The following is a 90,372-nucleotide window of genomic DNA, read 5'->3' as shown; positions in this document are numbered from 1 at the left end:
CCCGTGACGTCTCGAAAGCCTGATGAGCAACTGGCGCGCAATTCCAGACTCCGACCAGGACTCGGGGCGACGGGCGTATTCGGCCGACCGGGAGGTTCGGCCGGTCAGACCTTTCCGCCGCTCAAACGGCGACGGCGGCTGATGAACAGCCCGCCGCCGACGGCCGCCGTGGCGACCAGGGCGCCGCCGATGGCCATCTCCGTGGAGCTCGGTGCCATCGAACCGCCGATGCCGCCCCGGGCGCCGTGCCCGCGGACGACCGTGAAGGTCTTGGTGACCACCATCGAGTGGTCGCTGCACTTGACCGCCAGGTTGTACTGCCCCGGCGTGGCGTGGTCGTAGACCCGCGGCGTGGCGGCCGAGTGGCCCGAGGCGTTGACGGTGAGCGCCGTCCTGGGGAAGGCGTTGGACGTGACCGTGCCGCCGTGGCCGCACCCCATGGCGCTGACCGCGAGCTGGCCGCCCTGGTGGACCCGGGTCGGGGAGACCGTGACGTTGGTAGGACCGTTGTTGGCGACGGCCACGGGGGCGCAGAGCCCGATGGCCGCGCCGGCGGTGGCGGCCACCGCGAGAGCGCGTGAAGCACGCATCGTTGAACCTCCAGTGGAAGACGCCCCGAAGCGGCGCTCCGGGAGATTCGACGAGTACGCCTTCCACGACGAACCTTCACAAGTAGGTCTGATTACCGCATTTCGACACTCGTCCACCCCGGTGAGCCGACACGCCGGTCCCGCGCCCGTGTATCTGACGGAGCCGCAGGTCACGGACCGTCAGAGGCGGTTCAGGACGTTCCGTACGACGATGACTCGGATGGGTCATCCCCTCTGGCGGGCGCCACCCGTTCGCCCCTCTCCTGATCGCCGGTGCGGCACCGCGCACTTAGCGTGCGTACTACGCCGCGAAGGGAGAACCATGGGCAGGGGCCTGGACCACAGTGGCTTCGAGTCGAGGAGACGCTCACCGTGGGGCGCGCTGGCTCTCGTCATGCTCACCGGTCTCGCGATGATGCGGAACGGCGTCGACATCCAGCCCGGCCCGCCCCAGCCGGCTCCCGCCGCCGTCGCTGAGGGGCGCCGCGTGGGCGCGGCACCCGTTCCGCCCGCCGGGCTGCGGCCCCTCGCGTACGCGCCGGCGTCCCGGATCCGCATCGAGTCGATCGACGTCGACGCCCCCATCATGGACGTCGGGCTGGACCAGGAGGGCTGGATCGACGCACCACCGGCCCAGGACCCCAATATGGCCGGCTGGTACCAGAACGGCATCGCCCCCGGACAGCGCGGTACGTCGGTGATCGTCGGCCACGTCGACAACGAGTCCGGCCCGGCGGTCTTCTACGGCCTGGGCTCGCTCAAGAAGGGCAGCCGCGTCGAAGTGACGCGCTACGACGGGCGGGTGGCCGTCTTCGAGGTGTACGGCATCGAGGTCTTCTCCAAGGAGGACTTCCCGGGCCCACGCGTGTACGGCGACACCGGGCACCCGGAGCTCCGGGTGATCACCTGCGGCGGCGGCTATTCCAAGGCCAACGGCTACGACGGCAACGTGGTCGTTTTCGCCCGGCTGGTGGCGACCCGCTGAGCGGGCCGCCCAGCGGGTCTTCCGGCAGGTCTTCCGGTGGGCCCTTCGGCGGGTCTTCCGGTGGGCCCGTCGGCGGGCACCAGGCCGTGGCTCATCGGCGCGGCACGGTGAGGTGGTAGCCGGCGGCCAGGAGCTCCGGCAGGTAGGTGCGCAGCGCCGCCACGCTCTGGGAGCGGTCACCGCCCGCGTCGTGGGAGAGGACCACGACGCCCGGCCCGGCGCCGTCCAGCACACGGCGTACGATCAGGCCCGTGCCCGGCTCCTTCCAGTCCAGGGTGTCCACCGTCCAGGCGAGCGGCTCCATGCCGAGTTCGGCGCCGATTTCGAACGAGTGCCGGTTCCAGGCGCCGTAGGGGGCGCGGTACCACAGGGGCGGGGTGCCGAGGGTCCGCTCGATGAGGTCGCTGGTGCTGCCGAGTTCGTCGCGGATGCGGGAGGGCCGGAGCCTGGGGATCAGCGGGTGGGACCAGGAGTGGTTGCCCACGACGTGCCCGTCGTCGGCCATCTCGCGCAGCAGGTCCGGGTTCACGGCCGCCATCTCGCCGCAGACGAAGAACATGGCGCGTACGCCGTACTGGCGGAGCGTGCGGAGAATGGCGGGCGTGTAGCGGGGGTCGGGTCCGTCGTCGAAGGAGAGGACCATCGACCGGCCGACCCCGGAGACCCGCAGGAAGGGCCGCTGCCGCACGGGCGGCAGGGCGCGCCGGTAGCGGGGAGGTGCGTGCGCGGTCATCGGCTGGAGCCGGTACGAGGACGGCGCCAGGCGCGGGGCCGCCTGGGCGCGCGCCTGGGGTCCGGCGGCGCCGGGCGGTGCGGGTGCGGTGGGCCGGGACGGTGTGCCCGTCCGTTCCAGGGTGAGGAGCCCGAAGGTCGTGGTGGCCCCGAGGGCGGCGGCGATGCGCAGCACCATCCGCCGCCCCGTGGGCATTTGATCATTTTTCATGACTAATAACTCGCATGGCGGATGCCGCGCGGCCCTCACCCACACCGGCCAGGCAGCCGATTGCACCCGATGGGACCAGCGGACAACGGGCGGCGACGGGCGGTGTGTGTCGTCTTCCCCGGGGGCTCCGGGTGGACCATCATGATCCGCCGTCAGCCGACGCCGTCTGCGAAGAGGTGACGCTCATGGCCCGAATCCGCGCGGGGCAGGGAATTCTGCGCCGCAAACCCATCGCACTGATCGACGAGGGCGTCGAGGAGGAACGGCTCACCCGGACGCTGGGGCTGTGGCAGCTCACCGCCATCGGCGTCGGCGGGATCATCGGTGCGGGGATCTTCACCCTCGCCGGTACGGTCGCCAACGGCACCGCGGGGCCCGCCGTGCTCGTCTCGTTCCTGATCGCGGGCATCGCCAGCGCGGCCGCCGCGTTCAGCTACGCCGAGTTCGCGGGGCTGATCCCGAAGGCCGGGTCGGCATACACGTACGGCTACGTGGTGCTGGGCGAGCTCGCGGGCTGGTTCATCGGGTGGGACCTGCTGCTGGAGTACACCGCGATCGTCGCGGTCGTCGCCATCGGCATCTCCGGCTACTTCAACTTCCTGCTCGGCGAGGTGGGCGCGGAGCTGCCCGCCTGGATGCTGGGCGCGCCGGGAACAGGAGAGGGCCACAAGGTCGACCTGTTCGCGGCGCTGCTGTGCCTGCTGATCGCCTACCTGCTCACGCTCGGCATCAAGAACGCGGCGCGCTTCGAGACGGTTGTCGTGGTGCTGAAGGTGCTGGTGGTGCTGCTGGTGATCGTGGTCGGCTTCTTCCACGTCGCGTCCGACAACTACAGCCCGTTCTTCCCGTTCGGGGTGGGCGGCGCGTTCACCGGTGCGGCGACGGTGTTCTTCGCGGTGTTCGGGTACGACGCGATGTCGACGGCGGCCGAGGAGTCCAAGGACGCGCAGCGCCACATGCCGAAGGCCATCCTCTACTCGCTCGCCATCTCAATGGTGCTGTACGTGCTGGCCTGCCTGGTCCTGACCGGTATGCAGAACTACACGGAGGTCGACCCGGAGAGCGGTTTCTCCACCGCGTTCAAGTCGGTGGGCCTCGGCGCCCTCGCGGACGTCATCGCGGTGGGTGCCATCATCGGCATCCTTACGGTCATGTTCACGTTCATGCTGGGCGTCACCCGTGTCTGGTTCTCGATGTCCCGGGACGGGCTGCTGCCGCACTGGTTCGCCAAGACGCACCCGACGCGCCACGTACCGACCCGCGTCACCTGGATCGTCGGCGTGGCGTCGGCGCTCATCGCGGGCTTCCTGCCGATCGGCGAGGCGGCAGAACTGACCAACATCGGCATCCTGCTGGCGTTCGTGGTGGTGTGCGTCGCGGTGATCGTGCTCCGCTACAAGCGGCCGGACCTGCCGCGTACGTTCCGTACGCCGGGCATGCCGTTCGTGCCGGCGATCGGCGTGGTCTTCTCCATCTGGCTGATCACGTTCCTGCAGTGGCAGACGTGGGCCCGGTTCGCCGTGTGGTTCGCGCTGGGGCTGGTGGTCTACTTCGCCTACTCGTACCGCAGGTCGAACCTGGCGAAGGCCGAGGCCCGGGGCCGGGCGCGGACAGAGGGGCCGCCCGCGCCCTGACGCACCGCTACTCCCCCATCACCAGGCCGTCCTTGGCCGCGCCGCGGCTGAGGACGACCTGCTGGATGCGGTCGCGTACGGGGGTGAGGTTCTCGCCGCCCTTGACAGCGGCGGTGAGGTCGACCACCCGGCCCGTCCCGGTGTTGAACCACGTCGGCAGGAACTCCGCCTTCGCCACGTCCCAGCGTCCGCCGGGTGAGGCGGGCGGGGCGAAGGTGAAGCGGCCGATGGTGCCCTGATTGCCGCGAGGGTCGAACGCTCCATTGTAGTTGATCATGTCGCCGGCGATCTGGTCACCCATGCCGTAGATGATCCAGGTGCCGTTGACCTTCTCGTACGCCTGCGGGACGTGGGCGTGGGTGCCGATGATCAGGTCGATGTCCGGGCGGCCACCGGTGGCCGAGGCGGTGAGGCTCCGGCCGAGGCTCAGCTGCTGCCGGTCGGGGGCGGTCTGCCACTCGGTGCCCCAGTGCAGGCTGACCACGACGACATCGGCACCGGCGGTGCGGGCCGCCCGCGCGTCGGAGAGGATCTTGTTCTCGTCGATGAGGTTGACCGCCCAGGGCCTGCCCTGGGGCAGCGGGATCCCGTTGGTGCCGTAGGTGTACGCCAGGTGGGCCACCGTGGCGCCGCCCGCCTCGAGGAGGGTGGGGCGGGCGGACTCGGCGGCGGTGCGGGCGGAACCGGCGTGGCGGATGCCCACCTTGTCGAGGGCGTCCAGGGTGCGGGCGAGGCCCGCGGCGCCGTCGTCGAGGGTGTGGTTGGAGGCGGTGGAGCAGGAGTCGTAGCCGGTGGCGGCGAGGGCGGTGGCGACCTCGGGCGGCGACTTGAAGGACGGGTAGCCGGTGTAGGGGCCGCCCTCCTTGCCGTACACCGTCTCCATGTGGCAGATCGCCAGATCGGCCTTGGAGACGACCGGTCTGGCGCCGGAGAGCATGGGGCGGAAGTCATAGCCGGCGCCGCCCGCGTCCGCCTGGGCCTGCCGGATGATCGAGGCGTGCGGCAGGACGTCGCCGCTGGCCACGAGGGTGAACCCGCGCGTGGGCGCGGCGGCGGCGCCGCCCACCGAGGAGGGCGCCGACCGGACGGCCTCGTGCGGCCGGCCGGCCGGGACGGCCGCGGTGCGGGGCTCGGGCTGCGGACCGGAACAGCCTGCCGCCGCGCCGAGAAGGACGGTGGCCACCGCCACCGTGGTCCGTCGCATGCGTGTGGTGGTCATCAGCCGGTCTCCGTGGGGCTTCGGGGGCTTGGGAAGAGGCGGGGCGCTCCCCTGGATCCCTACGGGAAACGGTGATCAGTCAATCCTTAAATACGCAAAATCACACAAACGCAGTGATGCAGGATTTATCCCTCCGGGTGACCGTTCACCGCACCATTCGCCGCTCGGTGTGACCGCTCGTCGCACATCACGGTGCGGCGCCTGTCCCTTCGGGCACGGATGCGTTCGTATACGCGTCGAGGGTCTGAGCACGGCGCGAAAGGGTGTGACGATGACGACGACGACCACCGACGAGCGGGCCTTGGAGGAGCTCCAGCGTGACCACGGACCCGCGCTGCTGAGCTTTCTGCTCGGTCTGACGTACGGCGACAGACAGCGCGCCGAGGACCTGCTCCAGGAGACGCTCGTACGCGCCTGGCAGCACCCCGAGGCGTTCGAGGCGCCGTACGAGTCGATGCGTCCGTGGCTCTTCACGGTCGGCCGGCGCCTGGCGATCGACGCCCGCCGGTCACGGATGGCCCGCCCCACCGAGATCGGGGACGGCGTGCTCGCCGGCACCCCCGACCCCTCGGACGTCACCGAGTCCGCCGTCGCCGCGCTGGACGTACGGGCGGCGGTGCGGGAACTGAGCCCCGAACACCGGGCGGTACTGGTACGGATCTACTTCGACGGCCTGTCCGTGAAGGAGGCCGCAGCGGATCTGGGCATACCGGCCGGGACGGTCAAGTCGCGGTCCCACTACGCGCTGCGGGCGCTCGGCCGGTGCCTCCCCGGCTACAGCCGGACGCTCTCCGGCTCCCTCCCGGGCTGACCCCTCCCGCCCCACCGTCCCCTCCGGGCACGTCGCCGCCCGTGCGTCACCGCCCCGGCCGGAATGTAGGCGAAACCACACCGCCGAGTTGAGCAAAGAGCGGCCCCGGGCCGTGCCTGACGGTAGAGGCTCGTCGTCGAGGACCACACGCACACGCAGAACGTCCGGGAGAAGGTGGGAACGTTGCGGCCCGAGAGCACGAACGGCACCGGCGGGGGCGGAGGGCTGGCCGTCCCGATGGCCTGGCTGTGTGCCGAGTACATCGCCGATGAACTGCTGAGAGCCGGTGGCCTGGTCGAACCCGGCTCGCTGGAGTACCAGGCGGGCCGCCGGACGCTCGCGCTCACCGTCTACCTGGGTGACGGCACCGACGACACCCCCGGCCCGGGGTCCGAGGACCGGCTGGAGGAGTGGCTGACCCGCACCGCGCACGGCCATCCCTGGGAGGACTGGGTACGCGAGCGGCTGGCGGCACGCCGGGAGCGCGACGGCGACGACGAGGGTCTCGCCCTGGCCGAGGAGACCTGGCGCCGGCTGGAGGGCACCCACCTGCTCGCCACCGACCTGGGCGCCCTGTCGGCCGGCCCGGCCGCCGGGCTCGCGGTCGACGAGTCGGAGGCGGTGTGGCTCCCCTCCTGGCGCCTGGGTCTGCCACTCGGACACCTGGCGCTACGGCTGCACTGACGCGCCTGTACTGACGCGCCTGTACTGACACGCCTGTACTGACACGGCTGCGCCGATGCTCAGTGCGGCTGGACCGGACGGGCCCGGACTCCGGCGGGCAGATCCTGATGGCCGCTGCTGGCGAGCATCCGTACCTCGCCCCGGTCGCTTATCTCCGCCAGGACGATGCCCGTGTCGTCCGCGTAGACCGGATGCCCGCCGGCCCCGGTGCGCTCGGTGCGGTGCACCCGCACGACGTCCTCCTGCCCGAAGTCCAGCTCGTAGTGATCATGGATGCGCATGGCTGCCTCCCGGTCGCGTTCACCGCCACGCACCCGCGTCCCCATAACGGGACTTTTCATGCCGGAACGGACGTCGGCGGGTCGCGGTGCACACCCGCGCGATACTTCGGGACACGGACCGTGACCTTCATGCCCGCGCCGACGCCCGTCTCGACCACGAGGCCGTAGTCGTCCCCGTACACCTGGCGCAGCCGCTCGTCGACGTTGGACAGCCCGATGCCCGAGGTCCGGGTGCGCTCCCCGGCGAGGATGGCGCGCAGGACGTCCGGTTCCATGCCGACGCCGTCGTCCTCGATGGTGACGACCGCCTCGGCGCCCGCGTCCTCGGCCGCGATCGTCACCCGGCAGGTGGTGCGGGAGTCCTCCAGGCCGTGCTTGACGGCGTTCTCGACCAGCGGCTGGAGGCACAGGAACGGCAGCGTCACCGGCAGCACCTCGGGCGCCACCCGGAGGGTCACCTGGAGGCGGTCGCCGAACCGCGCGCCCGCGAGCGCCAGGTACTGCTCGATGGAGCGCAGTTCGTCGGCGAGCTGGGTGAACTCACCGTGCCGCCGGAACGAGTAACGGGTGAAGTCGGCGAACTCCAGGAGGAGTTCACGGGCGCGTTCGGGGTCGGTGCGGACGAAGGACGCGATGGCGGCCAGCGAGTTGAAGATGAAGTGCGGGGAGATCTGGGCCCGCAGGGCGCGGATCTCGGCCTCGATCAGACGGGTACGGGACCGGTCCAGCTCGGCCAGTTCCAGCTGTACGGAGACCCAGCGGGCCACCTCCGTCGCGGCCCGCACCAGTACCGCCGACTCGCGCGAGCCGTACGCCACCAAGGCACCCAGCACGCCCTCCTCGCCGGTCAGCGGCGCGATCACCGCCCAGCGCAGGGGGCAGTCCGGCTCGTCGCACGCGGCACGCACGCTCTGCCCCCGCCCCGAGCCCAGCACCTCGGCGACCCGCTCCATCACCTGGCCCCGGTGGTGGTCGTCACCGGGACCGTCCCAGGCGAGCACGGCCGTGCGGTCGGTCAGGCACAGCGCCTCCGTGCCGAGCAGCGAGCGCAGCCGCCGGGCGGCCTTGCGCGCGGTGTCCTCCGTGAGCCCGGCGCGCAGGGGCGGGGCGGCGAGGGACGCGGTGTGCAGGGTGTGGAAGGTGGCGCGCTCCACGGGGGTGCCGAGGTCCAGTACGTCCTTGCCGGCCCGCCGCGCGGTGAGCCGCCCGAGCGCGAACCCGGCGGCGAGGAGGACGGCTCCGGCGGCGGCCAGCGCCGCGAGCAGCGTTCCGCTCACCGGGCGGCTCCTCTCCGCTGTTCCGGCGCCCGGGGACGGGGACGGCCGACCAGGTCCTCGGGCAGGTGGAGCCGGGCCAGGATCGCCGGGGTACCGGCCGGGACGCGGCGGGGCGTGGCCAGCGACACGGCCACCATGGTGAGGAACCCGAGCGGCACGGACCAGACGGCGGGCCAGGCCATCAGCGTGTGCGGCCACCCCTCCGGGGCGAGCCCCGCGCGGGTCGCCATCACGGCTGTGAGCGCGGCCCCGCCGCCCGCCACCAGACCGGCCATCGCACCGGGCGGGGTGAGGCGCCGCCACCAGATGCCGAGGACCAGCAGCGGGCAGAACGAGGACGCCGACACGGCGAACGCCAGGCCCACGGCGTCGGCCACCGGCACATTGGTCGCCACCAGGCTGAGGGCCAGCGGCACCGCCATGGCGAGCACGGTCGCCAGCCGGAAGTGCCGCACCCCGCGCGAGGGAAGCACGTCCTGGCTGAGCACGCCGGCGACCGACATGGCAAGCCCCGACGCCGTCGACAGGAACGCGGCGAACGCCCCGCCCGCCAGCAGCGCGCCCAGCAGTTCACCGGCCGTCCCGCCCACGACCCGGTCGGGCAGGACGAGCACGGCGGCGTCGGCCGCCCCGGTCAGGGTGAGCTCGGGCGCGTAGATCCGGCCGAGCGCGCCGTACACCGGCGGCAGCAGGTAGAAGGCGCCCACGAGGCCGAGGACGACGAGCGTGGTGCGGCGGGCGGTGCGCCCGTCGGGACTGGTGTAGAAGCGCACGGCGACGTGCGGCAGCCCCATGGTGCCGAGGAACGTGGCGAGGATCAGGCCGTAGGTGGCGTACAGCTGGTGGCCGTCGCGGCCGTCCGCCAGCGGCTGCGACCAGCTGAGCGGATCGCCGCCGGTGGCAGCCCGCTCGGGGACGTGCGCGCCCTCGGGGAAGCGCAGCGTGGTGCCGGCCTCGACCCGGTGCCCGCCCTCGTCGAGGGTGACCCGGTCCTCCTCGTACACGGTGGAGTCGATGCGGCCGGAGACGGTCAGGGTCAGCGGCGCGTCGATGTCGATGCGTACGGTGTCGTCGACCGTGACGGCGGTGTGCTCGCGGAAGACGGCGGGCGCGTCGAACCGGGCGCGCGGCGCGTCGTCGCCCCACCAGGCGGTGACCAGGAACAGCGCGGGGACCAGCAGGGCGGTGAGCTTGAGCCAGTACTGGAAGGCCTGCACGAAGGTGATGCTGCGCATCCCGCCCGCCGCGACAGCTCCCGTGACGACGACGGCGACGACCAGCCCGCCGACCCACTCGGGGGCGCCGGTGAGGATCTCCAGCGTCAGGCCGGCGCCCTGGAGCTGCGGCAGCAGGTAGAGCCAGCCGATGCCGACGACGAAGAGGCTGGACAGCCGGCGCGCCTCGGGCGACTCCAGGCGGGCCTCGGCGAAGTCGGAGAGGGTGTACGCGCCGGAGCGGCGCAGCGGGGCGGCGACCAGGACCAGCAGGACGAGGTAGCCGGCGGTGTAGCCGACCGGGTACCAGAGCATGTCGGGGCCCTGGAGGAGGACGAGTCCGGCGATGCCGAGGAAGGAGGCGGCGGAGAGGTACTCGCCACTGATGGCGGCGGCGTTGAGGCCGGGGCCCACGGTGCGGGAGGCGACGTAGAAGTCGGAGGTGGTGCGGGAGATCCGCAGGCCGAGGGCGCCGATGAGGACGGTGGCGAGGACGACGGCGGTGACGGCGGCCACCGCGTAGGTCTGGTTCACGGCCGGTCCATGCGGGCTCAGCGGCCTTCCACGAGACCGGTGAAGTCACGCTCGTTGCGCTCGGCGCGGCGGACGTACCAGCGGGCGATGAGCCAGATGACGGGGTACGTGCCGACGCCGAGGGCGGCCCAGACGAAGGGCTCGGCGGAGCCGCGCCCCAGAGCCGTCGGGAGGGTGAACAGCAGGGGCAGCGATCCGACGAGCAAGGCGAGGGTGGCGAGCGCGTAGAGCGCGGCGCGCAGCTGGCTGCGCATCAGGGAACGTACGTAGGTGTGGCCGAGGGTCGTCTGCTCGCTGATCTCCGAGCGGGCGGGCGCGTGGCCGGGCGGACGGCGGGCGGAGCGCGGCACACCGGTGACCGTCTCGCGGCGGGGGCGGCGCGCGGGTTCGTGCTCTGCGGGCATCGGCGTCCGTGGGTGGGCTGGCGGGGCGGCTGGCTCGGATGGTGGAGTCTACGCAGAAGCCATATCCGAAGGTAGACCCCGGTTTGTGCGTCTGCCTCGGCCTCGGCCTCGGGTCAGGGTGCGGGGGACCGCCGGGCGGCGTCGCCGAGCGCGATCTCCAGTTCGACGTAGGACTCTTCGGCCCGGCGGTACGCCACCTCCAGGGCGACGGCCGTGCGGGGCCCGACCAGCCCGTGCGTCGATTCCTGGATCTCGTACAGCACATCGGCCCAGCGCGCGGCGGCGCTCCTGGCCCCGGCGAGCAGGGCCTCGGCCTCGTGCGGCTTCGCCGGCCGGAGGTCCGGCAGCGCGCGCACCTCGGCGAGCAGCGCCTCGATCTCCATGGTCATGCCCGGCCCCCTCTCCGGTGATCAAGGGTAGGCCGCCGTGCCGCTGCCCCCGGTGCCGCACCTGCCACCCGTCGCCGAACGGCGCCTCCCGCGCGTCGAACGGCGCTCAGCCGCGTGCCTGGCGCATCAGCAGGTCGCGCAGGTGGCGGGCGTGCCGGCGGCTGACGGCGAGCTCCGCCGCACCGACGCGGACAGTGGTCGTCCCGGCGTCGAGGCGCAGTTCGTCGATACGGCGCAGCGCGACGAGGTGGCTGCGGTGGATCCGTACGAAACCGCGCGCCGCCCACCGTTCCTCCAGCGTGGAAAGCGGGATGCGGACCAGATGGCTGCCCTCGTCGGTGTGCAGCCGCGCGTAGTCGCCCTGCGCCTCCACGTACGCGATGTCGTCGACGGCCACGAACCGGGTGACGCCGCCCAGTTCGACCGGGATCTGTTCCGCCGGGGTGGGGGCGATCGCGGGTTCGGCGAGGTCGCGGACGCGGCGCACCGCCTCGGCCAGGCGTTCCTTGCGGACGGGTTTGAGGACGTAGTCGACGGCCTTGAGGTCGAACGCCTGGAGGGCGAACCCTTCGTGGGCGGTGACGAAGACGATCAGCGGCGGCCTGGCGAACCCGGCTATTAGGCGGGCGATGTCGAGGCCGGTGAGCCCGGCCATGTGGATGTCGAGGAAGACGACGTCGATGGCGTCGTCGCCGTCGGGTCCCGCTTCGAGGGCGCGGCCGATACGGCGCAGCGCCTCGGTCGCGTCGGTGGCGCCTTCCGCGCTGCGCACCCGCGGGTCGGAGCGGAGGAGGTAGAGCAGCTCTTCGAGAGCGGGCTTCTCGTCGTCGACGGCCAGTACGCGCACCATGTGCGGAGTGTAGGGGTGGGGCGATTGAGCGAGGAACGGCTCGGATGCGTACTCCTTGGCGTAGGGCTTCACGGAAGCACGGGCACACCGACGCGTACGCGGGAATGAGGGCACCCCCATGAGTCTGCGGGAGCGGCATCACGATGTCGCCGCCTATGCGCTGGGCGTGCTGGAGCCCGCGGACGCCCTCGCCTGCGAGGAGCATCTGGCGCGGTGCGGGGCCTGCGCGACCGGGCTCGCGGACTTCGCCTTCACCACGTCGGCGCTGGCCCAGCTGGCGGGCCGGGAGCCGCTGAGGCCCCCGGGGGCGCGGCGGGGCGCGGCGGCTCCGACGGGCCGGCGGCGGGGCCGTCGTCCGCGTCGCCCGCCGGCGCGGCGGTGGCGGGCGCGCGTCGTCGGGGTGGCCGCGGCGCTGGCCGTGGCGGTGCCGGGCGCGGTCCTGCTGACCGCTCCGGCTCCGGGCGGCGGTGATCCGGCGGTGCGGCGGGCCGCGGCGACGGACACGGCGACGGGTGCGTCGGCGTCGGTCGCGCTGCGGGAGCGGGAGTGGGGTACGGAGGTTGCTTTGCGGGTGGCGGGGGTGCGGGGGGCCCACGTGTGCGAACTGGTCGTCGTCGGCACGGACGGCCGGGCGTGGCCGGTGATGACATGGGCGACGGACGAGGGCGACAAGCCGTTGATGGAGGGGGGCATCGCGCTGCCGATCGGTGAGATCGAGCGGCTGGAGGTGCGCACCGTGGAGGGCGAGCGGCTGGTGTCGGTTCGGCCCTGAGTCGTTCGGGCGCGCTCACTTCAGTAGGCGGGACAGCCTGCGGTCGGCGAGGGGTTTGCCGCCGGTCTGGCACGTGGGGCAGTACTGCAGCGACGAGTCGCTGAAGGACACCTCCCGGATCGTGTCACCGCAGACGGGACACGGTTCACCGGTACGGCCGTGCACGCGCAGCCCGCTCTTCTTCTCGGCCTTGAGGCGGCCGGCGGCCAGTCCGTGCGAGCGCTCCACGGCCTCGCCCAGGGTGGTGCGCATCGCCTCGTACAGCGTGGTGATCTCCTCGTCGGTGAGGTTCTGTACGGGTTTGAACGGCGACATCCGGGCGGCGTGGAGGATCTCGTCGCTGTACGCGTTGCCGATGCCCGCGATCAGGCTCTGGTCGCGCAGGGCGCCCTTGAGCTGTCGCCGTTCACCGGCGAGGAGGGCGGCGAAGGCGTCCCGGTCGAAACCGTCGGCGAGGGGGTCGGGGCCGAGGCGGGCGACACCCTCGACGTCGGCCGGGTCGTGGACGAGGTGGACGGCGAGCCGCTTGGTGGTGCCGGCCTCGGTGAGGTCGAAGCCGTCGCCGCCGGTGAGCGCGACGCGGAGCGCGAGCGGGCCCTTGCCGGGGCGCGGCGGCCCGGAGGGCAGGACGTCCCGCCACTGGAGCCAGCCGGCCCGGGCGAGGTGGATCAGCAGATGGAGCCCGTCGGTTTCGATGTCGAGGAATTTGCCGTGCCGGCCGACGGCGGCGACGGTGGTGCCGTCGAGCGCGGACAGCGGCGGGTCGTACGTCTTGAGGACACTGACGGCGACGGGCAGCGCGCGGGCGATCTCCTTGCCGACCAGGTTCGCGTCGAGGAACTCTCGCAGGGCTTCGACCTCGGGCAGTTCGGGCATGGTTCCAGCCTGCCGCAGGGCCGTGCTGCGCGCCGCTCGGGTCGGCTCCGGTCCCCGGTCAGCCCGGGCCGTCGGTCGCCTTCACGAGTTCCGCCAGTTCGTCGTGGATCGCGGCCGCGAGCCGGTCCACGTCCGGCACGGCCTTGCCGTCGGCGACGAGACCGACGTGGACGCGTCCGCCGTAGGGGGACATCGCCACGGCCAGGGCCTGGCCGCGTGCGAGCGGGGCCATGGGGTGGAGGGCGCGCAGCGGGCAGCCGCCGAGGGAGAGGGTGGAGCGGGGCAGCGGCACGTTGGTGACCAGGACGTCGAACAGCATCCGCGCCGCTCCCTGGGCCAGCGGGGCGCCGAACCGGTGGGCGAGCGGTGGCAGTTGGTCGGCGAGCACGGCGACCGCGCCGGCCCCCCGGGTGGGCCCCGCGGCCTTGTTGCGGTCCATGCCACGGCGTACGGAGTCGAGCCGGCCGAGCGGATCGGGGTCGGAGAGGGGCAGGTCCAGGAGGTACGCGGAGAAGGTGTTGCCGGGGCCCGGCGCGCCTCCGGGCCTCCGCCGGGAGACCGGCACGAGGGCGCGCGGGTCGGCCGTGGGGAGCGGCTCGCCCCGCTCCAGCATCCAGTGGCGCAGCGCCCCGGTGGTGACCGCGAGCAGCACATCGTTGGCGGTGCCGCCGGTGACCCTGCGGACGCGCCGTACCTCCTCCAGGTCGAGGTCGGCGGTGGCCAGGCGCCGCGTCCCGCTGGAGCCGGCGGTGAGCGCGGGCGTGCCGCGCGGATCGAGGCGGCTGGCCCGTACGACGGAGGCGCCGACGCCCAGGGCGCGGCCGAGCTCCTCGATGCGGCCGCGTGCGGCGCCCGCGACGTGCAGGGGGCCGGGCAGCCAGGAGCGGGGCGGCACGGGGCGTGGGCGGCGGCGGCCGGGCGGCCGGGCACCGGCGATCTGGTCGAAGATCCCGGCGCCGATGGCGACCGCGCGCATCCCGTCGGCGAGTGCGTGGTGGAGCTTGACGAGCACGGCGAAGGGGCCGCCCGGCGCTCCGGTCAGCAGGTACATCTCCCAGGGCGGCCGCCCGCGTTCGAGGGGGCGTTCCATCAGCTCGCCGGCGAGCCGGGTGGCTTCGGCGGTGAACCCGCCGGAGGCGGCGCCGTTCGGCAGCCGGAGGTGCCGGACGTGGCGGTGTACGTCGAAGGTCTTGTCGACGCTCCAGGCGGCGCCGCCGACCGGCAGCAGGACGTCGCGGACCCGCATCCTCAGCCGGGGGATGGCGGCGGCGCGCTCGGCGAGCAGGTCCAGGAGGCCGTCGGGGCCGCCGGGGCCGCCGGACTCACCGGGGCCGGGATCGAAGCGGGCGAGGGCGCCCAGGTGCATGGGGTGGTCGGGCGTCTCCAGGTGCCAGAAGGCCAGGTCGAGAGGTGCCAGCAGCTCACTGCTCAAGGGATCCCCATGTCGTGCGAAGGCCGTGGAAGGCTACGGAAAGGCAGTCAATCGCCTTCGATCGGTTACGGTCAAGTACGATCCCTTCACTTACAGTTAACAGCGGGTGTCCATTAAATTTCCGATCTGCCAGTGATCATGAACTCGCACCAGACGCATTTGCCGTTGCCGCGCGAGTCCACGCCCCACACCTCGGTCAGCCGGTCGACCAGCAGCAGTCCCCGCCCCGAGACGCCCGACAGCCCCGCCTCGCGGCGGCGCGGCAGGGCGCTGGAGCGGTCCTCCACCTCGACCCGCAGCCGCCGCTCGTGCCCGGACAGCATCCGCAGGGTCACGATCGCCCCGCCGTCGGTGTGGAGCAGCGCGTTGGTGATCAGCTCGTCGGCGACCAGCTCGATCTCGTCGGCCCGCTCCCCAGCGCCCCAGGCCCGTACCGCCGCCCTGATCATGTGCCGGGCCGAGCTCAGCGCCTCCGGGTCGCTCTGGGCGACGTGCTGCTGGAGGCGCCCGCCGGTCTGCGGGGTGTATCCGCCCTTGCGGCGCAGCAGCAGGATGGCCACGTCGTCCTCGCCGGCGCGTTCGTCGACCACGTCGCACAGGTGGTCGGCGAGGTCCTGGAGGTCGTGCGGTCCGTTGCGCACCAGGGCCGTGAGCCATTGCACGCCCTCGTCGAGGTCGGCGCCCGGCTGCTCCACGAGCCCGTCGGTGTACAGCAGCAGGGCCTGCCCCGGGTCCAGCTCCAGGATGGCCACGGGGTAGTCGAGCCGCCCGAACTCCGCCGACAGGCCCAGCGGCATCCCGCCCGGCACCGGCACCCGGCGGCAGCTGCCGTCGGTGTCCCGCAGCAGCAGGTCGACATGCCCCGCCCGCACCACCTGCACCACGCCCGTCGCCAGGTCGGCCTCCAGGTACGTACAGGTGGCGAAGCGGTCGGTGTCCAGCTCGTGCAGGAAGGAGGAGGCCCGGGCCATCACGGTGGCCGGGGTGTGCCCCTCCGCCGCGTAGGCCCGCAGCACGATGCGCAACTGGCCCATCACGGCCGCGGCGTGCGTGTCGTGCCCCTGGACGTCGCCGATGACGGCGCCGACCCGTCCGCCGGGCAGCGGGATGATGTCGTACCAGTCGCCGCCGATGTCCCGGCCGAGCCGGGCCGACCGGTAGCGGACGGCGATCTGCGCGCCGGGGACCTCGGGGATCCGGCGCGGCAGCATGGCCTGCTGGAGCCCTTCGGCGAGGTCGTGCTCCTGCTCGAAGAGCATGGCGCGCTGGATGCTCTGCGCGATGCTGCTGCCCAGCGCGACCAGCACATTGCGGTCCTCGGGCGAGAAGCCGTTCTTGTCGCCGTAGAGCAGGCCGAGCGCGCCGATGGGCCGGGCCTGGGCGATCAGCGGCAGATAGGCCGCGGAGGTGATGCCCAGCCCGCTGATGTGCGGCCAGAGGATGGGGTAGGAAGTGGCGAAGTCCTCGGGTGACTCGATGAAGCGGGGAGCGAGGGTGCGGACGACTTCGCTCATCGGGTACTGCTCGTCCACCCGGGTGTACCGGGTGCCGGGCACGAAGGAACCCTGGGGGCCGTCGGCGACCAGGTGGATCCGGCCCGACTCCAGCAGTCCCATCACCAGACTGGTCGCGCCGAGGTGCTCCAGCCCGTGCGAGTCCTTCAGGACGTCGATGACGTCCTGGACGGTCCGGGCGTGGGCCAGGGCCGCGGTGGTGGACTCCACCACGCTGGTCTGGCGCCGCCGCTCCTCGTCGACCTCCCGCCGGGCGGTGGACTCGGCGAGCTCCTGGGTCGCGTCCCGCACGATGCCGATGATGCGGCGCGGGCGGCCCGTCTCGTCCCGCCGGATGAACCCCTGGGTGTGCGTCCAGCGCAGTCCGCCGTCACGGGTACGGATGCGGAAGTACGCGCCGTAGTGGGCGCCACCGCTCTTGAGGGCCTGGGCCACCATCGAGTCGAGGCGGACGGCCTCGCTGGGCGGGACGCGGGAGGCAAGGCTCTCGGGCCGCCCGTCGTACTCGGTGACGTCCACCTGGAACACCTCGAGGGCGGTCCGGTCCATGTGCATGAGCCCGGTGTCGAGGTCCCAGTCGAAGCTGCCCATGCGGTTGAGCGTCAGACTCAGATCCGGGTGGGCGGGCCAGTCCTCGGGAAGCGACAGGGCATCCGCTGCCGGATCAACCATGGAGCCACTCTGCCATCATTTGTCGGCTTTTTCGACTGCTCGCTGACCCATCAGCCCTCGTAGACCTCCGGCTCGAGGGCCATGTCCTCCGGTTCGCCGCCCCCGTCCGGAGGGCCGCCCCCGTCCTGCGGGTCGGGAGCGTCCTGCGGGGCGGGAGCGTCGGGCACGCCGGCGCCGTCCGGTACGCCGGGGCCGTCCGGTACGCCGGGGCTGTCGGGCACAGCAGGGGTGTCGGGGCTGTCGGGCATGGCAGGGCTGTCGGGGCTGTCGGGCATGGCGGGGGGTTCGGCGCCCGGGCCGGCCGGGTGGTCACCCGGGCCGTTCGGTGCGGGCACGACCGGGGGCGGCGGGGGCGGTGGCGGGGTGGGGCAGCCCGGCAGGACCGTCCGGGTGCCGACCGCGGTCGGGCAGTCCGCCGGTGCCACCGGCTCGGGCACCCCGGGCTCCTCCGGCGCCGACGAAGCCACGAGGTCGCGCTCACCGGGGGCGTACGGAGGCGGCGCCTCGGGCCGCTTGTCCCGTTCCCCGCCGGTACCCGTGAGGCGTTCGAGCCAGGTGTTGTCCAGGAGGTTCACGATGATCAGGCTGTGGACCACCTGCTGGGTGGGGGTGACGATCACGACCCGCCCGGGGTGGTAGCCCGCCCAGGGCCTGCCCATACCCGCGACGGCACCGTTCACCCCGGTGGCACCGCCGGCCCCGCGGGCGACGTCCGGCGACCGCAGCGGGCCGCCGCACGCGCACCGCACCCGCGGCGCCCCGTACTGGTCGACGAGGACGGCCGTACCGGCCTGGAGGACGGCCTGGAAGGGCATGGCGGAGCCGTCGCGGTAACCGTGGGCGGTGACCCGGGTATCGGCGCGGAGCACCACCGGGGTGAGGCCTCGCAGCCAGGAGGTGATGCCCGCCGAGCCGATACCGGCGGCCTGCGCGAAGGCCCGCGCCCGGGTGTCGTCGTCGGTCAGGAGGCGGGCCTGCCGCTCGACGTCGCAGCTGGGAGCGGAGGGCGCACCGCCATAGAGGCCGGGCGTGGACCCGGGGACGGTACGCGGACCTCTGCCCTCCGCGGCCCGGTGAGGTGGCGCGGTGGGCGTACGCGGCGACGGGCGGGCCGTCGACGCGGTGAACGGGTGGGGCCCCCGGGCGCCGGCCGGCTGGAGGCGCACGTCGCGCAGGTCGGCCGCCGCCCCGGTGCCCTCGGCCGCGCCCGCTCCCTCGCCAGCCTCGCCGCCACAACCCGCCACCAGCAGCACGGTGGCCAGCAGAAGCGCGGTCGGCGCGGCGAGTGCGGCGTACCGGCGGCGACGTATCGGTGAGCGCACGCGATCCTCCTTCTCGGTGCTTCATGTCTGCCGGATCCCCCGGAGGCCCGCAACCGGAAGCCCGACCCCTACATCGAACTTGAACACGTTCAAAGAACGCTCTACGCTCATGGAACTGAACACGTTCAAGCAAGGGGGGTGGGGCGTCGTGTCCGTACTGGTCGACCTGATCGTGACGCTCGGCATGCTGGTGATCGTCCCGGCGGGCCTCCGCCTGATGGCCGGTGCGGAACTCACCGCGATCCGCCGCCTGTGGCCCCTGTTCGCCGTACCGGGGGCCGTCTGCCTGTGGCTGCCGCGCGGCGCCCTCGCCGCCACCCTCGCCTCCTGCTACGCGCTGGGCACCGTCGTCCTCGCGCTGCACGCCCCGCGCCGGCTGCTCCGTACGCGGTCGCCGGCACCGACCGAGATCGCCGTCCTGACGGCCCTGGTGAGCCCGTCGATCGCCGCGCTCGCCCTGGTCGCCGAACGGCTGGGCCACCGGCTGTTCGGCTTCGGCCTGGACATCCTGGCGCTGACCGTCCCGCACTTCCACTTCGCCGGTTTCGCCGCCGCCCTGGTGGCCGGGCTGGTCTGCCGCACCGTGGACCGCCCGGCTGCCCGGTTCGCCGCGCTCAGCGTGCCGCTGGGCACCCTGCTCGTCCTTCTGGGCTACTTCCTGAACGACTGGGCCGAACTGGCCGGGGCTCTGGTCCTCACCGCCGGCATGTGGGCCGTCGCCCTGCTGACGTGGCGCGACGTCACGCCCCGCGGGCACGAGCGGCCCACCCGCGCACTGCTCACCGTCTCGGCGGCCGTCCTGGTCGCGACCATGCTGCTCGCGCTGAGCTGGGCGCTCGGCGAGGCGACCGGCCTGCCCCACCCGAACCTGACCTGGATGACCGCCACCCACGGTCTCGGCAACGCGCTCGGCTTCGCACTCTGCTCCGTGCTGGCCTGGCGACGACTCGAGGAAACCAAGGAGACCCCGGCATGACCCGCCTGATCCGCACCCTCGGCACCCCCGCCACCACCCCGGTCGGCCCGGCCGGTCTCAGCTACCCGGACGTCGGCGCCACCCGGACCCGCCCCCTCCCCACCGGGTACCACCACATGCACCACGAGGCGCTGATCGGCCACGGCCAGGAGGTCTTCGAGGCGGCGGGCGCGGCCGTCACGACCTGGGCGATGCACCGGAAGTCCGGCGCACGCGTGCGTGCCGACTCGGTACGGGCGGAGCCGGGCACGGCGGTACAGATCGCCCTCGGCGTCGGCCCGCTCGAGGTCGCCGCACCGTGCCAGGTGGTGTGGACGGCGTACGAGGAAGACCGCGTCGGCTTCGCGTACGGCACCCTGACCGGGCACCCGGAGTGCGGCGAGGAGTCGTTCGTGGTGGACCGGCGGCCGGACGGCTCCGTGTGGTTCACCGTGACGGCGTTCAGCCGGCCCGCCCTCTGGCACACGCGGGCGGCCGGACCCGTCGTACCCCTGCTCCAGCGCGCCTACGCGCGGCACCTGGGCCGCACGCTGCGAAAGATCGCCACGGGATGACGGACGGCCGATACTGGACCCGATGGAGTGGTTCTGGTTCACCTCGTCCGACTACTGGCTGAGCCGGCTGGTCTTCCAGCGGGCCCTCGCCGGGGTCTACCTGGTCGCGTTCCTCTGCGCCGCCCTGCAGTTCCGGGCGCTGATCGGCGAGCGCGGCATGCTGCCGGTCCCCGCTCACCTGCGCCGCGTGCCGCCACGGGTGGCGCCCAGCGTCTTCCACCTGCACTACTCGGACCGGTTCTTCGCGCTCTGCGCGTGGGCGGGCGCGGCGCTGTCGCTCGCGCTGGTCGCGGGGGCGGGCGACGCGGTGCCGCTCGCCGTCTCGATGCTGATGTGGGCGGTGCTGTGGGCGCTGTACCTGTCCATCGTCAACGTCGGGCAGACCTGGTACGGCTTCGGCTGGGAATCGCTGCTCCTGGAGACGGGTTTCCTCGCGGTCTTTCTCGGCAACGACGACACGGCCCCGCCCGTGCTGATCCTGTTCCTGCTGCGGTGGCTGCTGTTCCGGGTGGAGTTCGGGGCCGGCCTGATCAAGCTGCGCGGCGACACCTGCTGGCGTGACCTGACCTGCCTGTACTACCACCACGAGACCCAGCCGATGCCGGGCCCGCTGAGCTGGTTCTTCCACCACCTCCCCCGGCCCCTGCACCGGGTGGAGGCCGCGGCCAACCACGTGACGCAACTGGTCGTACCGGTCCTGCTCTTCACCCCGCAGCCGGTGGCGAGCGCGGCGGCGGGGCTCATCGTCCTGACCCAGCTCTGGCTGGTGCTGTCGGGCAACTTCTCCTGGCTGAACTGGATCACCATCGTGCTCGCCCTGTCGGCCGTCGACGGCTCCCTCGTGGCGGACGCGCCCGCGCTGCCCGGTCCCCCGCTCTGGTACGGGATCCTGGTCGTCGCCGTGACCGCGCTGGTCGTGGTCCTCAGCTGGCGCCCCGCGCGCAACCTGCTCTCCCGCCACCAGGCCATGAACCGCTCGTTCGACCCGCTGCACCTGGTCAACACCTACGGGGCCTTCGGGACGGTGGGCCGGGTCCGGTACGAGATCGTGATCGAGGGCACCGACAAGCCGACGGTCCACCCGGGCACGGTGTGGCGCGAGTACGAGTTCAAGGGCAAGCCCGGCGACGTGCGCCGGCTGCCGCGCCAGTTCGCCCCGTACCACCTGCGCCTCGACTGGATGATGTGGTTCGCGGCGCTCTCCCCGGCGTACGCGCACGGCTGGTTCGCGCCGTTCGTGGAGCGGCTGCTCGAAGGGGACCGCGACACGCTGCGGCTGCTGCGCCACAACCCCTTCCCGGACGCCCCGCCCGCACGGATCCGCGCCAGGCTGTACCGCTACCGCTTCACGACCTGGCGTGAACTGAGGGAGACGGGTGCCTGGTGGCACCGGACCTACGTCCGGGAGTTCCTCCCGCCGACCCGGCTGTCCTGACCGCCCCGCGGATGTCCTGACCGCCCCGCGGACGTGCGCGTGCCCTCCGCCCGGAGAGGGCGGAGGGCACGGGGCGCACGGTACGGATCGTCCGGCGATCAGTCGATGCCGGGCAGGATGTGCGGCTCGGCGAGGTCTTCCTCGTACCCGGCCAGCCGGATCGGGGCCGAACGGGCCCACACTTCGAGGCTGCCGAGGGTGTCGGGCCCGGCGGCTCTTTCGCCGTGTTCCGCCGGCCGCTGCTCCTGCTTGATGAGTTCTGGTGTCACCGCGCACTCCTTCGTGTCGCGAACCTATGAGGACATCTACTGCCGTTCGGTCGCGGTGGCGCCGGTACTCGGGCGGAAACGCAGCCTTGGTGGCAGGCCTGTCCCCGAGGCCCGCCTGAGGGGGTTTCGTGGATCCCTGGCGGCGGGCCGTTCGCCTCAGGTTAACCAAATGAGCGCACTTCTGCTCGATGGAACGCGTCACATAGGCGTGTTCCGGACAGGTTGCCCGCTTCCGGTCACCGGGGGACGGTCACCACTTCGAGGGCGCGTAGTCCTTCAGGAAGCAGCCGTACAGGTCCTCGCCCGTCTCGCCGCGCACGATCGGGTCGTAGACCCGGGCCGCGCCGTCGATCAGGTCCAGCGGGGCGTGGAAGCCCGCCTCGGCGAGCCGCATCTTGTCGGGGTGCGGGCGCTCGTCGGTGATCCAGCCGGTGTCGACCGCGGTCATCAGGATGCGGTCGCTCTCGAACATCTCCTGGGCGCTGGTGCGCGTGAGCATGTTGAGCGCGGCCTTGGCCATGTTGGTGTGCGGGTGCCCGGCGCCCTTGTAGCCGCGGCTGAAGACGCCCTCCATGGCGGAGACGTTCACCACGTACGTACGCCTCGCCGAGGACGCGGCCATCGACCGGCGGAGCCGGCTGATCAGGATGAACGGCGCGGTGGAGTTGCACAGCTGGACTTCGAGGAGTTCGACCGGATCGACCTCGGAGACGGTCTGGATCCAGCTGTTGGTGTCGTGCAGGTCCGGCACCAGGCCGCCCGCGTCGATCGCGGTGCCCGCGGCGATGCGCTCCAGCGACGCCGAACCGCTCACCAGGGCGAGGTCGGTGACGTCCTGGGCGGTCAGGCCCTCGCCGTTACGGGGGCCGGGCAGGGCGGCCATGGTCTCCACGGCGCCGCTGCCGAAGGTGCCGATGACCTCGGCGGGCGGCAGCTCGCCCGCGGGCAGCGGCGCGGACTCGGCGGCGACCAGCTCGCTGTACGCCTGCGGGGAGCGGCGGACGGTCTGCGCGGCGTTGTTGATCAGGATGTCCAGCGGGCCCTCGGCGGCGACCGAGTCGGCGAGGGCGACGACCTGTGCCGGGTCGCGCAGGTCGATGCCGACGATCTTCAGGCGGTGGATCCACTCGTCGCTGTCCGGCATCGCCTTGAAGCGGCGGATCGCGTCGTTGGGGAAGCGGGTGGTGATGGTGGTGTGAGCACCGTCACGCAGCAGCCGCAGCGCGATGTACATGCCGATCTTGGCGCGGCCGCCGGTGAGCAGGGCGCGCCGGCCGGTCAGGTCGGTGCGGGCGTCGCGGCGGGCCCGGTTCTCGGCGGCGCACTTCTGGCACAGCTGGTGGTAGAACGCGTCGACCTCGACGTACCGCGTCTTGCAGATGTAGCAGGAACGGGGCCGCTGGAGAATGCCCGCGATCTCGCCGCTGACGGAGGAGGACGGCAGCAGGCCCTGTGTCTCGTCGTCGATCCGCTCGGCCGAACCGGTCGCGGTGGCCTCGGTGACCGCCTTGTCGTGGGCGGTCTTGGCGGCCCGGCGTTCCTGGCGGCGGCGCTGCTTCACGGTGCGGTAGACACCGGCCGTGGCGCGGCGGACGGCGATGGCGTCCGGGTGGTCGACGTCGATGGTGTCGAGCTCTTCGAGGACGCTCAGGCAGACGGCCAGGCGCTCGGGGTCGATTCCCGGCCCGTACGCCTGGTTCTCTTCAGTCACCGTCATGGCCGTTGCCGTTCCTCGATCACTCGTATGCCACGTTTACTTTTCAAAAGCCGCACTTTACGTCAGCGGAGGGCCCCGCCGCCAAACGTCGGCGACGAGACGGTCATCGGGGTGGTCACCCGAGGCTGAGCAGCACGGTGGCGAGGACGGCGCCGAGGAGGCCTGCGGTACGGAGCGGGGTGAGGCGTTCCTTGAGGAGCAGCAGGCCTAGCAGCACCGGGATGGCCGGGTAGAGGGAGGCGAGGACGACCGCGACGGCGAGCAGTTGCTCGCGGGTGGCGAGCAGGTAGAGGGCGAGACCGAGGGCGGCGCCCGCGCCGGTGGCGGCCGAGCCGATCAGGAGGCGCGGCGGAAGGCGCAGCCGGTGGCCGGGCGACGGGCGCTGCGGCGCGGCCCGCCACGACGGGCCACAGGCCGCTGCCCGCGCCGGCCTGCGCGAGGCCGATGTACTGGACGGCGACTCCCGCACTGGCGATGAACCCGTCGAGCGCGGCGCGGCCGTCGGACCCCCCGCCGCCCGGGCCGGTGCTGCGTCCCGTACGCGAGACGAGCCGGAGCGCGGGCACGGTCACCGCGATTCCGGCCCAGGCGAGCGGCGACGGGCGGTCGCCCAGGAAGGCCACGCCGACGAGGACGGACAGGGCCACCCCGGTCACGGCGCTGACCGGCACGACGACGGTCATGGCGCCCCGGCTCAGGCCGCGGTTCAGGTACAGCATGGCGGCCGCGCTGCCGCCTCCCGAGAGGGCGCCCCACAGCAGGTCGGCGGCCTGCGTTCGCCCGGCCGGGACGAGCAGCGCGACGGCCACCGCCATGACCAGACCGCCCGCCTGGCCGATCACCGTGACGGAAGCGAAGTGGGCGCGCCGGGCGAGCATGCCGCCCGCGAAGTCGACGATCCCGTACACGACCGCCGACGCCAGAGCGAGGAGGGCTCCCATCCGCCGCGTGTGCCCGGGGGCGGGTCGGGTACTCCCGTGGCCGCGGCGGCAGGCCGATGGCGGAACAGCCGACTGCGTGCTGCCGGACGACGGACGCGCACGGTCTCGTAGGCGGCCGGGCCGGTGCCGTCGCAGGCCGCCTACCGGGGCGCCGAGCCGCCGGCACCCCTGGCGACCGTGACCGTGCCCGTGGTCGACCCGGTGGGGTGCGGCGTGGCGGGCGGGCCGGTCCTCCTCACCGCCGTGCCGCCGCCCTCGTCACAAGCGGACGCCGCCCGCCCGCAGGTAGGCGAGGGGGTCGATGTCGGAGCCGTACCCCGGTCCCGTACGCACCTCGAAGTGGAGATGCGGGCCGGTGCTGTTGCCGGTCGACCCCGAACGGGCGATCCGCTGCCCGCCGGTGACCCGCTGTCCTTCGCGGACGGTGAGCGCGGAGAGGTGCGCGTACTGGCTGTAGTTGCCGTCCTCGTGCCGGATGACGACCTGGTAGCCGTACGCACCGCCCCAGCCCGCGGAGACGACCCGGCCGGAGGCCACGGCCTTCACGGAGGTGCCGGTCGGAACCGGGAAGTCGACGCCGGTGTGGTAGCCACTGGACCAGGCGGAGCCGGCTTTGCGGTAGGCGGTGCTGGGGCCGGCGTCGACGGGCGCGCTGAAACCGGCGGTCCGCGGCTTGGGAGCCGCGGGCCTGGCGGCGGCCGGCTTGGCCGGGGCGGGCTTCGGGTTGGCGGGCTTGGCGGTCGCGGGCCTGGGCTTGGGCTTGGGCGGGGACGGCTTCGTGGCGGGCGGTTTCGGAGCCGCCGTGGCGGGCCTGGGGGCGGTCGTACGCAGCGTCAGTTTCTGACCCGGCATGATCAGGTCGGGGTCACTGCCGATGACCGTGCGGTTGTCGGCATACAGCCGTTGCCAGCCACCTCTGACCTTCTCCGCCTCCGCGATACCGGACAGGGAGTCGCCCCGGGCCACCGTGTAGCTCTCGCGCTTGCCGGGGACGGTGGTGGGGGTCGCGGGCGGTGTCTTGGTCCGGGGCTTGCTCGTCGGCTGCGCCTGCGGCGTCGCCTGCGGTGCGATGTCGGGCGCGTCGCCACCGCGGGCGAGGCCCGCCTTGACCGAGCAGGTGGGCCAGGCGCGCGGCCCCTGGCCCTTGAGCACCTTCTCGGCGATCACGATCTGCTGGTCCTTGGTGGCGAGGTCGGCACGCGGCGCGTAGCGCGTACCGCCGTACGCCTCCCAGGTCGACTGGGTGAACTGGAGCCCGCCGTAATGGCCGTTGCCGGTGTTGATCTTCCAGTTGTTGGTGGACTCGCAGGCCGCGACCTTCTCCCAGACGTCCACGGAGGCCGCGTGCGCCGAACCCGCCCCTATCAGTGGCAGCGCCATCCCGGCGCCGCTCGCCGTGACGGTGAGCGATGCCCGGTTGATCCGGCTCGGTTGATACCGGCGGTGTCGTCCGCGTACGGCCATGGGTCGGTCCCCCCTTGCACACGTCAGCAGCCGCCCAAGCTAGAGGCACTCGACAGGCCGTGACAAGGGGGCGCGTCGTTCGTCAAATGCCCGTTCGGCGCCCCCGGTTGGGGGTGCGCCGGTGAACGCCCTGCTCGCGCGGCGCGTATGGACGCGTACCCATACGCGCAACCCAGGAGTACACACAATGAGTGGCACTGCCCAGATCGGCGTGACCGGGCTCGCGGTCATGGGCCGCAACCTCGCGCGCAACATCGCCCGCAGCGGGTTCACGGTCGCCCTGCACAACCGGACGTTCGCCAGGACCGAGGCCCTGGTCGAGGAGTTCGGCGACGAGGGCGCGTTCGTCGCCGCGAAGGGCGCCGAGGAGTTCGTCGCCGCGCTGGAACGGCCGCGCCGTCTGATCGTCATGGTGAAGGCCGGCGAGCCGACGGACGCGGTGATCGAGGAGTTCGCGCCGCTGCTGGAGCCGGGGGACGTCATCGTCGACGGCGGCAACGCGCACTTCGCCGACACGAGGCGCCGCGAGAGCGCGCTGCGGGAGCGCGGGATCCACTTCGTCGGAGCGGGCGTCTCCGGCGGCGAGGAGGGCGCGCTGCACGGCCCGAGCATCATGCCGGGCGGGTCGGCCGAGGCGTACGAGTCCCTCCGCCCCCTGCTGGAGGCGATCGCCGCCAAGGCCCCGGACGGCACACCGTGCGTGGCCCACGTCGGCCCGGACGGCGCCGGCCATTTCGTGAAGATGGTGCACAACGGCATCGAGTACGCCGACATGCAGCTGATCGCGGAGGCCTACCACCTGCTGCGCGAGGTGGCGGGCTTCACTCCCGCGAAGATCGCCGAGACCTTCCGCGACTGGAACGCGGGGCGGCTCGGCTCGTACCTGATCGAGATCACGGCGGAGGTGCTCGCGCACACGGACGCGGCGACCGGGAAGCCGTTCGTCGACGTCGTCGCGGACCGGGCGGAGCAGAAGGGCACGGGCCGGTGGACGGTGCAGATCGCGCTGGACCTGGGGGTGCCGGTGTCGGGGATCGCGGAGGCGGTGTTCGCGCGTTCGCTGTCCGGGCACGCGGCGCTGCGCGAGGCGTCGCGGGACCTGCCGGGACCCGCGACGCGGCCGCTGGACGAGGCCGAGTCCGCGGGGTTCGCGGAGCGGGTGGAGCAGGCGCTGTACGCGTCGAAGATCGTCTCGTACACGCAGGGCTTCCATCAGATCCGGGCGGGCGGCAAGGCGTACGGGTGGGAGGTGGACCTGGCGGCGGTGGCGTCGTTGTGGCGGGCGGGCTGCATCATCCGGGCCGCGTTCCTCGACCGGATCCGGGGCGCGTACGCAGCCCGGCCGGACCTGGTGAGCCTGCTGGCCGACGCGGGGTTCGCGGAGGAGATCGGGGTGGCCCAGGACGACTGGCGCGCGGTGGTGGCCACCGCGGCACGTCGGGGCGTGCCGACGCCGGGGTTCTCGGCGGCGCTCGCGTACTACGACGCGCTGCGGGCGCCCCGGTTGCCCGCTGCCCTCACCCAGGGGCAGCGGGACTTCTTCGGGGCGCACACCTACCGGCGGACCGACCGGGAGGGTGTCTTCCACACGCTCTGGGGCGGTGACCGCTCGGAGGTGGGCGGCTGACGTCAGCCGGCGCTCGCCGGTCCCGGCTCCGGTTCCGGTCCGGGCACCGGGTCGGGGCCCGGCGGCTTGGGCACCGGGTCCGGGGCCGGCCCGGGCGGCGGCGGTCCCGGGTGCGGGGGCGGCGTCGGGGTCGGTACGGGGCCGGGCGCGGGACCCGGCTCGGGGCCCGGCGGACCCGGCTGCGGCAAGGGCGTCGGAGGCACCGGGTCCGGCGGGCCGGGCTGCGGCGTCGGCGCGGGCGGTACGGGGTCGGGGGGATACGGGTTCGGGCTGGTCATGGCGCGCTCCCTCGGCGGTCGGGCCGTGTACGTTCCACGTTCTCGCGCTGCGCGTTCCCCCGCGCGGTGGGATCACGCATCGGAGGTACGGCCGGTGCGCCCGTCAGCCGCGGGCGGCCGGAACGGCGTGCGGGCTCCGCTCGGTGTCGCTGCCGGGCACCGGCTCCGACGCGTCCGAACCGAGGTCCACGATCTTGTTGGCCGCGTCGACATGGACCACCCGCGGCACGAGCGAGCGGGCTTCGGCGTCGTCGACCTGGGCGTAACTGATCAGGATCACCAGGTCACCAGGGTGCACGAGGTGGGCGGCCGCGCCATTGATGCCGATGACCCCGGAGCCGCGCTCGCCCTCGATGACGTACGTCTCCAGACGGGCGCCGTTGTCGATGTCGACGATGTGCACGAGCTCACCCGGCAGCAGATCGGCCGCCTCCATGAGATCGGCGTCCACGGTGACCGATCCGACGTAGTGGAGGTCCGCCTGGGTCACGGTGGCCCGGTGAATCTTGGACTTGAACATGGTACGCATCATCGAGGTACTCCTGGACATAGGCTCCCTGCCTGCGTTTTTGCAGGTCAAGGGCGGTTTTCCTACCCTAACGAGTCGCATGTCCGGGCAGCAATCCCCTGGCTTTTCAGGACTCATGCTGACCACTTGCCGACTTTCCTGACCCATCATCAGGCGATTTCAGGAGGGCTTCGCCCGCTCTCCCGGCCCCACCCCGACGACGGCACAAGCGTACGCAGCACAGTCCGAACAGCACCCGTGATCAGCGTCACTCCGGCGGTCTGGGCGGCGGTCGGGACGTTTTCGCAGGTCAGACTACGTCTTTCTGGCCTTTCGGGTGAATCGGACTCTGCCCCTCTCGTACACCCGCCTGCCGAGGCCGTTCGGAATCCACCTGCCCGACGGGGGGAAGGACGAACCAGCACAGGATGACCTGCCCTCCCTGCGCCCGGCCCGCTCGACGGTAACCACCGGTGACCGGCCTGTGGCGACAGGTGCTGGCCCTCGGCGCCGCCGAACACGCGCACGCCCGCCGCACCGGTACCGAGCCGGTCACCGTCGAGGACGTCCGGCGCATCGCACTGACGGAGTTCTCCATGCTGCTCGACGACACCCAGGCCCGCGCCGCCCTCATCCAGCAGCGCGGTCCCGCAAGGTAACCAGGGTGGGGGCGGAGCGCTAGTACGACCATGACCGCGATGACCGTGCGGCCGGCCCCCGTGAAGCGGCCGAGCTTCGCTCGGACGAGCCGATCGCATTGTCGGGTCTTCGCCTCATCGTCGCGTTCGGCCTCGATGTTCTGCGTCCCCAGTGGATGCCTTCGCATCACTGGTCGGGCGTAGGGAACTGCCAGCAGGCAGGCCATCTTGGCCTCGTGCGTTCGGGTCTGCTTACAGGGTGTGCCGCTGGCTCATTGGTGCCGGTGCCGCCGCTCTTGAATCTTCTTCATCTGCTCCTCGAGGAGCTTGTTACGGCCCTGGGTTTTGCGTCGCGTCTGGCCGCTCCGCTCACCCTGTCCCTTGTGCCGCAGCTTCTCCGCCATGTCCCTGGCCCGCTGCCTCATTCCTTCTGCGCCCATCGCGGGTACCTCCTGACACCGATCTGGCTCTTTTCACCAGACTGGCACCTGAGCGGGAGGCCCCGCATCCGGAGAGGCCCTGACACCGCGATTCCGCCCTCTTGCCCCGTCAAGGGAAACCGCTGATGCCCGGCACCCGACCACACGGGATTGATCATTAGTGCTGACCGCCCCCGGAGTCGTCCTCGTGCCGGACATAGAGCGGCTGGAGCTGTTGCCAGTAATGGTCGAGGTGTCCGTCGGTTTCGCGCAGGTTCTGGTCGGCGGTGGGGTCGAGCATCGAGGCGTGAAGCTCTGCCAGCCGGTCGCCCTGCGGATCGGGTGAGGGAGCATGGCTGGCGGTGCGCGGCCAGGAGGCCTTGGCGGCGCTGGCCTGCCCGTAGCGCCGCCGGTGGCGGGACACTGACCACCAACGCGCCGCCAGAACCATGGCGGTCAACGCCGCCGCGGTAAGAGCGTGCAGGTCACGATGTGGGGCCACTGTCCCTTCCTCGGTCTTGAGCGGCCGTTTCGCCTCAGCCGGGCCAGGTGCCGCTCACGCGGTGCACGGTGGCGGCGCCGGCCCGGTCGGCGGCGGCCTTGACGACGGCGAAGATCACCCCCTGTACGGCTGGGGCGAGCAGGACTTCCTGCCAGCTGCGGTCCTCGGTGGCGTCGGGGGCGTCCTCATCGTGACCCGGTATCTTCCACGCCTGCTTGAACGCCGCTCCGGCGATCAAGCCGCTGGCAGCCCCGAGAGCCGGCCCCACGGGCTTGTAGGGCGATCTTGGAGGCTTTCACCGGCGCCCCCTATTGCGGCGCTTCCTGACCAGCATCAGGAGCACGAGGATGCCCACGGCCAGCAAGGGGCCGCGACGCTGGCGCGCGGCTTGCGTGACCTGACCGGCCTTCTCGCTGAGGCCCTCGGGTGTTGTTTCCTGAAGCTTGCTCGTCACCATCGCCGCGGCGTGGGTGATCTGGTCCTTTGCCTGGGCGGCCTTCTCGGCTACCGGGTCGGGAAGCTTGTCCTGCGCCACCCGCAGGGCTTCGGCCGCCTTGTCCTTAGCCTGCGCTGCCTTCTGCTGCACCTGCACCTTTGCCTCGGTCGTCTTCTGATGCACCTGGGCTTTTACGTCCGCCTTGCCGGCCAGAGCCTCCACGGTCTGTCCGAGCTGCTCGCGCGTGGCCTCCGCCTTCGTGCGCAGTTCCTCGGGTGTAGGAGTCTTGTCCTGGGACTGCGGCTTGTCACTCATCGGTGCGCTTTCTCCTTGATCTCGGCCACGTCGGCCTTGACACTGTCGATCGCCCGCTCGGGCGTGGGCGGGGTGGCCTGGGCGACCTGCTTCTTGGCGGTCAGGGCCAGGACCGCCGCGATCACCACGAGCGCGCCGCACACGATCAGGGCCGACGCCCACACCGTGAGTACCAGGGCCAGCGCGGCGATCCCCGTCGCGACCAGGGCCTGCAGCGCGAGAAACGCCACCATGCCCGCGCCGCCGAACAGCCCGCCGCCGATACCGAACCGCTTGCCCTTCTGGACCATCTCCGCCTGCGCCAGACGCATCTCGTCAGGCACCAGCTGCGACGCCTGCGTCACCAGTGCCCCAACAGAATCGTCCCTACCGCTTGACCCGGTGGAGGGCTCAACGGTGCTCATGGTCACTCACCCCCCTGCCCTGATCTACGCCCTTCCCGAGGGACTCCCTTTATGGACTGTCGTCAGTTCTGCTTGCCCGCGTCCCCGGTGACGTCCTGGATGGGGGCGTCGGCGTTGCGCTTGACTGAGTCGATGCCGTTCAGGCAGGCGCGGTGGCTTTCGTAGTGCTCGCTGGTGGCGATGACCTGGCTGTTCGTCGCGATCAGCACAAAGTGGTACCCCTTGCCGGGCTGGTGGCGGACCTCATAGCGCGCTGCCATCGCACATACCTCCGAGTTGTCGTGGGCGTGTCACCGCAGCGGTTACCCCGATGAGAACGAGCCATCCGGCCCGTCTTTATTGAGCGGCGTCTCACAGCAGGCGTCGCAGCAGCGACCTGGATGCTCGGCGGATCAGCCAGGCGCTGGCCATTCCGATCACGGCGCCCACTGCCACGTCGCTGGGACAGTGGGCCCCCGAGTGCACCCGCTCGGCCGAGACGGCCACCGTTGGCACCGCGTACGCGACGCCCACCGCGGGCAGGCGATGATGATGGCGGCGGTGAAGCCGACGGCAGCGGCGGTGTGCCCGGAGGGAAAGGAAGAGCTGTCCGGCCGGTCGTGAACATCCTCGTGCGGGATGAGGTCTTTTGGGGGCCTGCGCCGCTCGAAAAGCTGCTTGCACACCGCATTGGACACCAGCTCCGCCACCCCCATAATCGCCAGTGCCCCGATCGCGGCCTTCCCCTCCCGGTGGCCACCGGCGACGGCCACGGCTGCCGCTGCGGCGTGGGCCATGCGACGGGTGAGGCGACGATCGCCTTCCTTCAGAGCAGCCAAGCCGCTCATGAGTGGCAACTTCCCGACATCACGCTTCTCACGCACGAAGAGGTCCGTGCCGGTCGCCGGGCGAATGGTCCCACCGGTGACTCCTCGTCGCCGCAGCGCGGTGACCGGCGCCGCAGCATGGGAGGCGGCCGTTCTCCGTCGAGGCGGCGGTGGTCTTCCTCGGTCCATTTTGCGGTGTCACGCGGTTCGACGTACGGCTCCTCGGCCTCGGGGTGGCCGCCCTCGATGGCCCGCTGGCGGGCCATCTCCACGTCGAATTCCAGACCGAGCAGGACCGCGAGGTTGGTGATCCACAGCCACACCAGGAAGAGGATCACGTCGGCCAGGGCGCCGTAGGTCTTGTTGTAGGAGGCGAAGTTCGCCACGTAGAGGGCGAAGCCGGCGGAGGCGGAGGCGACCATCCACAGCAGCAGCGCCAGGAAGCTGCCCGGGTCACCCACTTGAACCCGCGGGCCCTGGCGTTGGGGGCGGCCCAGTACAGGATCGCGATCATGATCGTGACCAGCAGGACCAGGACCGGCCATCACGCGATGGACCACACCGTCATGGCGGTGTCCCCGACGCCGAGGGCGGAGCCCGCCCGCTGGGCGAGGGGGGCGGTGAACACCACGATGAGCGCGCTGACGACCGCCAGCACCATCAGGACCACGGTCAGCGCCAGGCGCAGCGGCAGAACCTTCCAGGCGGGGCGGCCTTCGGCCATGTCGTGGACGGCTTTGGAGGTGCGGATGAACGCCGCGATGTAGCCCGAGGCGGACCAGACCGCCAGTACCAGACCCACGATGGCCATGAGTGATCCGGTGCCGCCGTTGCCCTGGAGCTGCTGCACGGCGTTGGAGATGATGTCCCGGGCCGGTCCGGGGGCGAGTTTCTGGAGGTTGTCCATCACCTGCTGGGTGGCGGATTTACCGGCGACCCCCAGGAGAGATACCAGCACCAGCAGCGCGGGGAAGAGGGAGAGGACCCCGTAGTAGGTCAAAGCTGCGGTGCGGTCGGCGAGCTCGTCGTCCTTGAACTCTTTGACCGTGCGCTTCAGCACCGCCCACCACGACCGCTCAGGCATCGCGGTCGGCTCATCCGGCGCGTTGTGCTCCGCTTCCGGATCCGCCCCGACACGGTCTGCGCCCTGCTGACGGCCGGGTGCGCTGTTCCTGCGGTCCCGAGCGTTCGGAGGCGTGGCGGCCGGGATCGTTTCGGTGAGCCTCTGGTTCCGGTGTCCGTGCCATGCCAGATGGGCAACCGCGACCGGCGGGCCGAAAACATATTCCCTTTACATGCGCTTCCGCGTGTTTCGTCCCATAGGGATCGGTGAGCCGGAAAGGGAGCTCCATAAGGAAGCAGGAGGGTTGAAATGATCACTCGAGAGCAGATCCCGAGCGTGCTGGACCATCCGGTCTATGACATCGAAGGAAACAAGATCGGTGAAGCCAAGCACGTCTTCCTTGACGACGTCACGGGCCGTCCCGAGTGGGTCAGCGTCAAGACCGGCCTGCTGGGAACCAGCGAGTCGTTCGTCCCGATCAAGGACGCCAGCGTGGTGGAAGACCACCTTGAGGTCCCTTACGCCAAAGCCAAGATCAAGGACGCTCCGAACGTCGATGTCGATGCCGGTGGGCACCTGTCGGAGGACGAGGAGCACCGCCTCTACGAGTACTACGGCATCGACTGGGACGCGGCGTGGCAGCAGGCCAATGAGCCCGGCGAAGGCGGCTGGGCGCGCAGTGATACGTCCATGAAGCGCTCCGGCGACGACGCGATGACGCGCTCCGAGGAGCAGATGCACGTCGGCACCGAACGGCAGGAGGTCGGCCGGGCCCGCCTTCGCAAGTACGTGGTGACCGAAGAGGTCCAGCAGACCGTCCCCGTCCGGCACGAAGAGGTCCGCATCGAACGCGAGCCGGTCACCGACGCCAACGTGGACGACGCCATGTCCGGCCCGGAGATCTCGGAAGCCGAGCATGAGGTCACCCTCCACGCCGAACGCCCGGTCGTCGAGACCGAGGCGGTCCCGGTGGAGCGAGTACGTCTGGACGCTGAAGAGCACGTCGAGGAAGAGACAGTGCGCGGACAGGTCCGCAAGGAGCGCATCGAAGCCGACACGCCCGACAGCGACACCGACCGCTGACAAGGCGGTTCCGTTCCGCACCCGCAGAATGAAGCGAGCAGCCGAATCCCATGAAATCCCTGCCGCGTGCCACACCCCCTGTTGAACGAGGCGAATGCATGGCCAGGGTCAAACAGCCGCTCACCGACGACAGCATCAAGGTCCGCCGGCTCAGCCACTACCAGTTCAGCTGAGTCGCCGGCGAACCCGGAGTGCCCGGCGCCTTCACCCTCCAGCACGTCCTGGACGAAGGCGCCTGGGAGGAAGTACTGACCGTCGACGCCAGCGACGCCGACGTTCGCAGGGCCTGCTGGAAAACATCGAAACCGTCAACTACGACGTCTCCCGGCGCACCCTGATGTTCGGCGTCACCCCCACCGGCAGCTGAACCCAGCCCGCCACACCGGTCGTCCGCCCCGCTGCCAGCCCTCATAAGGAACCGGCAGCGGGGCGACCGCGTGCAGACGACCACAGACGGCTGCACTGGTTCCATCGGCTGCAGAAACCGCTCCTGCCGTCGGGCACCGTGCACGAGTCACGGAATACGCGCAGGCGACACGGCCCGCCGGCCCGGGAGTCAACCCCGGACCAGCGAGCGACACCGGGGCGATCCGGAGTACTTGCCTGGACCGCTTGTCCTTCACGAGTACTACGCGCCTCGCCGGGCACGCGGACCGTAGGTTCCCGAAAGACTCGGGCAGTAAGAGGAGGAGTTGTTGTGTCATTCCTGTGGGCCATCATCGCGGGACTCATCATCGGCCTGCTGGCCAAGCTTGTTCTGCCGGGTCGTCAGCCCATTCCCCTCTGGCTGACCGTCCTCCTCGGTATCGTCGGCGCTGTTGCTGGCAATGCGCTCGCCAGCGGATTCGGCGTGCGTGACACCGGCGGCATCGACTGGATCCGGCACATTTTCCAGATCGGCATCGCTGCCGTCCTGATCGCTTTCGTCACTCCGCTGTGGGCCCGACGACACGCTTGATTCACTGCGCGCGCCTGCTCTGCCGACCGCATTCCGGACCGACTGGGCACCTTCGTTGCACAGCGGCCAGGGCACCTGGACACGGCCGAGAGACCGCAGTCGCGGAGCAGGGAAAGCGCGAATGGTTCGTGCCGCGAGTAGGGGCACCGACCGCAGCGTAGGACGGCACACCGGCACTATTACTGGAGGTATCTCATGGGCAAGCTGGGCGATATGGCGAACAAGGCCAAGGAGATGGCCAAGAGTCACCCGGATCAGGCCGACAAGGGCGTCGAGAGGGCCGAACGCGCCGTCGATGAACGTACCGGGGACAAGTACGACGCCCAGACCGACAAGGCCACAGACACGGTCCGTCGCTCCTACGGAGGCAGCAGCACAGGCGACCACTGAGCGGCTCGGCTGAAGTCCCCGGCGATCACCCTTCGCCGGGGACCCAGCCTGAAGTGACAAACCTGTGTTTCCTCAGCACCTCAACCCATCTCTCGCTGCCGCCCGAACACTCCCGTATTTGCCGGAGGACCTCCGCAGAGGGGGCTGAATCTCGGAAGAGTCCGGCAGGCAGCAGCACCGCGATACTGTCGCGGTGGGCGTGGGTGTCAGGCCATCGTCCTGGCAGGAGTACGGGCGGCGTCAAGGATGTCGTCCAGCGGCAGCCCCAAGGCCGCGGCGATCTCGGCCAGTTCCTGCTCGGTGGGGGAAACAGGGCCCTGAGCGCCGTCTTGGACAAAGACCCGGATACGCGGGGTTCGAATACCGGTCCGCTCCGCGAGAGCCTGTGCGGTCAGGTGACGGCGGCGCATGGTTACTTGCAGAAGTTCTCCAAGGTCGGCCATACAACCCGCCTGCCCTGACCGACCGTCGTCATACGTCAGGGAACTCTCCAACGGGAGCGTGGCCGCTACTCCAGGCCCTCGTGCGCGCAGCATGCAAACGCGTGAGCTAATCAGCAGCCGCTCGGCCGCCATCCGGTCCGGATCCACCTGCGTCGGATCTGAGACGGGGGCAAACCTGAACGGCGGTGTTTCCCCGCGCCCGTCGGGGGTACGGGGAGATGCATCGGTGTCTGCCGGAAGGAATCCCGCGTGGCCGCCCTTGTCCTGTTGTTGCCTGCGTTCATGCTCGGCCTGCTGATCCCCTTACTGATCGTTTCAAAATGACGTTTGGACTCATCTCAAGCAGATGATGCTGCAGGCGAGTTGGAACAGGTTGAGGTGGATGTCCGCGCGTACGGATGACGCTCGCTCGCGCCGTGCCCGCGCTGATCGACCGCGACGACTCGATACCGGGCAATCAGCCGCGAGGCCACCACCTCCCGCTCACCCGCATGACCGGCCAAGCCGTGCAGCAGCACGACCGGATCCCCCGGCCCGCCCCGGCCCCGGCAGACAAGCCGAGCCTCGTCACGCACCACCACACGCTCGGACCACACCACGACCGCCCCCAGGAATCGTCTCGCCCCGATCATGCCCTGACAGCCACGAGCCGCGCTCAAGGCCGCCCTTCTCGAAGGCGCGTCGGCATGAAACACCGGCCACGTCCGCGGCGACGGTGCCCTCCGGCCGCAGCGGGGAGACTGCCACTGTCAGACCCAGGTGGCAGCATCACCGAAGTGAACGCCCTGAGGCGTCCTCAACTCACCTCCGTCGCGAACGAAGAGGAGCATTCCCCTTGCGACTGCATCGCGTAGCGCCCGGCATCGCCGCGGGCATCCTTGCCCCGGCCCTCCTGCTCGTCACCCCGTCCTTCGCGGCCACGGCGGCACCGACCGCGGTGACGGTGCCCGCGGTGTCCTCGTCCGCGGACGAGCCGGACGCCGACGACCTGAGGGTGGCCATAGTCCGGCTCCTCGCCGACCCGGACAGCGGCCGGCGTGTGACACGAGAAGCCAACGCCCTCCTGGACGCCAACGACCCCGAGGCGATGCGCGCCTGGCTGGAGACCGGCTACCGCATCGCCCAGGCCGAGGACGACCGCGTCGCCATCGCCCGCATTCTCGCCGATTCGTCCATCAGCCCGGCCCTGCGCGCGGCAGCCAACGCCGCCCTGGACGACAACACCCCCGAAGCACTGCGCCACTTCCTGGAAGTCGGCAGGTACCAGGTCGCCTGACCGGCACGGCGCCGCACCACAGCGCGTCGCCCGGGTGGCACCCCCTGCCGCACGCCCGGTCGCCGGAACGCCGAGAATCCGGGGGGCCGCCTGCACCTCTGTGTGCCGGCCTCCCCGCCCGGCAGGCCCTGTGTCGGCTCGGCGGCCTCCGCAGAGCCCTGTGGTCTCGCCGCCCGGTGCGGCAGGGGCCACTGACACCTCCGACAGCAGAAAGCACATTCTTCGATGACCACACAACCCCTATGCACCGAGCGCAGCGGTCCGCAGACCGCTTCCGTCGTGACCGACCTGCCGTTCAAGCCTCAGCTCGTCAAAGCGGTGTTCAGGGACGTGACTTCGTTGCACGTCTCCCGGTCGGCCGCGTGGGCCGCCGCGTCGGTGACGCGGACCGTGCTGACGGAGATCATCGAGGGCGCGAGAAGCGCGGCGGCCGAGGAGGTCAGGAAGAGGCTGATTCCCAAGGACCTCATCTCGGCGATCGACCGGAACATCGAGGTGGAGGTGGGATCGGCGTGGTACCTGCACAGCCCGACCTTCCACGGCCTGATGGGCGAGGTGCGCAACGCCGATGGTGCGCTCGTGTCTCTTCGTGAGCGCCGCGGGGCACGTACACCGAGTGGTGTGGCTGGCGCCCACCGGTTCGAGGCCGGGGTGAGAAGGCTGCTGAAGAGCCGGGGGGTGAGGGCGGTCCCGGCGATGGTCCGCGACCTGGACGGAATCGCGAGCGTGTTCCTGACGGCCCTGGCCCGGGACGCGGCCAAGGTCGTCCGCGAGGGCGGGGTCAAGCGGTTCGGGACGGTCAGTCTGGTGGTGCCGGGCGAGGCAGCCCCGGCCCCGCCGCCGCTCAACGACACCCTCCTCGCCCTGTCCACCCGCCGCGGGGACGGGCGGACTGTTGGCGGGGACGACGTCCTGGCCGCCGTCACGATGCAGCTGTTCGGCGATCTCAGACAACGCACCATCACCGAGGCAGCCGAGATGACACGGAACACGTCGGCCAACTGATCGGGCCCGCCCCCGCGCTCTGCCCACTGCGCACGGTTCCCACGTGGACGCGGCTCCCGGAATCTGCCGCCCGCATTCGGCTCCGGTCGGCTCGCGATAACGGGCTCGTCGCATGGGCGCGGGCCAGCCGCAGGCACCCCACGGGGAAGACCTCCCTTACTGATCAGTTCAGAATGAGTTCTGGTTCAGGGGCTTGGCAGTCGGGCTGGTGGGCGGCAGAGTTCTACAGGTGGCGGTTGATCTTGTGCCTGATGACCTGTGGGATCGCGTGGCCCCGCTGCTCCCTCCTCGCCCGCCGCGGCGTCGGCGGTATCCAGGCCGCCTACCAGCGGATGACCGCGCGGCTCTGCGTGGGATTGTCTACGTCCTACGCACGGACGTGACCTGGGCGGACGTGCCGACCGAGACGATCGGCTGCAGCGGGGTGACGTGCTGGCGACGTCTGCGGGACTGGACGGAGGCCGGAGTCTGGCCCCGCCTGCACGCCATCCTCCTCGCGGAACTTCGCACGGCAGATCTGCTGGGCATCGACGACTCCGCGATCGACGGCTCGCACGTCAGGGCCCTCAAAGGGGGGCTCACACCGGACCGCCTGCCCCTCAGGACGGCCCGGCAATCCGGGAGGGCCAAGCAGCCGGGCGGCGCTGACGGGCTGCGTAAGCACCAAAGGCACAAGGCCACTTCCGTGTCCTCGGCGGGGCCCAGCGCACCGCAGCACCGGCCGTAGCCAGCACTGCGGTGACGGGGGCTCCGATCCGCCCGTTTCCCTTGGGACCCGACCGGTCAGCGGTCCTGACGGAGACGACGACGTTCTTGTCGGTGTCGCGGGTGAGGAAGATCCCTGAACCGGCGGGTGTGGTCATAGGGCAACTCAGTGCCGACGCCGAGATCCTTGGGGTCACCCGTTGTCGTTGCGAGGTTGAGCTGCGCGGGCACTGGTTCGTCGCTGCCGATCGAGTCGGCCTGAGCCGCGCGTAGGCGGTGCCGTCGTCGCGGTCAGGGCGACCACGATGGTCTTGCGGTTGTCGGCCCCTCACCCGTTGACCGCGCCCTCCCCGGCTCCAAGCACCACCTGATCGTCGACCGACACGGAACCCCGCTCGCCGTCACCGGCGGCAACCGGCACGACGTCACCCAGTCAACGGTTCTCACGCGGGCTGTCCCACCACATCGGTGATCACAGCCGGTCGAGTTGGATCTCGCGCGCATCGACATTCGCACGCGGCGGGGACGAAGCCGAGTCCGGATCGCGGATCACGCGGGCTGCGCTTACACTGAGTAACAAAGAGGTCGTCGCGACTTGCGGATCCATCGGACCCACCGGACTCACCGTGCGTCATCAGCGGCTGTTCGTCCCAACGATGTTCGCCCTGTTCCTTGTGATGCTGACCGCGACCACCGCGTCAGCACAGGGCGAGGAGGTCCCGCACGGCCCGGGCTTCGGTGCGCGCGCCCTGCAGGCGCTGCTCGACGGCATCCAGTTCGGCGTCATCATCGCGATCACCGCGGTGGGACTGTCGCTGATCTTCGGCACCATCCACCTGATCAACTTCGCGCACGGTGAACTCGTCACCATCGGCGCCACCTTCGCGTTCTTCCTCAATGCTTCCCCTTCCGGCCCTGGGTGGCAGCTCATCCCCGCAGCCCTCGCCGCCGTCGTCTTCGGTGCCCTGCTGGGCGGGGCCATCGAACGCGGCGTCTGGCGGCCCTTGCGGGCGCGTGGCACCGGGCTGATCAACCTGTTCATCGTGACCATCGGACTGTCGCTGCTGCTGCGGCACGTCGTGCTCGTGCTGTACGGAACGAGGCCGGGCTCGTACGCCCAGTACGACATCCAGAGTGTGATCGACCTCGGGCCGGTCGGCATCACCCCGCGGGATCTCACGGTCACCCTGCTGTCAGTGCTGGTACTGCTCGGCGTCGCCGCGCTACTGCAGAAGACACGGATCGGCACGGCCATCCGCGCCGTCTCCGTCAACCGCGATCTCGCCGAGGCCTCCGGCATCAATGTGCAGCGGGTGGTACTGGTCGTGTGGATGCTCGGCGGTGCGCTGGCCGCACTCGGCGGGGTCTTCTTCGGCCTGGTCGAGATCGTCACCTGGGACATGGGCTTCAAGCTGCTGCTGCTCATGTTCGCCGGGATCATCCTCGGAGGGCTGGGCTCCGCCTACGGTGCGATGGTCGGCAGCCTCGTCATCGGCATCGTCGCCCAGATGTCCACCCTGTGGTTCCCTGTCGATCTCCAGTACGCCTGGGCGCTGCTGGCACTCATCGTCGTCCTCCTCGTACGGCCGCAGGGCATCCTCGGCCGCCGGGAACGCGTCGGGTGAGGGAGGGCGGGTTCTGCCATGGACTTCTCGGTCATCTTCTCCGACGCCCTGCGTTCCGGGATCGGTCCGATCGCCGCCATCTACGCGCTCGCCGCGATGGGTCTGAACCTGCACTTCGGCTACACCGGGCTACTGAACTTCGGCCAGGTCGGCTTCATGCTGGTCGGCGGCTACGGGCTCGCGATCACGGTGGCGACCTGGGGCGGTTCGATGTGGCTCGGGATCCTGGTCGGCCTGGCCTCCGCGGTCGTCCTCGCCCTGCTGCTCGGCCTGCCCACCCTGCGGCTGCGCGCCGACTATCTCGCGATCACGACGATCGCCGCCGGGGAGACACTACGGCTGTTCTACCGGTCCAGCTGGGCCGAGCCGACCACCGGTGGCGTGTTCGGACTGCAGCGGTTCGCCAACGACTTCTACGACATCAGTCCGATCCCGCGCGGCACCTACGGCTTCTGGCTGGTGGAGTTCAACGCCCGGGACCTGTGGGTGATGATCGTCGGATGGGCCCTGGTGGTCGTGGTCGGTGTGCTGCTCGCCCTGCTGATGCACAGCCCGTGGGGCCGCGTCATCCGCTCCATCCGAGACGACGAGGTGGCGGCGCGCAGCCTCGGCAAGAACGTCTACGCGTACAAGATGACGAGCCTGGTGCTGGGCGGCGTGATCGGTGCGGTGGCGGGCATGCTGCAGGCGATCCAGGTGCAGTCGGTGAACCCGGACAGCTTCGACCCGGGCGTCACCTTCTTCCTCTACGCCCTGCTCGTGCTGGGCGGAGCCGGGCGGATCCTGGGACCGGTCGTCGGCGCGGTCCTGTTCTGGTTCGTACTGACCTTCCTCGACAGCGCGCTGCGGCAGGCCATCGACGCGGGCTACATCTCGCCGGAGGTGATCAGTACGTCGGAGATCGGCGCGGTGCGTTTCGCCCTGGTCGGGCTCGCCCTGATCCTGTTGATCGCGTTCCGGCCGCAGGGCATCCTCGGCAGCCGGAAGGAGATGTTGCTCAGTGGTCGCCCATAGGCCCGCCGACGGCCCTCCCGCCGGCTCGGCGCGTCTCGCCGGGGTCGCACCCGAGCCCGGGGTGCGCAAGCCCGACCCGCTGCTCGTCGTGGACGAGGTGACCCGCGCCTTCGGCGGGCTCGTCGCCGTGCAGGTCGACCATCTGGAGGTGCAGCGCGGAGCCATCACGGCTCTCATCGGACCCAACGGTGCCGGAAAGACGACGCTGTTCAATGTGGTGAGCGGATTCGACAGGGCCGACAGCGGCCGGTGGTCGTTCGACGGGCAGCCGATCAACGGCCGCCCTCCGCACCGGATGGCGCGGCGCGGAATGGTCCGTACGTTCCAGCTCACCCGGACGCTCGCCCGCCTCACCGTGCTGGAGAACCTGAAGCTCGCCGCGACCGGGCAGCTCGGCGAGCGCCTGCTGCCCGCACTGCTGCCACCGCTGTGGCGCCGACAGGAACGGGAGATCGAGCAGCGTGCCGATGAGCTGCTGGAGCGGTTCCAGCTCGGGAAACTGCGCGACGACCACGCGGGGACGCTCTCCGGCGGGCAGCGCAAACTGCTGGAGCTGGCGCGTGCCCTGATGGCCCGGCCGTTGATGGTCCTCCTCGACGAGCCGATGGCCGGGGTGAACCCCGCACTGACCCAGTCGCTGCTCGGACACATCACCCAGCTGCGGGACGAGGGGCTGACCGTGTGCTTCATCGAGCACGACATGGATGTGGTGATGGGCATCAGCGACTGGGTGGCCGTCATGGCCGACGGCCGTCTGGTGGCCGAGGGCCAGCCGCACACGATCGGCCGGAACCCCGCCGTCGTGGACGCCTACCTGGGCAAGCGGCACGACGAACCGGAAGCGACCGGGGAGAATCCGGAGGAGTGATCATGCCGGAGAACGAGCGGCGAGGACCCGTGCTGGCGGCCGAGGAGATCGTCGCCGGGTACCTGCCGGGCGTCGACGTCCTGCGTGGCTGCAGCATCGAGGTGCGGCCCGGCGAGCTGGTCGGTGTGATCGGGCCCAACGGGGCCGGCAAGTCGACCCTGGCCAAGGCGCTGTTCGGCCTGCTGCGCGTGCGTGGCGGGACCGTACACCTGCACGGCGACGAGGTCACCAACCGGCCGGCCCACGAGCTGGTCCACCGGGGCGTGGGATACGTACCGCAGCTGCAGAACGTCTTTCCCGAGCTGACCGTCGAGGAGAACCTGCGGATGGGCATGTATCTGCGGCCGGGCGGTTACACGGACCGGGTCGCCGTGGTGGAGGAGCTGTTCCCCGTGCTGGCCGCCCGCCGGAGGCAGAAGGCCGGTTCGATGTCCGGCGGCGAGCGGCAGATGCTCGCGATGGCACGCGCGCTCATGATGGAGCCGCATGTGCTGCTGCTCGACGAGCCGTCCGCCGGGCTGTCCCCGCGCTACCAGGACCAGGTGTTCGACCGGGTCAAGGAGATCAACGGCGCGGGCGTCGCCGTGCTCATGGTCGAGCAGAACGCCCGCAGGTGCCTGCAGATCTGCGACCGTGGATACGTCCTCGACCAGGGCCGCAACGCGTACACCGGCGCCGGCCTGGATCTGCTGCACGACGAGAAGGTGATCGAGCTCTATCTCGGCACCCTCGCCCGCGTCCGCTGAATGTTCAACCGTTGAGTCTTTGAGCCGTTGACGTCGTACGTCACTCCTGGCCCTTGCTCACCTCCGTGCGCACGGTCTGCAGCTGGCCCTTGGCGTCGTACCCGTACACCTCGATCGTCGCCTCACCGGGTTCACCGGCCTCGGTGAAGTCCAGCGGACCGCTCACGCCGTCGTAGTCGATGTCCTTGCCGTCCGCGAGCAGCTTCTTGCACGCAGCGAACGTGTTGCACTTCTCGCCGTCCTTGGTGACCCCGACCATCTCCTTGACGAATTTCTCCGGGTCGTCCGACTTCGCCTTCTCCGCGGCGAGCGCGACGGTCGTGACGCAGTCGAACTTCTGCGGAGCGAACTGCAGCACCTTCAGATCGGGCGCGAACGCCTTCAGCGCCTTCACAAACTGCGGGTTGGACGTGGAGGCCGGTGCCGTCCCCTTCATCCCGGCGATCGTGGCAGGCTTGCCCGGCGCGACCAGGGAGCCCAATTCCTCACTGCGCAGCCCGTCGGTGCCGTAAAGGCCGACCTGCTTGGGGCCGAGCCCTGCCTCGACCAGACCCTGGAGGATCTGCGTGCCCTCCTCGAACGCGATCACCACGACGGCGTCCGGATTGGCGTTCTTGATCTTCTGCACGACCTGGTCGAAGTTCGTCGCCCTCGGGTCGTACGTCTCGGCGACGGCCACATTCGTTCCGCCGTCCTCCAGAGCCTTCCTGGTGGAATCCAGCAGGCCGCGCCCGTAGTCGTCAGCCCGTGCGACCATGGCGACCCGGTCCTTGTTGTCCTCCTGGATGACCTTGGCGAGGATGGGCCCCTGGAGCGCGTCGCTCGGTGCGGTACGGAAGTAGAACCCGCCGTCCTCGTAGTCGGTGAAGGTGGGTGCAGTGTTCGACCCGGAGCACTGGACCACACCGGCTCCGGTCACCCGGTCGATGAACGCCAGCGACATACCGGATGCCGCGGCACCGATGATCGCATCGACCCCCGCAGCCATGACCCGATCCGCCGACTGTGCCGCAACGGCCTCCTGACCTGCCTCGTCGGAGGTCACTACGGCCGGTATCGGCTTGCCAAGAACGCCACCCGCGTCATTGATCGTCTTGATCGCGAACTTCGTCGACTGGATCATCGGCGGCCCGAGGTGGGCCAGCTGTCCCGTCTCCGGCAGGACATAGCCGAGCTTGAGCACGCCGTCCTCCGCGCGGGTCGGAGCCGCCGGAGCCACGGACCCGGCACTGGTAGTAGTGCCGACAGCCGTGGCGAGAAGGACCGCAGCGCTCGCGAAGATTACGGACCGCCGTATCGGCGCTTTCATGCCCGCCTCCTCTCATAAGAGGCCGGCGGAGGGCGACAGGCCAGCCTTCCGCCCGCCTTCTGTAATGAGGGTAAAACGTTCGAGCCTTGTCTGGGGCCGCGATCAGGCGGGCGGATCAGGCGGGCATATCCGGTGGACGGATCGGGCGGGCTGGAGCAGGCCCTACAGGTCCTTGAAGATCACCACCGTCACGTACGGCTCGTGCACCCCGTACCGAAGCCGACGCCGCATGGCCGGACCACGACCGGCGCGAACCGTCCCCAGGGTCCATGTCCTCGACCAGTTCGAAGCGGGACGGGGCACTGGCGGCACCGAGGCGTGAAAGCAGTAGCTCGCGAGTTCGTCTGATGTGACAACGTCTCGGAGGTTGCCGGTTGCGGCTTCCATCAGCGTTCATCTGCTTCAGGCAGCGGATCACGGTGGACCTGCTGTAGCCGTAGGGGGCGATCATCGCGGCGATCTGGCGGCGCCCGATCGTCATGGAGACGTCGTGCACGGCCCGGTAGGACCCGTACCAGATGTCCAAACAGAAACTTGGACGGCCGGGTCGTCCAGGGAGCACGGGCCAGCCGTTGCGTCGACCCGAAGCCGATGAGATGCTCCGGGAGTCGCCCTCGGTGAGCGGAAGCTCTCGCTGGGAGACCGCGCCACGCGCGGCCGAATCCGTGCTCTACACGGCCGCGTGCTCCCCACCATGGTCACGCGCCGCAACGCCACCTGGGCAGAGGTGGACCTCCCGCAAACAAGGTGGGCTCGACCGGACGGTGGTTCGGTCCTGACCTGCCGGTCGGTAGCTACCAGCCCCTGAAGAAGTGGGGGCTGCCGCCGGGTCGACCCGCAGGACAGCGCGACTTCGGGTACACGGTGCTACCCCGATCATGAGCAGGGTCAGGGCCTGGCCGGGACATGAACCGACGCCCTGGCGCCGTCGGCTGCATGTGGACCTTCGCCGCCCTGCGCTCCACGAAACCTTCTCCCGCCCGTCGCTGGGCCTGTGCCGACCGCCCCAGCGACGCTCTGAGGAAGCCCAGAAGCGGCTTTCAACGGGTGAGAGCGGCCAGACTGTTGAGTGCTGTGTCGATCTCTGCTGGAGTGTTGATGACGGCAGTGCCGATGCGGGTGTAGGTCGAGGTGGACAGCCGCACGCGGTGGACGGCGGCGTGGTCGACGACCTGCTGATGGGTGTGACCTGCCACGCTGAAACAGGTGATACCCGCTGACAGTTTCGGGTCGGCAGGAGTGTGCACGGTGACCCCGCGGATGCGGCTCAGTCCTTGCTTCACCCGGGTCGACAGCTGTGTGATCCGGTTGGCGACGCGTGATCGACCCAGCTGCTCATGCAGCGCCACCGCCACCGGCAGGGCGAAGGCGTGCTCGAACGCCAGAAACCCGCCGGGCGACAGGGACGCTGCTCCCCCGCCCCTGATGAAGCTCACGAACGTGGGCCGCAGCTGCTCGAGGGCGTCCGGCGCCACCCAGACGAGCCCCGTTCCCCTTGGACCGAACAGCCATTTGTGCGTTCCGGCGATCACCACGTCCGCGCCCAGGCCGGCGGCATCCTCGTCGACTGCCGCCAGCCCGTGCACGCCGTCGACGACCAGCAGGCACCGGTCGGCAGGACTGCGCCCTTCATTGGCCCGGCGCACCACCTCGGCCACCGCACGCACCGGCATCCGAATCCCCGTGCTGGACTGCACCCAGGTGATCCCCACAACCCTGGTGTTCGGGCGGATCGCCTCGCCGACTGCCACTGCGATGCCGTCCGCCGTCGCGGTGGCCGGATCGGCGAACCAGGAGACCAGCCGCACCCTGTTGCCATGCTTTTCGGCGGCCAACCGGGCGGCGGTGCGATGGGAGATGTGGTCGTGCTCCGTCAACAGGAACTCTTGTCCCGGGCGGGTCACGACGCCGTTGTAGACGACACCCAGGCCGATACTCGTGCTGGCCGTCATCGCGATGTCCTCGGCCCGGCCACCCAGATAGGCCGCGAGCGCCTGGCGTACCCGGGGCCATCCGGTCGGACCGTCGGGCAGCGCCAACCCCGTGGGCACCGAGAGAGGATTGGCGTCGACCTGTGCGCTCAGATGATCCACCGCATCCCGCACCACCTTCGGATGCGAGGCCAGGTAGAACAACGCGAGGTTCACCCATTCCGGCTCCAGACGAAACTGCGCCCGCAAGGCATCCCAGTCCACGCGCCCGTCGACAGTAGTGACTTGCCGCTCCCGTGGTGTGTTCACCCTTGCCGCACCGGAGCTGGGCACGAGGGTGACCGCCACCGCTCCCGCAGATCTCGCCAGCAGACCGCGCCGACTCGTCATCGACATCCAGCACCCCTTTGCACCACGACCGCCGGAGCGGTGGCGGAATAGCTGTCGGCGCCCTTCTGGTAACGAGGTTAGCGAGGTGGCCGCGGGTGCCGTCAGCACAGTCACCCAAACGGCCTCAGTCGGTGAAGCGATGTCAAGTCGGGCATGGCGAGGCTTGTCGAGCATCTGGTGCCCCCCGTTACCTTTTTCGTGGCTCCGCAATGGGGCCTCCGGCCTTCGGGTCCGGCATGACTTCCCCCCTTGTTGTTCATGATCCGGGGGGTGGTGTCACCGGGTCCGGAGGCATCGACGGACCGCTGATGAGGGGCTTGAGCACCGGCTTCACCCAAGGCCGGAAGAGCTCTCCGTAACGTGGATGTGGCAGCTCGGTGCCCAGGCAAGGCCGGACGTGAACGTGATGGAGGGGCCTGCACGTGATCGACACCGGAGACATCGACGTCTTCCTCGGCCTGGACGTCGGCAAGGGCGAACACCACGCCACCGCCGTCACCCCGGCCGGCAAGAAAGCCTTCGACAAGCGCCTGCCCAACACCGAACCCAAGCTCCGCGAGCTGTTCGCAAAACTCCAGACCAAGCACGGAACGGCGCTGGTCGTGGTCGACCAGCCGGCCTCGATCGGCGCCCTGCCGCTGGCCGTGGCCCGGGACATGGGCTGCCCGGTCGCCTACCTGCCGGGCCTCACGATGCGGCGGATCGCCGACCTCTACCCGGGTGAGGCCAAGACGGACGCGAAGGACGCGTTCATTTCATCGCCGACGCGGCCCGAGCGATGCCACATACGCTGCGGGCGATCGACGGCGAGGACGAGACGATCGCCGAGCTGGAGATGATCGTCGGCTTCGACGACGACCTGGCTGGCGAGGCGACCCGGGTCGCGAACCGGCTGCATGGCCTGCTGACCCAGATCCACCCGACGCTGGAACGGGTGCTGGGGCCGCGGTTGCAGCACCCGGCCGTCCTGACGCTGCTGGAACGGTTCGGGTCACCGGCCCAGATCCGCAAGGCGGGGAGCCGGCGGCTGGTCACGCTGCTGCGGCCGAAGGCACCGAGGATGGCCGAGCGTCTGGTCGAGGACATCTTCGCCGCGCTGGACGAGCAGACCGTGACCGTTCCGGGGACCGAGGCGGCCGCGCTGATCGTCCCGAGCCTGGCCGCCTCCCTGGCGGCCGTGCTCGACCAGCGCAAGCTGCTGGCCGGGCGGATCGAGGAACTGCTGGAGGCCCACCCTCTTTCGAAGGTCCTGACGTCGATGCCAGGAGTCGGCGTCAGGACCGGAGCGCGGATCCTGATTGAGGTCGGCGACGGCAGGACCTTCCCGACCGCCGGCCACCTCGCCGCCTACGCCGGTCTCGCCCCGGCCACCCGGAGCTCGGGCTCCTCGATCCGCGGCGAACAGCCCTCCAGGAGAGGAAACAAGCAGCTCAAAAGGGCTTTCTTCCTCTCCGCGTTCGCCGCCCTGGGCGACCCCGCGTCCCGGGCCTACTACGACAAGAAGATCGCCCAGGGCAAGCACCACACCCAGGCCCTGCTCTGCCTCGCCCGACGCCGGGCCGACGTCCTGTTCGCGATGCTCCGTGACGGAACCTTCTATGAACCGCAGTCGTCGGCCGCAGTCACCTGACCTGCGGGTCTGCGAGGAGGACGACTCGATCGGCCTCGACATCGAAGCCGAGCACTGGATGGCCATGGTCGCCTTCCGGGTCCATCAGCACGGGCTTGTTCAGCCGCCTTCCGATCTCCCGGAGGAAGCCGCAGAACACATCAAGTCGCTCCTGGCCCTGCAACTCCCGCAGGTCGACGTCGAAGTCGACTTCGTCGTCGGCACAGAACCGGAAGATCGCCAGCACATCGGCCGTCGGCCAGACCCGCAGGTTCGGGCACTCGGCGTCCGCCGGGCGGGACAGCACGACCTCCGCCCGGGGCACCGGAAGCACCGCTTCTCCCTCGGAGTACTGGCACTTCCAGCCCTTCTCCGCGACCAGGTCGAGGACCGCCTGCCAGTCCTGCACCGAGGCATTCGGGACACGCATGTCCGGCAACGACCCCATCAAGTCCGGGTCGAAGAAGCACTTCACGTCATCCCACAACAGATCAGCCACCCGGCCATGCTGCCCGCCTCACCGACCCAGCGCACCCCCGTTTCCCTTGACCAAAGACATAGGGGCACCCCCCCCCGGCAGCGCGGGCCGGCCATCCGGACGCGGATGAACGTCTGAGCTGTCTGGTGGCCAATGCGGTCACGTCGGTAAGTCGACGAGACCGAGGTGACATCACGCCTCGAAGATGCGTCGGGACAGCCGTTTCTGTGATGCCCGGCGGAAAGGCCCCCATGGCGCTACACGATGACGCGATCACGACCAGTGCACCGGCCGCTGAGCTGCCTTCCGGCACACCACCGGTCGCGAGTGCCGGCCTCATTCGCGATGAGGAGATCGGTACGGTCCTGGACCTGGTGATGCGTGTACTCGATGAAGGTGCGCGCGCCACCATGAGGAACCGTGGGGGCAGGCGTGGATGCCGGCTATACCGTGCCTTCGAGTGACGAGGCGGGCCGGGCAGCGGACTCGGTGTCAGGGCGGAGGGTACGCCGGTCCCGGCCTGGAGGGCGCCGGCTGGCGAGGATTCAGTCGGGTGTCACGTGGCTGTTCGTGGGAGGCGGTGCGGACGACGCTGCCTGCGAGGGCCGTGGAGTCTGAGCAACCAGATGGCTCGCGTACAGCTTCCCAGCGTGGGAGGCCGGCGACGGCGTGGTTGGTGTGACAGCGTGAGGAACGACACCTGCAGCGGCTGGCCAGTGAAGCCCTTCTGCTGAGTGACGGACGAAAAGTTCGTGGGTGTCCGTGTGGCAGTAGGCCAGCCGTACGCGCTCTTCGTGCCATGCGACCGCCGGGTCGAGCGAGGCCCATGCCGCCGCGCAGCCCGCTGGCGGCAAGCCATCGCTGATCCCGCTGCCTCCAGGGACTGCTCGGCCTTCGCCGGGTTCGCCATTCGATGACCCCTGCTTTCCCGTTCGTACTGCGGATCACCGTGCGGACCGCGCGTGGTGCGACCGCCACGGCGGTTGGAGTAGCTATGGAGCTCTGCAATCGCAGGACGGTCGGGGAGCCGTCATCACCCACACAGCAGGCGAATACAGCGTCGGTGCCGGTCTGGGTGTACAGGCACCAAAGTCTTCCCCGGACACCGTTGCTGCCCCTTGGTCGGTGCCACATTCCTGCAGGGAAATGGGTGGCCGGGCGCTTCTGCGAGGGTAAGGCCGCAGACGAGCACGGCTGCGGCACCGAAGCCGTTCCGATGGCCCTCTTCGTTGCTTTGGCGACCATGCATGTGTGGCGGCTATGCCTGTGCGCGCACCGGGGACCGTCGGGGTGCCCCGGACGTCGCCGGGGCACCGTCCGCCGTTTGGTCCGCTACTTCATGCCGGGGGTGGCACCCTTGATCAAGCCGCAACTGGCGGGGGCTGTGGCTTCTTGGGGCAGCTTCGGGTCGAGTTCGCTCTTACCCTTGCTGAAGTCGTACGTGCCGTTTCCGTTGGGGTCGATACCGTGCTGCACGATGTGCAGGTTCTTGATGTGGTCGGCCACGGCCTGGGAGACGGTGATCGTACGCGAGTAGGACAGACTGCCGTCCTTGTCGGCGACCGGCATGCGGTCGACAGCGAGTGCGCTGGCCTTGGTGGTGTCGCCCTTGGTGGTCAGCGAGATGTTGATGTCGCCATAGGCGGGCAGGCCCTCCGTGGTGGTGAGGACACCGTCTTTGTTCTTGTCCGCGGTCATGTCGGGGCAGTGGAAGTGCTTGCCGGTGGTGGAGCCGTGGATGTGCTGGGCATGCGGCTGTCCGGGCACGAGGCCGGTGGCGTAGATCTTCACCGTCAGCTTCCGGCCGTCCAGGCTGAGCACTGCGGTTCCGCCGGCGCCGGAGTTGTTCTGCTCGTCGAACTCGACGTGATGGGACCGGTGGTTGGGGGCCTTGGCATTGCTGTCGCCGGAGTCACTGGCCAGGGCGGGGGCCGCCATGCCCAGCGTGAGCGCGGCGGACACGGCTACCAGGCCGGCGAGACGGGCACTGTGGGTGGTTGTCACGAGATGCATCCCCTTCCGGGGCTTCCCTTTTAAGCCTTTCCAGCTTCTTTCTCCCTGTATTCGGCTTGGCGGCTGAGGTGGATTGCTTCTCACCGCAGTGTTGGGCCAGCCCCAGAGGTAACTGCTTGCGCCGGCCCAGGTACGGCGGAAGGACGGGTGGTCGCCGCGGGATTTCCCGAGCCAGTTGCCTCCCGGTTCAGGAGGTAGGGCATGTGATCAGCACGGTGAGGGCGGCAGCCCAGTCGGAGTCGGCGGTCACCATGCGCGCCGTTCCCGCCGGGGCCCGGACGCCCAGGCGCCGTAGAGGTCCACGGAGAGCGGCGCGAGAGACCGGCGGGCCTCGTCCAGGGCCCCGGCGCTGAGACGGGCCAGCGGGTGGGCGGACTGGTTGCCGGGATCCAGCAGGACGCGGACCCGGGCGCGGAACCACCGCGGCCCGGCCAGCAGCGGCACCCGGGCTGCGGCGATGCCGGGCGTAGCCTCGGCCCTGGCCGCGATCACGGCCGCACTGACCACCGCATTCTCCACCGGTTCGACGGCAGCAACAGCTCGCCCTGGACCGGCTTCCCGGCCTGCCGGCCGAGCTCAAGTCCGTGGACGACCTCGTCAAGGCGATGACGGTGTGCGTGGACGAAGCCGCCGACCGGGACGTGAGCGCGGGAAGTCCCGCGCACCGGGACGTGGCGCAGCTCGGTAGCGCACTTGACTGGGGGCAAGGGGTCGCAGTTCACCTCCTGTCGTCCCGACGGTGAGAAGCAGTTCAGAGGGGGCTTCGGGTCCCCTCTGATCATTCCTGGGGGCAGGGCCCTCCCTCTTTCGCCGAACGCTGACGGTCAGGGCCAGTCGCGCAGGTCGACCGGCGCGGCGGTCACCTCGCTCGCGACCTCGGGACCGGCGGCGTAGAAGGGGCGGGCGGCGTCGACAGTGGCGAGCACGTCGATCCGCTGCTGGTCGTCGCGGAAGCGGCCGTGCTTCTGCACGAAGCCCGCCAGCAGGTCGAGCCACCGACGGCAGAAGGCGAGGTCGGACTCGCGCCGTACGCCGGTTCCGTCCACGTCCAGCCACGTGGCACCGGTGTGCGACCACGCCCGCTCGGCCAGCACGTCGGGGTGCGCTCCGCCCGTACAGCGCGCCGCCACCCAGGTCGGCTCCCGCACCTCCAGGTCGAGCGACACCGCGAGCGGCCCGTCGCCTTCTGCGGAGCCGAGCACACGCCCGCCTGCCGTGACCACTTCAAGCCGGCGTGCCTGGGGCCCGTACGCGGCTGCCGACAGGTGAACGCTCCGCCCGGCCGCGCCGTCGATCCGGCCGCCCTCGTCCTGTCCGTCCACCCGCAGCCGGACCCAAGGACCGTTCGTGACGACGACGGGGCCGCTGCGCAGAGCGCGGCTGAACGCCTCCGGGTCGTGGTCGCCCCCGGTCCACGCGTAGACCCGCCCGGAGCCGGGTGGGCCGGAGAAGGCACCGGCGCGGCTGAAGGACAGGAAGGCGTCGGTCCCGGCCGTCGGCGCGAGCCGCAGCCCGCAGCCCAGCAGGCGGTACCAGAGCTCGGCCGGGCCGGAGGGGTCGACCGAGAACAGCAGGTCGATGCTGTCGACCAGGCCGAGCGCGGCGTCCACCACCAGCTCCCGCGCCTCCACCGACCGGATCACCCAGTCGAAGAGGTGCTCCGGCGCCGACTCGGCATCCGGGGGGAACGGGCGGACCACGGGGTGGCAGTAGCCGATCGCCGCGCCTCCCGCCCGCAGCTCGGCCGCCGTCTCCGCGTTCGCGGGCCAGTCCCAAGGGTGCGAGCTGCCCTCGTGCCCCGTCGCCCAGCGAGCGGGTGAGGTGTGCCCGCCCGTGGCGTGGAAGTGGCCCAGCAGGTCGTTGCGGAACTCGACCCCGAAGGCTGTCGTGCCGTGCTCGTGCCGCAGCGGACGGCCCAGCCGGCTCTCCACGAGCGCCTGGTCGTAGATCTCGTCGCCGTGCCAGTTGCCGGCGACCAGTCCCATCAGATCCAGCCCCTCGCCCTGCTGCATGAGGACCGCGTCGTGCAGCGAGACCACCTGGTCACCCGAGTAGTTCGCGTGCACGTGCAGGTCCGCGCCGGTCCAGCCGCCGCCGTCGCCGTCCCACCAGCGCTCCGGCTCGAGGTGCAGCCGTGTCGTGCCGCCGGCGTGCAGCTCGGCCCGCTCCGAGACCGAGGTGTACTGCGCACCCCGCGCCGCCGTCACCCGCACCACACCGGCCGGCACCTCGAGCGTCGCTTCCTGCGCGTGGAAGAACGGCCGGTCGTGGACGTCGTACTTCAGCCGGCCTCCGGTGGGCGCCCACGGCTGCCCCGCCGCGTCGACGACGCTCCATCGGACGGGCGTGGTGGCCGAGAGCTCCAGCACGGCCGGAGGCACGCGGCGCACTGCGGCCGACAGGTCGACCGTCACCGTACCGGCGCGCAGCGACGCGAGGCCCGGCTCCGGCTCCAGCTCCATCCGGTCGACCGCACCGGCTGCCACCGTCCACGCACCGGCCGCGCCCCGGACGTCGACCGCGTGGGGCGTGTCGTTCACGACGACCACCAGCACACCTCCGGGGCACCAGGTCGCGTGGCCGCGGGAGCCGTCTAGCACGTGCAGCGGTTCGCCGTACCGCACGGTCCCGGTCAGGACGTCGACGACGACGACACCGGGAGGCAGCGGCGCGTCCGCGGTCACCAGCAGCCGGAGAGCGGCGGCGCGGTCGACGCGCCGGTCCTCCCCCATGGCGGCGAGGACCGGGCCGAGCGCCGGCACACCCCAGCGGCGGGCCAGATCAAGGACGTCCAGCATGACGTCGGGCGCTTCGGCCCCCCAGTCCAGCGGAGATTCGGCGAGCAGCGCGCGGTAGCGCGCCAGCGCCTCGCCGACCGCGGGGGGCAGCTCGTCGTCGCAGCACATGGCGGTCCCTCTCTTGCCGGGCGTGACCCGTGAGATCACGGCAACTCGATGATGTCCCCGCGAGGACCGGCCTGGTGAGCGGCCTCTGCGTCGGCGGGTGACAGCCCGTGTACGAGGCGGAGGGCTTCTCGCGTCTCAGCTCTCCGGCCCCTGCACCTCCAGCACCGGCGCGGGCAACCGCGAAGGCGCGGGGAGCGACCCCGAGCAACAGCCGGACGGAGCGGTCGACCGACCCTCCAAGCAGGGCTGTGGGTCAGCAGATTCTGCGGGCGCCCGGCTCGAGAAGCGATTCGTCCCACGGGATGTACGAGAGCCGATCCGGGTTCCAGTAGTACATCACGTCCTCGTTCTCACTCGACCATCCCTGGTAGATCTCGTCCCAGGAACGCTCCGCATGGTTCGTCAGTGAGCGGGCTTCGATCACGTCGTCGCCGCGCTGGTAGCGGACGTCCATGGAGATGCGGACCTCATCGCGGACCAGTGCGGGCAACGACTGATGGACCGTGAGGCTGGGAAATGTCACCACGTCGCCCACGGCGAAATCGCCGCCGACCCAGTTGGTCTCATGCGCGCACAGCTGTGCACCCCAGTTGGTCCAGTAGCCGTCACTGTCCCCGGTTCCCACCGGCAGGCGGCCCTGCTGGTGGGAACCACGCAGGATGACGAGCGGACCGCTCGCAAGACTGCAGTCCCCGACGGGAAACCAGCAGGTCCACGTGTCGGTACTGCCCTGAACGAGCGGGAAGTCCTGATGGGGTGGGGTCGCGCCCGTCGACGGGTGCGCCGTCATCGCGCGCATGATGTGACGCGGATGGACAAATACGTCGTCGGTGCCGAAGAGCTTGCGATAGAGGTCCAGGAGCGCGGGTTGGTGCGGCAGCCGATGCAGCTCGGGCAGCCTCTGCATGGCGGCATAGAGCTCGGCGGTGACGCCGATATCGACCCGCATCCGGTCGGCGGGCAGCTGATTGAGCCGGGCGAGATCCAGTCTCCCGTCGAGCGGATCGGCATCCGGTGCCCGTAGACCATGCTCCGACAGTATGCCGAGGACTTTGGAGCGTAGCTGCAGAATCGGCTCCGGATCGAGCAGTCCACGGAAGAACAGATACCCGTCGCGCTCGGCTCGGGCTCGCAACTCGTCAGGGTGGCCGAGGAGTTCGGTGGATTCCTCGAAGGGCGTCAGATCAGCGGCTTGGACCTTCACCGGAACCGAAGACACGGTTTCGCTCATGGCCCACAGGCTAGGAACGCGCCTCCTCGCCGCGCCATGTGGAAAACGCTCCGTTCATGGATGATCTGATCAGCACTCTCGGCTCTGGGCCGCGCCAACAGCCCACCGCCGCGGCCTGCCGACCGGTGCGTCACGCTCGGGGCGGCAACACCTGCCGGCTCCCGGCCGAGGAGGCTTCCCGCCGAGGAGGCTCCCGCCGCGTCAACTCCGTTGCCTGTGACGGCTTTCCGGACGCGCGGCCGCTCAAGGACTTCGGGGCTCGCCGGGTTGACGCGTCGCAGCGCGCCCTCCTAGCGTGCCTGAAACGATTCACCATCCGTGCTGTCGGCGATGTCGTCCGAGAGGGGCACTCCCGTGGGGGTTCTGCACGTCGTCAAGCCCACCGTCGAATACACCACATGCCCTCTCGGGCTCGATACGGAATGGCCGCGGCTGGGCTGGCAGTTGCTCTCCGACCGACCGGATCAGGCGCAGAGCGCCTACCGGATACACGTCGCGACCAGCGCCGAAAGGCTCAGCAACCCTGATGTCTGGGACAGTTCACGGGTGACATCCGACCGGTCGGTGCTGGTTCCCTACGCCGGTCCCGCGCTTGCCCCCCGCACCCGGTACCACTGGTCGGTGCGGGTCTGGGACGCGGACGGTGTGGCAAGTGAATGGAGCGAGCCCTCCTGGTGGGAGACCGGACTCATGGACGGCTCGGACTGGACCGGCCGCTGGATCGGCGCCCCGGCGGCCCTCGTGGACGCGGCAGCAGCGGCCCCGCTGCCAGGGGTGCCGTCCCTGGGAGGGGCCCAGTGGATACGCCTGGCGGACAGCAGCGCGCGGGGCCCGGCAGAGACCGGAGCCTCAGCCGCGATCCGCTGGTTCCGCGTCGTCGTCGACGTACCGGCAGGTGTCCGCCGGGCCTGTCTGGTGCTGGCCGCCGACGGCGGCCTGACCGCCTGCGTCGGCGGCACCCAGGTCCTGCACACGGTCGCCGATCCCACCGCGGAGAACTGGCGCCGGCCGGCCGTGGCCGAGGTCACCGCCCAGCTGCGGCCGGGACGCACCGCCGTAGCAGTCCGCGTCGACGCGAGCAGCACCGGATCCGGGGAGGCCGGCCTCCTCGGAGTGCTGGAGTTCACCACCGCCGACGCAGTACGCCACGTGCGGACATGCCGTACGTGGAAGACCACCGGCAGCGAACCCGCGGGTGACTGGTCAGGCCCCGACTTCGACGACAGCGCCTGGGTGGCCGCCGACGAGTGGGCCCCCCGGGGTACGGCCCCGCGAGGGGCGGTGGCCCCCGCCGCATCCCCCGCCTTCCAGCTGCGGCGCGAGTTCCGCCTCCCCGCGAAACGGATCGTCCGCGCCCGTCTGTACGCCACCGCCCTCGGCCTGTACGAGGCGCACCTCAACGGCCGCCGCGTCGGCGCCGACGAGCTGGCCCCGGGCTGGACCGACTACCGCAAGCGGGTGCAGTACCAGACCTACGACGTCACCGACCTGCTGCGCGGCGGAGCGGCCAACACGCTCGGCTTCCACCTGGCGGACGGCTGGTACGCGGGCACCATCGCCTCCTTCGGCCGGCACCACTACGGCGAACGCCCTTCGCTGCTCGCGCAGTTGGAGGTGACGTACACCGACGGTTCGTCCGAGCGGATCGTGTCGGACCGGGCGTGGCGGGCGGCGGCGGGCCCGCTGGTCTCCGCGGACCTGATCGGGGGCGAGGACTACGACGCCCGGCGGGAGACGGACGGCTGGACACAGCCCGGCTTCGACGATTCCGGATGGCAGTCGGCGGAATCCGCGGCGGTCACCACACCACCCGCGATCGTGGCCCAGGCCGATGCCCCGGTCCGGGTGGCGGGCGAGCTCCCCGCCCGGCAGGTCACCGAAGTCGCCCCCGGGGTCTTCGTCTTCGATCTGGGCCAGAACATGGTCGGTTCGGTGCGGTTGAAGGTCTCCGGCGCGTCGGGCACGGTGGTGCGGCTGCGCCACGCGGAGGCACTCAACCCGGACGGCACGCTCCACACCGCCAACCTGCGGTCCGCCCGGGCCACCGACACCTACGCCCTCAGAGGCGGCTCGGTGGAGGTCTACGAGCCGCGCTTCACGTTCCACGGCTTCCGCTACGTAGAGGTGACCGGCTACCCCGGGGTGCCGCCCCTGGACGCGGTGACCGGCCGGGTCATGCACACCTCGGCCCCGTTCACCATGGACTTCGAGACCGACGTACCGATGCTCAACCAGCTGCACTCCAACATCACCTGGGGCCAGCGCGGAAACTTCCTGTCCGTCCCCACCGACACCCCGGCCCGCGACGAGCGGCTCGGCTGGTCCGGGGACATCGGCGTCTTCGCCCCCACCGCGGCCTACGTCATGGAGTCGGCGCGCTTCCTCACCAAGTGGCTGCGGGACCTGTACGACGCCCAGCGGGCGGACGGCGCGTTCCCCGATGTGGCGCCGCAGATCGGCATGCTGGGCGCGGGCACGGCGGGCTGGGGCGATGCCGGCGTCTGCGTGCCGTGGGCGCTGTACCAGGCGTACGGGGACACCCGGGTCCTCGAGGAGGCATGGGAGCCGGCCAAGCGCTGGCTGGACTACCTGCACCGGCACAGCGACGGCCACCTGCGTCCCGCCACGGGCTACGGTGACTGGCTCAACTTGCGCGACGAGACACCCAAGGACGTCCTCGCCACCGCCTTCTTCGCCCACAGCGCCCACCTCGTCGCCCGCATGGCGCGGGCTCTCGGTGACGACCCAGCCCCCTACGAGAAGCTCTCCGCCGCCGTCCGCGGCGCCTTTCGCGCGGCCTACGTCTCGCGGGACGGCGCCCGTATCGAGGGCGACACCCAGACCGCGTACGTACTCGCCCTGTCCATGGATCTGTTGCCGGAGCCGGAGCGTGGCCGGGCAGCGGACCGCCTGGTGGAGCTGATCGAGGCGCGGGACGGGCACCTGTCGACGGGCTTCCTCGGCACGCCGCAGCTGCTCGGGGCCCTCACAGCCGCGGGGCGCACGGACGTGGCGTACCGGCTGCTGCTCCAGGAGTCGTTCCCCGGCTGGGGCTACCAGATCGCCCGCGGCGCCACCACCATGTGGGAGCACTGGGACTCCGTGAGGGAGGACGGCGGCTTCCAGGACGCGGGGATGAACTCCTTCAACCACTACGCCTACGGCGCGGTCGGCGCGTGGATGTACGCCACCATCGCCGGCATCGCGCCCGCCGCGCCCGGCTTCCGGCGCCTGGTCGTCCGCCCCCGCCCCGGCGGTGCGGTGACGGCGGCGCGCGCCCGCTTCGACTCGCTCTACGGCCCGGTCACCACCCGCTGGGAGGCGGGCGGCGGCGGCTTCACTCTCCGTCTCGGCCTACCGGTGGGCACCGCCGCCGAGGTGTGGGTCCCCGCCCGTGCCGCGGCGGATGTCAGGGCCGGCGACACGGAGTTCCTGCGGATGGACGACGGCTGCGCGGTCTTCGCCGCCGGTTCGGGCTGTCACCTGTTCAGTACCGGACGACTCGCTCGATGAGCGTGGCGACGGCCCCGGCACCGTAGCGGTGCAGCGCGCGTCTCATCCCGTCATCCCGCGTCATCTCCCGCTGCGCGGTAGGCGGTCGGGCTGAGGCCGTAGTGCGTCCGGAACCGGCGGGAGAAGTAGTTCGGGTCGGGCCAGCCGACCGCGGCACCGACGCGCGCCACGGGCTGTGTGGTGCCCCGCAGCAGCGCCGCCGCGCTCTCCGCCCGCGCGCGGGCGAGGTAGGCCATCGGCGGGAGCCCGATGTGGCTGGTGAACGTCCGGGTGAGGTGGCCCGTGCTGACCGCGAGTTCGGCGGCGAGCCGGGCCGGGGTCCAGGCCTGTGCGAGACCGGACTCCAGCAGCCGTACGGCGCCGAGTACGAGCGGGTGGGACGGGGGTGCGTCCGCCTGGACGGTCGGGGCGGGTGCCTGCGGTGCAGCCGTGGCGAGAGCGTCGAGGAAGACCGCGAGGCGTCCGAGGACACCGATTCTGTGGACCGGGCCGTCGTGCCCGGCCGCCGCGGCCAGTTCACCGAGGAGCGCCAGGCACCGCGTGTGGTGTTCCGCATCGAGCCGGAAGCCGAAGACCCCGGCGTTGCCCGGCGCGCTCGGCCCTCCCCACAGCAGGTGGTTGACGGCCGGTTCGGTGCGGATCCAGGCGAGGTCGGCGCGGAGCAGCTCGGCCGCGAAGCAGCAGTTGACCACCGTGAGACCGGTGCAGTCCAGGTAGCTGTGCCAAGGCCCCGGCCGGAGCACGATGACGTCCCCCGCGCAGAGCGGCCGGCCCCCGGCCGCGGTCAGGTGCCGCCCCCGCCCGGAGACGACGAGGGCGATCTCCAGGAAGTCGTGGCTGTGTCCGGGCACGTCGCCGGTCAGCCGGTGCCGGCCGGTGTGCACCGGAACCCGGGCGGGGAACAGGCCGGTGCCATGCAACAGGCCGTCGAACTGGGCGTCTTGGTACGGCACATCAGTATCGTGCTACCTCGTGCGAGTCGTTGGCTAGCCCCGCTGCCGCCGGGGCGACCAGCATGAGGGGTATCGCTGAGACCCCCCGCAGGGGCCGATGAGGTCGAGGAGCACGATGGAGCTTTCCCAAGAGAGCGTGGAGCACTACCGGCGGCACGGTTTCGTGCGCGTGCCCGGAGTCCTCTCGGCGGCCGAGGCCGCCGGCTACGCCCGCGCCGCCGCCGAACTGCCCGGCGCATCGTCGACCGGCCCCGAGATGCGGGCCTTCAGGCAGTACGTCAACGTCTGGCGCACAAGCGCGGCGTTGCGCGCGCTCACCCTGCACCCGAAGCTCTCGGCGCCGGCGCATCAGCTGGCCGGTGTGCCCCTGCGTCTGTGGCACGACCAGGTGCTCGTCAAGCCGCCGCACCACGAGACCGCGACCGAGTTCCACCAGGACCACCCGTACTGGCCGCACCGGACCTGCCGGCACGCGCTGTCCGCCTGGGTCGCGCTGGTCGACGTACCGGCCGAGCGCGGCTGCATGACCTTCCTGCCCGGCTCCCACACCCACACGGGGCTGCGGCCCCAGGACCTGCACAAGGAGGGGGACTTGTTCGAGATCGACCCCGAACTGCGGTGGAGCGAGCGGGTCACCGTCCCGCTGCGCGCGGGGGACGTCACCTTCCACAACAGCTACACCGGGCACATGGCCCTGCCCAACCGCACGGACGCGGCACGGCTCGCGCACGTCGTGATCTATATGGACGCGGACACGGTCTACGACGGCCGTCCGCACCCGGTCACGGACGGCGTCGGCCTCCTGCCCGGCGACCGCCTCGACGGCGACCTGTTCCCTCCGCTGACGTCGGCCGCCGCGGGGCCCCGGTCGGGATGACCGGGGGTGGTGGAAGGCTCGGGTGTCCGGAGCCGGTCACAGGACGTGCTGGGCGCTTCGCCACTCCCGTGGTGACCGACCGACGTGCTGCCTGAACAGGCGGGAGAAGTAGTACGGGTCGGCCACGCCACACCGCCGGGCGACCTGGCCGACCGTGAGGCCGGTCGTGCGCAGCAGCTCCTGTGCCCGGGCGATCCGCCGTGCGGCGACCCAGCTCATCGGCGAGGTGTCGAGGTGCCGGCGGAATCGGCGCGTGAGCGTCGCGACGCCACAGCCCGCCACGCCGGCCAGCTCGCCGATCGTGAGCCGATGGTGCAGCTCCTGGTCGACGTACTGCAGCACGCGACGCAGATCGTCGGGGACGAGCGCCCCGTACAAGGGCCCGGCCGCTCCGAGCGACTCGGACAGCTCATGGAGGACCAGCGTCCCGAGCGCCCGCATCAGCGCCTCGTCCGGCACGCCCCGTCGGAACACCTCGACCGCGTACAAGGAGACATCCACCAGCCGCGGGCGTTCCTCGGCGGAGGAGACCACGACCGAGCCGCCGGAAAGGATCGTGCCGTCGCGCCGCCACCCGCATCCCGTGAGCGGGTGGTCGCGGTCGTGCGGAACATCGGCCACCACCCGGTGCCCGGGGTCGTGCTCGGGTATGAGATGCGCGCCGACGAGCAGGAACGGGTCCAGCACGTCGGCGGCATACCGGATCGACCGGCCCCACGGCAGGATGAGAAGCACTCCGGCCCTCATCACATGTCGCTGTCCGTTGACCCATACCTGGCCGCCTCCTCTCCGGCACAGGAGGACCATGCGTGACTCGACCCGCGCGTGCCGCAGCCGCCGGCCGGGCTGGAACTGGTACATGTTCGCCTGGCTCACGACCGGGAACGGCGCCCCACTGACCATGAGCGGATTGTCCGGCAACCGTGCGTCCGATGTCATCGCCCAAGCGCACGGCGCCGTGGACGTGTGGGACGGAGGGTCACATCGGCAGGACGAGGTTCAGCTGCGCGCCGGGCTCCAGCGTGTGCACGAGATCGCCCTGGCGCAGCTCCACATGTCCGGTGGGACGAGCCGACCAGCGTATCGCCTTGTCGTCCCGCCGCCACGACACCTCCACCACTCCCCCGCCGGGAAGCGGCAGCCGCCCGGACGCCCCCCGCTCGCCGGCGAGCAACTCGAGGCGCAGCCCGCCGTCGGGATCCACCCAGAGTCCGAGCAGCATCCGCGACAGCAGCCACGTCGGGGTTCCGGACCACTGGTGGCACCGGCTCCACCGGGGGTCGAAGTTCTCCCACCACGTCGTGGCTCCCTGGTCGAGCAGCCAGCCGTAGAGCCCCTCGATCCGTTCGAGCACCTCATGCGCCCGGCCACGGCGGGCCAGCTCGATGAGCGAGAAGTGCAGGAAGTACGGCGTCACGAAGCGCTCGCCCGTGGCGAGGTGGCTGGACAGCCGTGGTCCGGTGGCGTCGAGGGGGAAGCAGGAGTCGAGGTGGTCGAGCACCAGACGCACGGCGGCCGGCTCGGCGCCCGACGGCAGGACTCCGGCGCGGAGCGCCAGGGTCGCCGCGTGGTAGCCGAGCGGTTCGGCGGACGTGCGACGCGTCAGCGTCTCGCGCAGCGCCGCGGCGGCCTCGTCGACGGCCGCGGTGGCGCCGTGTCCCACCTCGCGCAGCCAGCGGGCCGAGGCGTCCAGTCCGTCGAGGGCCAGCAGCGAGATCGACAGGCCGTCGTCGGCGGCGCCCCAGTCCACGAACGGCCACGGCAGAGGCCCCTCGATCCCCTGGGGGCCGAGGCGGGCGCGGAACGCCGCGGCGTTGCGTGCCGCGGCCGGTGCCAGCTCGCCGAGCAGCTTGCGGCTGCCGGTGAGCGCGGCATGCCGCAGCACCGCCCCCGGCCACAGCGCGGAGTACGACGCGAGGTGCCGGACGGCGCCGGGCCCCTGACCGGCCACGAACCCGTCGTCATCGGCGCAGCCGGCCGCCATCCGCAGCGAGCGCTCCACGATCCGCAGATCCCCGTGCGAGACGGCGGCGATCTCCATGCCGACCACGGCATCGCCCAGCCACTGGCCGCGCTCGCGGACCGGGCAGTCGACCAGGGCGTCCTCGGAGCAGGCCCGCAGTGTGTCGACGCCGACCTGCCAGATGCGATCGAGCCTGGGAGAGCCGGTCGCCAGGCTGCCGACCGGGTCGGCGGGGGCGCTGCTGCGCTCGTCGAAGCGCAACTCCCCGATATGGACCGGCGAGCCCTCGGCCAGCACGTGCACCTCGACCCAGCGCCCGGCGCGGGGAGTCACCGGCCCCAGCCGCTGCTGCCCGCCGGCGGCGACGTAATGGTCGAGGTTCGCCGACAGGCCGTTGCTCATCGAGATCCAGGGCGTGACCCGGCCGTCGACGAGGTCCTCGCTGTAGAGCAGGTCGACGGTGGCGCCCGGGGGCGCGCTGATCTCGACACTCGGGCGCCCGAGCCGGACGCGGCCGAGGTCGAAGCGCGCCCACACCCCCTGCGCGGGCACCTGCCCGTCCGGCGCCAACTGCCGGGCGAACACCGTGGCGGCCGGGTCGTCCTCGGGAAGCAGCAGGCGCTCGACGCACTCGCCCTGCGCCACCCGTACGGCGGTGAGGGGCGTGAGGGACACCGGTGGGCCCATGTCGGGAGCGGGGACCGGCAGGCCGGGCACCGATACGGCGGGCGCCCACGTGTCGGCGGCGGTGCCGGGGCCTGTCCACGCCGGCAGCTCGCGCACGTCGCACCACTCGACGAAACCGAGGTTGTCGTTGACGCGACGGACCCCCGGCCGGTACGCCCGCAGCGGCGCTGCCCGCCAGTCGAGGTCGGGGTGTCCCTCGACCTCGACCCACAGGTGCGGCGCCACGACCGCTGCCTGTTCGGTCGGCACGCCCGGGTGCACGACGTGGAACGCCAGCACGTGCGGACCGGGAGCGAGGTCGAGTGCCCTCTCCACGTGCTCCGGGTGGTCGGCGGGGGCGCGTGGCGGTCCTTCGGCGACGGGCTCGCCGTCGACGTACAACACCGCCCACCACGAGGCGGAGAAGCGCACGACGAGACGGCGCTGCTCCGGCAGGTCGACCACCGCGCGGATGCCCACGTGCGCGTCGATCTCGGGCGCGCCATGGGTCCACAGGTGCGTCATGTCGCCTCCCGGCAGTTCGCGTCGACAGGTCGTACGGCGACGGCGACGGCGTCGAACCGGTCGGGAAGGTGGAGCGTGAGCTCACTGCCGCCCACCAGTTCCCGCGGTGCCGCTCCCGCCGGGAAGGTCTGGACGTGGTAGCGCTGTCCTTCGCGCAGCCCGTGCGGGCGCACCCGCAACCGGTCGTCCTCGGTGTCCTGCCGCCACACCCCGAGCAGGCAGCCGGCCGGGGAGAAGACCTCCAGAGCCGTCAGCGCCTCGGTGCGATGCGGCGGCTGCTCGGGGCCGTGCCGGCGCACCGACGCCTTCGCGAGCAGCTCGGCCGAGGCGTTCGCGAAGGCCACCGCCTCGACCATCAGCGCCCGTCGGTCCTCGTGGAGGCGGTCCACGGGCCCACTCAGGGTCATGCGCCCGAGCAGCCCTGTGACCAGTCGGTATCGCGTCTCGGCGAGGCTCAGGTCCGGCTCGAGCACGGCCCAGCTGACGGCCTGCGACGGGTGCAGTACGTCCAGCACCGCACGCAACACGTTGGGGAAGCTGCGCCAGCCACCGTTCCAGTGGCCGTGATCGCTGACGCTGCCGAGATGCGTGCGCGACAGCAGGCCGTAGCTCGTACGCCCGCCGCCGCTCGCGCAGTTCTCCAGTACGACGTGCGGATGCCGGGCGCGCAGCCCGTCGAGCACCGCCTGCCAGCCCGCGGCAAGCTCCAGCGCGCCTTGCCCCGGTCCGTGCGGCGTCGCATCCGGTCCCGGTACGACCTCGGTGTTGTAGTCGAACTTGAAGTACGCGTAGCCGTGGTCGACGAGCCCGTCCAGCACGCCGGCCAGGTGGTCGCGGACCTGTGGCTGCCGCAGATCGAGGAACGCCCGGCCCGCGTCGAGCAGCGGCCGGCCGTCGCGCTGCAGCAGCCAGTCCGGGTGCTCGGCCACGAGGCGCGAGGCGACCCCGGCGACCTCGGGTTCGAGCCAGATGCCCGGTACGAGCCCGGCGTCGCTCAGGTCTACCGCCAGGGCCTTCATGCCCGCGGGGAAGCGGCTCTCGTCGTGCGTCCAGTCCCCCGCCAGGGTCCACCAGGTGGCGATCTCCCCCTCGGGCGTCTGCGGTGAGTACCATCCGGCGTCCAGGACGAAGGTCTCGACGCCCGTGCCGGTCAGCGCGGCCGTCTGGGCCGCGACGGTGGAGGCGTCGAGCGTGTTCATCGTCGCGTGGTACTCGTTGTAGACGACGCCGCGACGCGGTTCCCGCGGTGCCTGGTGCAGCCAGCGGTGCCGGTGAAAGGCGTCGACCACCTCCGCGCGGTCACCCTCCACGGCGCCGACCACGACCGGCACCGTCTCCAACCGCTCGCCCGTGCCCAGCACATGGCGCCAGTGTCCACCGGCGTGGTTGGGGCCGCCGGCCTGCGTGTAGACGGTGCCGGAGTCGGCGCCGACCTCCATGCGCCAGCCGGCGGAGGCGTCGACCTGCATGCCGTACGAGATGCCCGTCGCGCGGTCCTCGAGCACGTAGAACGGCAGCACGTGCTTCGACGACCAGGAACCGGTCGTCTCCACCGACCAGGCGTTGATACAGGACTCCGGGTACAGCCCGATGTCCGTCACCGGCCGCGACCGCAGGGTCCCCTCCCAGCACCAGCCACCGTCGTAGGTGTGCAGCCACAGGGCGTCGAAGTCGCCGTGTGCCGCCAGGCCGCGCAGCATGCCGCTGCTGACGTGGTCGACGGTCAGCGGCACCTCGGTCGCGCGGACGCTCGTCCAGCGGGTCAGGCAGGAGGAACCCGGCCTCGCCAGGAAGTGCAGGTCCAGCTCCAGGCCCTGGTCGCCCGACGAGCTGAGCACCACGTGCAGGCCACCGTCCCCCAGCCGTTCGGCCCGGTGGCTTCGGACCGTGGTGCTCTCCGTGCTGCCGCAGCCCGTCCACCGGGTGCCGTGCTGAGGGAGCGGGCGGTCGTCCCCGGCCAGCTGCAGCTCGACCTCGGCGCCGAGCCGACCGCCGCGCACCTGCTCGAGTTCCTCGGCGCCGAGCCGGTGGCTCGGGCCGAACGCGACCTGCCGCGCCGTACCGGCGATGTCGACCGCGTGCACCACGCCTGCGGTACTGAGCAGCAGAAGCGACCCGTCGACGTCGAGCTCGGGGCGCGTCACGGCCGCCGCCCCAGGGTGGCGCCGCGACCCGTCACCGGAAGTCTCATACCCCCACCTCCATCGAGGAGCGCATGCGGGTCAGCGCGTCGGCCGGCGGCGCGTCGAGGAAGAACATGTCGTTGCCCGCGGTGGCGGACCCTCCCGGCGCGATGGCCCCGAAGCCGCTGGCCGCGTGGATGCAGGAGTACTCCCTGTTGTGGAACAGGAACGCCGCCGGACGGCCGACGGTGGCGACGGTCCGGCTGCCGTCGCGGCTGCACACCGCCATCCACGGGTCGAGGACGACATCGGGCGTGGCGTGGAAGGCGGAGACGAACGGCAGGTCCGTCGCGGGGGGCGCGCCGGCGGTCGAGTAGAACTGCACGGTGGGTCGGGTGCTGTGCCGGCGCGGGACGGAGAGCAGGGGCACGGGTTCGCCGGCGATGCCGGTGAAATGCCGTTCGCAGTCGTGGTCCCTGACGTCCCGGGCACCGCCGCAGGACAGGCAGTTGAAGGCCAGAGCGTTCTCCCAGTGGCGGTCGCTCTCGTTCTCCAAGGTGTACGACACCACGACGGCGTCGTCCAGGGACAGGTCGACCGTCATCTCGTAGGCCAGCTCGCCGGGTCGGCGTCCGGTGGCCCGCCAGGTACGGGCCTCCTGCTGCTCCCACTTCGGCACCAGCGTCGTGTACCAGACGGCGGATGCGGCATCGCCGATGGCCTCCGGAAAAGCGAGCGAGAAGCGGGCACCGGGAAAGGCGGGCACCTCGCTCAGCCAGGCGCTCATGGTCCCTGCGATGGGCTCGAACTTCATCGTTTCACTCCTCAGCGGCTTCGCGCGACGCGGAAGCCGATGTAGTCCGTGCGGTTCAGCGCCCAGCCCGACTGCCCGACCGCGGCCACCCGCAGGTTGGCCGGCACCGTCGTCACCCAGCTGCCGCCCTTGACGACCGCGGTCGCGGGGTCGGGTCGGTCGGCGGTCCACTCGGCGACGTTGCCGGACAGGTCCAGGACTCCGAACGGGCTGGCTCCGGCCGGCAGCGATCCCACCGGGGCGGTCCCCTCGGCGTCGTAGTGGGCGTGCGACGGCGCCATCTCGTCACCCCACGGGAAGACGCGGTGTTCGTCGGCCCGCGCGGCGCGCTCCCATTCCGCCGCCGACGGCAGGCGCACACCGGCCCAGGTGGCGAACGCCTGGGCGTCGTGCAGGTTGACGTGCGTGACGGGGTGGTCGGCCAGGTCCTCCGGTGGGGTGGGGCCTTGCCACCAGTCGGGTGCCTCGCCGCCGCCGTCGGCGACGAAGAACGCCCACTGCTCGTTGGTGACGGGCGTGCGGCCGATGTCGTACGCGGGCAGCTCGACCCGGGCGCCGGGCAGTTCGCCGTCGAACCAGGACGGGTGCACTCCGAAACGCTCGGCCAGGGCCTCGACCTGCGTGCTCGGCGTCCCGGTCTGCGCGGTTCCCGGCGGGATGGGGACCAGATCCAGCTCCAACTCGCTGCTCGGCACAGTGCTCCTTTTCGTACGGTGACCTGGGGAGAGCGGCGGTGCCGCCTGGTGAGAGCGAGCGTGCCGTCGGGACGCGTTCACCTCCGGCACGCTCGGGTCTCGTTCGCCCGCTCTAGTAGTCGATGGTCAGCGTCGACTGCTGGGCGTGGCGCATCTTGATGAACGTGGTGCCGTTCGCCACGTGCTTGAACCCTTCCGGCGCGGCGTCGAGGTCGGTGACCGGGCCGAGACCGCGACCGTCGACCTGGACCGAACGCGGGGTGGGTATTCCGGTGATGAGAAGCTGCGACACCTGCCCCGGGAAGAACCCCAGCCTGGCGGTCAGCCTCGATGAGGTGCGCTCGGCGCCGAGCACGTCGGCGGCGGTGGAGATCCGGGTGTTCGGATGGATCAGGGCGGTCTGCACGTCGACGGGGTGGCCGAGAAGCATGACCATGGGTTTGAGGATGTCGTCGGGGTTGAGGTCGAAGTCCTTCACCGGCGTGTTGGGGACCAGGAGCCAACTGTCCGGGTAGCCGCCCTTGTACGGCTCGGTGGTCCGCTGCTGGTGCAGCGCGCTGATCACGATGGCCTCGGCTATCCGGCGCCAGGGGAACCCGCCGATGTCGGCCGGCAGGTGGAACGGCTTGGTGCAGCTCGGGTCGGCGGAGGCGTCGAGGAGACTGAGCAGGAAGTAGGCGTACACCAGGCCCACCCACTGCACCGGCCGGCCGAACCACGGGATGGTGAACATCGTCGCGCCGTAGTCGGAGATGGACGCGTACGGCATGTACGGCCGGTCGGGCGCCGACCACGCGTACAGGAACGGCAGTCCGGTCCGCGCCCAGTAGACGGCCCGGTTCAGGTACCGGGCCTCGCCGGTGAGCCGGTACGCCTCGGTGTAGGCACCGATGCCGTACGCGGACCCGAGGAGCGTCGGCGTGTGGATGGGCATTTCCCAGACACCCACGCCGCGTGGCACGGTGAACTGTTCGATGAAGTTGAGCGCGCGCATACCCGCCTGATGGGCGACGGTGTCTCCGGTGAGCCGGGCATAGCGCAGGAGGCCCTGGGTGTGGACGGTCGAGACGCCCATGATCTCGGTTCCGCGTTCACCCAGGATCTCGTCCTCCGCCTCCTTGGGGTTGAAGGCCCAGCCGCCGGACGGCAGTTGCGTGCGGATTCTGGCGTCCCTGTTCTTCTCGAACTCGGTGATGGCGCCTTCGAGGTTGCCGAGGTAGAACGGCGCGTGGAACCAGCCGCTGTACGTGCCGTCCGTGTTGCCGAGCGCGCTGCGACCTTTGTTGGTGAGGACGCTCACGACGAATTCGTGCACCCGGTTGAACACGGCCGTGCGCTCGCCTGCGTCCGTGGTCAACAGTCCGGCGATATGCAGGTTCACCCCGTACGGCACGTACTGCAATGCCTTTTGACCGGACCACGCCGCCCACCCCTTGACCTGCGGATCCCAGAAGGACCTGAGGTAGGCGTGCCGGACGAGCGCGAGCTCGTCCTCCCAGCTGAATGGCATCGTGCCGGGCTGGGGGACGCCATGCAGCGAGTACCAGTCCTCGACGGCGGTGAGCACGTCGTCTGAGGGGTTGACGATGAAATCGGCCTTGACGGACAGCGGCCGGCCGGCCGCGGCGGGATAGGGCGTCGTCGCCCATGGCGCGTTCTCCGCGACCGGGTGGGGAACGGCCGGGACGAACAGCGAGAGCAGATGGTTGGCCTGCCCGGCGAGCCAGTTCGGTGAGGCGAACCGTGCGCTGGGGTAACGGTTCTGGCCGTCCCACTGCTGGTTGGTGTCCCAGGCGACCGACACGGTCGACCCGCCGCCGGAGATCGCCATCACCGGGACCGTGATCCTCAACGGATGCGGTGCGATACGGAGGTTGTCCGGTGGCCAGACATCGAGGGTGCTCGACGATCTCTCTCCCGCGACGAGCCATTCCAGCCCGGGGAAGAGCCCCATGTGTTTGGGCTTGCCGAAGCTGCCCTCGCCGGCGGTGAGCGAGGGGCCGCCGAAGGCGAGCAGTCTCGCCTGACGATCGGGAGTGATCGAGTACGTGGCCTGGACGGCGCGTGCGGCTGAGCCGGCGTCGTCGGACACGGGCCTGACGGCGAGCCGCAGGTGCGAGGACCATCGCACGCCGTCGGCGTCCGTCACCTGCCCCGTCAGGACGACATGGTCAGCGGCCAGGTGCGCGGTGTCCGGGACGATCGGCATCAGCCGGACGCCGTCGGCTGCCGGACCGACGAGGTAGCTGAGCGGCTGCGACGTCGCCATCCGCTTCCACTCCTGGCCCGTCCGGACGTCGAGGAGGAGCTGCGTATAGCCGCCGGAGCCGCGAACGATGATCGCGCGGACGTTCTTGTTCTGCAGGTGCACATGCCCTGCTTGGTCCTGGAAGACATGCACACCGCTGGGCCACCAGTGCGCGGACGGGGGCGGCACCGGGACGATGGGCAGGATCGCGCCGAACTGCTGGCGGCTGCCGGGTACCTCCATGTCGAACGTGGCCACGCCGGGTACGTCGACCGTGGGGCGCGCCGTCCACAGCAGTTGAGCCTTGCCGTCGGGTGCGATGACGGGAGCCTGCTGGGTCGCGCCGCCGGTGACGAGGGTCACCCCGCTCGGCGGCGTGATCTTCGCGGGGAAGGCCGTGGACGGTTCGCCGCCGACGTTGGACAGCTGGACGGCCAGGGTGACCTCTTCCCCGGGGCGTACCAAGCCCGGCCGTACGATCAGTGGCGCGACCGCGATTCTGGCCCCGAGTTGTTCGATACGGATGTAGTCGAACTCGATCTGGGCGCCGTCGGCGCCCGGCGGCTCCCGGTCCAGGCGGAACACCTGCACCGTGCCCTGCTTCCACCGCTCGTTCTTCGCCGCGAGATCCACCGTGTATTCGTGGAACGCGCCGTCGGCCTTGATCGGGATCTCGATCAGCTTGTCCACGCCGAGCGTCGGGGACGTGTCGGTGGCGAAGTAGACCGAGAGGCTCTCACCGGCGGTCGCCCGCATCCGGAACCGGAGGATGCGGTCGCGGATGCCGTTGAGGTTCAACGGCGGCGCGGTCATGTAGGGGTCGAAGCCGGTGACGCTGGTGCTGAGTGTGCCGCCGCGTACGACGAACGGTGCCAGGCCTTTCGCCGCCGTCCATCCTTCGGCGTCGCCGTCCTTGGTGAATTCCCACCCCACGGCTGTGCCGGTGGTGGTGATCGGCTGGATGAACAAGCCCCGAGCCGAATCGAACTCCCAGGGCCCGGTGTCGGCGCGTTCCGCGGCACCGGCCGGTGTGACCCGGAAGAAACCGCTGCCGAGCACGGCGACCGTGCCGATAGCGCCGAACTGGAGGAGTTGTCTTCGTCCGATGCCGTTGGTGCCCATGGTGCGGTCCTTTCGTTTCAGGCTGGCTGGAGCTGTCTTGGCCGCGAGGGCGGCGGGGGTGGCCGTTCGGCCCGCGCGACGCCGCGACACCTTCGGTGCGGGCACCTCCCTTGCCCAGTCGGCTGTGCGCTGCTGTGGGTCGGTCATCGGGCTTCGATCGGGTCGTCGCCGCGGCTCCGGCCGGCTGGACAAGCGGCCCATCGAGCCGGGCGTCGCGGACAGTTCCGCAGCCCACTCGGCTGTCTCAGCCGAGGCCGGGGGCTACTTTCCGGTGCCGCCGCCCGCAAGCCCGCCCTGCATTCCGGCGAGGAAATGCTTGGACAGGAACACGAAGAGCAGCAGCAGCGGGATGCTCGCGATGGCGTATCCCGCGAACAGCGGACCGTATTCCGTCGCGTGCTGCGTCTGGAAGAACTGCAGACCCGCCGACACGGTGCGCAGATCGTTCTCGGTGACGGTGAGCAAGGGCCAGAAGAAGTCGTTCCACACGCCGATCACGGTCACCAACGCGACGGTTCCGACGACGGGGAGCGACAACGGAACCATGATGGAGACGAACATCCGCAGCCCGCCGGCGCCGTCCACGCGCGCGGCGTCGAAGAGCTCCTGCGGCAGCTGCTCGACAAACGTCTTCATCAGCAGAGTTCCGAGCACCGCGCCGCCCACGAGGTGCGGGATGACGAGCACGATGCGGGTGTTGAGCAGCCCCATGTCGCGCATGAGCACGAACATCGGGATCAGACTGGAGATGCCCGGCACCATGAGCAGCACCGCGACCAGCCCGAAGAGCACGTTCCTTCCGAAGAATTCGTAACGGGCGAAGACGAACGCCGCCACCATGCACAGCGCGAGCGCTCCGACACTGGAGGCGATCGCCACGACCACTGAGGTGACCAGGTACGGCTGGATCTGCTCCCAGGCCCTGGCGTAGTTGTCGAAGTGGAACGGCAGGCTGGGCATCCACCACGACTCGTAGTACTGCTGGTTGGTCTTCAGCGACGTCATGAGCATGAAGAGGAACGGGAAGAGCCCGACGAACGCGATGACACTGAGCACGCCCTTGATCGCGAGCTGGTTGCCGCGCCGACGTCCGCGCGACGTGGCCGGCCTCACCGCGGTTCGCCCCGGTTCGCCCCGGCCGGGGGTGCCGTGCAGGCGGAGCTGGACCTCAGAGTCGACGGACATCGGCCCGGTCCTCTCTTCTGACGAACACGATGATGATGCTCAGGAGGATCGTCATGACGAACAGCGTGGTGGACAGCGCGGCGGCATAGCCCCACTCGCTGCCCTGGAACGCCACTCCGAGCATGCGGAGCACCGGCACCTCGGTCGCGTTGTCGGGTCCGCCTCCGGTGAGCAGGTACGCCGCGAAGCCGTATTGCAGGACGTTGATCGTCGCCAGGAACACCAGCAGTTTGAGCTGGCTCGCCATCAGCGGAAGGTCGATCGCGAAGAGCCGCCGCAGCCGGCCGCAGCCGTCGAGGGCGGCCGCCTCGAACACCTCGGCCGGGACGTTCTGCAGGGTGGTGAGAAACACCAGGAACGGAAGTCCGGCGACGAACGGGAAGCCGATGAACAGCAGCGACAGCAGCGCGAACTGCGGATCGCCCACCCAGTTCTGTGCCAGAGCGTCAAGTCCGACGGCTCGCAGTAGGCGATTGATGACGCCGTTGTTGGGTTCGTACATCGCTGCCCAGAGCAGGACCGTGACGACTCCGGGAAACGCCATGGGCGCGATCAGGGCGGTGCGGAAGAAGAACTGCGCGCGCTTGCTCTTCAGGCTGATGATGAGCTCGGCCGCGAGCAGCGGAATCGCCCACGCCACGGTGATACCGAAGACGAAGATGACACCGAGATTGCGGAACGACCGCCACCACAGGTCGTCGTCCAGCATGGCCCGGTAGTTGTCCAGTCCGACGAAGGGCGAGTCGAAGCCCGGCCGCCATTCGTAGAACGAGTGCCAGATCCCGCTTGCCGCCGGGTAGTAGGCGAAGACCGCCAGCGTCACGAAGAGTGGTATGAGGGCCAGATAGGCAAACCAGGGGAAGCGTTTCCAGCCCCTCGCCATCACTCCTCCTTCCGAGCGTTGCGCCTCGTCCTGCACCGGCCGGGTCGCCCGCCCGCTGTTTCCGCCGGTCTTTACTTCGCCCAAGGCTCGTTCCCCCACTTGCCGTCCTTGACGGCCTGGCGTTGCCCCTTGATCCACAGGTCCTGGAGGTAACGCTGCTGCTCCGGCAGAGACTTCGTGCCCAGCAGCCATCCATCGACGAGGCTGAGCCTGGTCACACCCGGCGGCCCGATGGGCATGACCAGCGGGACCGGGTCGCCCCAGCTGCCCTCGGCGAACATCTTCGTCTCGTCGGCGCCGGAAGCGCCCTCGACCGCGGGGATGCCACCGGTGGCCTTCAGCCAGGGCTGCACGTTCTCCGGCGAACCGACGAACTGCAGGAACTTCAGCGCGGCTTCGAGCTTCTTGCCCTTGACGGTCGACGGGATCATGTAGTTGGTGCCGCCGACACCGGCCCCGAACCTCGCCGGAGCGCCAGTGGCGAGCGGCGTGGTCTCCTTGGTGATCTGTGGGAACGGCATGCTGGCGAAGTCGAACTTCACGTCCTGCAAGGAGGTGACACCGAAGTTGACGCCCCACGCCATGCCGGTCTTGCCGGCCGCGAAGTCACGCAGTCCGACCACGGCGCCGTTGAGCCCCTCGGTGTTGCCCGACCACTGCTCGTCGACGCAGGAGTCCCACACCTTCTTGAGGAGCTTGAGCGACTCGACGGCTTCGGGCGTCTTCGGCGTCAGATCGCCGGAGAGCACGGCCTTGGCGACCGACTTGTTGGTGACGACGGGTTCGCCCGTCGCCGACGTCGCCTTTCCGGGCTTGCCGTCGGCCGTGTAGACGTTGAGCCGATCGACGTGCTTGTCGAGCAGCATCCCGCTGATCGCGGTCATCGTCCAATCGGGGCCCAGGTCGGACCGGTCCATCGCGAGCGGTGTGTAGCCGGCCCCCTTCAGCTTGGCGCACCCGTCGATGAAGTCCTCGAAGGTCTTGAACGGCCCTGTCAGTCCGGCCTTGTCGAACGCCTCCTTGTTGTAGAACAACCCGGTCCCGGCCAGGTTGAAGGGCACGAACTCGAGCTTGCCCTCAGCGTTGCGGAGCGCCGGATTCTCGAGGCCGTAGTAGCGCTTGCGGAAGGTGTCGGCCCATTTCTCGCTGCCCGGTCCGGACGTGATGTAGGGGTTGGGTTTCGCGAGGTACTCGTCGAGGGCGTGCACCATGTGCGGCTTGTGGGGTACCTGACTGAACACCAACTCCGGTGCGGTACCGGCGGCAAGGTGCGTGGAGATCGTCTGCGCGAAGCTGTTCAGCGGCAGCACGACCGTCTTGACCTTGATGTTCGGTTCCGCCTTCTGGAAGGATGCGACGAGGTCCTCCCACGGCTTACCGAACGACGAACCGCTCTCGCTCCACTGGTTCGGGCCCTCCAGGGTGATGGTCACGGTATCCCCGGACGACGAATCGTCCCCGCCGGAACCGCAGGCGGTCAGGCTCAACGCCAGGGCTGCGGTGGTTGCGGTCAGGCGCACCGCGGCCGAACCTCGCGACCGCAGGAATCCGCTGCGTGATCGTTCGCTCAAACCCGATCTGAGCATGTGTACACCCTTCTTAGCCCCGCGACTGCGCAGTCCGGGAGTGGTGCTCAAAGACGCTCTGGAACGTTTCAACGGCTGGGCGTGAACCTAGGTCCGCGCTCCATCCACTGTCAATACAGTGACCGGATTCACACAAAACCGCTGTTGCATGCGCAGTTGGCGGGCCGCGTGAGGGAACGGTCCCTCATCCGACCGACGTTCGCGAGCTGGCCACGGCGGCGAGCGTCACGGCCCCTCGTCCCCTCGAAGGACATGGGCGGACCCTGCGTCAGCTGTCGCGAATGGAGCAACAGGACCGCAAGGCATACGGACCATTCCCCTGTCACGCGCAGCTCGGGATGCTGCTCCAAGAGCCTCGGCGTGGCCGCCTGACGCCAGGAGTCCGTCAGGATCGCACGCAGCTCCTCCACGTCGTCGAGCGCCGCGAACCGGACGCGCACCCAGGCGAAGGACGCCTCATGGTCGGCGTCCAGAACGTGTGCAGCTCGGCGAGGACCGGTTCATCGCGCTCCTCCTTCGGGCAGCGCACCGCGACCGAGGTCGCAGGCGCCATCCAGCTCCTCGGTGCGTCAACGGTCACGGTGCGCCTTTCGCGAAGACCGGAAGCGGGCGAGTCTTCCGGCACGCCCAGCGCAAGGCCGTCCGCCCCGGCCGGCGGCAATCCCTGACGCTGCGCGGCGGGACCACGGGTGCAGATTCAGGTCAGGACCGCGGCATGCTCGACCTGCGCACGACGAGCTCCGGCTGGAGCACGATGCCGGTGTGCTCATGGTCATGCTCCGGGTCCGACGGCTCGAGCTCCTCCAGCAGGAGCCGTGCTGCGAGACGGCCGATCTCCGCGGCCGGATGGCGCACCGAGGTCAGCGGGATAAGGCTCGCCTCCGCGAACTCGATGTCGTCGTAACCGACGACGGCAAGGTCGTCCGGGACGCGCACCCCCGCATTGAAGGCCGTCTGCATGACGCCCAGGGCCAGGAGGTCGTTCGCGCAGAAGACGGCCGTAGGCCGGGGCGAGAGGCCGATGAGCCGGGCCCCGGCGTCCCGGCCGGCGCCGACGTCCAGCTTCTCGGTCGGGATGTCGACGACCGCGTCGGCACCGAGCCCCGACTCCTCCACCGCGCGGACAAGGCCCTCACGCCGATCCCGGACCTGCTGCAGATGACCGGGGCCACGCACGTAGGCGATACGCCGATGGCCGGCGGCGAGCAGGTGCCTGCCCGCGAGCATGCCTCCCAGGACGTCGTCAGCGGCCACCGAACAGGCCGTCTGCGCGTCGACCGCCCGGTCGACGATGACGAACGGGATGTTCGCGCGTCGCAGCGGCTCCCATGGTTCACCGTCAGACGCGACCGGTGCGAACAGAACACCACGCAGGCGCTGCTCGACGAAGAGCGACAGATAGGCCTGCTCGGCCGAAGCGCTCTCGGCACTGTTGCACACCATCACACCGAGGCCCGCTTCGACGGCCACCCGCTCGGTGCCCTGGGCGAGGACGGCGAAGAAGGGGTTCACGGTGTCCATGACCAGCAGCCCGAGCATGCGGCTCCGGCCGGCACGCAGTTGCCGCGCCGACTCGCTGCGGACGTACCCCAGCAGGTCGATCGCTGCGTGGACACGGGCTCGGATCTCGCTGGAGACGCGCTCGGGCCTGTTCAGGACGTTGGAGACCGTCCCCACGGAGACGCCCGCCTGGCGCGCCACGTCCTTGATGCCCACCACTGCCGACCGTCCGTTCGCCTCGAATCCGTATGCTCGCCATCCTGGGGCGCCACCACACTATCCTAGATGAATCCTTTCACCTGAGATCACTCGTCCCCTCTTGACCGCTTCGCGTATACATGCTTCGGTAGCCATGAATCGATTCACATCGCCGACGCGGTAGAGCGCGGCCCTGGTTCCGAGGTTGCCCTATGACTGTCGTGCGGGACGCCGTGAAGGCCGCGCTCAAGGCCCAGACCATCGAGACGCCCTCCTGGGGCTACGGGAACTCAGGCACCCGCTTCAAGGTGTTTGCCCAGCCCGGTGTCCCCAGGACGCCGTGGGAGAAGCTCGACGACGCCGCGAAGGTGCACGAGTGCACCGGCATCACCCCGAAGGTCTCCCTCCACATCCCCTGGGATCGTGTCGACGACTACGCCGGGCTCGCCGCGTATGCGAAGGAGCGCGGCCTGGAGCTGGGGGCGATCAACTCCAACACCTTCCAGAACGACGACTACCGGCTCGGCAGCGTCTGCCACCCGGACGCGAAGGTACGCCGCAAGGCCGTCGACCACCTGCTGGAGTGCGTCGACATCATGGACACGACCGGCTCGTCGGACCTGAAGCTGTGGTTCGCCGACGGAACCAACTACCCCGGCCAGGACGACATCGTGGCTCGCCAGGACCGTCTCGCCGCTGCTCTTGCCGAGGTGTACGAGCGGCTCGGTGACGAGCAGCGCCTGCTCCTGGAATACAAGTTCTTCGAGCCGGCCTTCTACACCACCGACGTCCCGGACTGGGGTACGTCCTACGCCCACTGTCTCAAGCTCGGGCCCCAGGCCCAGGTTGTCGTGGACACCGGCCACCACGCGCCGGGCACCAACATCGAGTTCATCGTGGCCTTCCTCCTGCGCGAGGGGAAGCTCGGCGGCTTCGACTTCAACTCCCGCTTCTACGCCGACGACGACCTGATGGTCGGCTCGTCCGACCCCTTCCAGCTGTTCCGGATCATGCACGAGGTGGCGAAGAACGGCGGCCTCGCCCCGGCCGCGAACGTCGCCTTCATGCTCGACCAGTGCCACAACATCGAGGCGAAGATCCCGGCCGTCATCCGCTCCGTGATGAACGTCCAGGAGGCCACCGCCAAAGCCCTCCTCGTCGACCTCGACGCGCTCGCCACCGCTCAGCGCGACGGTGACGTCCTCGCCGCGAACGCGGTGCTGATGGACGCGTACAACACCGACGTGCGCCCGATGCTGCGCGAAGTCCGCGAGGAACAGGGGCTCGCACCGGACCCCGTCGCCGCGTACGCCGCTTCCGGGTGGCAGGAGCGGATCGCCACCGATCGTGTCGGCGGCGAGCAGGCAGGCTGGGGAGCCTGACCACGCGGCTTCCCAGGGCTCAGTCCGCAGGACCGGATGGCCCGCCCCCTCAGGGGCGCCCACCTTCCCCTTCCGCACACTTCGACTCCGAAGGAACCGACCACACATGGCCACCCACCCCGAAGTCGCCGCGCTCCTCGGCCGCGCGCACCGGCTGGGCTCCGACCCCCGCAACACCAACTACGCCGGCGGCAACGCCTCCGCCAAGGGCACCGTCACCGATCCTGTCACCGGCTCCGACACGGAGCTGATGTGGGTGAAGGGGTCCGGCGGCGACCTCGGCACGCTCACCGAGGACGGCCTGGCCGTGCTGCGTCTCGACCGGCTGCGGGCGCTGAAGGGCGTGTACCCCGGTGTCGAGCGCGAGGACGAGATGGTCGGTGCCTTCGACTACTGCCTGCACGGCAAGGGCGGCGCCGCTCCGTCGATCGACACCGCCATGCACGGCCTGGTGGACGCCCCGCATGTCGACCACCTTCACCCCGACTCCGGCATCGCCCTCGCCTGTGCCGCCGACGGCGAGAAGCTGACGGCGGAGTGCTACGGCGGAAGGGTGGCGTGGGTGCCGTGGCGCCGGCCCGGCTTCCAGCTCGGTCTGGACATCGCGGCGATCAAGGAGGCCAATCCGGAGGCCGTCGGCGTCGTCCTCGGAGGGCACGGGATCACCGCCTGGGGCACCACCTCCGAGGAGTGCGAGACGCATGCCGTGTGGATGATCCGCACGGCGGAGGCCTTCCTCACCGAGCGGGGCAGGAAGCAGCCGTTCGGCTCGCCCCTGGAAAACTACGCGGCGCTGGACGGGGAGAAGCGCCGGGAACGGGCCGCCTTGCTCGCGCCCGTGATCCGCGGTCTGGCCTCCCAGGACCGCCCGCAGGTGGGGCACTTCACCGACTCGGAGGTCGTCCTCGACTTCCTCGCCCACGACCAGCACCCGCGCCTGGCGGCCCTGGGCACGTCCTGCCCCGACCACTTCCTGCGGACGAAGGTGCGCCCGCTGGTCCTGGACCTGCCTCCCACGGCTCCGCTGGACGAGGCCGTGGCCCGGCTGAGGGAGCTGCACGCGGAGTACCGGGAGGAGTACGCCGCCTACTACGAGCGGCACGCAAGCCCCGACTCGCCCGCGATGCGCGGCGCCGACCCTGCGATCGTCCTCGTTCCCGGCGTCGGCATGTTCTCGTTCGGCAAGGACAAGCAGACCGCACGCGTGGCGGGCGAGTTCTACGTCAACGCGATCAACGTCATGCGCGGTGCCGAGGCGGTGTCGGCGTACGCGCCGATCGAGGAGGCGGAGAAGTTCCGGATCGAGTACTGGGAGCTGGAGGAGGCCAAGCTGCGGCGCATGCCGAAGCCGAAGCCCCTCGCGACCCGGGTCGCTCTGGTGACGGGTGCGGGCTCGGGCATCGGCAAGGCGATCGCGCACCGGCTGGTCGCCGAGGGCGCCTGTGTCGTGGTCGCCGACCTGAACGGCGAGAGCGCCGCCGCCGTGGCCGAGGAACTGGGCGGCCCGGACAAGGCCGTGGCGGTCACCGTGGACGTCACGTCCGAGGAGCAGATCAGCGCCGTGTTCCGCGAGGCCGTCCTCGCCTTCGGCGGTGTCGACCTGGTCGTCAACAACGCCGGCATCTCGATCTCCAGGCCGCTGCTGGAGACGACCGCGAAGGACTGGGACCTCCAGCACGCCATCATGGCCCGGGGCTCCTTCCTGGTCTCCCGCGAGGCCGCCCGGATCATGATCGAGCAGAAGCTGGGCGGCGACATCGTCTACATCGCCTCCAAGAACGCCGTCTTCGCCGGCCCGAACAACATCGCCTACTCCGCCACCAAGGCCGATCAGGCCCACCAGGTCCGGCTCCTCGCCGCCGAGCTCGGGGAGCACGGCATCCGGGTGAACGGCGTCAACCCCGACGGGGTCGTGCGCGGTTCCGGCATCTTCGCCGCAGGCTGGGGCGCCCAGCGCGCCGCCACCTACGGCATCGAGGAGGAGAAGCTCGGCGAGTTCTACGCCCAGCGCACCCTCCTCAAGCGCGAGGTCCTGCCCGAGCACGTCGCGAACGCGGTCTTCGCCCTCACCGGCGGCGACCTCACCCACACCACCGGCCTGCACGTCCCCGTCGACGCCGGCGTCGCCGCGGCCTTCCTGCGATGAGGGCCGTTCGACCGCCCTGGGGTGGGCGACTGATGCACCCGCCCCAGGTGCCCCCGCGGACCGGCGGCGCAATGCCGTACGGGAACCGGCCCTGACACCGTGCCCGCCGAGCACCGCCGGTCCGCCCATTCATCCCTCTTTGTCCTTCGATGAGCCGCCCGCACGCAAAGGTAGCCACGTGACCACCACTCCCCCGTCGTCCGCCTTCGCGTCCGCGTTCGCCGCAGTCGATGTCGGCGCCACCAGCGGACGGGTGATCGTCGGCCGGGTAGGTCCCGACAACCTCGATCTCACCGAGGTCCACCGCTTCCCCAACACACCCGTACGCCTGCCGGACGGGTTGCGCTGGAACACCCTCGCCCTGTTCCAGGGCATCCTCGACGGACTGCGCGAGGCCGCCCGCTCCGGCGGCGTCGCTTCCATCGGCGTCGACACCTGGGCGGTGGACTACGCCCTCCTCGACACAGACGGAGCCCTGCTCGGCCACCCCTTCCACTACCGCGACGACCGGACCGACGGCGCCGCCGCCCGTGTCTGGGCCAGGGTCGGCCCCGAGGAGCTGTACGGCATCACGGGCCTCCAGCACCTCCCGTTCAACACGGTCTTCCAGCTCGCCTCCGCCGAAGGAACCGCCCAGCGGCAGGCCGCCCGCACGCTGCTGCTCATCCCGGACCTGCTGATCCACTGGCTGACCGGGTCCATCGGAGCCGAGGAGACCAACGCCTCCACCACCGGCCTCTTCGACGCCCGCACCGGCACCTGGTCCAAGGACCTCCTGAACCGGCTCTCTCTCGATCCCGGCCTCTTCCCGCCGTTGCGCGCGCCCGGCGACCCGGCCGGCACCCTGCTGCCCCACGTCGCCACGTACACCGGGCTCGATCCCCGGACGCCGGTGACGACGGTCGCCTCGCACGACACCGCCTCCGCGGTCGTCGCCGTGCCCGCGACCGAACCCGGCTTCGCCTACATCTCGTGCGGCACCTGGTCGCTCGCCGGCCTCGAACTCGACACCCCGGTCCTCAGCGAGGCCTCCCGGGCGGCGAACTTCACCAACGAACGCGGCATCGACGGCACCGTGCGTTACCTGCGCAACATCATGGGCATGTGGCTGCTCGAAGAGTGCCGGCGCACCTGGGAGAGGGAGAACCTGCCCACCCACATCCCCACGCTCCTCGCCGACGCGGCCCGGGCCGAACCCTTCGCTTCCCTCGTCGACCCGGACGCCCCGGAGTTCCTCGCCCCCGGCGACATGCCGGCCCGCATCCGGGACTACTGCGCCCGCACCGGGCAGCGCGTTCCCGGCAGCCAGGGCGCAGTCGTCCGCTGCATCCTGGAAAGCCTGGCGCTCGCCCACCGCCGCACCCTGCGCCAGGCCGCCGAGCTCGCCGACCGCGACATCACCCGGATCCACCTCGTCGGCGGCGGCTCCCGCAACGACCTCCTCTGCCGGCTCACCGCCGAGGCCACCGGCTTGCCGGTCATCGCCGGCCCCACCGAAGCCACCGCACTGGGCAACATCCTCGTCCAGGCCCGCGCCGCAGGCCTGGCCGGCGACCTCGCCGACATGCGCCGCCTGATCGCCTCCACACAGCACCTGCGGCACTACACCCCCCAGGGTGACACCGCCGCATGGAACGCGGCCGCCGCCCGACTCGACCCCGCCCCGAGGAACCGCTGATGCGCGTCGCCCTCTTCGTCACCTGCGTCAACGACGCGATCTACCCCTCCACGGCCGTCGCCACCGTCAGGCTCCTCGAACGGCTCGGCGTCACGGTGGACTTCCCCGCCGCCCAGACCTGCTGCGGCCAGCCCCAGTACAACACCGGCTACCGCCGCGAGACCGAACCCCTGGTCCACCGCATGGCCCGCACCTTCGAGGGCTACGACTACGTGGTCACCCCGTCCAGCTCCTGCGTCGCCATGGTCCGCGACAGCTACCCGAGGATCGCCCGGAAGGCCCGTGCCGAAGGCCGCGGCGACCCGCTGGCAGAGGCCTCCGACTCCCTCGTCCCGAGGACGTACGAACTGACGGAGTTCCTCGTCGACGTCCTCGGCGTGACGGACGTGGGGGCGTACTTCCCCCACACGGTGACCTACCACCCCTCCTGCCACGGCCTGCGCATGCTCGGCCTGGGGGGACGCCCCCGCCGACTCCTCCAGGCAGTGAAGGGTCTCGAACTGCGGGAGCTGCCCGGGGCGGAGGAGTGCTGCGGCTTCGGCGGCACCTTCGCGGTGAAGAACCCGGACGTGTCGGCGGCCATGGGCGCCGACAAGATCCGCAACTCCCTGCCCACCGGCGCCGGGGTCCTGTGCGGCACCGACAACTCCTGCCTGATGCACATCGACGGCATGCTGCGCCGCCAAGGCGCCCCGCAACGCGCCCTGCACATCGTCGAGATCCTCGCGAGTACGGAAGAGGAGCCCCTGGCATGAGCGGGACCTTCATCGGCATGCCGGCCTTCCCCAAGGCCGCGCACGACGCCGTACGCAACGACACCCTGCGCGCCAACCTGCGCCACGCCACCCACACCATCCGCGACAAGCGAGCCATGGCAGTGTCCGAACTCGCGGACTGGGCCGAGCTCCGCGAGGCGGGCAAGCAGATCAAGAACCTCACCCTCAGCAGACTCGACCACTACCTGCTCCAGCTGGAGGAAGCAGTCACCGCGGCCGGCGGCACCGTGCACTGGGCGGCCGACGCGGCCGAGGCCAACCGGATCGTCGCGGACCTCGTCAAGGCGACCGGTGAAACGGAGGTCGTCAAGGTCAAGTCGATGGCCACGCAGGAGATCAGCCTCAACGAGGCGCTGGAGGCCGAAGGGATCCGGGCCTACGAGACCGACCTCGCCGAGCTGATCGTCCAACTCGGCAATGACCGGCCCTCCCACATCCTCGTCCCCGCGATCCACCGCAACCGCGGCGAGATCCGCGACATCTTCCGCACCGAGATGGGCAAGTGGGGCCGAGAGGCACCTGACAACCTCACCGACAGCCCCGCCGAACTGGCGGAGGCGGCCCGGCTGCACCTGCGGGAGAAGTTCCTGCGCGCGAAGGTCGGGATCTCCGGGGCGAACTTCATGGTCGCCGAGACAGGCACCCTCGTCGTCGTCGAGTCCGAGGGCAACGGCCGGATGTGCCTCACGCTCCCCGAGACCCTCATCTCCGTCGTCGGTATCGAGAAGGTCGTCCCCACCTGGCGGGACCTGGAGGTCTTCCTCCAGACGCTCCCCCGCTCCTCGACGGCCGAGCGGATGAACCCGTACACGAGCATGTGGACCGGAACCACCGACGCGGACGGGCCGAAGACCTTCCACCTCGTGCTCCTCGACAACGGCCGGACCGACACCCTCGCCGACGAGGTCGGCCGCCAGGCCCTGCGCTGCATCCGCTGCTCCGCCTGCCTCAACGTCTGCCCGGTGTACGAGCGGGCCGGCGGCCACGCGTACGGCTCCGTCTACCCCGGCCCGATCGGCGCCATCCTCACCCCCCAACTCCGTGGCACGCAGAGCGAGATCGACGCTTCCCTCCCATACGCCTCCTCCCTGTGCGGAGCCTGCTACGACGTGTGCCCGGTCGCCATCGACATCCCCGAGGTCCTCGTCCACCTCCGCGAGAAGGTCGCCGGGCAGGGCGGGAAGGGACACCGGCTGGAGAAGGCGGCGATGAAGGCCGCCGGCTGGGTCCTCGACCGCCCCGGCGTTCTCGCCGCCGGCGAGCGCGTCGCGTCGAGGACGCGCGCGCTGCACCCGAGGAAGCTGCCCGGGCCGGGCGTCGGCCCGTGGTCGGAGAGCCGCGACCTGCCCGAGATGCCCGCCGAACCGTTCCGTGACTGGTGGAAGAAGAACCGCACGTGAATCAGAACTCCCGCGAACGCGTCCTGGACCGCATCCGCCAGGCACTCGCCGCCACGCCACCCGCCCCGGAGCCGGCACGCGGCTACCTCACCACCCACACCCCCGACGCCCCCGTCACCATCGTGGACCTCCTCCACGAGAACCTCGCCGACTACCGCGCGACCGTTCATCGGACCACGGAAACCGAGCTCCCCGATCTGGTGGCAGAACTCCTCGACCGGCACCACGCCCACACCGTCGCCGTGCCACCCGGATTGCCCGCCGCATGGCTGTCCGCGACAACGGCCGAGCAGCACCACGACGCGGACGCCACCCTCACGCCACACGAGCTGGACACCACAGACGCCGTGGTCACCGGCTGCGCCCTCGCCATCGCCGAGACCGGCACGATCGTCCTGGACGGCGGCCCCGGCCAGGGCCGCCGCGCCCTCACTCTCGTCCCCGACCTACACGTCTGCGTCGTACGCGCCAAGGACCAAGTCGTCGCCTCCGTCCCCCAGGCCCTGCCACGCCTCGACCCGACCCGCCCCCAGACCTGGATCTCCGGCCCCTCCGCCACCAGCGACATCGAACTCGACCGCGTCGAAGGCGTGCACGGCCCAAGACGGCTCGATGTTGTGATCGTCACCCGCTGAAGACGAGGCGGAATCTCTCAGCGAAGGACGGAAAGCCGTCAAGGCCCAGTGATGGGGGGGCTGAGTGGCAATCCCTCATCGGAGGAGTCTGTCAGGCGTACCAGAGCCTGCACGTCCTCCTGGTGGATGCCCCACGTTTCGTCAGGCGCGGGAACGCGCGAACCGAGGCCCGACCGGGGCGGCCTCGGTTCGTTCATCCTGACGTCGATGGCGACGCCCGACCAGGTGGACCGGGATCCGCGGCCGGACGCGCCGGCGCCACACCGGGCCGTCAGCTGCGTCCTGGCCACCGTGCCACGCGGCCGGCCGGACGCCCGGGCCGGAATGCCGGTGCGGCGGCGCCACCGACCCGTGCCGGCCGCGGTCGGGGCCTCCCATGGCCGGGACCGCCGGCTGCGCCTCGCCCGCGACGCGCAGACGGACATGCGCACGTTGCGGACCACGGCACCGGGCGCGCCAGTGGACAGCGCGCACAGTGCCGGTGAAGCGGCCGGACCGCGGGACCGATCGACTCAGCCGCCGCTCTTACGCCGGAACGACCGCTGGCTCGCAGCCGGGCCGTGTGCCGCACGCACCTTCGACGCATCCGGGTTGGCGGCAACATCGGCCGCGTCCGCCTGCGCTCCGCGCTTGCGCGCCAGGGCTTCACGGAACTTGCGCTTGAGGTCGTAGTTGCCGTCGCTGTCCGGCGCCAGAGGGGACGTCTCCGGGGCAGCCGGCTCCGAACCTTCCGTGGATTGGGGCTCTGCGGTCATGGGACCTCCTGGGTTCGGGGGGCAGCGCGGCACACCGTTCGGGCTCGGCCGGACGTACAGCCTCGTCGAGGGCCTGCCGCATGCGTGCTGGAAGGCTACAGCCCCGCAGGACCGGAGTGGCTCGGGGAGGAGGTCCTCCGGCATGTTCTGGTAGGCCACCGGCCGCGTCCAGCGGGTGACGGCCCTGCTCCCGACGCTCGTGTGCAGGGGGGTGTAGTGGTCGGCCGTGGCCCGCCGTGGTGCATGGCGGGGATCACAGCGACGCCGGTGGGCCGGCCGTTCCGGACACGGCGGCCCGTACTCGGCGCGGCCGACAGACGGTGAACGCGGAGCCGTCCTCCCGCTCCTGTCCGTGGAGGGACGCGGTGAGTCCGCCCGGCAGGGTGCGCAGGGTGTCCGGCAGATCGTCGGCCGAGGTGTACGTGATGGTCAGGGAGGCGGGGCCGAAGCATTCCCGGAGCAGTTCGGGACACGTGCGCGTCTCCTCGGCCGTTGTGGTGAGGGGAGCGGAGCGGAGGGACTCTCCGGCTCTGGGGTGGGGTGCAGGAGGCCGCACCGCGGGGCGGCCGACGAGGGCGGCGCGGTGGGCGGCGCTGATCCAGGAGCCGAGCAGGGGCACCGGGGGAACCGCGGTGATCCCTCGGCTCAGGTGGTCCTCCGGGCCCTGCCCGGCCGGCAGGAAGCGCAGACCGGCTGGGCGCAGAACCTGTCCCTGGCCGAGGGCGACCGAGGCGGTGTACTCGCGGACGATGTCCGCCCCACGCTGCGCGCAGGCGGCCGGGGTGACCACCACGGGGTGGGGTGAGCCGAGTTCGCCGTGGAAAGGGACCGGGTCGGGCCGGCCGTTGGAACAGGGCCCGTCCCCCGGACGTGGAGCCGGTGACGACCGCCCGTATGCCTGGACCGGTGGCCAGGCTCCGTCCCGTCCCACGGCCGTGGACGACGATCAAGGCCCCCTCCGGGAGTGCTCCGGCGGCCGGTTCGCGGGGCAGCCGGAGAGCCGGGGATGCCCCTCATGGGCCCTGACCACCACGGGGCAGCCCGCGGCGAACATCGCCAACCGCACCTGTGCGCGCCGGATCTCGCCGCGCAGGCGCTCCACACCGAGCCGGGTCTTGAGTTGGGTGTCGGCCCACAGCCGTCCCGTCGTACGGGCCGTCGTCGTCAGCGCGGGGCCTCGGGCGTCCGGTCTTGTCCGACGGGTCCGCTGCGGCTCAGTCGACGGTGACGGTGTAGGTGATGCGCTCGGGGGCCCGGGAGGGGGTGCCCGCCCCCGTGGTCGGGGTGGCGGAAGGCGCGGTCGTCACGGGGGGCTGGGTGGAGGTGTTGCCCTGGCAGGTGGTGAACGTGCAGTGCAGCAGCGTGAACCGGGTGGTCCCCTTGCCCTTGGCCTCGAAGGTGAAGGTGAGCCGGCCGCCGGCACCGGGCACCGGCTCGTCGCCGGAGCCCGACGCGTACTCCTGGCCGCGGCTGACCAGCACCGAGCTGTCGGGCATGGGGTCGACCAGGTACCAGTACTCGCGGGTGGAGGCGTTCTGGTCGACGGTGAGCGTGAAGCGCTCGCCCGGCTCGGCGGTGATGCTGGTGTCCTTCACCGGGTGACTCGTCGGGCGGCTCGCGGTGCCCGTGGAGCCGCCGGCCGGTTCGTCGGTGCCCGAGCCGCAGCCCGTGGCGAGAGCGAGAACCGCGGCCGCCGCGATCGCGGCACCGCCCCTGCTACCGCGGAAGATGGACGCTGTACGCATTGGGGAGATCACTGTTGGAAGCCTTGCCCATGTGTCCGTTGATGAAGTCGTCCTCGCTGACCCCGGTGGTCGAGCCCCAGGGGTTGCGCACCTGAAGCATGTCACCCTCCTGGGTGATGATGGTCATCGCGTGTGCCCCCTGCGCCAGCGACTTCTCGACCTCGGTGAGGACCGCCCTGCGGCCGGTGGCGCTCCTCCACCTCACCCGCCCCACGGCACGTCCTGAACACATCCCAGCCCGGACGACCGGCCGCAACTCGCCGGCGGGCAGCGCGTACGAGCCGACGCCGCGGCTCGGTCCGGTCGATCGCCTCGCCCTGAGTGCCGTACGGGCGCGGACCCGAGTCGGCCGGGCGCAGCCGCAGTCCTGGAAGAGCGGCCCCGGGCCTTCAGTGCCAGGCACCCGACCTCGTCCGGTGCGGCGACATGAAGGAGATCGTCACCGGGGAGGGCAAGCTCCCGGGCCCACCACGATCACCGGGCCGCCGCTGGGTGGGGGCACCTGGGAAGTGCCGGGCGGTCCTTGGTCCGGACGGCGGGCAGCCACGCCGTGGCCTGCCTGTCCGCGTGCGGAACACGGACACGGAACCAGCGGGTGGACTTCAGGTCCTCCTCGTCGATGATGGGCTGGCCCTGCGGTATCTGGCAGTCGACGTCGAGGACGTCACCGTGCCATACCCGCGTCGGTACGACGTTCTCGACGGTGTAGGGCCGCGTGGGGTCGATCGCCAGGCCCAGACTGCACTGCGGGTCCCGGTCCGCGCGGTCCTGACAGCCCCGCTCGGCGTTGAACACCCGGATCTGCACCGGGGGTTCACCGGATGCGCGGGGCGATGCGGACGGCCCTTCCCGTCCGGCGTACACCGCGATCGCCGCGCCCGTCGCACTGCACACCGTGACGGCGAGGAAGGCGGCGCGGGTCCGGTGCCAGACGCGTTTCGCGCGGCTCCCCGGAGTGGGTTCCGCCCTCCCGCCCTCCTGGGCCGTGATCCGTTCGAGCAGGCTTTCGGCCGTATGGACGGCACGCGCGGCGTGGGTCGGGGCCAGGCAGTCGGCGGCCAGCACCCGCCAGAACTCCGGCACCGCGGTATCCATACGTAACGGAACACGCCCCTCGGCGTACTCCTGCGCCGCGGCACCGCGCGCAACCGGCGTGGCGCCGGGGAACGGCGAAGCACCGGACGCGAACACCTCGTGCACCAGGATGCCCAGCGCCCAGATGTCGGCGCTCGGGCGGACCTGCACGCCCAGGTCGCCGAGTGGGGCCCTCCACCGCTCGGGCGGGAGGTAGTCCAGGGTGCCCATCGGGGCGGCGTGTCCGTGCGTTCCGGTGAGTTCGGTGGCGAGCCCGAAGTCCGAGAGCTTCACCGAACCGTCAAAGCCGATGAGGACGTTCTCGGGCTTGAGATCGGTGTGCACCCAGCCGGAACGGTGCAGATGAGCCAGCCCCTCGCAGATGCCGGCGATCAGCCGGCCGCCTTCGGCCCCGGTCACCCCCACATCGAGCAGGTCCCGCAGACTGCACCTCGCCCGCTCCATGACGAGCACGATCGCCCCGTCCAGAAGCGGGCACTCGGGTGCGCTGAGGACGACCGAGTCAAGCAGCCGGATGAGCCTGGGGTGCCCTGCCCGGCGGGCGAGTTCGACCTCGCGCCGGGCGGCCTCGGCCACGGCGCGAGCCTGGCGGGGTGCGAGTCGGGCGGTCGGCATGACCTTGAGCGCGACCTCGCCCCTCACCGGCGCCCCGTCGCCGTCCTGCTCACCTGGCAGGAGCGTCCGCTCCGTGTCGTCCGCGCGGTCGTGGGCCGATCGCCCGGCGTAGACGGTGGCCCATCCTCCGGCCCCGATGGGCTCGGTGACTTCCCAGGCCCCCACCCGGTACCCCCGGGGCAGCAGTTCCGTCCGGTCGCTACCCCATGAGGCACCCCGACGCTGCACGGGTGCCACGTCCCTACCGTCCACGTGCGGCCGGCTCGGCCCGGGGCGGCAACAGCGCGAGATGCCCCTCGTGAACGATGCCGAACCTCAACGCGAGTCCGACCACGGCCTCGCGCTTCCCGTTCCGGCGGTCTCCTCTGCCGGTCCCGGCCGTCTGGGGCACGCCGATCCTCAGCTTCTCCTCGGCGAGGTAGTCGATGTGCGAGGTGACCGCTCGCGGCGTCAGTCTGGCGCAGGCGGCGTGGCCCCTGAGCCGCTCCACGACCTGGGGGGTGGTCGGTACGGCGACCGGTGACTGGTCGCGCAGCCACGGTTCGCAGAGCGCGACGAGCACCAGGAAGTACGTAGCCGTCTCGTCCAAGGAGTACGCCGTGACCGTGCGGCTCTCCCGCGGCCCGCCCGTGCCTTGCGGGTCCAGGTACACGTGGTCGGGCGCGAACACCTGGAAGGAGACCGTGGTGTCGCGGCGAGTGGGCAGCACCACGCGGGAGAACTCGAACGGAATGGGCGCTCCGGCACGTCGTGGCGGCACCCGCAGGTACTCCCCCGCCCCTTCCGGGTTCTCCACGAGGTAGCTGTGGGTGCTGCTGTAATTGCTCAACTGCCAGTGGTCGTCGGTGACCCCGATCTCCCCGGCCAGCCGGGAGATGGCCGCATCGGCGAGGCGCAGGTCGACCGGCGTCGTTGATGAGCCGCGCCCGAAGCGCGCGCGCTCCCCGGGGCCGAGCCTGAGAGTCACGGCGTCACCGTACGACTCCCCGCCGAGGCCACCGCCGCTCCCTTGCGGCAGATGAACGACTATGCCGCTCACGACTCCCCCTGTCCTGCGCGTTGACAGTTGCTGACAACGAACGCTACAGGTTGCACCCTGGGGTTCACCGCATGTCATCAGCCACTTCCGCGGCCCCCGCGAAACGCGGCATACCCGCCCAAACCATGCCTGCCGGAGGCCGGGTCGACCTCGTTCCCTCTACGGTCGCCGAACAAGGCGTAGGGCGACGTGGGGAGGCGGGGGTCGTAGCCCCCGCCGAGCGCAAGCGTCCTCGTTCCGCCGCGACGCGGCCGGTGCCGCCACAAGCCGTCATGCGGAAGCCCTCGAACGGACCGGAACGACGGACCGGAACGACGGGGCGGTACGACCGGGCGGTCGCCGAACGCGGGCCACGGCCGCCGGACGCCACCGGGCCGGGCCTGTACGCGGGTGTGTCCGGCCGTCCATGGTGACGGCGAAGACGTGAATCCGTCCGGTGGCGTCGGCCACGGTCGGCCTGGCGCCAAGGAGGACGCCACCGGCGCGCGATGGCGGTGCCGCCGGGTCCCAGCGCGAAGACCTCCCGCCTTCCGAGTGCGGTGCCTGACCTGCTCCCATGCGGCGTCGGTCCTCGCCCAGTCATACGCCGAGCATCCCGCCCACCACCGGAAACGGCGCCCGTGGGCCTTCGAAGTGGCAGGCCCTAAAGGCTGTCCCATAAATGGTCGTCGAGTCGTTGAAGGCGTGGCCGTTCCGTGCGGACTGGCTCGCCCTATCCGCGGTGAGGGTGAGGTTGTGCAGGCGAGCGATGCCGAGCACGGCATGATGCACGCCGTCCCCTTTGAGCCGGCAGTCGCGTAGGACCTTCCAGCCCTTCATTCGGGCGAAGGCGTGCTCGACGCGGGCGGTACTTGCTTGTGGGAGCGGTTGTGTTCCTCCTTCCATCCCGGAAGGGCCTCACCCTTCGTCCGTCGGTGCGGGATGACGAGTCCGGTGCCCTGGTAGCCGCCGTCCGCGATCGTCACCGTGTCAACGACGGCTTCCTTCGCCCCGGACTCCTTCCAGCCGCGGGAGTCGTGGCGGTTGCCGGGCATCGGTCGGCCGACGAGGACCACCCGGCGGGTGTCGGTATCGATGACGACCTGGTGCGCGGTGGAGTAGCGGTAGTTCTTGGACTGCTCGGCAATGCTGCGGTCTCGGGTGGGAAACGAGGGTGCCGTCCACGATGAGCACGGTGTCTTTACTGAACCGCTTGCGCGGCTGGAGTGCCAGTTTCGGACCAAGGTGTTCGATGATCCGGTCGGCGGCCGACTTGGAGACGCCGAAGAGCGGGGCGAGCTGGCGCTGCGTCAAGTTCGTGTGCCGGTACGCCACGACGAGGAGCACCCGGTCTTCCAGTGACAGGCTCCACGGCCGACCGCGCCGTGCCCCGTCCGCGGCCTCATGGCGAACCACGGTCACCAGCTTGCCGAAGCCGCCCTCCACGAACAGGTACTTCTGCATCTCCTTGTAAACGATTTGGTAGTCCGGCGGGAGTGCCTTGACCCGGGCCACGTGCGCCCGCCACTGTTTCTTGCCTT

General features: G+C 70.8%; 75 protein-coding genes, 1 tRNA gene and 9 pseudogenes. 31 read left to right on the top strand and 54 right to left on the bottom strand.

Annotated features, from left to right (window positions below):
- Nucleotides 1-104: 104 nt before the first annotated feature.
- Complete coding sequence (locus ABT360_RS13550; protein WP_351814623.1) at nucleotides 105-590, bottom strand: hypothetical protein; 486 nt, start codon at nucleotides 588-590, stop codon at nucleotides 105-107.
- 322 nt (nucleotides 591-912) lie between these two features.
- On the opposite strand from ABT360_RS13550, the gene ABT360_RS13545 reads away from it, so the two are divergent.
- Complete coding sequence (locus ABT360_RS13545; protein WP_351814621.1) at nucleotides 913-1,575, top strand: class F sortase; 663 nt, start codon at nucleotides 913-915, stop codon at nucleotides 1,573-1,575.
- Between the two features lie 91 nt (nucleotides 1,576-1,666).
- Here the strand turns inward: ABT360_RS13545 and ABT360_RS13540 are convergent, their stop codons facing one another.
- Complete coding sequence (locus ABT360_RS13540) at nucleotides 1,667-2,503, bottom strand: polysaccharide deacetylase family protein (RefSeq protein ID WP_351814619.1); 837 nt, start codon at nucleotides 2,501-2,503, stop codon at nucleotides 1,667-1,669.
- A gap of 200 nt (nucleotides 2,504-2,703) precedes the next feature.
- Here ABT360_RS13540 and ABT360_RS13535 point away from each other — a divergent pair, with 200 nt between their 5' ends.
- On the top strand, nucleotides 2,704-4,152 hold the full coding sequence (locus ABT360_RS13535; RefSeq protein WP_351814618.1) for an amino acid permease: 1,449 nt from the start codon (nucleotides 2,704-2,706) through the stop codon (nucleotides 4,150-4,152).
- Between the two features lie 7 nt (nucleotides 4,153-4,159).
- On the opposite strand, the gene ABT360_RS13530 is transcribed toward ABT360_RS13535, so the two are convergent.
- On the bottom strand, nucleotides 4,160-5,371 hold the full coding sequence (locus ABT360_RS13530) for a CapA family protein (RefSeq protein WP_351814616.1): 1,212 nt from the start codon (nucleotides 5,369-5,371) through the stop codon (nucleotides 4,160-4,162).
- 271 nt (nucleotides 5,372-5,642) lie between these two features.
- On the opposite strand from ABT360_RS13530, the gene ABT360_RS13525 reads away from it, so the two are divergent.
- Complete coding sequence (locus ABT360_RS13525; RefSeq protein WP_351814615.1) at nucleotides 5,643-6,182, top strand: sigma-70 family RNA polymerase sigma factor; 540 nt, start codon at nucleotides 5,643-5,645, stop codon at nucleotides 6,180-6,182.
- A 183-nt stretch (nucleotides 6,183-6,365) separates the two neighbouring features.
- A complete protein-coding gene (locus ABT360_RS13520) occupies nucleotides 6,366-6,866 on the top strand; it encodes a hypothetical protein (protein WP_351814613.1) in 501 nt (166 codons plus the stop codon).
- 59 nt (nucleotides 6,867-6,925) lie between these two features.
- Here the strand turns inward: ABT360_RS13520 and ABT360_RS13515 are convergent, their stop codons facing one another.
- The 6 genes from ABT360_RS13515 to ABT360_RS13490 all read right to left on the bottom strand — a co-directional run bounded on the left by ABT360_RS13515 (nucleotide 6,926) and on the right by ABT360_RS13490 (nucleotide 11,815).
- Entirely contained in the window at nucleotides 6,926-7,147 is a 222-nt protein-coding gene (locus ABT360_RS13515) for a DUF6296 family protein (protein WP_351814611.1), read from the bottom strand.
- A 56-nt stretch (nucleotides 7,148-7,203) separates the two neighbouring features.
- Complete coding sequence (locus ABT360_RS13510; RefSeq protein WP_351814609.1) at nucleotides 7,204-8,424, bottom strand: histidine kinase; 1,221 nt, start codon at nucleotides 8,422-8,424, stop codon at nucleotides 7,204-7,206.
- The gene (locus tag ABT360_RS13505) at nucleotides 8,421-10,172 is read right to left on the bottom strand and encodes a sodium/solute symporter (RefSeq protein WP_351814607.1); all 1,752 of its coding nucleotides are present in this window, start codon (nucleotides 10,170-10,172) and stop codon (nucleotides 8,421-8,423) included. The genes ABT360_RS13510 and ABT360_RS13505 overlap by 4 nt, the downstream gene beginning before the upstream one ends.
- 17 nt (nucleotides 10,173-10,189) lie before the next feature.
- The gene (locus tag ABT360_RS13500) at nucleotides 10,190-10,576 is read right to left on the bottom strand and encodes a hypothetical protein (protein ID WP_351814605.1); all 387 of its coding nucleotides are present in this window, start codon (nucleotides 10,574-10,576) and stop codon (nucleotides 10,190-10,192) included.
- A 113-nt stretch (nucleotides 10,577-10,689) separates the two neighbouring features.
- The gene (locus tag ABT360_RS13495; RefSeq protein ID WP_351814603.1) at nucleotides 10,690-10,965 is read right to left on the bottom strand and encodes a hypothetical protein; all 276 of its coding nucleotides are present in this window, start codon (nucleotides 10,963-10,965) and stop codon (nucleotides 10,690-10,692) included.
- Between the two features lie 106 nt (nucleotides 10,966-11,071).
- Nucleotides 11,072-11,815: a LytR/AlgR family response regulator transcription factor gene (locus ABT360_RS13490; RefSeq protein WP_351814602.1), complete on the bottom strand. Its 744-nt coding sequence runs from the start codon at nucleotides 11,813-11,815 to the stop codon at nucleotides 11,072-11,074.
- Nucleotides 11,816-11,933: 118 nt separating this feature from the next.
- Here ABT360_RS13490 and ABT360_RS13485 point away from each other — a divergent pair, with 118 nt between their 5' ends.
- On the top strand, nucleotides 11,934-12,587 hold the full coding sequence (locus ABT360_RS13485) for an anti-sigma factor family protein (RefSeq protein ID WP_351814600.1): 654 nt from the start codon (nucleotides 11,934-11,936) through the stop codon (nucleotides 12,585-12,587).
- Nucleotides 12,588-12,602: 15 nt separating this feature from the next.
- Here the strand turns inward: ABT360_RS13485 and ABT360_RS13480 are convergent, their stop codons facing one another.
- From ABT360_RS13480 to ABT360_RS13465, 4 genes are all read right to left on the bottom strand, one after another.
- On the bottom strand, nucleotides 12,603-13,463 hold the full coding sequence (locus ABT360_RS13480; protein ID WP_351814598.1) for an Fpg/Nei family DNA glycosylase: 861 nt from the start codon (nucleotides 13,461-13,463) through the stop codon (nucleotides 12,603-12,605).
- A gap of 58 nt (nucleotides 13,464-13,521) precedes the next feature.
- A complete protein-coding gene (locus ABT360_RS13475; protein WP_351814596.1) occupies nucleotides 13,522-14,895 on the bottom strand; it encodes a wax ester/triacylglycerol synthase family O-acyltransferase in 1,374 nt (457 codons plus the stop codon).
- 113 nt (nucleotides 14,896-15,008) lie between these two features.
- Nucleotides 15,009-17,081, bottom strand: coding sequence for a SpoIIE family protein phosphatase (locus ABT360_RS13470; RefSeq protein ID WP_351814594.1), 2,073 nt, complete (start codon nucleotides 17,079-17,081; stop codon nucleotides 15,009-15,011).
- A 50-nt stretch (nucleotides 17,082-17,131) separates the two neighbouring features.
- Nucleotides 17,132-18,403 (bottom strand): DUF6777 domain-containing protein, encoded by a 1,272-nt coding sequence (locus tag ABT360_RS13465; protein ID WP_351814593.1) that lies wholly within the window; start codon nucleotides 18,401-18,403, stop codon nucleotides 17,132-17,134.
- Between the two features lie 148 nt (nucleotides 18,404-18,551).
- On the opposite strand from ABT360_RS13465, the gene ABT360_RS13460 reads away from it, so the two are divergent.
- The 3 genes from ABT360_RS13460 to ABT360_RS13450 are packed head-to-tail and all read left to right on the top strand — an operon-like array spanning nucleotide 18,552 to nucleotide 21,368.
- Nucleotides 18,552-19,379, top strand: coding sequence for a YndJ family protein (locus ABT360_RS13460; protein WP_351814625.1), 828 nt, complete (start codon nucleotides 18,552-18,554; stop codon nucleotides 19,377-19,379).
- Entirely contained in the window at nucleotides 19,376-19,933 is a 558-nt protein-coding gene (locus ABT360_RS13455) for a DUF1990 family protein (protein WP_351814592.1), read from the top strand. The genes ABT360_RS13460 and ABT360_RS13455 overlap by 4 nt, the downstream gene beginning before the upstream one ends.
- 22 nt (nucleotides 19,934-19,955) lie before the next feature.
- Nucleotides 19,956-21,368 (top strand): lipase maturation factor family protein, encoded by a 1,413-nt coding sequence (locus ABT360_RS13450; RefSeq protein ID WP_351814590.1) that lies wholly within the window; start codon nucleotides 19,956-19,958, stop codon nucleotides 21,366-21,368.
- 98 nt (nucleotides 21,369-21,466) lie between these two features.
- On the opposite strand, the gene ABT360_RS13445 is transcribed toward ABT360_RS13450, so the two are convergent.
- The 4 genes from ABT360_RS13445 to ABT360_RS13425 all read right to left on the bottom strand — a co-directional run bounded on the left by ABT360_RS13445 (nucleotide 21,467) and on the right by ABT360_RS13425 (nucleotide 25,759).
- Entirely contained in the window at nucleotides 21,467-21,637 is a 171-nt protein-coding gene (locus ABT360_RS13445; protein ID WP_351814588.1) for a hypothetical protein, read from the bottom strand.
- Nucleotides 21,638-21,887: 250 nt separating this feature from the next.
- Nucleotides 21,888-23,354, bottom strand: a complete 1,467-nt coding sequence (locus ABT360_RS13440) for an SDR family NAD(P)-dependent oxidoreductase (RefSeq protein WP_351814586.1) — start codon at nucleotides 23,352-23,354, stop codon at nucleotides 21,888-21,890.
- A 115-nt stretch (nucleotides 23,355-23,469) separates the two neighbouring features.
- Nucleotides 23,470-23,823 carry an EamA family transporter gene (locus ABT360_RS13435; RefSeq protein WP_351814584.1) on the bottom strand — a complete coding sequence of 118 codons (354 nt, stop codon included), beginning with the start codon at nucleotides 23,821-23,823 and terminating at the stop codon, nucleotides 23,470-23,472.
- A 730-nt stretch (nucleotides 23,824-24,553) separates the two neighbouring features.
- Nucleotides 24,554-25,759: a transglycosylase family protein gene (locus ABT360_RS13425; RefSeq protein WP_351814582.1), complete on the bottom strand. Its 1,206-nt coding sequence runs from the start codon at nucleotides 25,757-25,759 to the stop codon at nucleotides 24,554-24,556.
- A gap of 187 nt (nucleotides 25,760-25,946) precedes the next feature.
- On the opposite strand from ABT360_RS13425, the gene gndA reads away from it, so the two are divergent.
- A complete protein-coding gene (gene gndA / locus ABT360_RS13420) occupies nucleotides 25,947-27,386 on the top strand; it encodes an NADP-dependent phosphogluconate dehydrogenase (protein WP_351814581.1) in 1,440 nt (479 codons plus the stop codon).
- A gap of 381 nt (nucleotides 27,387-27,767) precedes the next feature.
- On the opposite strand, the gene panD is transcribed toward gndA, so the two are convergent.
- Nucleotides 27,768-28,196: an aspartate 1-decarboxylase gene (gene panD, locus ABT360_RS13415; RefSeq protein ID WP_351814579.1), complete on the bottom strand. Its 429-nt coding sequence runs from the start codon at nucleotides 28,194-28,196 to the stop codon at nucleotides 27,768-27,770.
- 449 nt (nucleotides 28,197-28,645) lie between these two features.
- On the opposite strand from panD, the gene ABT360_RS13410 reads away from it, so the two are divergent.
- Nucleotides 28,646-28,831 (top strand): hypothetical protein, encoded by a 186-nt coding sequence (locus tag ABT360_RS13410; protein ID WP_351814577.1) that lies wholly within the window; start codon nucleotides 28,646-28,648, stop codon nucleotides 28,829-28,831.
- Nucleotides 28,832-29,407: 576 nt separating this feature from the next.
- Here the strand turns inward: ABT360_RS13410 and ABT360_RS13405 are convergent.
- From ABT360_RS13405 to ABT360_RS13375, 7 genes and pseudogenes are all read right to left on the bottom strand, one after another.
- The gene (locus tag ABT360_RS13405; protein ID WP_351814575.1) at nucleotides 29,408-29,731 is read right to left on the bottom strand and encodes a hypothetical protein; all 324 of its coding nucleotides are present in this window, start codon (nucleotides 29,729-29,731) and stop codon (nucleotides 29,408-29,410) included.
- 34 nt (nucleotides 29,732-29,765) lie between these two features.
- Nucleotides 29,766-29,969 carry a DUF4235 domain-containing protein gene (locus ABT360_RS13400; RefSeq protein ID WP_444852236.1) on the bottom strand — a complete coding sequence of 68 codons (204 nt, stop codon included), beginning with the start codon at nucleotides 29,967-29,969 and terminating at the stop codon, nucleotides 29,766-29,768.
- Nucleotides 29,970-30,026: 57 nt separating this feature from the next.
- Nucleotides 30,027-30,482, bottom strand: coding sequence for a DUF3618 domain-containing protein (locus ABT360_RS13395; RefSeq protein WP_351814571.1), 456 nt, complete (start codon nucleotides 30,480-30,482; stop codon nucleotides 30,027-30,029).
- Nucleotides 30,479-30,886: a phage holin family protein gene (locus tag ABT360_RS13390; RefSeq protein ID WP_351814569.1), complete on the bottom strand. Its 408-nt coding sequence runs from the start codon at nucleotides 30,884-30,886 to the stop codon at nucleotides 30,479-30,481. Before ABT360_RS13390 ends, ABT360_RS13395 begins: the two co-directional genes overlap by 4 nt.
- 62 nt (nucleotides 30,887-30,948) lie before the next feature.
- Entirely contained in the window at nucleotides 30,949-31,146 is a 198-nt protein-coding gene (locus ABT360_RS13385; protein ID WP_351814567.1) for a YegP family protein, read from the bottom strand.
- Between the two features lie 91 nt (nucleotides 31,147-31,237).
- A pseudogene (locus ABT360_RS13380) lies at nucleotides 31,238-31,662 on the bottom strand (phosphatase PAP2 family protein).
- A gap of 47 nt (nucleotides 31,663-31,709) precedes the next feature.
- Nucleotides 31,710-32,776, bottom strand: a pseudogene (locus ABT360_RS13375) (YihY/virulence factor BrkB family protein).
- A 288-nt stretch (nucleotides 32,777-33,064) separates the two neighbouring features.
- On the opposite strand from ABT360_RS13375, the gene ABT360_RS13370 reads away from it, so the two are divergent.
- The 3 genes from ABT360_RS13370 to ABT360_RS13360 all read left to right on the top strand — a co-directional run bounded on the left by ABT360_RS13370 (nucleotide 33,065) and on the right by ABT360_RS13360 (nucleotide 35,186).
- Nucleotides 33,065-33,838, top strand: coding sequence for a PRC and DUF2382 domain-containing protein (locus ABT360_RS13370; protein ID WP_351814565.1), 774 nt, complete (start codon nucleotides 33,065-33,067; stop codon nucleotides 33,836-33,838).
- 697 nt (nucleotides 33,839-34,535) lie between these two features.
- Complete coding sequence (locus ABT360_RS13365; RefSeq protein ID WP_351814563.1) at nucleotides 34,536-34,796, top strand: GlsB/YeaQ/YmgE family stress response membrane protein; 261 nt, start codon at nucleotides 34,536-34,538, stop codon at nucleotides 34,794-34,796.
- A 195-nt stretch (nucleotides 34,797-34,991) separates the two neighbouring features.
- Entirely contained in the window at nucleotides 34,992-35,186 is a 195-nt protein-coding gene (locus ABT360_RS13360) for an antitoxin (protein ID WP_351814561.1), read from the top strand.
- A gap of 206 nt (nucleotides 35,187-35,392) precedes the next feature.
- On the opposite strand, the gene ABT360_RS13355 is transcribed toward ABT360_RS13360, so the two are convergent.
- Together ABT360_RS13355 and ABT360_RS13350 are read right to left on the bottom strand one after the other, a co-directional pair.
- Entirely contained in the window at nucleotides 35,393-35,629 is a 237-nt protein-coding gene (locus ABT360_RS13355; RefSeq protein WP_351814559.1) for a helix-turn-helix domain-containing protein, read from the bottom strand.
- Between the two features lie 395 nt (nucleotides 35,630-36,024).
- A pseudogene (locus ABT360_RS13350) lies at nucleotides 36,025-36,261 on the bottom strand (alpha/beta fold hydrolase); the annotation flags it as partial.
- Nucleotides 36,262-36,464: 203 nt separating this feature from the next.
- On the opposite strand from ABT360_RS13350, the gene ABT360_RS13345 reads away from it, so the two are divergent.
- The 8 genes and pseudogenes from ABT360_RS13345 (at nucleotide 36,465) to ABT360_RS13310 (ending at nucleotide 42,868) form a co-directional block, all read left to right on the top strand.
- Complete coding sequence (locus tag ABT360_RS13345) at nucleotides 36,465-36,905, top strand: ALF repeat-containing protein (RefSeq protein WP_351814557.1); 441 nt, start codon at nucleotides 36,465-36,467, stop codon at nucleotides 36,903-36,905.
- A gap of 225 nt (nucleotides 36,906-37,130) precedes the next feature.
- Entirely contained in the window at nucleotides 37,131-37,910 is a 780-nt protein-coding gene (locus ABT360_RS13340) for a hypothetical protein (RefSeq protein ID WP_351814555.1), read from the top strand.
- Between the two features lie 208 nt (nucleotides 37,911-38,118).
- Complete coding sequence (locus tag ABT360_RS13335; protein WP_444852237.1) at nucleotides 38,119-38,637, top strand: transposase; 519 nt, start codon at nucleotides 38,119-38,121, stop codon at nucleotides 38,635-38,637.
- A 297-nt stretch (nucleotides 38,638-38,934) separates the two neighbouring features.
- Nucleotides 38,935-39,084 (top strand): annotated as a pseudogene (locus tag ABT360_RS13330) (IS5/IS1182 family transposase); the annotation flags it as partial.
- Between the two features lie 187 nt (nucleotides 39,085-39,271).
- Nucleotides 39,272-40,240, top strand: coding sequence for a branched-chain amino acid ABC transporter permease (locus ABT360_RS13325; RefSeq protein WP_351814553.1), 969 nt, complete (start codon nucleotides 39,272-39,274; stop codon nucleotides 40,238-40,240).
- An 18-nt stretch (nucleotides 40,241-40,258) separates the two neighbouring features.
- A complete protein-coding gene (locus tag ABT360_RS13320; protein WP_351814552.1) occupies nucleotides 40,259-41,254 on the top strand; it encodes a branched-chain amino acid ABC transporter permease in 996 nt (331 codons plus the stop codon).
- A complete protein-coding gene (locus ABT360_RS13315; RefSeq protein WP_351814550.1) occupies nucleotides 41,241-42,122 on the top strand; it encodes an ABC transporter ATP-binding protein in 882 nt (293 codons plus the stop codon). The genes ABT360_RS13320 and ABT360_RS13315 overlap by 14 nt, the downstream gene beginning before the upstream one ends.
- A gap of 2 nt (nucleotides 42,123-42,124) precedes the next feature.
- Nucleotides 42,125-42,868: an ABC transporter ATP-binding protein gene (locus ABT360_RS13310; protein WP_351814548.1), complete on the top strand. Its 744-nt coding sequence runs from the start codon at nucleotides 42,125-42,127 to the stop codon at nucleotides 42,866-42,868.
- A 40-nt stretch (nucleotides 42,869-42,908) separates the two neighbouring features.
- Here the strand turns inward: ABT360_RS13310 and ABT360_RS13305 are convergent, their stop codons facing one another.
- Both ABT360_RS13305 and ABT360_RS13300 read right to left on the bottom strand, forming a co-directional pair.
- Entirely contained in the window at nucleotides 42,909-44,177 is a 1,269-nt protein-coding gene (locus tag ABT360_RS13305) for an ABC transporter substrate-binding protein (protein WP_351814546.1), read from the bottom strand.
- 1,040 nt (nucleotides 44,178-45,217) lie between these two features.
- Nucleotides 45,218-46,372 (bottom strand): aminotransferase class V-fold PLP-dependent enzyme, encoded by a 1,155-nt coding sequence (locus tag ABT360_RS13300; RefSeq protein ID WP_351814544.1) that lies wholly within the window; start codon nucleotides 46,370-46,372, stop codon nucleotides 45,218-45,220.
- A 548-nt stretch (nucleotides 46,373-46,920) separates the two neighbouring features.
- Between ABT360_RS13300 and ABT360_RS13295 the strand changes: the two are divergent.
- Nucleotides 46,921-48,128, top strand: a pseudogene (locus ABT360_RS13295) (IS110 family transposase).
- Here the strand turns inward: ABT360_RS13295 and ABT360_RS13290 are convergent.
- The 3 genes from ABT360_RS13290 to ABT360_RS13280 all read right to left on the bottom strand — a co-directional run bounded on the left by ABT360_RS13290 (nucleotide 48,121) and on the right by ABT360_RS13280 (nucleotide 51,117).
- Complete coding sequence (locus tag ABT360_RS13290) at nucleotides 48,121-48,606, bottom strand: hypothetical protein (RefSeq protein WP_351814542.1); 486 nt, start codon at nucleotides 48,604-48,606, stop codon at nucleotides 48,121-48,123. The pseudogene ABT360_RS13295 and the gene ABT360_RS13290 overlap by 8 nt on opposite strands.
- 1,311 nt (nucleotides 48,607-49,917) lie before the next feature.
- Entirely contained in the window at nucleotides 49,918-50,589 is a 672-nt protein-coding gene (locus tag ABT360_RS13285) for a hypothetical protein (RefSeq protein WP_351814540.1), read from the bottom strand.
- Nucleotides 50,590-50,844: 255 nt separating this feature from the next.
- Nucleotides 50,845-51,117 (bottom strand): hypothetical protein, encoded by a 273-nt coding sequence (locus ABT360_RS13280; RefSeq protein WP_351814539.1) that lies wholly within the window; start codon nucleotides 51,115-51,117, stop codon nucleotides 50,845-50,847.
- Between the two features lie 146 nt (nucleotides 51,118-51,263).
- On the opposite strand from ABT360_RS13280, the gene ABT360_RS13275 reads away from it, so the two are divergent.
- Nucleotides 51,264-51,335 (top strand) — tRNA-OTHER (locus ABT360_RS13275).
- Between the two features lie 87 nt (nucleotides 51,336-51,422).
- Here the strand turns inward: ABT360_RS13275 and ABT360_RS13270 are convergent.
- Both ABT360_RS13270 and ABT360_RS13265 read right to left on the bottom strand, forming a co-directional pair.
- A complete protein-coding gene (locus ABT360_RS13270) occupies nucleotides 51,423-53,543 on the bottom strand; it encodes a CehA/McbA family metallohydrolase (RefSeq protein ID WP_351814537.1) in 2,121 nt (706 codons plus the stop codon).
- A 214-nt stretch (nucleotides 53,544-53,757) separates the two neighbouring features.
- Nucleotides 53,758-54,735 carry a phytanoyl-CoA dioxygenase family protein gene (locus ABT360_RS13265; RefSeq protein ID WP_351814535.1) on the bottom strand — a complete coding sequence of 326 codons (978 nt, stop codon included), beginning with the start codon at nucleotides 54,733-54,735 and terminating at the stop codon, nucleotides 53,758-53,760.
- A gap of 309 nt (nucleotides 54,736-55,044) precedes the next feature.
- On the opposite strand from ABT360_RS13265, the pseudogene ABT360_RS13260 reads away from it, so the two are divergent.
- A pseudogene (locus ABT360_RS13260) lies at nucleotides 55,045-58,248 on the top strand (family 78 glycoside hydrolase catalytic domain); the annotation flags it as partial.
- Nucleotides 58,249-58,298: 50 nt separating this feature from the next.
- On the opposite strand, the gene ABT360_RS13255 reads toward ABT360_RS13260, so the two are convergent.
- The gene (locus ABT360_RS13255; protein WP_351814531.1) at nucleotides 58,299-59,201 is read right to left on the bottom strand and encodes an AraC family transcriptional regulator; all 903 of its coding nucleotides are present in this window, start codon (nucleotides 59,199-59,201) and stop codon (nucleotides 58,299-58,301) included.
- Between the two features lie 115 nt (nucleotides 59,202-59,316).
- Between ABT360_RS13255 and ABT360_RS13250 the strand changes: the two genes are divergently transcribed.
- Complete coding sequence (locus ABT360_RS13250) at nucleotides 59,317-60,078, top strand: phytanoyl-CoA dioxygenase family protein (protein WP_351814529.1); 762 nt, start codon at nucleotides 59,317-59,319, stop codon at nucleotides 60,076-60,078.
- Between the two features lie 36 nt (nucleotides 60,079-60,114).
- Here the strand turns inward: ABT360_RS13250 and ABT360_RS13245 are convergent, their stop codons facing one another.
- From ABT360_RS13245 to ABT360_RS13195, 11 genes and pseudogenes are all read right to left on the bottom strand, one after another.
- On the bottom strand, nucleotides 60,115-61,017 hold the full coding sequence (locus tag ABT360_RS13245; protein WP_351814527.1) for an AraC family transcriptional regulator: 903 nt from the start codon (nucleotides 61,015-61,017) through the stop codon (nucleotides 60,115-60,117).
- A gap of 40 nt (nucleotides 61,018-61,057) precedes the next feature.
- On the bottom strand, nucleotides 61,058-63,232 hold the full coding sequence (locus tag ABT360_RS13240; RefSeq protein WP_351814526.1) for a family 78 glycoside hydrolase catalytic domain: 2,175 nt from the start codon (nucleotides 63,230-63,232) through the stop codon (nucleotides 61,058-61,060).
- On the bottom strand, nucleotides 63,229-65,376 hold the full coding sequence (locus ABT360_RS13235; protein WP_351814524.1) for a glycoside hydrolase family 36 protein: 2,148 nt from the start codon (nucleotides 65,374-65,376) through the stop codon (nucleotides 63,229-63,231). The genes ABT360_RS13240 and ABT360_RS13235 overlap by 4 nt, the downstream gene beginning before the upstream one ends.
- Before the next feature lie 43 nt (nucleotides 65,377-65,419).
- Complete coding sequence (locus ABT360_RS13230) at nucleotides 65,420-66,169, bottom strand: hypothetical protein (protein WP_351814523.1); 750 nt, start codon at nucleotides 66,167-66,169, stop codon at nucleotides 65,420-65,422.
- A gap of 11 nt (nucleotides 66,170-66,180) precedes the next feature.
- Nucleotides 66,181-66,864 (bottom strand): formylglycine-generating enzyme family protein, encoded by a 684-nt coding sequence (locus tag ABT360_RS13225; protein WP_351814521.1) that lies wholly within the window; start codon nucleotides 66,862-66,864, stop codon nucleotides 66,181-66,183.
- A 112-nt stretch (nucleotides 66,865-66,976) separates the two neighbouring features.
- A complete protein-coding gene (locus tag ABT360_RS13220; RefSeq protein ID WP_351814519.1) occupies nucleotides 66,977-70,234 on the bottom strand; it encodes a hypothetical protein in 3,258 nt (1,085 codons plus the stop codon).
- Nucleotides 70,235-70,495: 261 nt separating this feature from the next.
- Entirely contained in the window at nucleotides 70,496-71,419 is a 924-nt protein-coding gene (locus ABT360_RS13215) for a carbohydrate ABC transporter permease (protein ID WP_351814517.1), read from the bottom strand.
- The gene (locus tag ABT360_RS13210) at nucleotides 71,403-72,386 is read right to left on the bottom strand and encodes a carbohydrate ABC transporter permease (RefSeq protein ID WP_351814516.1); all 984 of its coding nucleotides are present in this window, start codon (nucleotides 72,384-72,386) and stop codon (nucleotides 71,403-71,405) included. The genes ABT360_RS13215 and ABT360_RS13210 overlap by 17 nt, the downstream gene beginning before the upstream one ends.
- Complete coding sequence (locus ABT360_RS13205; RefSeq protein ID WP_351814514.1) at nucleotides 72,374-73,822, bottom strand: ABC transporter substrate-binding protein; 1,449 nt, start codon at nucleotides 73,820-73,822, stop codon at nucleotides 72,374-72,376. The genes ABT360_RS13210 and ABT360_RS13205 overlap by 13 nt, the downstream gene beginning before the upstream one ends.
- Nucleotides 73,823-74,217: 395 nt before the next feature.
- A pseudogene (locus ABT360_RS13200) lies at nucleotides 74,218-74,429 on the bottom strand (MmcQ/YjbR family DNA-binding protein); the annotation flags it as partial.
- Between the two features lie 161 nt (nucleotides 74,430-74,590).
- Nucleotides 74,591-75,604, bottom strand: coding sequence for a LacI family DNA-binding transcriptional regulator (locus ABT360_RS13195; protein ID WP_351814512.1), 1,014 nt, complete (start codon nucleotides 75,602-75,604; stop codon nucleotides 74,591-74,593).
- 194 nt (nucleotides 75,605-75,798) lie between these two features.
- Here ABT360_RS13195 and rhaI point away from each other — a divergent pair, with 194 nt between their 5' ends.
- The 6 genes from rhaI (at nucleotide 75,799) to ABT360_RS13165 (ending at nucleotide 83,603) form a co-directional block, all read left to right on the top strand.
- Nucleotides 75,799-76,968, top strand: coding sequence for an L-rhamnose isomerase (rhaI, locus tag ABT360_RS13190; protein WP_351814510.1), 1,170 nt, complete (start codon nucleotides 75,799-75,801; stop codon nucleotides 76,966-76,968).
- A 106-nt stretch (nucleotides 76,969-77,074) separates the two neighbouring features.
- The gene (locus ABT360_RS13185) at nucleotides 77,075-79,114 is read left to right on the top strand and encodes a bifunctional aldolase/short-chain dehydrogenase (protein WP_351814509.1); all 2,040 of its coding nucleotides are present in this window, start codon (nucleotides 77,075-77,077) and stop codon (nucleotides 79,112-79,114) included.
- Between the two features lie 178 nt (nucleotides 79,115-79,292).
- Nucleotides 79,293-80,792, top strand: a complete 1,500-nt coding sequence (locus ABT360_RS13180) for a rhamnulokinase (RefSeq protein WP_351814507.1) — start codon at nucleotides 79,293-79,295, stop codon at nucleotides 80,790-80,792.
- Nucleotides 80,792-81,547 carry a (Fe-S)-binding protein gene (locus ABT360_RS13175; protein ID WP_351814505.1) on the top strand — a complete coding sequence of 252 codons (756 nt, stop codon included), beginning with the start codon at nucleotides 80,792-80,794 and terminating at the stop codon, nucleotides 81,545-81,547. The genes ABT360_RS13180 and ABT360_RS13175 overlap by 1 nt, the downstream gene beginning before the upstream one ends.
- On the top strand, nucleotides 81,544-82,968 hold the full coding sequence (locus ABT360_RS13170; RefSeq protein ID WP_351814504.1) for a LutB/LldF family L-lactate oxidation iron-sulfur protein: 1,425 nt from the start codon (nucleotides 81,544-81,546) through the stop codon (nucleotides 82,966-82,968). The genes ABT360_RS13175 and ABT360_RS13170 overlap by 4 nt, the downstream gene beginning before the upstream one ends.
- Nucleotides 82,965-83,603: a LutC/YkgG family protein gene (locus ABT360_RS13165; RefSeq protein WP_351814502.1), complete on the top strand. Its 639-nt coding sequence runs from the start codon at nucleotides 82,965-82,967 to the stop codon at nucleotides 83,601-83,603. The genes ABT360_RS13170 and ABT360_RS13165 overlap by 4 nt, the downstream gene beginning before the upstream one ends.
- Nucleotides 83,604-84,115: 512 nt before the next feature.
- Here ABT360_RS13165 and ABT360_RS13160 read toward each other — a convergent pair.
- The 8 genes and pseudogenes from ABT360_RS13160 to ABT360_RS13125 form a co-directional block, all read right to left on the bottom strand.
- A complete protein-coding gene (locus ABT360_RS13160) occupies nucleotides 84,116-84,358 on the bottom strand; it encodes a DUF5302 domain-containing protein (RefSeq protein WP_351814500.1) in 243 nt (80 codons plus the stop codon).
- A 253-nt stretch (nucleotides 84,359-84,611) separates the two neighbouring features.
- Complete coding sequence (locus tag ABT360_RS13155) at nucleotides 84,612-85,151, bottom strand: hypothetical protein (RefSeq protein WP_351814498.1); 540 nt, start codon at nucleotides 85,149-85,151, stop codon at nucleotides 84,612-84,614.
- Nucleotides 85,152-85,572: 421 nt separating this feature from the next.
- Nucleotides 85,573-86,103, bottom strand: coding sequence for a protease inhibitor I42 family protein (locus ABT360_RS13150; RefSeq protein ID WP_351814496.1), 531 nt, complete (start codon nucleotides 86,101-86,103; stop codon nucleotides 85,573-85,575).
- Nucleotides 86,075-86,308 carry a hypothetical protein gene (locus ABT360_RS13145; RefSeq protein WP_351814494.1) on the bottom strand — a complete coding sequence of 78 codons (234 nt, stop codon included), beginning with the start codon at nucleotides 86,306-86,308 and terminating at the stop codon, nucleotides 86,075-86,077. The genes ABT360_RS13150 and ABT360_RS13145 overlap by 29 nt, the downstream gene beginning before the upstream one ends.
- Before the next feature lie 269 nt (nucleotides 86,309-86,577).
- Nucleotides 86,578-88,050, bottom strand: a complete 1,473-nt coding sequence (locus ABT360_RS13140) for a serine/threonine-protein kinase (protein WP_444852235.1) — start codon at nucleotides 88,048-88,050, stop codon at nucleotides 86,578-86,580.
- Nucleotides 88,051-88,054: 4 nt separating this feature from the next.
- Complete coding sequence (locus ABT360_RS13135) at nucleotides 88,055-88,852, bottom strand: serine/threonine protein kinase (protein ID WP_351814491.1); 798 nt, start codon at nucleotides 88,850-88,852, stop codon at nucleotides 88,055-88,057.
- A gap of 723 nt (nucleotides 88,853-89,575) precedes the next feature.
- A pseudogene (locus ABT360_RS13130) lies at nucleotides 89,576-90,295 on the bottom strand (transposase); the annotation flags it as partial.
- A pseudogene (locus ABT360_RS13125) lies at nucleotides 90,269-90,372 on the bottom strand (DUF1048 domain-containing protein); the annotation flags it as partial. The pseudogenes ABT360_RS13130 and ABT360_RS13125, both read right to left, overlap by 27 nt.

Source organism: Streptomyces sp. NPDC000229 (genome assembly GCF_040300825.1).
GTDB lineage: Bacteria > Actinomycetota > Actinomycetes > Streptomycetales > Streptomycetaceae > Streptomyces.
This window is presented reverse-complemented; position numbering and strand designations above follow the sequence as displayed.

Coding starts and splice junctions, on each gene's coding strand:
- ABT360_RS13550 (WP_351814623.1), bottom strand. CDS start 590: ATGCGTGCTTCACGCGCTCTCGCGGTGGCCGCCACCGCCGGCGCGGCC.
- ABT360_RS13545 (WP_351814621.1), top strand. CDS start 913: ATGGGCAGGGGCCTGGACCACAGTGGCTTCGAGTCGAGGAGACGCTCA.
- ABT360_RS13540 (WP_351814619.1), bottom strand. CDS start 2,503: ATGCCCACGGGGCGGCGGATGGTGCTGCGCATCGCCGCCGCCCTCGGG.
- ABT360_RS13535 (WP_351814618.1), top strand. CDS start 2,704: ATGGCCCGAATCCGCGCGGGGCAGGGAATTCTGCGCCGCAAACCCATC.
- ABT360_RS13530 (WP_351814616.1), bottom strand. CDS start 5,371: ATGACCACCACACGCATGCGACGGACCACGGTGGCGGTGGCCACCGTC.
- ABT360_RS13525 (WP_351814615.1), top strand. CDS start 5,643: ATGACGACGACGACCACCGACGAGCGGGCCTTGGAGGAGCTCCAGCGT.
- ABT360_RS13515 (WP_351814611.1), bottom strand. CDS start 7,147: ATGCGCATCCATGATCACTACGAGCTGGACTTCGGGCAGGAGGACGTC.
- ABT360_RS13500 (WP_351814605.1), bottom strand. CDS start 10,576: ATGCCCGCAGAGCACGAACCCGCGCGCCGCCCCCGCCGCGAGACGGTC.
- ABT360_RS13495 (WP_351814603.1), bottom strand. CDS start 10,965: ATGACCATGGAGATCGAGGCGCTGCTCGCCGAGGTGCGCGCGCTGCCG.
- ABT360_RS13490 (WP_351814602.1), bottom strand. CDS start 11,815: ATGGTGCGCGTACTGGCCGTCGACGACGAGAAGCCCGCTCTCGAAGAG.
- ABT360_RS13485 (WP_351814600.1), top strand. CDS start 11,934: ATGAGTCTGCGGGAGCGGCATCACGATGTCGCCGCCTATGCGCTGGGC.
- ABT360_RS13480 (WP_351814598.1), bottom strand. CDS start 13,463: ATGCCCGAACTGCCCGAGGTCGAAGCCCTGCGAGAGTTCCTCGACGCG.
- ABT360_RS13470 (WP_351814594.1), bottom strand. CDS start 17,081: ATGGTTGATCCGGCAGCGGATGCCCTGTCGCTTCCCGAGGACTGGCCC.
- ABT360_RS13455 (WP_351814592.1), top strand. CDS start 19,376: ATGACCCGCCTGATCCGCACCCTCGGCACCCCCGCCACCACCCCGGTC.
- ABT360_RS13450 (WP_351814590.1), top strand. CDS start 19,956: ATGGAGTGGTTCTGGTTCACCTCGTCCGACTACTGGCTGAGCCGGCTG.
- ABT360_RS13440 (WP_351814586.1), bottom strand. CDS start 23,354: ATGACGGTGACTGAAGAGAACCAGGCGTACGGGCCGGGAATCGACCCC.
- ABT360_RS13425 (WP_351814582.1), bottom strand. CDS start 25,759: ATGGCCGTACGCGGACGACACCGCCGGTATCAACCGAGCCGGATCAAC.
- gndA (WP_351814581.1), top strand. CDS start 25,947: ATGAGTGGCACTGCCCAGATCGGCGTGACCGGGCTCGCGGTCATGGGC.
- panD (WP_351814579.1), bottom strand. CDS start 28,196: ATGATGCGTACCATGTTCAAGTCCAAGATTCACCGGGCCACCGTGACC.
- ABT360_RS13395 (WP_351814571.1), bottom strand. CDS start 30,482: ATGAGTGACAAGCCGCAGTCCCAGGACAAGACTCCTACACCCGAGGAA.
- ABT360_RS13390 (WP_351814569.1), bottom strand. CDS start 30,886: ATGAGCACCGTTGAGCCCTCCACCGGGTCAAGCGGTAGGGACGATTCT.
- ABT360_RS13385 (WP_351814567.1), bottom strand. CDS start 31,146: ATGGCAGCGCGCTATGAGGTCCGCCACCAGCCCGGCAAGGGGTACCAC.
- ABT360_RS13370 (WP_351814565.1), top strand. CDS start 33,065: ATGATCACTCGAGAGCAGATCCCGAGCGTGCTGGACCATCCGGTCTAT.
- ABT360_RS13360 (WP_351814561.1), top strand. CDS start 34,992: ATGGGCAAGCTGGGCGATATGGCGAACAAGGCCAAGGAGATGGCCAAG.
- ABT360_RS13355 (WP_351814559.1), bottom strand. CDS start 35,629: ATGGCCGACCTTGGAGAACTTCTGCAAGTAACCATGCGCCGCCGTCAC.
- ABT360_RS13340 (WP_351814555.1), top strand. CDS start 37,131: ATGACCACACAACCCCTATGCACCGAGCGCAGCGGTCCGCAGACCGCT.
- ABT360_RS13325 (WP_351814553.1), top strand. CDS start 39,272: ATGTTCGCCCTGTTCCTTGTGATGCTGACCGCGACCACCGCGTCAGCA.
- ABT360_RS13320 (WP_351814552.1), top strand. CDS start 40,259: ATGGACTTCTCGGTCATCTTCTCCGACGCCCTGCGTTCCGGGATCGGT.
- ABT360_RS13310 (WP_351814548.1), top strand. CDS start 42,125: ATGCCGGAGAACGAGCGGCGAGGACCCGTGCTGGCGGCCGAGGAGATC.
- ABT360_RS13305 (WP_351814546.1), bottom strand. CDS start 44,177: ATGAAAGCGCCGATACGGCGGTCCGTAATCTTCGCGAGCGCTGCGGTC.
- ABT360_RS13265 (WP_351814535.1), bottom strand. CDS start 54,735: ATGAGCGAAACCGTGTCTTCGGTTCCGGTGAAGGTCCAAGCCGCTGAT.
- ABT360_RS13250 (WP_351814529.1), top strand. CDS start 59,317: ATGGAGCTTTCCCAAGAGAGCGTGGAGCACTACCGGCGGCACGGTTTC.
- ABT360_RS13245 (WP_351814527.1), bottom strand. CDS start 61,017: ATGACATCGGACGCACGGTTGCCGGACAATCCGCTCATGGTCAGTGGG.
- ABT360_RS13240 (WP_351814526.1), bottom strand. CDS start 63,232: ATGACGCACCTGTGGACCCATGGCGCGCCCGAGATCGACGCGCACGTG.
- ABT360_RS13230 (WP_351814523.1), bottom strand. CDS start 66,169: ATGAAGTTCGAGCCCATCGCAGGGACCATGAGCGCCTGGCTGAGCGAG.
- ABT360_RS13220 (WP_351814519.1), bottom strand. CDS start 70,234: ATGGGCACCAACGGCATCGGACGAAGACAACTCCTCCAGTTCGGCGCT.
- ABT360_RS13215 (WP_351814517.1), bottom strand. CDS start 71,419: ATGTCCGTCGACTCTGAGGTCCAGCTCCGCCTGCACGGCACCCCCGGC.
- rhaI (WP_351814510.1), top strand. CDS start 75,799: ATGACTGTCGTGCGGGACGCCGTGAAGGCCGCGCTCAAGGCCCAGACC.
- ABT360_RS13185 (WP_351814509.1), top strand. CDS start 77,075: ATGGCCACCCACCCCGAAGTCGCCGCGCTCCTCGGCCGCGCGCACCGG.
- ABT360_RS13175 (WP_351814505.1), top strand. CDS start 80,792: ATGCGCGTCGCCCTCTTCGTCACCTGCGTCAACGACGCGATCTACCCC.
- ABT360_RS13170 (WP_351814504.1), top strand. CDS start 81,544: ATGAGCGGGACCTTCATCGGCATGCCGGCCTTCCCCAAGGCCGCGCAC.
- ABT360_RS13160 (WP_351814500.1), bottom strand. CDS start 84,358: ATGACCGCAGAGCCCCAATCCACGGAAGGTTCGGAGCCGGCTGCCCCG.
- ABT360_RS13150 (WP_351814496.1), bottom strand. CDS start 86,103: ATGCGTACAGCGTCCATCTTCCGCGGTAGCAGGGGCGGTGCCGCGATC.